This is a genomic window from Ligilactobacillus sp. RTP31139st1_D10_RTP31139_211217 (genome assembly GCF_040226755.1).
Taxonomy (GTDB): domain Bacteria; phylum Bacillota; class Bacilli; order Lactobacillales; family Lactobacillaceae; genus Ligilactobacillus; species Ligilactobacillus animalis.
The window spans coordinates 1-115,343 of the sequence record NZ_JBCOAR010000006.1 but is presented as its reverse complement, the minus strand read 5'-3'; the positions used below and the strand labels follow the sequence as shown (position 1 = coordinate 115,343).

Genomic DNA, 115,343 nt, shown 5'->3' with positions numbered 1-115,343 from the left:
TAAAACATCAGCTGCATCTAGTGGATCAAAGGTCCTCAACAAAAGGCGCCTTGTCTCTAACATCGCACCCACCTCGTTTGGCGACATTCATTATCTAAATTATACGCTTGCCGCACTTTAATTGCCATCATCTACCCGGTTTATTTTGATCATTTTGTCGCTTTTTGCTCCGCGCTTCAAAGGTGTAATCCAAATTCGTCACTTTTTGCGGGCGCGTTGCTAAAAATAAGCAAATGATCTCACCGACGACTGTTAAAGCTAAAACAACATAGAGCACGGGGATCTCAGCATCTCGAAAACGCCGGATCAACCCAGTAACCATTTCTAAAATATAAAAACACATCAAAAAATAAACCATGATCTCCATTGCCATCATCGCAGAATCTGGCGCCACCGACTGCCAAATTTGGACAATAAGCGCAAGTGGGAACGTCAACAAGACCGTCAACATCGTGATCCCTAAATACCCCCACCAAAAGTCTGCTCGTCCCATCCGTTTATCAGTCCTGAACGTGTCACGTAACATCAATTTAGTAGAAGCGATCAAGTTAGGCTCGGGATTCTCATTTTTTCCAAAAGTCCGTTTTTCTTGAGCTTCTTTGGCTTCAGCTTGTCTTTTAGCTAGATATTTCTCATTTTCTGCTCTGATCTGATCAACTAATTCGGCTAGACTCTGTGCATCTTTTTCAAGCTTAGGCTCAGGCGTGGTCTCAACCTCTTTTTCCTCAGCTTCTCTTGGCGTCTCACGGTACTCAAAGATCGCTTGATCATGCCCACAATAAGGACAATAGTTAGCATTGACGGGGATCTTTTCGTTACACTTGCGACAAGGTTTTTTCTCACCTTCCAGCTCACGTTCTTGTAAGACACCGCAATAAGGGCAATGCATGCGCGCTTCATCGATCTCACGACCACAGCGTTGACAATAAACCATAATTTTTTTGCATCCTTTCGTTACTCGTTTTTACCATTATAACGTAATTTCTTTTAGTGGGTCTAATAAGCTTAAACCTTTAAATCGCTTTAAGTAGCGCCTGACCCTTGTTATAATGATTCACGAACATACTTTAATAAATTATTAAAATTTATACTGTGATAATTTGCTAAAATTAATATGTTTAGTATTTTAAATAGATAAAGGGGTAGTTTTAATATGCTGCATACAGCACTACTTATGCTCGGTGTCGGTATCTTTGCCGGCATCATGGGATCTATTCTCGGGATCGGTGGTGGGATGATCGTTACCCCGATCGTCACTCTCGCTATGGGTCTTGATATCAAATATGCGATCGGAGCTAGTATCATCGCTGTTATCGCGACCAGTTCCGGGTCAACGATCGCTTTTCTAAAAGATGATGTGTTGAATTTACGGGTCGCGATGTTTCTTGAGATCGCAACTACGATCGGGGCGATCATCGGAGCCCTATTGACCGGGGCCTTTGATCCGATGATCTTATATATTCTCTTTGGTAGTCTGTTGGTCTTTTCCAGCTGGAACATGTACCGTAAAATGCGCAGTGGCCAAGAAGTCTTACAACACGTCACCGCTGATAAATGGGCCGAAAAATTCAATCTTAATAGCTCTTATTATGACAAAAACACCAAACAGCAGATCGATTATCAAGTGGAAAATGTTCCCGGTGGTTTCTTGATCATGCTGGGAGCAGGGCTAGCGTCTGGGATGCTTGGGATCGGTTCGGGTGCCTTTAAAGTCATGGCAATGGACGGGGCGATGAAAATGCCACTCAAACCTTCAAGTGCTACCAGTAATTTAATGATGGGCGTTACGGCTGCAGCTAGTGCAACGGTCTACTTCTTTAACGGTTCGATCAGACCTGATCTAGCAGTTCCCTTAGCCTTAGGGATCTTAGGCGGTTCAACGATTGGGACCCGGATCATGCAGGTCTTACCTTCAAAGATCATTCGCTTGATCTTTATCCCGATCCTACTTTACTTAGGATTACAAATGATTCTTAAAGGATTTGGGGTGGCGATCTAAAATGTCAAAAAATAACTCTACACGCAAAGAAATGTTAGAAGTCGAGCTCGTGATCGGTAAAATAATGCGGATCGGTGTCTTATTCTCAGCTGCCGTAATGATCTTAGGCTTTGCTATGTTTTTGATCACAGGCAACAGTGGTTATCCGGCCACGAGCTTTCCAACTACTCTACCTGCGATCTGGCAGGGACTCATTAGCTTTAAGGCGTACGCTTATATGATGGCTGGGATCTATCTTTTGATCTTGACCCCGGTCTTACGCGTTGTGATCTCTATCTATGCCTTTTACCAAGAAAAAGATATGCTTTACGTCAAAATAACCAGTTTGGTCTTGTTGATCTTGATCATTAGCGTTATCGTAGGCCACCACTGATTTTAAAGAAAGGACTAATTTTATGCCAAACAACAATCAAAATCACCCTGATGACCGCTCCACTAGCTCTAGCGCTGCGATCCCAAGTCGCCGTGAGACTTATCGTAATCAAAAAACACACAAAGCTCGAAAACAGCGCCACGCAAAGCCTAGTTCAAAGCGCCGGGGATGTTTCTTTTGGACACTATTAGTCACTGTGGTCGCACTGATCTTTGGCGGGCGCTATGCTTATCAAAAATATACCAGTGCTAAAAAAGCAGCAGATTCGATCTATAATTCTTCAAATATCAAAAAAGCGCGTGATGTGAATTCGACCTTAAAAGATGGGCACCCGATCTCGGTCCTTTTGATGGGGACTGATACTGGTGCTTTAGGTCGGACTTTCAAAGGGCGGACTGACACGATGATCGTGGCCGTGCTGAATCCCGAGAAAAAGAAAATGACCGTGGTCAGCCTGCCGCGTGACGCTGAAGTAGCTGTCTCGGGCTATGAAGAATACTTCCCAAGCAAACTAAATTCTGCCTATGAATACGGTGGTTCAGCCACAGCTGTTAAGACTGTCCAAAAATATCTCAACGTCCCGATCGACTTTTACGCGACGATCAATATGGGCGGTTTGGAAAAACTGATCAATGCCGTTGGGGGCGTTGATGTCGACCCACTACTAACATTCACCTATGACGGGCAAAGCTTTGAAAAAGGCAAAAAGACCCATATGGACGGCAAACGTGCTTTAGCTTACGTACGTATGCGCTATGATGATCCTGACGGTGATTATGGTCGGCAAGCGCGCCAACGCCAAGTCTTGACACAAGTTGCATTTAAGGGTGCCGATCTGACCAACTTGATCAATGAGAAATTCCTCTCCACGATCTCAAAACAAATGGTGACTGATCTGAGCTTTGATGATCTCGTGATCTTAGGTAGCAAATATCGCGTTGCCACTCACGACATGCAGACCGACAGCTTACGGGGCCAAGGCCAAATGATCAACGGTGAATCATTTGAAGTACCTACAACAGAAGAAAAACAACGGATCACCGATCTTTTACGTTCAGCTCTCAACTTAAAGCAAGCTTCGACTGGGAATACTCTTTCTGATTCCGCTCAGATCGACATTGAAAGTAATTAAAATAAGAGTCAGCGTCGTATAAATAATAGGGACCCCACTATGATTTAAAATCATAATGGGGTCCCTATTATTTACGCTCGCACTTGGGGCATATCTTTTGACCTATTTTTTAGCTAAATTAAACTGAGCTACCACAATAACAAAGAGCGTTGCAAGCCCCATCATGGCGATCATCACGGTAAATAGCATATTGTACGATGAATTATCCACGATCAAGCCACCAGCTAAGGGACCGATCGCCCGCCCTAAAGCAGCAAAAACACTGACCGCGCCCTGATATTTACCCTTTTCACTTAAAGTACTCAAGTTATCAACAACAGCTGGGATCGTTGGGAAAGTCAAGATCTCACCCAAGGTCACGATGACCATCGTCAGGATAAAGTGAGGATAATCAGTCGCAAATAATAAGGTGAAAAAGCCAAGGACAAAGATCGCTGCCCCTAAATAGAGCTTATAGATCAGTTTTATCTTTAAAATATCATCCAGTAGCTTATTTAGTAGTGGCTGACCACAGACGATCACGATCCCATTGATCGTCCACAAGAAACCATAACTCTTAACGGAGATCCCCAATGATTCCATGTAGATCGACAAGTTGCTCTGCCATTGTGAATAACCGGTCTCGATCGCAAAGAAAAGAACTAAGATTGCTCCGATGACCCAAACATAGCGTAATGGCGTCTTATCATGTCCCTTTTTAGTCGCCTGTTCTTTGACCAAAGCAGCTTCGGGCACATAATAATGGTGGTAGACCACAAGCCAAAAGAAAGCAAACAAGATAAAGTTGATGATAAAGATCCACTCGATACTTATCTCAACGAGTAGCCCAACAAGTAACGTACCGATCACGACACCGACATTTTGCATGAAATACAACATGTTAAAAACTTGGCGTGAACTTTTTTCTTTGATCCCAGTGGCTAACGAGTTTTCGATCGTGATCGCGATCCCCCCACCAAAGTTATCCAAAAGTAACAATATCGCAAATGTCGGCCAACCGTTGAAAAAGATCAATAAAAAGACCGCTAACGTCGATAAAAAGATCGCTCCTAACAACCAACGCCGAGCATTTTTACGATCTTTATCATACATCCGGCCACCTAAATAACTACCAGCGATCAACGCTAGCGAATTGATAAAGAGCACTATCCCAGCCGTAGTCAAACTTTGGCCAAGATAGTTGTGCATGTAGATCGTAGTCAGCGGCCATAATAAACTACTACCGACCGAAACGATAAAATTACCGCATAATAACCAGCTTAATTTTAATTCCCTTTTAGCCATAATTTCCCCCTAAATAACAAAAAAGAGACCGTACAAGACAGCCTCTTTTCGATTCAAAAGTCTAAGCGTTATGACTTAGACCACTTATTAGTCTTTTACTACGTTAGCAGCTTGTGGTCCGCGTTCGCTTTCTTCAACATCGAAAGTTACGTGTTGGCCTTCATCTAAAGTCTTGAAGCCTTCACCTTGGATAGCTGAGAAGTGTACGAATACATCGCTACCATCTTCGCGTGTGATAAAGCCAAAACCTTTATCAGCATTAAACCATTTAACTGTTCCTTGTTCCATAATAATTGAACTCCTCCTTGCGCCAATCTCGGCACATTAAAAAATATAGTGTAATTCCTCTAATCAGCGCATAATGGAGAAAGTTATCAAAGATAAATCCTAGCCACAATAGCCTATACAGAAATACGATTATAATTATAGCACACGATTTTTTTTTATGATACTAAAAAGCCTTATTTGACAAAAATATAATGTGCAGCTTTATAACCGATGCTTGTTTCTTGCCCATTTTGGGTAAAGCGTAAACGGATCGGTCCTTCAAATGGTGCATGTTCCAACACCTCTAACGTATCCCCGATCTTAATATCGATGTCATCTAAGTAAGTCAAAAGATCGTGGTTATCGGTAAAGCGATCGACCGTGATCGTACTGCCTGCTTTAGCTTCAGATAACGTCAAGTGGCTTTCTTCTTCATAGTGTCCGAGTTTATCAGGGATCACCCCACCATGCGGACAATACTTGGGATGATCCAAAAAGGCTTCTAAATGATCCATCAAGTTATCACTTGTCACATGTTCCAAAACTTCGGCATCACTGTGCACATCTTGTAATTTATAATTTAGCTTCTCTACTAAAAAAGTCTCCCAGAGGCGGTGGCGTCTAACCAATTTTTCAGCTACCTTTACACCTTCATCCGTCAAAGAGATCCCGGCATAAGGCGCATGTGTTGCTAGCCCTTCTTTCACTAGCTTATTGACCATTTCCGTCACCGAACCAGCCGCGATATTTAAACTCATCGCGATCTGTTTATTTGAGACTTTCTTCTCTCTTCCGCCTAATTCAAATATTATTTTTAGATAGTCTTCTTTTTTCGGTGTCATTTCAAGTACCTCGAAACACTTTATTTATTCAAAATAGAACTTTACTTGTCTATTATAACAGAACTTTGGTAAATTACAGGCTTTCTGCCCGCTAGTTTCTAAATTCTTTATCAATAATCAGTTGCATATCTGGTGGTATAGGACAGGAAAATTCCAGATACTTTTTGGTGAACGGATCGGTAAAACCGAGCTTTCCCGCATGAAGGGCTTGGCGTGCGATCAAAGTACGTTCACCACCATAAAGCTTATCGCCCAACAATGGATGCCCGTTTTCACTAAAATGGACGCGGATCTGATGCGTACGCCCAGTGTGTAGTTTGACCTGAACTAATGATAATTCAGCATTGCTCTTTTCAAGCCAGTATTCACTCTTAGCGAAGCGACCATCCGACGTGATCTGGTATTTGACATCATCAGGTACACGTGCGATCGGACCTTCGATAAAGCCGTGTTCACGCGCTATTTGCCCCTGGACCAATGCAAAATAACGCTTATCCATTCGATGTGATTCGACCTGACTAGCAATTTGGGCTTGGGCAAAGCTGTGTTTGGAAAATAATACCAACCCGCTCGTATAGCGATCCAACCGCGTAATGATCCGTGGCGCTTTTACAGCTGAACCTTGTTCGATGAGATAGCCCTTGACCCGATTGACCAGCGTATCGGTGCTATTACTTGGCCCAGGTACACTCGTCAAACCAGCTGGCTTATTGACAACGAGCCAAAACTCATCTTCATGGATCACTTCGATCGGTGCATGACTGACCGCCACATTTTCTTCTGCAGCATCAGCCGGTAATTTCAAGGTGACCGCAACTGGTCGATCCAATAAAATTGCAAGTTTAGTTTTTTGGCCATCGATCAAAACCTGACCATATCCTTTTTTTAGCTTGCCATACAGACGTTGACTGACCCCTTGTTTGCGTAAGAAACTCTTTAAAGTCTGTTGTCTTGTATCTTCTTTTTGCCAAGTAACCTTCATCTGATCCTTCTTTCTAGCGCCAATATATCATTATCAAAATATCAAAGATCATCACAAAGAGTAGTAGCAACAGCATAGCCTTGAGCCAAAAATCTTGTGCGACGATCAATGGTGCTAACAAGCTACCTAAACAGTACCAAGTAACTCCAAGTAAGATAATGATCATTTCAGCATAATTGCGTTTAGGTAACATATTGATCCCCCTTGCTTTTAAAAGCGACAACGATTCACATACTTACTATACCAACTAGCCTTGTCTGGCGCAAATGACTGTGTGAATTGTAAGTTGATTTGTAGTAAAATGTAAACTAGTTTACTAATATTACGAGAGAGGTGAATTTTTATTGGCACATATTACGCCTAATAAATGTCGCCCATTATACGCCACGGTCTACCTAGTGTTATTTCTCAGCTTGGCAACTTTGGTCAAATTAAAAGCCCCACTCATTGTCAGTTTTGATACCGCTGTTCAAAAATTACTGCTACCGATCACCAATTCAACGATGACAGACTTTGTCGATAAGCTGACTTTCTTGGGGGGCCCCGAGATGTCACTTATCTATTGTCTCTTATTGTGTTTGATCGTTTACCTATTACATGATGTTTATAATGCGATCTGGGCTTTATTGACAGTCGTCGGTTGTAACTTGATCAATTGGATCGTTAAAAATCTCGTTGCTCGCCCACGCCCTAGTGATCGGTTAGTTGAGATCGGGGGCTATAGTTTTCCTAGTGGCCATACATTTGGCACAGCGCTTTTTGTTTTGTTAGTCTTTGTTTTATTCCTACCCCATCTCCACAACCAAGGAATAAAAACTCTTCTACACGTTCTAGGCGTTCTTTGGATCATCGTGATCGCTTTGACTCGGATCTATCTTCACGTCCATTATCCGACCGATACGATCGCCAGCGTCTTATTAGTGGGTTTCTTATTTGAATGCTCTTTGATGTTGTCAGAAGCTTATTTGAAAAAACATCCCGAGCAGCAACACGACGCATAAAAAGGTTTGGTGACATCTTCATCAAACCTTTTTTGTATACTATATTTATATATACCCCAAACGTAGCCGAAACGTGTTCGACAGTACAACGCCTAGTAAATAACGCAGGGGCACCACGATGCAAAAAACGCATCTGAGCTATATAGACTAAACGTGTTCGACAGCACAGCTCCGTACAGATAACGCGGTCCCTCCTACAATGCAAAATACGCATTATAGGAGGGACCGCGTTATCTGTACGGAGCTACCCGTGCTGTCTCACACTCTGTCTCACATTCTTATTCAACTTGTCCGCGGCCTCTAGATCTGGGCTGTCTGGCATGCGACTCGCTAAGCCCCAGTAGTAAAAGACTAGACTTACCACTATGATGATCAAAAAGTCATACGGATACTTGATCCAATCTTGCCCGTTGAAACCTTTACTTCCTGCATACGACATCATTGACAAGAAAGCTAGATATACTAACAACCAGCCCCCACTCTTGAGCTGACGTTTCCATGAGATCTGCCCATTTTTACGGTCGTAATACATGTACATCGGAAGCCCTAGTAAGATCGCAAAAATAACTTGAACTGTCGTGGGCCACATCGCCCAATAGATCGCTAAACCTGCGATCACAAAGGTTAGTGGTGCGATCACGGGCATCATCTTTGAATGCACCGGACGCGTATAATCGGGCCGTAATTTGCGAAATGCCATAACTGTCACCGGACCTGTGGCATATGCGATCAACGTCGCTGTCGCCATCACACTGGCTAAGAGAGCCCAATCACGAAAAACTAACACCAACAAAGCTCCCACTGCAAAATTCGCTAAATAAGCAAAACGTGGATTACCATACGTACTATCGACCTCGCCTAACCACTTTGGGATCCGCCGATTCAATGTCATTGCTGCTAAAGTTCGCCCTGATGTGGCCGCAAATGAGACACCCGTTCCAAATGGTGAAACAAAAGCATCTAAATACAAGAGTACGGCTAACCAGTGGATACCTAATAGAATCGCAATATCAGCAAACGGCGAGGCAAAATTCAAGCCACTCCATCCATGCGTTGCCAATTGTGTTGGCGTGATCGTCCCAATATAAGCGATCTGAAGCATGATATAAATGACTGTTGCGATCGTCAGTGAGATCGTGATCGCGCGGAAAATATTTTTCTGAGGATCTTTGATCTCACCACCGATATTGATAACTGTTTGAAAAGCATTATACGACAAAATGATCCCTGAAACTGTAGTAGCCTCAAATACTGGACTTGAACCATTTGGCATAAATTCAGCTAAAGTATGACCAAAATTTTCTACATAAAATCCAGAACTCATCAATAAAATGATCGTCAACAACGGGATCGCGATCTTAAAGACTGAGATCAGATTCGTAAATCGCGTTAAAATGCTAACGGACCAAAAATTCAACAGGGTAAATACCACCATAAACAGGAAGACTACGATCAATCCTTTACCTACGATCTGCCCATTTTTCATAAAATCATTCGTCCAGTTAGCCCATGCCCACGGCCAAGTACTCATATACTGGACGGCGGCTACCGCTTCGATCGGGATCAAAGCTACTAAAGAGAGCCAATTAGCCCACGAAGCGATAAAACCAACTAACGGTCCATGACTATACTGCGGATAGCGACTCATCCCGCCGCTTTCAGGTAACATAACACCTAATTCGATATAATTGAACGCCACGATCCCGATCACGACCGCCCCAATAACCCAGGAAATAACGGCGGCTGGGCCAGCAACACTGGCAGCCTCACTGGAACCAAAGAGCCAACCTGAGCCGATCAACGAACTTAAGGCTAGCATTGTGGCTGAAAATAAACTTATACTTCTTTTTTGCACGATCTGCACCTCGATCAAACTGACCATACACTTGGTCTGGTCGAATATTTCTTATGTTACCATTTATTTAAATTTGGTGCAATTCACTTAGAGTGTGAGGTAAAGTGGTCAGCACCATATAAATAACAGGGAACTCAGCATGATGCGCATTTTGCATCGTACTTGGTTCCCTGTTATTTGCTAGGTGTTGCTTTGGCGAACACGTTTCCACTATATAGCTTAGCTACGTCTTTTAACAGCAGTAGCTACATTTTCCTTATTCAAAACCATTTTGCCGGCTCAATTCATTGAACCAATGGCCTGATTTCTTCAGCGTTTTGATCTGAGTATGGATATTATCTCTGATCAAGCCATAGCGATTGCGGTAGGCATTCTTCCATGACCAACAATCGATGCCCGTCCAGACAAAATAACCTTTGCAATTAGAACCAGCTTGGATCCCCTTATGCAATTCTTTCAAGTGTTTTTGCATAAATTCGATCCGATAGTCGTCACAGACCATACCAGCTTGATCCATAAAGCGCTCTTCGTTCGAGACACCCATCCCATTTTCAGATACGAACCAGTCGATATTGCCGTAATTATCGCGAATATTTAAAGCAATATCATACAAGGCTTTAGGATAGATCTCCCAGCCCTTATCGACGTTCATCACACGACCTGGCATCTCATATTCATCAAAGTAAATGTCTGGCATCCATGGTTGTAAACTCTGGGAAGAAACGGCCGGTGCCTTGACTCTAAATGGGTGATAGAAGTTGATCCCTAAAACATCGATCGTATTTTCTTTTAACAACTCAACTTCAGCCGGAGTTGCTTCCCACAAGACGCCATCTTTAGTCAAAATATCGACTAATTTTTGTGGATAATGGCCTAAGATCGCTGGTTCTAAGAACATCTTGTTGGCCCAAAGTTCAGCAAATTCCGCAGCCGCCCGATCTTCGGGGCTATCGCTGGCTGGATATGCTGGGGTCAAATTCAGGATCGTCCCGATCTTTTTATACTCATCTTGTCCGTAAAGTTCGCGGAAAGCCTTGATCGCTTTGGCTGAAGCTAAGTTCAAGTTATAAGCTACTTGAACTGCTAACGGACCATCGACTTTTAGCGGATAGTGGAATTGGTAGAGATAACCACCATCTAAGATCACTTTAGGTTCATTAAATGTAAACCAATGATCAACCCGATCACCGTAAATTTCAAAACACTTCTTGGCAAAGCCCGCAAAAAGATCGGTCACGTGCTTCGATTCAAAACCGCCGTATTTATGTTGTAATTCGATGGGCATATCGAAATGACATAAATTGATATATGGTGTGATCCCGTTAGCCAACATGGCATCGATCACACGACTATAAAAATCAGCACCTTCGGGATCGACTTCACACGTTTCAAAGTCTGCGATCAAACGGCTCCATTGGATCGAGGTTCTTAAAGCTTTGATCCCGGCTTGACGCATCAACTTTAAATCGCTTTCATAATCGTTATAAAAATTAGACGTTGTATCCGGGCCTACGCCAGCGTAAAATTCATTTGGATCTTGCGCATACCAATAGTCAAAAACATTTTGATGGCGTTTTTTAAAGTTACCTTCTGATTGTGGACCAGATGTCGCTGCTCCCCAAACGAAATTCTTTGGAAATGTATACATAGTTTTCATGCCTCCATTTTGTGTTCAAAATTGATCGCAGCACCTAAAAGATTTGCTTGTTCATGATACTTGCAAACCGTTATTTCAGGCATTACGTCAGCGATTTCAACGTGTTCTTTGATCTTAGCTAGGTGCGCACGGAGCAGCGGTAAAAGTTGTTCATTTTTGGAGATCGCACCCCCGATGATGAAAAGCTCTGGGTCAAAACTGTACTGCAGATCATAGAGCAAAGTCGCTAACGTCTGCATTGCTTGCTCAACTTCAGCCTGAGCCACTTCATCCCCCGCCTGAGCTCGCTCAAAGACTTCTTTACCACTGATATTTCGTCCCGTTTTAGTGTTATAGCGCTTAGCCAAACTAACGGGGGAAACTGCTTGGCTGACAGTCATCTCTTGTCCGAGCAGTAAGTAACCGACCTCACCGGCCAAGAGATGTGCACCGTGGCGGATGCGTTTATTTTCGACCAAAGCACCCCCCGACACCGGTCCCGATCACTAGAAAGATCGCATCTTTGACAGCTTTGCCCGCTCCATCGACCATCTCGGCTAAGGCGGCACAATTCGCATCATTTTCTAAACTGACCGGTAAGTCAAAGTACTTTTCCAATTCCGCTTGGATCTTAAAATTGTGGATATAGGGTAGCGCACTCGCTCCTTTGATCACACCTGTTTTTTGATCGACTGCTCCTGGGCTACTGATCGCAACGCCTTGAATTGGATATTGTTTTTTTAATGACGCAACGACAGCTTCCAAGTAAGTATAAAATTCAGCTAACATCTTAGGTGTTGGCTTAGCTGGCAAAACTTCCAAATTTGGACCTTGCTTTATGCCAAATTTGATCGTCGTGCCACCAATATCGATCAAGATCAAGTTCTCCATAGCACCCTCCTAATTGTATATACTTTTACCTCTAGTAAAAAAGGTGCGCTCCATACTCTGCGCACCTTTTATCTTATTTACCTTCTTCGTCTAAGCGTTTGTAGACGGCAATGATCTCTTTAGCTAGATCAACAAATGTGATCCCTGTCATCAAATGATCCTGTGCGTGGACCATATATAGATCGATCTCTGTGTGTTCACCTTGAGCTTCTTTGGTCAACATATCGGTCTGCACATTATGCGCATCCACGATCGCTTGATTTGCATCTTTGATCTTTTCTTCAGCCAAAGCGAAATCACCGTTTTTCGCAGCTGTGATCGCTTCGACGGCACAGTTTTTCGCATTGCCACCCGCCATGATCAGGCCCATGACGATCTGCATTCTTTCATCTGTCATCTTGTTCTATCCTCTATCCCATGATTTTTTCAGCTTCATCAAGCACATTTTTACCGTTCATCATGCCATAATCTGTCATGTTGATAACTTCCATTGGCACTCCAGCATCATCACATTTCTTTTGGACATCAGCTTTCATATATGCCACTTGTGGTCCTAACATCAACACATCGGGCTTTTCTGTTTCAAATTGATGATCGATATCAGCCACTGATTTAGCAAAGATCTCATAGTCTTTTCCACGGTTCTTTGCTTCTTCTTGCATTTTTGCAACTAACATTGAAGTTGACATACCTGCTGAGCAGGCTAACATAATAATTTTTTCAGCCATTGTGATTCATCCTTTTCCTAAATAATTATTTTGTTTCATTTGCTGCTTCTTGTTGGCAGAGATATTTATCGTACTTCTTAGCAAATGGCCAATACATCCCAACTGAGATCAGTAAGACGATCGCTTGCCATAATGCCATCTTCCAGCCCCCGATCAAGAAACCTGAAATGATCGGCGGTGTCGTCCATGGTGCGGCAGCTCCAGTTGGTGGAACTAAGCCAAAGTAGATCACCAAGTAAGTCGAAAGTGCAACAACAACTGGTGTCATGAAGAACGGAATCGCTAACCACGGATTCATGACCAACGGGATCCCAAATAGAAATGGTTCGTTGATGTTAAAGATACCTGGTACAGCTTCAACTTTACCTAATGACTTGAATTGGACTGATTTGGCTGCTGTCAAAGTAAAGACAAGCAACCCGATCGTGATCCCTGAACCAGTCAAATTGATGAAGTTGTTGTAAAATTCGTTTGTTACGATGTGAGCACCATTTTGCATGGTCAATTCGCCCTTAGCGAGTAAAGCAGCGTTATCAGCGGTATTTGGTAGTAAGAAGGCACCACCGATACCACCCATGATCAAGCCCCCGTGGACCCCAAAGAACCAGAAGAACACGACCATGAAGGCTAAGATCAAAGCACCACCGAGCGAGTCAGAAAGCCCTTGCAAAGGAGCTTGTAAAACATCGTAGATCCATTGCAACATATCGGTGTTGAATACTTTAGCAAAGAAAGCGTAGATCAACATCGAAACTGTAATGATCACACCAGATGGGATCATTGCTGAGAATTGGTTAGCTACGTTAGCTGGTACTTGTTCTGGCAAGGTGATCTTCCAACCAGCTTTAGCCATCGCTGTATAACTCCAACCGACTAAGAGACCAACAATGATCGCTGCGATCATCCCTTGTCCACCTAACCAAGTCATGTTGATCGCACCCGTTACAGGTGAGGTCAAATAATTTTGGATGACTTGTGGTAACTTATCGATCTGTTCAGCAACTTGTGTCCCGGTATAAACGACCTTGCCGGCAGCATCTGTGATCCCGGCACCATCTTTACCCATTGCTGAAACTAAAGGACTGTTGACGACTAAATTTTGTAGTAACAAGAAAACTGATAGGGCTGTTAGGCCACAAGGTAGAGCTTCTTGTTTTTCATTTCTGGCATACACATAGGCGATCCCAATTACCGTCCAAATCGAAATAATGGCAAATGTTGTTTGATATGCTTGATTAAAGAAGACTGACCAGCCAATATCTTTGAACCATTCTTGTACCGCAGGGATCGGGAAGGAGTTCAAGATCAAGAAGATCGATCCGATAATGATAAATGGTAAGGCATAGACCATACCGTCTTTTAATGCTACGATCGCCTTCGTATTCACAAATTTCATGATCGGAGGTAATATCTTAGCATTGATGAACGCCCCAAATGAGCTTTGCTTTTGTTCTGCCATTTGTTTCATCTCCATATTCTTTTAGTTTATATTTAACCGCTTACAAAAGCGTACGCACATTATGGGCGCCCAAAATGCAAAATACATTTTTGTAACCGCTTAATCATTTTTACACACTTAGTATATATTCTTTTTCCTCATTAGTCAACTCATATACATAAAAAGTATATACTGAATTAAAAATAGAGTTACAAAAAATATTTTAACTAATTTTGTTATAGCACAAGACTAGATCAATAACAATCAATATGCCCTTGAGATCAGCATACAAAAAAGGACCGCCCTGTGACGATCCTTACTTATACTCTTCAGTGAGTTCAGAAATTGATTTTTGTTCATTACGCGCCTGCAAAATGACTTTGATGACTTGCTTATCATCTAGATCAGTGACATTGACTCCATTTTTTTGGAGTTCTACTTTTGCCTGCTCGAGTTGTGCTTTTGAAATGTTATTTTGTTGAGCTAGTTCAGCAGCACTCAACTCATCTTCCACGGGTGGTTGGACATTATAACCTAACGCCCGCAATTCTGCATCATTTGAGCGTTTCAATGCTTGGGCTTTTTGGCGAATATCATCATAGTAATTATCCTTGATATTACCGTAACCTAAGATCACTGCAAGTTGGGTATTGGATGACGTATATTCGTAGTTTTTAGCTAATGAATCAGCTCTAGCATAGATCTGTTCAAAATTCTTTGATTGAGCGATCACTTCTTTAAGCTCCATCTGCTTTTCAGAAGCTCGCTTGACCAAAATACTTAGACCCGAATTCTCAGAAGCAACTTGATGGAATTTAGTCCGTGCCTTGCTATATTGCTTATTTTCTATCTGATCAAGTCCTTGTTCATAGCATTTTGTCTGCTCAAGATAAAGCTTAGCTGTTTCATCACTTGGCTTTTTCTTCAACGCATCTTGAAAAGAGATCTTAGCTGCAACATAATTACCATCATTAACATAGGCTTGGCCCAATTCTAGAGCCGATCGATAACTTTTAGCGGTCTCGACTCTTTTTGTCACACCGTAACCCACAAAGATGAATGCTAAGAAAAGTCCGATCACCGTCCACCATAGCCATCTTTTCATCATTTCGCCCCCTATCCCGTTCATTATAGCATTTATCGGCTATTTTGGCTGGAAGTTGCCCCCTACTAACCAAGTTTCAACTAAACTGATCCAACTTTGAACGGCTGGTTCGATATAGTTAGCCTTTTTAGCAGTTTGTTTGGTCCCCAGACTAAGCCCGTGTCGCCCATATGGATAGAGATGCATTTCAAAATCAATACCATGTTTACGCAAAGCTTGCGCAAATAACAAACTATTTTCGACTGGAACGCTTTGATCAGCAACCGTATGCCAGATAAATGTTGGTGGCGTAGCGGCGGTGACGCGTTTTTCTAAGGACAAGAATTCGCGCAGCTTTGGATCTTTACCAACTAAGTTATCAAATGAACCGCTATGGCTAAATTCTCCCGCTGTGATCACAGGGTAACACAAGATCATCCCATTAGGCTTGATCATCTCTTTTGCATAACCGTGATCGTTAAACAGCTCATCGGTCCATAAAGTCCCCAAACTCGCCGCTAAATGCCCTCCAGCAGACATTCCCAAAATAATGATCTTATCCGGATCAAGAGCAAATTCTTTAGCATGCGCACGCACATAGCGGACACTTTCGGCTAGTTCGAGCAAGGCCACGGGATAACGCGCTGGTGCACAGCTATACCGTAAAACAAAGGCCGCTAGATCCATCCCTAAAAATTTGAATGCTACTGCTTCGGCTTCACGATCACTTGTCATCCGATAAGCTCCCCCTGGACAGATGATAACAGCCGGACGCTTACGTTTAAGGTCGATCTCAGGTGAATTATCGGGAACATACCCCGTCAATTCCGCCGTCGTTGATAGGGGCGTTATCATTTTCTTTGTAAAGTATTTCATCTTATTCACCTCAAAAAAAGACCATCACCCTTTGGCAACAGTCTAAACTTTCGTAATTATACTGGTAAGACTAACGCTAATAATGCAACTGCGATCAAACCAAAAACGACTGAAAGGCCCATTGAACGTGAGCGGTAAGCGACCCCGATCACGATAACAGCTGCAAAGATCTTGGCTAGATAGCCTAAGCCAATAAAAGAGTAATCCTTTGTATTGATAAAAATATCTTTAACGACCAAAGCCGTAAATAAGGATACCGGCACATATTTCATCCACTCATTGAACCATTGGGGGATCTCACGGGTAGAGAAGATACGCAACGGAATGAAACGGGGCAAAAATGCCACCACCATTGATAATAGAACTAAAATCAAATGATCCATACTCGACATATGCATAACTATTCTCCTGACTTGCTGATGACTTTGCGACTTGCTTTAGGCTTGATCTTCTTGAGTAAGAAGCCTTTTGCATGCCCGTGCTTGACTAAATAATCTTCGACCATAAAGCCGACCAATGAAGCGAGCAACGTTGCCACCACAAGTCCCATCGTACTCTTGATCAAGACCATTGCGATGATCGCCAAAACAGCTGACAAAAGACTGATAAAGATCGTTAAAACATTCTTGATCTGCATGACGATCATATATAAGAAGAGCGCCGTCAATGCAAAATCAACGATATCCAAATTGATCTTGATCATATTACCGATCAAACTACCGACTAAGTTAGCACCTGTCCAGAAAAGTAATGAATAATGTTCGACCATAAGTGCATCTTTAGGTGTCCAACCCTTATCTGTCGCAAATTTCAAGTAGTTGACAGCATAGTTCTCATCATTTAACGAAGCTGCAAAAAGATAGAGAAATTTTTTGCTCGTCCCCCGCATATATTGCGATAAACTCGAACCAAGTAAGGCATAGCGTAATTCGAGAAAGAATAACATGATCAAGATCGTATGCATTGGGGCATTTGCCACCAACATTGAGGCGATCATAAACTGCGCCCCACCAGAAAAGACCAACAACGAGACCAACGTTGTTAAGATCCAGCTAAATCCAGCAGCATGTAGCAAGATACCACACGCTAACCCGATCGGAATGTAACTCAAGCATAGTGGCATTGAGATATCCAAGACCTCACGCCAACGTGGTTTTACATTTTCCAATTCAATTGTCTCCAGTGAAATTTAGTGACCAAAGCCACCAAAAGAGTATGGAGTGCCAAAAACACTCCATGTATATAGATAAAAAACTCCCTGTAATTTTGATTATAACACATTATTGTTAATGACAAAAACCGTGGCTAAGTCACTTTTAGAGTTAATTTTTTGTATGTAAAAAAGGCACCCCCTATCAATTCTGGGGTGTGCCTTTCACACTAACCGATAATAATTTTCTCAGTTGGCATCTTATAACTCAGATCACGGTCGCGTTTTCTGATAAAGAACATCAGGGTGTACAACATTCCGATCCGACCGACGAACATCAAGACCATGATCACGATCTTGCCGACAGTCGACAATCTATCCGTGATCCCCAGCGATAGCCCGGTCGTCCCAAAAGCCGAAGCCACTTCAAAGACTAATGACAATAATGGAGCGTCCTCTGTAGCTGAGAGGATAAAGACCGCTGAAATACACAACAATGTCGATAAACTCACGACCACGATCGCTTTTTGGATATCTTCGCGACTGATCCGCCGATTGAAGATATTGATGTTGTTGCGCCCACGAATGAATGAATACAGATACAGGATAAAGATCCCGATCGTCGTGGTCCGCACCCCACCACCGACAGAACTTGGGCTAGCCCCGATGAACATCAACAGTGCCAGTAAAAGTAAGGTCGTGTGGTTAAAATCATTCATGCTGTTGATCTGAAGTCCTGCATTACGCGAGGAGACACTGTAAAACATGGCTGACATAAAATTATGCAGACTATCAGCCCGCAAATGCAGACCACCATTTTCCGATAGATACAGCAAGATCGTTCCTACAACTGTAAAGATCGCTGCAAAAAAGACCGCTAATTTACAGAACAGGGAAAATCTAAACTTGCGTAGTCCACGGTAACGCAGCTTGTAGAAGAACCAAGCCTCGATCTCAGTCAAAACTGGGTAACCGATACTTCCGATGATAACTAAGACCATAATGATCAATAAGAAACCATAATCCTGTCTAAACGGGGCGATCGAATCCCCGGTAACATCAAAACCAGCATTGGTGACCGCACTGATCGAGATGTACATTCCGTGAAAAAGGGCATCGGAAAAACTATCATAGACGTGACGCCACGTGAAATACAGGGAAAACAACAATCCAAAGACTAATTGGACCATGATCATCAGTCCAAAGACCGACGTCACTAATTTGACCATCCCACTCAAGCGCGGTTGGTTCATATCAAATTGGATCAGCTGGCGTTGATGTAACCCAATGCGTCGGCCAGTCAAGACCATCGCGACTGTGGCTAACATCGTGACCCCAAAGCCCCCAACTTGGAACAGTACTTCTAGCAAGATGACCCCATACTCGTTATAGACTTGGTCGATCGGAAAAGTCGACAGACCGGTCACACTGATCGTCGAGATCGCCATAAACAAATTATCTAGCAGCGTTGTTTTTGGCGCATCAGGTAACTTGATCCACGGTAAACACAGTAGACCAAAAGTAATGATCGTAGCGATGCCATAATATGCAACTAACAATTGGATCGGGGTCGCTTCACGATACTTGGCCCTGATCTTTTTCTTTAACCTATAAAACATTCCTAAACTATCCTAACTTGGCGATCTATTTGATCACCTGCATTTTTGAATAACTGATCACGATCTTTTGTTTCAACTCGATCGCCGTAACTGTATTCTCAAATTCAGGGTCAAAGATGATGATCGCCGAATTACGCAACTGCTTTTCGATGGTCCCCTTATAATGGTGGCGATGATAAACAAACTCGACATGGGTCCCAGGGACAAACGGCTTGCCTTTGGCTGAAATTTCGGTCTTCTTCTCTTCATTTCGCCGTGGCTTTCTTCTTTCCATCTTTTTCATCTTCCTTACTTAAATACATCTCCATTATAACGCAGATCCGACTTAAATTAAGAGATGAAGTGCCGATCAGACATCTTTTCTGAGCATCGTCAATGATTGGCGTAAGGAAGCCCAGATCCCCTTTTGATTGTAGACCAATACATTTACTCGATACATTCTAGCGGAAAAGGCAGCTAAGACCAAGGTGCTCAAGACTAAAATAACCAGGGAAATACTTGCCCCCATGAGCCCAGCTGTCCCGTTGGCCAATACGATCGGCATCAAGATCATGGAGAAAAATGGAATATAGCTACAGATCATCACGATAAAGTTACTTGGATCATTTGCCGCCACGACCAAGCCTAACATGTAACCCGCCATCATCAGATAGGTGACTGGCATGATCGCTTTAGGTGCATCTTCGGCCCGATTGACCAAAGAACCACACAGAGCAGCCAAGACCGCATAAAAGAGGGAGCCTGCTAGGATAAAGAGGATCAACAAGACGATAAAACTCGGTTCGAGCCCCGTGAAATGTAAATTATCTAACATTTCATTTAGGCTATCGTTATCACGCATGATAAAGACTGCAATTCCGACCAAGAGCCCCGTTGCCACCAATTGAGTCAACGCAGCCAAGATCACCCCTAATAATTTTCCGTAGAAATGAGTCTTAGCGTTCGTACTGGATAAGATGACTTCCATGATGCGCATTCCTTTTTCACCCGCGATCTCTTGGGCGATCAAACTCGCATAGGTCAAAACTAAAAAGAACGTGAAGATACAAGCCGCATAACTCAAGGCAAATTTGACTCCTGAGCTATCCTTTGACGTCTTGACCTTGCCATCATCAGTAAAGGAGATCTCTTTACCTTCAAGCTTAGCTGGTTGCATCAATTCAGCAACTTGATCTGGGGTCAACTTGTATTCACCTGCTTTGAGTGACGTCTGGAGGCCATTTAGTCCCTGTTGAAGATTAGCCATCGTGGTATTGCCGGGAACTTTTTCGCCATAGACAGTGCTGGTCAACTTACCTTCTTTTTGCGTCAAGACGAGATAATGGTCTAGCTTTTCAGCTTGCAACTGTTTTTGGGCCTCCTTGACTGAATCCACTTGTTTTAACTTTAGATCGGGAAATTTTTGTTGCGCTAAAGCCTTGGCTAACACTGGTTGATCGGAATAGATCCCGATCGTAGTCGTCTCTTGGCCTCTATTCATGATCGCACCGATCAAAAAGCCGATCAAAACTACGATAAATGGCATAAAGACCCCGATCAAAAAGCTCGGTGATTTGACCGTTTTACGGTATACATCACTTGCGATCACCCATAATTTCTCAAAGTTCATCTTTTTCACCCGCCTTTAGTTTGAAGATCTCCTCTAACGTCAACGTTTCTTGGCTAAAGGTCGGAATATATCCATCCTTTGTTGCCAGTTCAAACAATTCACGCCCAGCTGCAGGGTCAGATAGAGTTACCTCTAACCTTCGTCCGCGCTCTTTGACAGCCACTACCCCTGGAACAGCTTGAACCTCAGCTGTAGTCAAGGGTGATTCTAAAAAGACTTTGATCTTACCAAACGAATCTTTGATGTCTTGGACTTTGCCCGCCAAAACTTGTCGTCCATCTTTGATCATCACCAAGCGATCACAGATCTGTTCCACATTGGCCATGTTATGACTTGAAAAGATCACACACGAGCCTTGTTTGCGCAAAGCGATGATCGCATCCTGCATGATCTGAGCATTGACAGGATCTAGTCCACTAAAAGGTTCGTCTAAAATGACTAATTTAGGCTCATGGATCAAAGTAGTGATCAACTGGACTTTTTGCTGATTGCCTTTGGATAAAGATTTGATCCTATCATTCTTTTTACCCTTAACTTGTAAATGATCCATCCAATAGTCGAGGTTTTCTTTGATCTCACGTGGTGCTTTCCCACGTAATTTGCCAAAGTACATGACCTGTTGTTCGATCGTTTCTTTAGGATAAAGACCGCGTTCTTCGGGTAAATAGCCGATCAGATCTTTTTGCTTTTCACCGATCTTTTCGCAATTCCAGAGAACTTTTCCCGCTGTTGGTTGCATCAGGCCCAACAACATCCGAAAAGTCGTCGTCTTGCCTGAACCATTTTGACCCACCAGCCCCAAGATCTCACCGTCTTTTATCTCAAACGATAGATTTTGTACGGCTTTTAGGGTGCCAAAGTTTTTGGCTAAGTGTTTCACCGATAACATTTATTCTACCTCAGTTTCTTTGTCGTACCATCTGAAAATATTTTTCCAGATAGATCTTATGTGCAGCTGCAATGATAATGTTATACAACATGACCTTTTGCTCGGAACGCTCCCCTGTTTCGAAACTCAACGCCCGCTCTTCAAAGACTGCGAGCAAAGTTTGTTCCAACTCTTCCCGAAAATACGTATATGCGGTTTGGATCGGATACGTCTCGCGTTGGACTTTGACAAGTAATTTTAGATCATCTAAGGCTAAGACCGTCTTAGAAATAGTGATAAAAAAAAGATAGGCGATCTGCTCGCGCGAATATTGCTTTTTTTCCGGGCGAGCGATCAATTTTTTCTTAACATAATTGCTGATCATCGATGGGGTCAATTCACTACCCAAAAGTGGTTCTAAATACTTGTTGATAAATGTAGCTGTCTGCTCCAAATAGAGTCCCACATCAGGTATCTCTTCAAAAGTAGGGAGTTTAAAATAAGCAACATTTTCCTGTTGTAAAATTTTTTTCATTGTTTACGTCCTTTCCTAAATTATAGCTTATCCTTTCATGTTCGCGCTATCAATATCTTTTGACAAATCGATAACACATGTTTATACTCAAATATACCATAAGTTTTTTAAAAACCGTTGAAAAAGTATATAAAAACTTCTATAAAGGAATAATAGAGATGAAATATAAGATCATTGCCGATTCTGGCTCAAATGTAACAACTTTAGCAGACACTGATTTTACCAGTGTCCCGATCACGATCATGGCTGGCGGTAAAGAATACATCGATGATGCCGCCCTAGATGTCTTAGTGATGACCGATGAATTGCGCGAATTATCCACCAAAAGTAGTACTGCTTGCCCTAATATCGATCAGTGGCTAACAGCTTTTAGTGAAGCAGATATCATCGTGGCCGTCACGATCACCGGTGCGTTATCGGGTAGCTATTCTGCGGCTGTGCAGGCCCGCGAACAATATTTAGAAGAGCACCCTAATGCCCAAGTCCTTATTTTAGATTCACAATCAGCAGGACCACGGATGCAACTTTTAGTCGAATACGCCGCTAAATTATTCGCAGCTGAAGCACCATTTAGCGAGATCGAAAGCAAATTAACAACTTATCAACAACATACAGGGCTTTTGTTCTCGCTTGAATCACTGACCAATTTAGTCAACAACGGCCGGATCAGTGCTGCAGCCGCTAAGATCTCCAATATGCTCAAACTCCGCATCGTCGGGACTGACACCGAGGGAAAACTCACCCCTGTCGGTAAGGCTCGAGGGCAAATCAAAGCCATCAATCTACTGTTAAAAGAAATGCAAGCGCAAGGTTTTAACGGTAAAAAAGCCTGCATTGCCCATTGTTTCAATGAAACTGGCGCTGAATCGCTTTCCCAAAAGATCAAGGAAACTTATCCCGCTTGCGAGGTAACGGTCACTACAACACGTGGTGTTTGCAGCTACTACGCTGAAGTCGGGGGCTTGATGGTCGGCTTTGAAAAACAATAATACAAACATGTTCGGCAGCATAACTCCTAGTAGGTAATAAGAGAACCGCCATGATGCACAATACGCATCTGGGCTATATAGCCGAAACGTGTTCGACAATGCAACGCCTAGTAAATAAGGAGGGGGTCACTATGATGCAAAATACGCATCATAGTGACCCCCTCCTTATTTATACGGCGCTGACCGCATTGTCTCACACTCTAGTCGTTTAAGTTTTGATTTTCAACATCAACGTAAGTAACTTTACTACGTTCAGCATTCATTGCTACCCAAAGCAAAGCAACTGCGACAATGATGTAGATCAATTGAACTCCAACAGAGATCCAAACTTGATTTGCACCTAGACCTGATGTCAAGGATTCACGGAAACCGTAAACTGAGTAAGTCATTGGCAAGAATGGATTTACCATTTGGAAGAATCCGCCCATTGCACGGGTAACTTGAATTGGGAAGGACCCACCACAAGAACCGAGCTGGATGACCAAGAAGATGATCCCTAGGAAACGTCCGATATTGCCAAATGCGACGGCTAAGAACATCACGATAAAAGTACTTGCAAGGGCAAAGAACCAAGCATTGATCAAGGTTGCCCCTAAATGATCTGGATGTAAGCCAGCTGCCATCATCAAGAGAACTTCAACTACTGAAGTCCCAGTAGCAACAAGAGCACCAACTGAGATCTTGCTCAACCACCATTCAGTTGCACTAGCATCTGGATCGGATAAGCGACGTACTGGGTAAACTAAGTTGAAGACCAAAGCACCAACATACAATGCAACTGATAACATGTATGGAGCTAAAGCATAACCATAGTTTGGTACGTAACTGTAACTCTTATGCTTGAGTTCGGTTGGAGAAGCAAACATGTTTGAAGTCTTAGAGGACAAGTTCTTCGTATTATCGTTTACTTGTTCTGAACCTTCTGCTAAGGCTTTAGCTAACTTACTATTACCTTGTTCTAATTGCGTAGCACCATCAGCTAACTTAGGTGAGTTAGCGTTCAATTGTTGGGTACCATTAGCTAATTGGTTCACACCTGATGTCAAAGTAGGAACTTGAGCATTCATTTGGCCTAAACCACCGGCTAATTGACTTGCACCACTGCGTAAAGCAGCCGAGTTGGCAGCAAGTTGGCTCGTACCAGCAGCAAGTTGGTTGATACCACCTGTCAATGTTGGTACTTGTGCGTTCAATTGGCCTAAACCACCGGCTAATTGGTTTGCACCTGATGTTAAAGCACCTGAGTTAGCTACAAGTTGACCTGTACCAGCAGCAAGCTGGTTGATACCACCTGTCAATGTTGGTACTTGACCATTCAATTGGCCTAAACCACCAGCCAATTGGTTTGCGCCTGATGTTAGTTCTCCATTCTTAGAAGTCAACGTTTGTGCACCAGCATAGGCTTTATCGACACCTAATGTGTACTCAGTAACTTTGGTGCTCAATGTATTAGAACCCTCGGATAATTCGTTAGCGCCTGTTCTTAATTTTTCTAAATCAGTCGTTAATCCTTGAAGATTAGACAATTTAGAAGTATCCACTGTATTCAATTTATCCAGTAATACATTTACTTGTTTGATGTAATCTTGCATTTGTTGCGCATTTTGCAAGATCGGTGCCAAGCTATTTTGTGCTTGTGTCAATTGATCTTTAAATGTTTGAGCTGCAGCACCAGCAGCTTGAATGTTTTGACCAGCTGCTTGGTTCTTAGCAATCGCATCAGCTAATTTTTGTTGATCTTCAGCAGATAACTTGTATTTATTAGCTGCAAGTACTTCACCAACTTCTTTAGCTGAGCCAGAAATATTGTTCCCTGCACTGCCTAAATTCGTTGTCAGATCTTGACTGAACTTATCAGCACTTGAATTGATCCCACCTAATAGAGTAGGTAAACCGTTCATTGTATTTTGCAATTCTTGCAATTGTTTTTGGATCGCAGGCGCATGTTGTTTTAATTGCTTCAAACCTTCGATCGCTTGCTTAGTATCGTTAGAGTTCAATTGATTGATAATAACATCAGTTTGTTTGTTAATTGTATCAGCTAATGTTTTATTACCAGCCGCTAGATTGCCAGCACCTTCTCTAAGAAGTTTTGAATTATTATGCAACTGGGTTAAACCATCATTCAATTGAGCTACCCCAGCAGTATAAGTGTTCAACCCATTATTCAAGGTAGTTGAACCAGTAGCTAATTGCCCTACACCGTTAGCTAAAGCGCCAGTACCATTTTGTAATTGTAAGACACCATTATTGACTTGACCGACACCATTTGTATATGTGCCCAAACCATTTGCCAACGTATTAGATCCAGTAGCCAATTGGCCCACACCGCTAGCTAAAGCGCCGGTACCATTTTGCAATTGGAAAACACCGTTGTTTACTTGGTCAACACCAGCTGTGTAAGTGTTGATTCCGTTAGCTAACGTATTTGAACCATCAGCTAGCTTCAAAACACCTTGGCCCAAAGGTACCACACCTGTTTGTAACTTGATCACACCGTCATTTACTTGAGAAACACCAGCTGTGTAGGTATTGATCCCATCGGATAAAGTCTTTGAACCATCGCTAAGTTGTTTTGAACCCTTAGCTGCCGTGTTAAAGCCTTTACCGACTTGCTTGATCACCCCAAAGACTGTATCTGCATATGACGTTGAAACAGTTTCTTTGACCTGAGCGTTAACTTGTTTAGCCCCTTCTTCACTGATAACTTTACCGATATAGTTGAGGGAGTCATTGGTCGTATATTGCAATTCCATCTTCTTAGGATCCTTATCCAAAACAGTTGTTGCATTCTTGGAGAAGTCCTTAGGGATCGTAATTACCATATAGTATTCTTTGTGGCTAAGACCATATTCAGCATCTTTTTTAGAAACAAAATGCCAGTCTAAACCATCATTTTTCTTTAAATTCTTGACTAACTGATCACCCACATCGAGTTTCTTACCACGGAAATTTACCGCTCTGTCTTCATTAACTACGGCTACGGGCAAATACTTAGCATCGCCGTATGGATTCCAGACAGATTTCAAGAAGAACACAGAGTATAAGAATGGGATAAACATAATAGCCAAAATTGCAGCTAAAAGCATCTTTTGACTCTTGATATGTTCAAATTCAGCCTTGATCGTCTTCAAGATAATTTCACTCCTTAACCTAAAATATTTTATTGCTGTCTAATAATATACACTGAATGTCCACGAAAGACAAACTATAACAATTTAGCTACATTTTAAGATGCAAACGCAATCATTCGCATTATATAAGGTAAAGAGCCCTAAAATGTCTAAAAAATTTTTCCAAAAGTGCGACACATATCTCAAAATGTACGAAAAAAACGACTACTACGATCACTTGACCGCAGTAGTCGTTGGGATAGGCGCTAGTTTAGAATAAGCTCGTGATCGCACGCCAGCCGATCACAAAGATATTAGCCTTCTTAACTTCAGTAGTTGTTTGCGCATCAGCACTCAAGTAGTCTGTTCCATCCAAGAAGTACATTGGTTGATCTTTAGCTTTGATCTGTAAAGTACCAACCTTTTGGCCCTTCTTCAAAGGAGCTTGTAGACCATCTTTTTTGTATAATTTCTTGTTGCCAACAGCTTTTGCACTTAATTGGTCCTTAGAAACGCCACTCTTCAACCAAACATCGGTCTTAGATGCCAAAGAAACTTTAACATCTAGGTCTTTACCATGGTAAACCGGCAAAGCATTGGTCTTTTTAAAGGTCGTCCCTTTAGCCAAAGAAGTATAGGTATAGTTGTTGTAGCAATATGACATTAATTTTTGTGTTTCTTCAAAACGTGAAAGGTCCTCTTGGCTATCATGTTTAGCTCCTAAGACGATCGTGATCAAACGATGCCCGTCTTTATTGACTGTCGCAGCAAAACATGCACCAGCTGAATCAGATGTCCCTGTTTTCAAACCGTCAACTGGTAGTTCACTATAAGCCTTAGCTAAACCAGGTAACATCCAGTTCCAGTTTTCCATTTCAGTTTGATCAGTCCCGTTGTTGAATTTCATCCGAGTGATCTTAGTTGTCTTCAACACTTCAGGATAGTCCTTGATCAAACGTTGGCTCAAGATCGCCATATCTTTAGCGGAGAATTTGTTTTCCGCATCATCGGCAGCCCCAGGATATTTGCCATCCTTGACTTCACCGTTAGCTAAACCATTAGCCGTGTAAAGTTCAACATCTTTTAAGCCCATCTTCTTGGCTTCTTTACGCGCTAGATCGATAAAGTTCTTTTGCGTCCCGCCAACTGCGTCAGCTAAAGCCATCGCAGCTCCATTAGCTGAATAGATCAAAGTAGCTTGGTATAATTCCCGCACGGTATAGCTATGACCTTCCTTTAATGGAACATTGGAAAGCGTAGTATCTTGGCTGACTTCTTGCGCAGCCTTGCCGGGAGTCACTTTTTGATTCCACTTGAGTTTGCCATTATGGATCGCTTGCAATACCATGTAGGCGGTCATCAATTTTGACATGGACGCCACTGGTAAAGCTTGGTCAGCGTTTTTGGCATATAAAATTTGTCCTGTATTAGTATCGACCGCGATCGCTGCTTTAGCGTCGATTTGTAATGAACTGTCGGTATCAGCTGGCAAGGCTGTATCAGCTTTGGCAGTTGCCACTCCGAGTCCGCTAAAACTAATCACGGAAAATACGATCACAGCCGCTGCTAGAGCTGTGACTACTTTTTGTAAAGATTTTAAAAATGTCATCTTTCTAAGTTCCTCTCACTTAATCTCATCTATAAGAATACCCAAAATATCAAAACTAATCAATAAGAAACACGTCTTTTTCAGCTGACAATACTAAACCAGCTTTGAAGCCCAAAACACCTCAAAACTGGTCCAATATATTATCTTGTTACTGACGCACTAAACTGTCAGCATGCTTAATCGGAAAATGCATGATAAACTCTGTCAATTCGGCATCCGAAGTTACATAAATGTAGCCATGGTGTCTTTCGACGATACCTTGCGCGATCGCCAAACCCAGCCCTGAGCCCCCGGTCTCACGTGACCGCGAACTTTCAGCCCGATAGAACCGATCAAAGACCTGTTCTAATGATTTTTGCGGGATCGGTTCACCATCATTAGCGATCGTTACTTTGAGCTCTTTTTCACTCACCGGCATCGCTTTAAGATAGATATTCTTACCACCGGCTCCATATTTCAAAGCATTAGACACTAGATTGTTGAAGACCCGGGCTAATTTTTCACCATCAGCTTCGATCACCAATGGTTCAGCTGGAACATCGACATGGATCGCCATCCCTTTTTTGTTGGCCTCCAGTTCGTAACTAGCAGCCACCTGTTCTAACATCGCACCGATATCTAACTGTACGATGTTCAACGTTACACCTTCTTGTCTGACCTTAATATATTCAAACAGGTCATCGACTAAGGATTTCATCTGATTGGCTTTCAAAAAAGCTGTATGGGTATATTGCAATAATTCTTCATCATTATTGTATTGTTTATTTTCGATCAGGCCGAGATAGCCAATGATCGATGTCAGTGGTGTCCTGATGTCGTGACTGACATTGGTCACTAACTCAGCTTTTGAACGTTCGATCAGGCGCTCTTCTTCCATAGCATTGATCGTACTATCAACTAATGAATTGACACTTTCAACGACTCTTTGCATCTGACCACTTAGCTTGAATGGTATCCGATGATCAAAATGTCCCGAAGCAATATAGTGCAACTCAGCGATAACATGACGCAACTGCATCTGCCGGTAGCGCCGCATCAAACGCCAATAGACGATACCACAATCCGCAATGATCATCAAGGTGAATAAGCCCCCCCAACTCCAGATCTGGAGATCAGTCGGCCCTAAAAATAGCGACATCTTGATCTGGAAGATCCCATTTTGTAAACCCGGGTTATTCGAGATCTCCTGGTTAACGATCATAAAGATCGACATGTTGAGCAACAATAACAAGATGACCGTTACTATCCCTTCACCGAAGAGCTCACTTTTTTCCCGGGCTGTCAGTGAAAATTTCATCTGCTCACCTCATCAGCTTACCTAACGTGATTCTATCTTATAACCTACGCCCCAAACCGTTTGGATAACTTTTTCGCCACCAGTAGCTTCTTCGATCTTATCGCGCAAGTGGCTCACATGGACCATAACTGTTTTAGCTGAAACAACGGACTCCTGTTGCCAAACACGTTCAAAGATCTCATCTGCTGAAAAGACACGGTTAGGATGACTAGCCAAGAGATATAAGATCCCAAATTCTAAGGCTGTCAATGAGATCTCCTTACCGTTGACCGTTTCGACTTCATGGGAATCTTTTTTGATGATCAAAGAACCCACTTCGATCTGATCAGGCTCGTTATTTTTTACTTCATGTTGTGAACGGCGCAATAATGATTTGACACGTGCCATAACTTCCAAAGGGTTGAATGGTTTGGTCACATAATCATCGGCACCTTGAACTAGGCATTGGATCTTATCAAGATCGTCTGTTTTAGCCGATAACATCAAGATCGGGATCTGGCTATCTTTTCGCACAGCTCGCACAACTGCCATTCCATCTAATTGGGGCATCATCACATCTAAGATCATCAGATCGATATCTGGGTTAGTATTGATCTTCGTGATCGCTTCTTTACCATTGTAGGCTTTTTCGACATCATAGCCCTCATTTTTAACATATATACTTAATAATTCAACGATATCTTTATCGTCATCGACAATTAAAATCTTCATAATGTCTGGTCCCCCTAAAGAAAACTTAATTATATTTTTATTTTACCAAATACTTTGCTAAATATACTTAAAGAAATTCGTAAAAATTACGACTATTTTACCCAAAATACTTGGTCATGAATAAAGTCAAACGGCCGATGTAAAGTATTCACTTCGGGTGGACGATCCAACTTAGCGGTTTGCCAAAATTGTGGTGAATTCGTCGCCCCCTTAGCTTCACCGATCACGATAAGATCACCGGACCAATGATGAGCACGCAAAAAGTCCAAAATAGCACGATCACAAGTCGTTTGCTCCGGTGCCCACTCTAAAATAATGTTATCTACCTGCTGATAATAGGTTTGGACCGCTACCAAGGCATCACACTGTTTGACATCACACCACGGGTGCGGGCGCGTATTATCTTGCGCTTGCCAATCAAAGTCATCGACCGCGATCACATTAGGTAGATTAGCCGCTAAAACAGCATTGCCACACATCACCACTAGTGTTTTCCCGGGTTTTAATCGCTGTTTGAAAGCCGCCAACCATGCCTGCGAAAAAACGTGCCAGATCCCAAAATTTTCGATCAGTACTTGGCGCAACTCATTTAAACAACTGACCAATTCAAACAACTCTGGGTGTTTAGTCATATGTAATTCAAGATAGTGGGTTGAAAAACTCAGCTTCGGCACTACTTGTGGGATTTCATGTCTACTATAGGCTGTAACTACGGCTTGGACTTGGGTGATCTTTTGGTGGACGGTGGTCAAATTACCACACATCCGGTCATAATATCGTAACCTAGCTAAATACTCATGCCATTCCATCAAACAACTTCCTTATCCAATAAGCTAAAAAAAGACCCAAATGACGCGCGGGTCATCGAGTCTTTACTTGGCTCACACTTCCTAAGCCTATTATAACAAAATTATTCTTAAATCAAATCTAAATCACTTACCTTTTTAGTCCAGGCACAATCCTTGAGCCTGGATCGCAGCCATTATCTCATCTCGCGAGCTCTTCTGGGTTGCCAATTTATTTGAACCGATCTGGGTGGTAAATTCATCCACGCGACGGTTAGTATCACGCAGATCATAGTATTGGTGGACTGATTTATCGTAGTCTTCAAACTCAGCCAAGGGAAAATCAGCGGGATATTTATCATCAAAGACTGTAAATTCTAGGGGCAAACGCGGCTTTAATTGAGGACTTTGAGCCGGATGACCTAGTTGGAGCCCTAATACCGGATATGTCAATTTAGGCAACTCTAGCACCTCGACCAATTTTTTAGGTTCATTATTGATGCTCCCTAAGACGACTCCCCCTAAGCCCATGCTTTCAGCCGCTAACAGCGCATTTTGAACGGCTAAAACCGTATCATTGACTGCTTGAAAAAAGAGATCGGCAGTCTGTAGACGAGCGATATCTTTTCCCAAGTGCTGTCTAATCTTAGCATTGCGATTTAGATCAGCTAAAAAGATCAATAGCTCGCCATTGCCTCCGACATAGTCTTGTTTGGCGATCTCACTTATCGCCTTGCGCTTTACTTCATCTGTGATCCGCAAAATACTGAACTGTTGCAGAAATTGGCTAGTCGAGGTATGCCTTGCCGCTTCATAGATCGCAGTAAGTTGTTCTTTAGCGAGCGGTTCTTTTTCAAAAACTCGGATACTTCGATGGTTCAATTGCGTCTTTAACGTTTCATTAGTAATTTCCATCCACTTCACCTGCTTACTTTAAGTAATTAAAAGGTACTATACCACTTTTGGGAGAGAAATACAAATTCACATCCGAAACAGGTACATATAAGATGAGAACACGAAATAGCGACGATTTACCATATACTCCCGAGCTATATAGTGGAAACGTGTTCGCCAATGTAACGCCTAGTGAATAACAAGGGCTTCACCAAGCTGCAAGAAAACACATCATGGCAAAGCCCTTGTTATTCATACGGCGCTGAGCGCATTGGCTCACACTCTATCTTATTTGTCCCTGTCCGCTGATCACGTACTTGGTCGTAGTCAAAGCTTCTAAGCCCATCGGTCCACGCGCATGTAATTTTTGCGTCGAAATACCGATCTCGGCTCCAAAACCAAAGACAAAACCATCCGTAAAACGCGTCGAAGCATTGATATAAACACTGGAAGCATCAACTTCATTTACGAACCGTTGCCCATTTGCATAGCTATCCGTCACGATCGCTTCAGAATGCTTCGTATTGTGCGTGTTGATATGCACGATCGCCTCTGTTAAAGTATCAACGACTTTTACTGCTAAAATATAGTCATTATACTCTGTATCCCAGTCGCGTTCAGTTGCTGGAACGGCTGCATCCCCTAAGATCTCACAAGTCCGGGCATCTCCACGTAACTCGACATTATACTTAGCCAATGCTTTTGCGACTTGAGGCAAGAACTCTTCGGCCACATCTGCATGAACGACCAAAGTCTCGGCCGCATTGCAGACAGATGGACGTTGGCACTTAGCGTTGACTACGATCTTTTCGGCCATTGCTAAGTCTGCTTGACTATCTACATAAACATGACAATTTCCCGCTCCCGTTTCGATCACGGGCACAGTTGCTTTTTGAATGACGGTTTGGATCAAACGCGCGGAACCACGTGGGATCAAAACATCTAAATAGCCATTCAGTTGCATGAATTTTTCTGCTACTTGGTGCGATGTTTCTGTGATGATCTGGATCGCTTCTTTAGCGATACCATTTTCAACTAAGACTTGTTGTAAGACCTCAGCCAATTTGATGTTTGTTGCTAAAGCTTCCTTACCACCACGTAAGATCACCGCATTACCTGATTTAAAACACAACCCTGCCGCATCGACTGTCACATTTGGACGAGCCTCATAGATCATCCCCACGACTCCTAAAGGTACTCGACGTTGGACGATCTGAAGGCCATCTTGATTGATCCAACCTTTATCGACATTTCCGATTGGATCTGGCAAAGCCGCGACCTGCCTTAAACCTTCAGCAATATCTTTGATCCGTGCTTCATCTAAAGTCAAACGATCAACAAAACTGGATTTCATCTCAGTTGCTTTTTCTAGATCGACTTGGTTAGCTGCAATGATCGCAGCTGTATTATCTACTAAAGCTTGCGCCATCGCTTTTAAGATCTCATTTTTTTGTTCAGTGCTCAGCTGTGCTAATTTAAATGCCGCTTCTCTTGCAGCAATTCCCATTTTTTCCAAATCAAGTGCCATTATTTTTCCTCCTTTACAAATAGCGTCCCTAAAGGTTCACCTTTAACGAGATCAAAAATGATCGCTGGGTCTTGCCCGTTAGCTAAGATCATCATCTTGTCATTTTCAAGCATTCTTTGAGCTGCTTTCAACTTGGTCATCATCCCGCCAGTTCCAAATTTAGAACCTTTGCCACCGGCTGCTTCTAAAGCTGTCTCATCGATCTTTGTGATCCGCTCAAATAGTTTAGCATCACTGTACTTTCGCGGATTCTTATCAAAGAAACCATCGATATCGGATAACATCACCAAAAGATCGGCATCCACGATCGAAGACACGATCGCTGAAAGTTGGTCGTTATCACCAAACTTAGTATGATGATCCATCTCATCGACAGCGACCGTATCATTTTCATTGACGATCGGGATCACACCCCATTCCAATAAGCTATTGAACGTATTCAAAGCATTTTGGCGACTCAAAGGGTATTCTAAAACGTCATGCGTTAACAAGATCTGTCCGATCCGTTGACCGTAAAGTGAGAAACGTTGTTGATACACTGACATCAAGCCACTTTGTCCGATCGCTGCTAACGCCTGTTGAGCTGGGATCGATTCGGGTCGTTCGTGCAAGCCCACTTGTCCCATCCCAACACCGATCGCCCCAGAAGAGACTAGAACGACTTGTTTACCGTCATTGACAAGACCGGTCAAGACATAACACAATTGGTCAATGGCATGGAAATTCACTTTACCGTTGGGGTGAATCAAGGTGCTTGTCCCCACTTTAACTACGATCCTTTTTGCATCAAGCTGGCGTTTTTTTGCCATGTTTTTTCCTCCAAAATAAAATTCTTGATTTAATTATACTATATTTTATGCTAACTGTTTTCTTTGAGTTTCTTAGTCTTTTGATTTTGATCTGGCTCTAAGACATAGCGATCAAGCAATTCAATGATCTGATCATTTTGTGGCAAGTCAGAATGCTGGGCATCTTTTCCCGTCACCGTGATCTGCGTAAAGTGCTTCACGATCCCCTGGTAGATGTATTTTCCCGCTTCAACACTGCGCTCGGGAACTAAGCCATCAGAGTCATAGGTCTCAGTCCCAGCAACAGTATAGACTGAAAGGTCAGTCGGGAGTTTCTTGCGATTTTTGATAAAATCAGCCAACATTTGCGTCTTTCGTTGTAATGACGTTTCCGAGAAGTTATACGGCGTTCCGACCGTCATCAAGACTTTTGCTTGAATATCATATTTAGGTAGGTAATTTTCTAAAAAGGCCGTATAGATCAGGCCACCATTGGAATGCCCAAATGCTTTGAAGTTATTGAATTCGTACTGTTCACTTAACTGCTTGAAAGCTTTATCAAACATTTTGGCCTGCTTTAAGATATTGCTGTAACCATCTTTGTTGTTCTCAAAACCGACCACGATAAACGGCTCATTATCTTTAGCGTTGATCTTGCCCGAATACTTGACCGTGCCATCGTTGTAGACTTTGACTTTTAACAAACTGTGCTTTTTTTGGCTCCGACTGTTGATCTTTTTGATCAGGGCGTCAAAACGATTTTCGGTAGCCGAACTTCCGGGGATCATGATCACTGGTGACAGGCGTGAATTATGCCACCGAGCCAGATCTTTAACATTTTGCCGCGTCCAAATAAATGATGGGAGCGCTAGACTAAAAAGGATCAACAACACCAGTAATGTTATCCCCATGCCACGCTTATTGATCTTCATTTAACTCACCTGCTCTCTTGCAATCATTATCTAAAGCCCCAGCGATCTTCTCTGCAAATCTGACAAAGGGTATATATAACAAGATATCGCATAATAACAAACCAAAAGTAAAGATCAACACGCCCCAAGAACCATTTGTCCCGATAAAAGCGTATAAAACACCTGGTGTCGTCGTCAAAACCGGATAAACCGCTGGGGGGACTAAGCCACATAAGAGAGCCAAGCCCCCGATCACCATATTAAATAACGGGATCACCAAAAATGGCAGTAAATAAAACGGATTGAACAATACCGGTAAGCCGATCATAAAGGCGACATTCGTATTGAACATGCTTGGAATAACGGTCCAATTCGCTAGTTTACGCGTATTTTGGCGCTTCGCTACTAAAAAGATCGCTAAGACCAAGCCTAAAGTCGCCCCCGTTCCCCCTATGGCGCCATAACTAAAATACAAGGTGTTGGCATTGAATTTTTCAGGAACTTTAGCTAGATCATTATGGCTCAAAGCATAACTCAAATTCTTCAACGCACTTTGATCACTATCAAAGGTATTTCCCGTATATGGCCCACTTAGTCCTAGCCACGCAAGTAATAACGTGATACTAGCAAAGAACATGACGGGCCAAAAACCGCTTTGCTTAGTTGCTTGGCCTTGTAGCCAACTTCCGACTCCCTCAAAGATCTGATACTTGAATAATAAGCCTAGTAAAATATTGCAGACTACCGCAAACAATAAGGTAAATGTCAACGGCAACAACCCTTTAAAAGAGCGACTCAAAAGTTCTTGTCCATGCTCAGTCCCTTTAATAGTCGGACCACTCAAATATTTAAAGACCCAGCCCACACAATAACCCACGGCTAGACCTAAAATTAACCCGGGAAATCCCAAGAGATCGAGGCGGAAATTAAATTGGCCGTTATTGCCCGTTGTGCGTTGATAACAGATCGCTAAAAAGACCAACAAACCGGTCAAACCGGCCAATTGTTCATCACGTTTAAAAAACTGGGCGGTGTATTTAGCCGAAACGCCCGCCGCTAACAAAGCGATCACCCCCGCAGTCAGCATATAGATACTGCCAAATAACTGGTTGGCAGCGCGATAATGTGGTAACCACTTGCTGATCTGGATCAAATTTCCGAGATAGCCATCGGGATGTAGTAACGAAAATTCGATCACTTGTGCAAAACTTCCCAATAGAATAAATGGAAATAATACTGCAAATGTGCGCTGAATTATTCTAAAAAAAGACCATTTGCGAATTCTTAGACCTAAAGCAATAATTCTTTGTTCCATCGCTCTTTCCCCCAAAAGTTCATTCTTTGTTCTAGTATAGCCTAATTTATGCTGCTTTAACATATGTAGCACGCAAAAGAAATCTTGCATTTTTTAGCAATTACGGTATATTAGATAACGTTGCTTTAAATCAATTTATATTGTGAGGTATTTTTCAGTGAAAACTGCATTAGATAACTTTTTTGATCTGACTGGTCTTAAAACCAACGTCAAGCGTGAGATCCTCGCTGGTTTTACGACCTTCATCTCAATGGCATATATTTTATTTGTCAATCCTGAGATCTTAGGCGCTTCTGGCATGGACAAAGGCGCGGTCTTTACCGCAACTGCTCTAGCTAGTGCGATCGGTTGTTTATTGATGGGGCTGTTAGCCAAATATCCGATCGCTACTGCTCCAAGTCTTGGGATCAACGCCTTTTTTGCTTATTCAGTTTGTATCGGGATGAACATTCCATGGCAAACAACTTTAGCTGGGGTCTTCGTAGCTTCGATCATCTTTTTACTGATCACCGTTTTTAAATTACGTGAATTGATCATCGATGCGATCCCAGCTGATCTAAAAGCAGCGATCTCAGCTGGTATCGGCTTATTTATCGCCTTTATCGGACTCCAGGGTGGTGGCTTGATCGTCGCTAACAAATCTACACTCGTTGGCTTAGGAAGCTTTTCTGGCTCGACTTGGGTCACAGTCTTTGGCTTGATCGTCGTTTCGATCCTAATGGTCATGCGAGTTCCAGGGGCTATCTTTATCGGGATGGTCCTTTCAGCGATCTTTGGCATCGCAACAGGTAATATTCAAATGCCCCATGCTTTTGTCGCACCGGCACCAAGCATGGATCAAACTTTCTTAGTTGCATTATCGCACTTAAAAGATATCAATACACTGCAAATGTGGGTCGTAGTGATCACTTTTTTATTGGTCACCTTCTTTGATACAGCTGGAACTTTGATCGCCTTAGCTCAACAAGCTGGCTTCTTACAAAATAACAAGATGCCCCGCGTTGGGAAAGCTTTGATGTCAGATTCAACTGCCATGCTCTTTGGTTCGCTTTTTGGAACTTCTCCAGTGGGCGCTTATGTTGAATCTTCCGCCGGGATCGCAGTTGGGGGCCGTTCCGGTTTGACCGCGGTCACGACTGGGATCTGCTTTATCTTAGGCCTATTCTTTTCACCGCTTTTGACAGTGGCAACTTCACAAGTTACCGCTCCTGCTTTGATCATCGTCGGTGTTTTGATGGCACAAAGTATGGCTCGCATAACTTGGACTAAACTTGAGATCGCGATCCCAGCCTTCTTGACCGTAGCTGGAATGCCACTGACTTACAGTATTTCAGACGGATTAGCCCTTGGCTTCATCGCTTATCCGATCACGATGATCGCAGCGCGTAAAGGTAAAGAAGTACCTGCTTTGATGTATGTTTTATTCTTTGTCTTTGTGATCTTCTTCTGGGTCTTAAATATCGAAAAATAAACAAAATGGACACTCTTAAAACGAGCGTCCATTTTGTTAACTATCGATCAGCATTCGTCTTTTTATTGACCCTAAAAACACTGTCTAAAATGTAAAGCAACGGGCCACCGCCTACCAAACAAATGATCAGAAAGATGATCATTTTAGGCGTTGTTAAGAATTGTAAAAAACTAGTCTCACGATCTCCCCAAAACCAAAGGCCAAATGGAATTGCCAGCGCTTCTGAAAGAAGGAAGATGACGTAGCGTTTATTTTCTTTGATCCCCCCGGCCAGCCACCATTTCCATAAGCGCCTCATTGGCTTCGCCTTCTTTCATATCTCTATTGTATTATGTCACGAAAGAATTAACTGATTTTGTCAAATATCGCACTTTTCCATTCCTATTCGGGCTATCTGAGCGCTTAAGTATGAAATATTTCTTTACAGCACAAAAAATATGCCCAAACGTGTTCGCCGATCCAACGTCCAATAAATAAAAAGGCTCCTTCCACGATACAAGATCATGGGAGGAGCCTCCTTATTTACGCGGGAATGACCGCACTGTCTTACACGCTAAGACTTTTATTTTTCGTAGCTGGCAGCTTTAGCTTGATACATTGCGATCTCATCTTCAGAACAACGAACATAATGTCCCGGTGTGATCTCATGTAACTTGCGTGGCTTACCTTGCTTATCGTCTTCGATCGAAGCATCGTATTCTTTTTGCTTACGATTGCGTTCAAACTCTGGATCTGGTTCAGGCACAGCTGAGATCAAACTAGCTGTGTAATCATGCAATGGCTTGTTATAAACATCATCTGCTGGGCCCACTTCCAACAAACGACCATAGTGCATAACACCGATCCGATCTGAAATGTACTTCACCATGGAAAGGTCATGCGCGATGAAGAGATAGGTCAGACCCTTTTCTTCTTGCAATTCCTTCAATAAGTTGACGACCTGTGCTTGGATCGAAACGTCCAACGCTGAGATCGGTTCGTCAGCGATGATAAAACGCGGTTCGACCGCTAAAGCACGTGCGATACCGATCCGTTGGCGTTGCCCACCTGAGAATTCGTGGGGATAACGACTGGCGTGATCTTTGTTCAACCCAACTGTTTCTAAGAGCTCTTCGACTTTAGCCCGGCGCTCTTCTTTATTTTTAGCGAGGCCATGGATATCGATCCCTTCGGCGATGATATCTTCGACCGTCATCCGGGGATTCAAAGAAGCATATGGATCTTGGAAGATCATTTGCATTTCACGGCAAAATTCAAGGTGATCTTTACGTGAGGTCAACTTGCTGACATCTTTACCGTCAAAGAGGATCTGACCGTCTGTTGGTTCATACAAATGGATCACACTTCGACCAGTCGTGGTCTTACCGGAACCTGATTCACCAACTAAGCCAAATGTTTCCCCTTCAAAAATGTGGAAACTAACATCATCAACGGCTTTGACCATGCTAGGCTTACCCACGCCGAAGTATTGTTTTAAGTGCTTGACTTCAAGCAATTTTTTGCGTTTTTCTGGCATGTTAAATTCCTCCTGGTCTATTCAGCATCCGCATGCTTCATCGCTTCTGCACGCCGATTTTTTGCAACTTCTTCTTGTTCCTGGATCTCACGCCAGATCTCAGCCCGACGCATGATCTCTGCTGGCGGCTCGATCTGGGGTGCATCTGGATGCAAAAGCCAAGTAGCTGCATAATGCGTATCTGACACCTTAAAGAATGGTGGTTTCTTTTGCGCATCGATCTTCATCGCATATGGATTCCGAGCTGCAAATGGATCACCTTTTGGCGGATCTAAGAGATCTGGTGGTGTCCCTGGGATCGCTTCAAGTTTGGTACTTGAAAGAGTCGGCATCGAGTTCAACAAGCCCCAAGTATATGGATGTTTTGGATTGTAGAAGATCTCGTCTACCGTTCCATATTCAACGATCTGCCCCGCATACATTACGGCGACCCGGTCAGCCATCCCAGCAACCACACCTAAGTCGTGCGTGATAAAGATGATCGAAGTCTCGATCTTAGCTTGCAATTCTTTCATCAAGTTCAAGATCTGAGCTTGGATCGTTACGTCCAAAGCGGTCGTTGGTTCGTCAGCGATCAAGATCTCTGGATAACATACCAAAGCGATTGCAATCACGATCCGTTGGCGTTGCCCACCTGAGAATTGGTGAGGATAGTTATTGAAGCGTTTTTCAGCATTGGTGATCCCAACTAATTTCAAGATCTCTAATGCTTGCGCCATTGCTTTTTTCTTATCCATATTCTTATGGACCATCAAAGGTTCCGCAATTTGGCGTCCGATCTTCATCGTTGGATCAAGCGAAGTCATCGGATCTTGGAAGATCATTGCGATATCTTTGCCACGGATCTTTTGCATCTCTTTTTCAGATTTCTTCAAGAGATCTTGTCCTTGGAACATGATCGAACCACCAACTACTTCAGCATTACTTGCTAATAAGCCCATAATACTCTTAGTTGTGACCGATTTACCTGAACCGGATTCACCTACGATGGCTAACGTTTCACCTTTATTCAAATGAAAACTCACATCGCGAATGGCTTTAACATCACCCGCATAGGTATGGAAATTGATTTTAAGGTTTTTAACATCTAAAATTCGTTCAGCCATACTACAACCTACCTTCTAGTTTTTGGATCAAATGCATCGCGGAGACCATCACCTAACAAGTTAAATGAGATCATCAACACACACAAGACGATCGCTGGATACCACATTTGATATGGTAAGAATTGGAAATTCTTTTGCCCTTCATTCAACAATACCCCAAGGGAAGTTTCTGGGGCTGAGATCCCGATCCCGATAAAGCTCAAGAAAGCTTCAAAGAAGATCGCAGTTGGGATCGTGTACATCGTTTGGATGATGATGATACTTGATAAGTTTGGCACCAAGTGTTTCCAAGCGATCTTAGTTGGGGATTGCCCTAAAGTCCGCGCCGCCAAAACATATTCTTGACTCTTTAACTGGAGCGTCTCGGCCCGGATCATCCGCGCCATCGTCGTCCAACTAGAGATCGCGATCGCCAAAATGATCGATCCGATACCTGGTTTGAAGACCACCAACATCAAAACAACGATAACTAAACTTGGGATGGAGGAGATAACTTCGATGATCCGCTGCATCACGTTATCCGTCCTGCCACCCTTCCAACCCGATACGATCCCGTACGTGACCCCGATCGTCAAGTCAAAGAAGGTAGCAACTAAAGCAACGATCAAGGAGATCTTGGTCCCATAAACGATCCGTTGCGCCAAGGAGCGCCCTAAGTAGTCAGTACCCATAACAAAGTATTTGTCTTTGGATACGCCAGCTTGCGCATATTTATCGACCCAAACATCGCCAACTTTAGCCTTACCATTGAACCCATTGATATTTACACCAGGGATCTTAGCTGGTAAGTTAGCATATTGTGGTTGTGATTTGACCAAAGTATCGCGGTTAACAAATGGTGTCGAACCAAACGCTACAACGATCATAAATAAAATGATAAAGAGCGAAATGACCGCCCCTTTATTCTTCTTCAAACGGCGCCATGCATCTTGGGTAAACGTCAAGGAAGGCGCAGCAATTTTTTCAGCATCAAGCTCTTCTTTTACTTCTAAAGCTTGAAAATCTTCTGGTCGTAATTTCATTTTTTCTTCCATAAAGCTTAGCCCTCGTTTCCAGCAAGTCTGATCCGCGGATCAATGATACCGTAGATGATATCCGTCAATAGGATAACCGCTACAAGTCCCGCAGAAAATAGCATCGTAACACCCATGATCGTTGGGTAGTCGTTAGTCATGATCGATTTAACGAACTGTTCCCCGATACCAGGGATCGAGAAGATATTTTCGATGACCATCGAACCTGTCATCAACGCAACCGTATATGGCCCGATCAAAGTTACTAATGGGATCAAACTGTTGCGCAAAGCGTGATGGTAAACGATCTGGAACTTGCTCAACCCTTTAGCCTTGGCAAGCTCGATATAATCAGAATTTAGCACATCGACCATCCCAGTTCGCATAAACCTAGATGTTTCAGCCAGTGGCCCTACACCGAGCGCGATCGTTGGTAAGACTGTATAGGCAAAGCCACCCCAATCAGCGATCGGGAACCAGCCAAGTTTCAAAGCGATATAGTATTGAAGTAAAACAGCTAACACGAAGTTTGGTACTGATTTACCGATGATCGATAGGATCGTAACACCAGTATCGATCCAAGTGTTGCGGTTGATCGCAGCAATCGAACCAAAGATGATCCCAAAGAAGACCCCAAAGATCATCGCTTGGATCCCCAATTGAGCTGAAGCCCCGATCCGGCTTGAGATCAAATAGGAAACTGGTTGATTACTAAATTGGAATGATGTTCCCATGTCACCATGTAACATCCCTCCAATATAGAGTAAATATTGCATCCAGATCGGTTTATCCAAACCATATTGTTGGTTCATGATCGCAATCTGTTCGGGTGACATTTTTTCTTGGTTTGAATATGGCGTCCCGGGCATGAGCTTCATCAAAAAGAAGGTGATAGTTGCCACTAAAAATAGCGTCAACGCCATATAGAAAACCCTTTTTAACAGGTATTTCTTCATATCGTATATCCTCTCGTTTCTGAGATGTCTTTTTTGCCAAACAACGCAGGATAGTTAGTCCTGCGTTGTTTGATATTTTAAATCATTTTAAGTCTGATCTTATCTACCGTCAACTAAAAACTAGTTACCTGAGATGTAAGCTTCCTTAAAGTTGTAGTTTACACCAGCAGAGTTAAAGATAACATTTTTCACGGAAGGTTTTACCATCCATGGTTTTGTACTTTGGTAAAGCGGAATAACACCTTGATCGTCCATCAAGATCTTTTCAGCTTGCACTAAATCATCCCAACGCTTAGCTGGATCATTAGCATCAGTTGTCTTAGAAGCTTCGATCAAGCGATCGTATTCTTCATTCTTCCAACCACCAGCATTTTGGGAGTTATCAGAAGTCATCAAGTCTAAGAAGGAGATAGGGTCAGCAAAGTCAGCACCCCAACCGGAAACAACGACGTCAAAGTTCTTTTGTTCTGTCCGTGCTAAACGTGTCTTGAATGGTACGTTAGAAACAGTAACTTTGACCTTATCTGAGCCAAATGTTTCAGTGATCTCACTTTGTAAGAATTCCGTTGCCTTCTTAGATGTATCAGTATCATCACCTAAGATAGAAAATTCGATCTTATCTTGGCCAACTTCTTTGAGACCTTCTTCAAAGAGCTTCTTAGCGTCTTTTTCATTATACTCAACCGCTGATTTTACATAAGCTGCGTCAACGAAATCTTTACCATTACGTTCAGCTAAGTCACTGGAGACAAATCCCTTAGCTGGTGTAGAAGCACCCGCTAAAACTTGTTTAACGTATTGTTCACGATCGATCGCTTTAGAGATAGCTTGACGGATCTTAGTGTTAGCAAATTCAGCTTTTTGTTCGTTAAGTTGTAAGTAGAATACGGAAGCTTCCTTACGGTCTGTATAACCAGTTTGGCCCTTGAGCTGACGTGCTTGTTCAGCCCCTAAAACAGTTGCATCCACTTTACCAGATTGGTATAAGTTGTAAGCTGTTGTTGTAGACTTATTAACTTTATAGTTGATCTCGTCTAACTTAACTTTGCTCTTATCCCAATAGTTCTTGTTCTTAGCTAAAGTCCAGCTAAGGTTTGTCCCTGTCCAATCTTTCAAGACAAATGGACCATTGTAGACCATGTACTTGGAAGCTGTCCCGTACTTGTCGCCGTATTCTTCGACCACTTTTTGATTTTGTGGGAAGAATACTGGGAAGCCCATCAATAACTTGAAGTATGGTACTTGCTTATCAAGTGTTACGACTAATTTATGGTCGCCGTCAGCTTTGATCCCTAATTCACTAGGTTGCTTTTTACCATCCATAATGTCCTGTGCATTAGCTACACCGTCAAAGAGGTAAGCATATTGTGAACCAGTCTTAGGGTCGATTGTGCGTTGCCAAGAATAAACGAAATCTTTGGCAGTTACAGGATCACCGTTAGACCACTTAGCGTTCTTACGCAAAGTAAAAGTATAGGTCAAACCATCATCAGAGACCTCTGTCTTCGTTGCGATCCCTGGTTCGATCTTAGAGTTCTTACCTAAGCGATAAAGACCCTCCATCGAATTATTCAATTGGTTAAAACTAACAGTGTCTGTTGCTTTGGAAAGATCCATCGATGGCAACTCTGCACTTTCGCTCCAGTTGAGCACTTGCTTGTCGCTGGCACTATTATCTGAGCTCTTGCCACAAGCAGCGAGAAAAACAGCTGACAACGCCACAACAGCGCCCGCTTTGGCTAATTTAGCTAATTTCATAGATTCACAACTCCTTAATAATTACTTAATGACTCTAAATTACATCCTACTTTAATAACTTTTGACTTAAATAATATATGATAACGAAATTAAAATCAAGTGTTTATTCTAATTCAAAACGTATAAATTTATATATATAAAATTATATCTCATTCAAAAAAGTTGATATATCAACGATTTTTCCATTTATTTTAGCTAATTTTTGTCTAAATTTTTTTGGTAATTCGGAAATATTTCCATTTAAACCTAAATTAGAGACACGATAATTCGGAATGTGCAATTAACCAAAACTGAATTCAAAGAAAGCATTTTCTCATTTATACTCCGCCCCGACTAATTTACTAGTACAGTGGTATAATTTTAGTAATATCACTTGATCAAGGAGGATCTTTATATGACACCAGTTATCATTGCGGGTATCGAAAATGAACAAGAAAATTTTGACTATACGATGGCAGAACTAGCTTCTCTAGCTGAGGCTGCCAACATGGAAGTCACCCGCCAGTTCAAACAAAAACTCGAACGTCCGATCGCTGCTACTTACCTAGGCAAAGGTAAAGCTGAAGAGATCAAAACGGCTGGGGCAGTGACCGACAGTCAGATCTTGATCTTAAACGACGAATTGACACCCACGCAGATCCGGAATTTAGAAAATATCACCGAAATGCGCGTTTTAGATCGCACAGCCTTGATCTTAGAGATCTTTGCAGCGCGGGCTAAGACCAAAGAAGCCAAACTCCAAGTCCAAGTGGCTAAACTGCAATATCAATTGCCCCGGTTGCATACTGGGCTTACCGATAAACTCGACCAACAAACGGCCGGAAACGCTGGTGGTGGCTATACTAACCGTGGGGCGGGTGAAACTAAGCTCGAATTGAATCGCCGGGTGATCGAAAAAAAGATCAGCGCTTTGAACAAAGAACTCAAAACGATCGACAAAGAACATCAGACCCGTCGTAAACAACGCCAACGCTCTGGGATCAAGACGGCAGCGTTAGTCGGCTACACCAATGCCGGAAAATCGACTACGTTAAATGGACTCCTTCGGCTATTTGGTGAAACAGAAAACAAAGAAGTCTTTGAAAAAGATATGCTTTTCGCCACTTTAGATACATCTGTTCGCCGCCTCCGTTTTGATGACAACAAAGAGATCTTGCTAAGCGATACGGTCGGTTTTGTCTCCAAATTGCCACACCAGTTGGTCAAAGCCTTTCGGACAACTTTAGCCGAAGCTGCCAACGCCGATCTCTTAGTTCAAGTCGTCGATCTTTCCGATGACCACTACCAAGAGATGATCGAAACGACTGAAAAAACTTTGGCCGAGATCGGTGTAACTGACATCCCGATGCTTTATGTTTTCAACAAAGCAGATAAGCTTGCTGTCAGCTACCCTAGCTTAGCTGGCAGAGAATTGACCTTCAGTGCCCAAGATGACGAATCGTTAAAAGCACTAGCTGAACTATTGAAACAAGAGCTCTTCAAGGACTATCAGACGCATACGTATCTCATCCCATATGCCAAGGGAAATCTCGTTGAAGAACTCAATCAAAAGGCGACTGTGCTTGAAACTGAGTATCTCGCTGATGGGACTAAGCTCAAAGCCGAAGTTGCACCGGCTTTGGCTGGCCGTTTATCTGAACATCAACTTGACTAAAAATAGACGTGTTTCTTCTTTTGTAAGGAAGAAATGCGTCTATTTTTTATCACATACCTATAAACATAAACGAATCAATAGTATTTCTTAGCTACTATTTCAAAAGCCAGCTACATCATGCCCACCTCAATTTATAGCCGATTTTGCTTAAAAAAATTATCTGAAATTCTAAAATAAACTTTCTTTAAAATCTAAAATATGCTAACTTTTATCTTAGATACTACAAAAAGGTTGGTAATTTATGAAAAAAAATGAGCAAATTCACTTAGATCGTTCGATCAATCTATTTTCCGCATTAGCGTTAGTGATCGGGACCGTTATCGGCTCTGGGATCTTCTTTAAACAAGCTTCTGTTTTAAGCTACTCCCATTCGACGACCATGGCTTTACTTGCTTGGTTCTTCGGTGGCGTTTTGACATTGACCAGTGGCTTGACGATTGCCGAGATCGGCTCTCAAATGCCGCAAACTGGTGGCTTATACATTTACATGCACAATCTTTACGGTAAAGTTTGGGGCTTTTTATCCGGCTGGATGCAGATCACTGTTTATGGGCCTGCTGTCATCGCCGCGTTAGGTTCGTATTTGGCGGTCTTGTTACAAGCCTTCTTTGGCTTTCCCGCTAGCTATACACCTTTTGTCGGAGTCTTATCCGTTGTTTTGATCTCTGGCTTTAACTTCTTATCTAACCGCTATGGGTCTGCACTACAGATCGTTACGACATTATGTAAGTTAGTTCCGATCGCTGCGATCATCATTTTTGGTCTGCTCTTTGGTGATCAAAATGCCGTGGGTCAAGTTTTAGCCGAACGATCATCTAGTGTGGCGGGTAATTTTGGGGTCGCAATTTTAGCAACATTATTTGCTTATGATGGTTGGATCTTGATCGCTAATATGGGTGGTGAGATCAAAAATCCTCAAAAGATCTTGCCACTCGCGATCGTTTTAGGTCTGTCAGCAGTATTGATCATCTATGTTTTAGTTTCTTACAGTATTTTCAAAACGATGCCGGCTGAGATGATCGCTCGCTATGGTGAAAATGCTACCCCACACTTTGCGGAAATGGCATTTGGCAAGATCGGGGGTAAGATCTTAAACATCGGGATCATCATTTCGATCGTCGGCTGTATGAATGGTAAAGTCATGACCATCCCACGGATCATGTATGCGATGGCTAAAAACAATGAGTTACCATTTTCCAAGCAATTAGCTTATCTCAACAAAACGATGCATACCCCAATGGTCTCGATCTCTGCGATCGCAGTCATCGCTTCCGGGATGATCTTGACCGTGGATGCTGATCGTTTGACTGAGATCTGTATTTTTACGATCTATTGTTTCTATGTAATGACCTTCTTTGGCGTCTTCAAATTGCGTAAAACAACGCCAAGAGCGAAACGACCATTCTCAACACCACTTTATCCCTTGACCCCGATCGTAGCGATCTTAGGAGCAGCGTTTGTCTTAGTCAGTGAATTATTCTCTGACCTAAGTGGCGTCGTGATCTCCCTAGTGATCGTCTTATGCGGTCTGCCGATCTATTATTATAAGAATAGAGTGTAAGGCAAAGTGGGAAATGCCGTATGAATAACGGGAATACCGCCGTGATGCGTGTTTTGCATCATGGTGGTATTTTTGTTATTCACTAAGCATTGCTTTGTCGCACACGTTTCAATAGAGTGTAAGAACTGACGGGTTGCACCGTACAGATAACTGAAAGATCGCCAGGATGCGCTTCTTGCATCGTGGCGATCTTTTTGTTATCTGCTAGGTGTTGTCAGTTCGCACACGTTTCGATAGAGTGTAAGGCAAAGCGGGAAATGCCTAGTGAATAGTAAGAGCCCGACCAAGATGTGTGTTTTGTATCATGGCCGGGCTCTTACTATTAGTGCTTATCAAATTTATTGCTGGTGATCAATTCGATCGTTTGATCCATCTTGGTGCGGTGATCTTTTTCATCTAAAAGTAGTGTCGTGATGATATCCACAATATAAGTCATCGCAAATTGCGAATTGATAAAGCGGACGTTATCCACAAAATTACTATTCTTGACTAAAAGTGCCAGATCACTCAATTGGTATAACGGACTATCCTCGATCCCGGTGATCGCGATCTATAATCAGATCACAACCCCAAAAGAACATTTGATCTTACCGGAATGCGGTCATGAAGATATGCATGTTGGGGTCAACGATCAAGTCTTTAACTGGTTATTTAAAACACAGATCACTGACTGCTAAATAAAGCGGGACTCACTACGATACACAGTGAGTCCCACTTTATTTATGTTATTTATCGCGGCGGCGACGTAAAGATATCTCAGCCGTTTCATCTGCTTTTTTTACCCGCTCGATATCTTCTCTGATCTCAGAGCCTAAATGAGCTGATTCCTCTTCTTTAGGTCGATATGCGATCTGGATCTCTAGTCTATATGGTTCATCTTTTTGCATCATCGTTGACCGACCGGCAAACTTATACGGCCCGCCAGTCAAAGCAACGGCAGCTAAAGAGAGACGATACCGCTTCAAGGCTTCGATCCCACGCAGTAAGCCCACTTGGGTCACTTCCCCGAGTTCTTGGCGCTCGATCTGATTGACGCCACCATAGACGAGCAATTTGCCATTGACCTCACGCAATTCATAATACGGCAAGGCTACGGGCTCATTTAGGGCAAAGAAACGGTCACCACTCTTTGCTTTTTTAAAGAGCTCTTTATCTTTTGCTCCCCCAAAATCAAGCTGGAGATACCCGACCTGTTCTAATTGAGCCACAACTTTTTGTAAATTTTCACGTTGCTTGTGGTTTGTCCGCAACGTTGATGGTAAAAATTCTTCATCTTTGAAGATCCCATTAGTCTGCATAAACCCTGAAGCTACCCCAGCATTTTCTGCAGCACGCGTGTCGGGGATCTTGACGCCCAACATTTTTTCAACTTTAGGCGAGATATCGAGCTTTGAGACCCGATCTTCCGTAAAGAAATATAAAATATTGAGATATGTGAAATACAGTAACGCTAAGAAAGCTAAGATAAACAGCAGACCACGAACGATAAAACCGTTCGCAAAAAAGCGGTAAGCAACGTAAAGCAAATAGAAATTACCTACACCCCCAACGATCGTATAGATCCGATTTTTGAGCGTGGCATTCATATTAAAATAACCAATATAACTATTGATCATCCCTAAAATACTAAACACATTCCTACCCCCTATTGCGCATTATTATCCTGCGTTGTATTGTTGTCATTAGTTTGCGCATTATTTTGTGCGCCATCTTGTTTGGTCGACTCACGCTCAGTTTGGTCAGTTTTTGCACTCGAGCTACTGCTTTGACGCGTGGTCGAACTTTGTGTTTGGCTATCATCTTGTGTCGTATCGTCTTCAACACTGCTTGATGTCTTAGCTGCTGAGCTTTCAGCCTCATCATCAGTCGTTGAAGACGAACTTGAACTGACTTTATCCGAACTTGAACTCTTATCCTCGTCATCACGCTCGCTACTACTTACTCGCTCACTATCTAGAGAGGTTGAGACCGAGCTGACACTGCTGGAGGAAACTTTTTCAACGGCTTTTCCTTCAGAGGTATGAGTCACTTTGTTGACCGCCACGTTGGTAGCCCCCAAGGCCAAAACGATCGACAGGATCGCAAATGGTGTCAACAAAGGTGGTGTACGATATGCCATTTTTACTACCCCCAATTTTTTCTTACTACTCTAATCCTACTACATCTGTGGACCTAGCTGTTTAAAGATTTGCTAAATTTTATTGTAACTTAGCACAGTTTGGACAAAGACCATAGAGTTCGAACCGGTGGCCTTCGATCACACAACCCTCCAATTGATCTTGAAAGATCGTCAAAGGGCACATCTTGACCTCACGCACGCGACCACAATTTTGACAGATGAAGTGGTGATGATGTAACCGATCAAAATCGCACTGGTATTTAACACAGGCTCCCGAAGGCTTATTCTTGGTCTCAATGATGCCTAATTCACTAAAATCCTTTAAATTCCGGTAAACAGTATTATAGCTCATCCCGGGATAGAGCTGTTTCATGTGCTCGGTCACTTGGGTAATACTGACATATTGTTCTTTAAAGCCACACAAGTACTCTAACAAGCTCCTTCTTTGCTTGGTGATCCGATAATGGTGACTTTGCAACACTCTGATCGCTTCATTGATCAATCCTATCCCCCCTAAAGAATAATTATTACTATTTAATATGATACCACGCTTTAAGATAAAATATCAGCCACAAGTTGTTCGAGTTTGGCATAGGTCTGCTGCAACTCGGCATTTTGTAGAACATGAGCTTTGGCACGTAATGCCGCGGGTAACTCAGCATCTCGCTTAGCCTCCTTGCTTGCCAGCCGTTGCTCGATCCTAGCCTTTTTATCACCTCGTGCATGCAAACGCTCGACTTGCACCGCCGTAGAAGGTAATTCTAAAAAAATGACCGTCAGTAACTCAGCGGGCAATTTATCTAAATAAGTCAGAACGCCCTTCGTGTCCAAAACTATCACCGCCCGCTTGTCATGCTTTAAAGCACGTTTCAGGCCTTCAAATGAAGAACCGTAGTAATTATCATCATAGGTAACGTACTCTAGATAGTGGTTATCGAAGAAAGTTTCTTGCGTTTCAAAATAATAATCTTTACCATCTCTTTCACCTTGTCGCTTTGGTCGCGTCGTATGCGTCACCACCTTGGTAAAGCCTAAATTCTCGGTCAAATACGCTTGGGCCGTCGTCTTGCCACTACCAGGGGCACCACAAATGATAAATAAATTTCCATCTAATGTTTCCAAAAAAATCACCTATTTACTCTATCTTAAACTAAACTTGATCCTTTTTTCTTGCAAAATAAAGGTATCCATTATAAAATTGTAAGCGTTGACAGATGCTATATCTATTTTTTTAGATACGATATTGCTGTCAACTTTATTCTATACTTAATGGAGGGGTATTACTATGGAATTTGGCGAATTTTCAAAAGCAAACTACTCGATTTCTCTGGATACAAAAAGCCAACTTTTCAGTGCCCGCTCAAATGATAACCCTAAATTTGAAGCAACGGGCGTGACGATTCAAGATGCACTCTCTGAATTGTCGAAGTTAGACGCTAAGATCCGCTTATAATCGTAGTTAATTAGAATATTCAACCTTGAGGCCACAATTTGATCGTGGCCTCTTTTTATTGAAAACTAATTGACATTTAATAATACAACCCTTATTATAAAGTAATTAATATTATGCAAAGAGGTATCTTATCTATGAGTATTAAGGAACGCGTCTTCAAGAAAGAAAGTTTAGATCGTTATTTGTCTGAAGACCGCAAGTTTAACAAAACGCTTAGTGCTAAAGATCTTATCTCAATGGGGATCGGAGCCGTGATCGGTACGGGGATCTTCATCTTGCCTGGGACTGTTGCAGCCCTTCACAGTGGACCAGCGATCACGATCTCCTTTGTGATCGCAGCGCTCGTTTGTTCAACTGCTGCAATGTGTTACGCTGAATTTTCTTCTGCTTTACCGATCGCCGGCAGTGCCTATTCATTTGGTAATGTCGTCTTCGGTGAAATCGTCGGTTGGTTTTTAGGCTGGGCTTTGATCTTAGAGTATATGCTGTCTGTTGCTGCGGTCTCGACTGGTTTTTCCGCCTATTTCAATTCCCTATTAGCCGGCTTGGGGATCCACTTGCCGAAAGCGATCACGGGGCCTTTTGATCCAGCCAATGGGACTTTTATCAATCTTCCGGCTGTTTTGATCGTTTTATTTATCGCCTATGTACTTTCACGTGGCTTACGGACTTCGATGACGATCAACTCGATCTTTGTGATCATCAAGATCGCTATCATCATCTTATTCCTATTGGTCGGAATGTTTTACGTCAAACCGGCAAACTGGGATCCATTCATGCCATTTGGGACTAAAGGTGTCCTAGTTGGCGCAGCTCAAGTCTTTTTTGCTTATCTTGGCTTTGACGTGGTCGCTTCTTCGGCCGCTGAAGTCAAGGAACCCGCTAAAAATATGCCTCGTGGGATCATTGGAACATTAGCGATCTGTACCTTACTTTATATCTTAGTTTCGATCGTCTTGACCGGGATGATCTCTTATACTAAGTTAAACGTCGCTGATCCCGTTTCCTTTGCGCTTTATGCCGTTAAACAAAATTGGGTCGCAGGGATCATCTCAGTCAGTGCCTTAGCTGGGATGTTCACGATGATGGTAACGATGGTCTACAGTTCTTCACGTTTGATCTACTCGATCGGGCGTGACGGTCTTTTACCTAAGTTCTTAGGTCAGATCAATGAAAAGACTAAAACACCAGAAAAAAGTATGCTCATCGTAACACTCATCATCGCTTTGACCGGTGGCTTCTTCTCCCTCAATCAATTGACAAACTTAGTCAATATTGGGACTTTATTAGCCTTTATGTTCGTCTCACTTGGGGTCTTACCATTGCGTAAACGAAAAGACATTCCAAATAAAGATGGTTTCAAAGTGCCATTTTATCCTGTCTTACCGATCATCTCAGCTATTCTATGTGCCGTGATGTTAGCGCAACTCTCCTTAGAAACTTGGACTGCTGCTTTCGTCTGGTTTGCGATTGGAATGGTCATCTACTTTAGTTATGGTATCAAACACAGTAAGATCAATGAATAAATAACAAGGGACCCACTACGCTCATCGTAGTGGGTCCCTTGTTATTATATTATCCTTTAGCTGCTTTCTTTTGACGCATGATAGCTTGCTTTAACATGAATGGTGCAATGATCGTTGTCAAAATTATCACGATGATCACGCCGGAATAGTATTGGCTCGTCAAAAGTTTGGCGCTATAGCCTACTTGAGCAATGATCAACGCCATTTCCCCCCGTGAGACCATCCCAGCCCCAATGATATCAGCTGAATGCCAGTCCATTCCCAAGGCTTTGGCACCAGCGCCACAACCGATCCATTTGGTCAACAAAGCTAAGATCGTCAATGGAATGATAAATACAAGATCTGATAAGAAACCATCAAAGGTCATATGCAAGCCGATGCTTACGAAAAACATCGGGATAAACACGGCATAGCCGATCGGTTCTACACTTTCTTCGACTTCACGCTTGTAACTAGTTTGAGCTACTGCGACCCCAGCGAAAAATGAACCAACAACGCCACTTAAACCAACTAATTCAGCCAAGTAAGCCATGCCTAAGCAGATCACTAATGACATCAAGATGACCGAAGCGGAGACTGACATCTTTTCACCGATCCGCATCAAAGTTGGGGTCACCCACTTGAAGACCACATAGATCCCTACAAAATACAAGACCTGTAAAGCGATCCCCAAAGCTAGGTTGGACTGAACATGACCCCCGCCACTCTTAGCCACATCACTGAAGATGCTGACCAAAACGCTTAAAATGATAACGGCTAAAATATCATCGATCACGGCAGCCCCTAAGATCGTTGTCCCTTCCTTTGAATCAAGACGCCGTAATTCTTTGAGGACTTCGACCGAGATGCTGACCGAGGTCGCTGCAAAGGTGACCCCTAAAAAGATCGCCTGCTCATTGTTAAAATCAAATAAACGTCCTAAAACATAGACAAATGCCACTGGGACCACGATCCCACAGACTGCGACTGACATCGATGGCTTAAAATACTTCTTGAGTAAGCCCAGATCACTTTCCAGTCCGGCCATAAACATCAACAAGATAACACCGATCTCGGAAAATGTATGCACAAAATCATTTTCAACGACCCAGCCTAAAACCGCTGGCCCTAAGATGATACCAACTAATAATTGCCCAATTACGGCTGGCATACCGATCCGGCGACTAAAATGCCCAGCTAAAGCCGTTGCTAAAAGCACTAGACATAGGATTCCTAAATGTTCCATTATTATTTTCCCTTCTTCTCTTAAATCTACTAGTAGATATGGTCACATCATATTCGATAAAATTAATTATAACTAAAATTTAACCTTCTATCTACTAAAATACTTATACAACAATTAGAAAAAGAGCCAATATGATTATTACATCGGCTCTTTTTTCAGATTATTAAATTTACCTAAACACTATTTGAGTTCAACATCACGGTACAATAACACCGTCCCATATGGTGAAATGTTCAAGCCCTTGACCCGCGAGTTTAAGAGATAGGTCATAGCACCTTGATAAACAGGTGCAGTGTAGGTGTCATCTTTGATCAAATGCTTTTCAGCATCGATCAACAATTCCCACCGCTTAGCTGGTTGACTTGCGTATTCACCAGCAGCTTGATCAAGATCATTCCAGAATTCTTGATTTTGATAATCAGTATTCAAGTGATATTGACCACCATCGCTGATAAAGTTGACTGGATCAGCATAGTCGGGTTGCCATGTTCCATAAACCACATCATAATTATAAGCCGTCGTGGCTGCCAAACGTGATTTAAGTGGAATGGCGCGTAAGTTGACCTTTAAGCCAGGTAAATTTTGCTCCAATTGACTTTGAAGGTAATTCCCAACTTGTTTAGCTTCATTTGTGTCCGAAGTCAAAACTTCTAGCATCAATTCATCTTGACCCAACTCTTTTTTAGCTTGTTCCCATTCACTTTGAGCGACTTTCTTGTCATATGGCAATAGATCACCGGCTTGTTTGCGGTATTCTTTACCCGTTTCAGAGTTATACGCAAAGTCAGCTGGTACGATCCCATTTAATGGTGTGCCTGCATTCAAGACGTTTTTCACCAATAACTTCTTGTCAAAGCCTTGAGCGATCGCCTTCCGTGCATGCACATTACCGGTGACATCTCGTTTTGTGTTGAAGCCTAAATAACCGATCAACGGGATCTTCTTAGAATGATAACCCGGGTTATTGGCATATTGTTTAGCAAATTCATTGCCTAAGATCGTGTAATCTAATTTATTGGTTTGGAATAATTTCCCTGCAGTTGACGTATCTTTGACCACTTGGATGTCAGCACGTTTTAATTTTACATTCTTTTTATCCCAATAATTATTGTTTTTTACATAGCTCCAAGTATCATTGGTTCCCTTCCAACCACTGACAACAAATGGCCCATTATAGACAGCTTGGTCGGAAGTCGTGCCATATTTGTCACCATATTTAGTAACAACTTTTTCATTTTTAGGGAAGAATGGTGCACCAGTCAAAAGCTCATCTAAATAGCTGATCGGTGCTTCAAGTTCAACTTGTAAAGTGTAGTCATCTAAAGCTTTGACACCTAATTGATCAGGTTGCATTTCACCCTTGCGGATCGCTTGAGCATTTTTGATCGGATCTAAACGTTGCGAGTTTGGTGAAGCTGTCGCAGGCGCGATCAAATTTTGCCAAGCATAAACATAATCTTTTGCTGTTACAGGATCGCCATTTGACCACTTAGCATCCTTACGCAACTTAAAGGTATACACGTCTTGAGCATCATTATGTGAAACACTTTGAGCACCAGCCAAGACAGGCTTTCCCTTGCTATCAAAGCGATATAAGCCTTCAAAAGCATTATCCATCGCTTCTAAACTGATCATATCACTATATTTAGCTGTATTTAAAGTTGCCATTTGATCACTGACAGCAGCTTTCATGGCTTGTGGATCTGAACTACTTTTACTATTATTACTGTTGCTACAACCGGCTAAGATCCCGCCAGCTAATAAGATCCCTACAAATGCCATGAGATTTCGTTTCTTCATCTCGAATTCATCCCCCTCGTCTAAAGTATCTAACAATATAATTTTGCACTATTTAATTGTATTTGGCAATAATTTTTACTTACAAATAGGAAATGTTTTTTCGAGTATCACCACTAGTATTTCTATGAGTAAACGACTATAATTGACACATCAACTCTACAAGGGGGCTTTTAGCATGAAGATCAACCAATTTGCGCATCTAGCTGCCGATGCAGAAACTAAGGCACGTGAACTCAATCAGATCGGCTTTTTAAACTGCGATGCACAACATAACGATGATCTAAATCATATCTGGATCCAATTTATCCTTGCTTGTTTGCCACATTTAAAAACGCCAGCGGCTAAAAAAGCGTACTTGAGCGATCTTTTGGCAACATCAACACTTGATGTCGTTGAATTCAAGCAAAGTCAAACGGTGGACTTAAAAACTTTTTATTTAGTCGCACTGCAATTACTGGATTTTGAAGCTGATGTGGATTTTGACATCAATGATCCACTTGCTTCAATGGATAAACTCGGACTTTACCATGCACAGCAGCTTGATGATCGCACCGATCTGATCAATGCGCTATATGATCTACTCTGCACCCATACTAAACACGGGCAGACTCTACTTGATCGCCTGGCAGCTTTAGGCTATTTCACAAAATTCTATGATCTACCTGCGATCAAAAAGCCACTGTTCTTTAACGGCAAGGCGCAACCGATCTTTGATACGAATAAGCTGATCCGTGAAGTCGTCTATGTTGAAAGCGATCTTGACACTGATCACGATGGCAAATTGGATCTGTTAAAAGTTGAGATCATTCGACCTAAAGATACGGAACACGGCCTCAAAGTCCCCGTATTATACACAGCTAGCCCCTACAATCAGGGGACTAATGATGTTTTAGGCGAAAAAATGTTGCATCCAGTGACAGAGAAATTAACACATAAAACTCCAACTACAACTAGCTATGCTGATATAAAATTCGAGGCCAAAACACCAAACTTACCAGCTAAGCGTGAAGTCGCTGGACGTTCGACCCGGGCCGAAGAGACTTTTGACCGGGAATTGAGCTACACTCTAAACGACTATTTTTTAGCGCGAGGCTTTGGCGTCGTCTATGCTGCGGGGATCGGGACGCGTGATTCGGAAGGCTTTCGTACCTGTGGCTCACAAGCAGAAACTAGCTCGACCACAGCCGTCATCGAATGGTTGACGGGAAACCGCCGGGCCTTTACCAATCGCAGTGAAAATATCGAGATCAAGGCCTGGTGGTGCAATAAAAAAGTTGCCATGACCGGGAAATCCTATCTTGGAACTTTAGCCACTGCGGCTGCCACAACTGGGATCGAAGGCTTAGAGACGATCATTTCAGAAGCAGCGATCTCCAGTTGGTATGATTATTACCGTGATGGCGGACTAGTCGTTTCACCTGATGGCTATGTTGGTGAAGACGCCGATGTTTTAGCCCAAGAATGCTTTAGCCGGCGCAAAGACCTAGCACAATATCAAAAGATCGCGGCTAAATGGCAAACACAATTGGACTCGATCACTGCTGGGCAAGACCGTCAAACCGGAAATTATAATCGTTTTTGGGATGAGCGTAATTATCTAAATAATGTCGCTAACATCAAATGCGATGTTGTCTTAGTACATGGTTTGAATGACTGGAATGTTAAACCGCGTAACGTCTTTAATCTCTATCAAGCGCTCCAAGAGCTGCCAATCAAGACTAAGTTGATCTTACATCAAGGGAAACATATTTATATCAATAATTTTCAGTCCCTTGATTTTACCGATATGACGAATCTTTGGTTGTCACATAAACTCTATGGGATCGATAATCAAGCTACAACTGTTTTACCTGACGTTTTGATCCAAGATAACGTTAAGCCTGACACTTGGAAAACTTATCCTACTTGGCAAGCAACGACTACAAGTAAACTTTGGCTGACACAAGCCGGGCAACTAGCCGACACCCCTGATACAGGGAGTTTGAGCTTTAACGATCAACTGACACCTAAGGCTTTTGCTGACTATCAAGCTGATCTTGATCTTTGGAAAAATGATCTCGTTAGCTCTGAGGCTTCCCCCCTTGAGCAAGCCCGCTTAAAATTCCAAACAGCTCCCCTCGAGCAACCATTGCTCATCAGTGGTGCGCCTAAGCTCAGTGTGAAAGTGGCGTGCTCGGCTGACCACGGTCTCCTCAGCTTCATGCTCGTTGATCTTGGTAAGGCAAAACGCTTGAATAATACTCCTACTGTTCTTGAGCCTAAGGGGATCTTGGCTGGCTATAATTGGCGGGAAAATGATCTCGTTGAATTTACGCTAGGCAAAGATACGCCCTTTAAACTCATCAGTAAAGGACATATCAACTTACAAAATCGCACCGAACTTTGGCGCAATGATGAGCTTTTAGCTGATAAATTCTATCAGCTTGAAGTGACCCTGCAGCCAACACACTATCAGTTACCAGCTGGAAGGCGCTTAGGACTGATCGTCTATGCTACCGACATGTTTGGTACGCTACGAGGAAATGAAGACATCAGCTATACCTTAGACCTAGCTGACTGCAACTTAGAACTTCCTTACTTCAATAACTAAAAATAACTCCGCCCCATTTTTGAGGCGGAGTTATTTTTAATTAGCGTAATTGATCTGTTGCGTCTCCAATAAGTCATAGCTAGTAAAGGTATGACCATCAAGATCGACTTTGTGCATGTCTAAGGCTGTGATCTGACTGTTTTCATATGTCTTGTAATAAAAGATCCCTTTGTCGGTGTTATAGCAATCAGAATAGATCGTATATTCATATTTGCCATTACCAACATCACAGCAACCCTTTTGTTGTTCAACAGAACCTAAGATGTGGAAATATTGACCAACACTGGAATTTTCATCTGGTTGGCAGACCGAATGAGCTTTCGTAAAGACTGCTTTGACAAAGCGAGAACTTGAAGTTAGATCTCCTGGTAAACCTAGAGTCCCCATGCCACGGCTATAAGTATCCAATTCGACCCCAGGATAAAAAGTATTTTCTGGTGTCTTAGGCGATAATGTCCGATAGTTATTCAAAGTAAATAATTGCTTATCAAAAGTTGGATTATTCGTTAACACACCCACTGGATCATCATAAACCTTCAAGCCATCAGCCATCGGTTCGACCACGATCGACTCTTTTTTATCTGAGATGATCCAATGCAAAGGCGATAATGGCAATTCAGGACTAAAGGCTTCATTTACCAAATTGATATTAGCTAACATTTCACGGGCTTCCGCTACAGTCTTGCATTGACCCAAAATATATGGAATAAATTCAAATGGTGTCACATTATCCATTTCTGGTTCAAATTCACGAAAGACTGCATTACCTTCAAAGTTGAGCCCTGCCATTCCTAAGCCATATTCATTGACTGCATCATAATACAATGGGGTGTCAGCAAAAACCGCAGCCACCCCGATCATTGCATAGTGCTCGCTTAAAGCAGGCAATTTTCTTAAATTAAAAACAAAATTCCGTGGAACAATAACTGCTTTCTCACCATAAGAAAGTTCTAGATCCAAATTTCTCCCAAAATAATGTGAATTAGTCTTAAACGATACTGCAGTACACATAATGTCGACCTCTTTCTATAAATTCTCTAAATTTTTCTCGATCCAACAGACAATATTTTGCAGACCTTGATTGTCTTTTAAATCAGTCAATAAAACTTCAGCTTGATCTTGATCAGCTGCCACTTGTGCTTGTAAGGTAGCCAGATCTATCCGATGGTATGTAGCAAGGTCGATCTTATTGAGTAAGATCAAGCCCCGCAAGTTTGGAAGTCGCGGAGACTTAGCGCTTGCATCTAGTAAATAGATCACAGCATCGGTCTTGATCTTAGCCGGCTGTAGCTCAGGTCGCTCAACAAAAATCAAATCTATTTTACCACTCAGATGCAACAGATTCAATTCATCAACTAGATCCATATCCTCTAAAGTAGTTGGTGGTACATAATTTATCTTCTCTACCGTAAAAACACCATTAGTTAAAGTTGCTATGGTATACCTATGCGCAAGGATCTCGGTCACCCGCTTGATCAACAATGTTTTACCAACATCTTTTGGCCCACAAATGCCTAGCGTTAACGTCTTTGTTTTAGTCATTGGCTGCCTCCATGTTAGATTACGGTCCTTAACCGGTATATATCATGCGAAACCGCTCGATGTTAGACATGAGGATATAAATTGAATGTTCGCACCTATGAAACAACAATTTGAACATCTTGCTAGCTCACTAAATATAACCAATCTTGTCACTCTTATGCCTTACAAGTAATAATTTACGCCATGTAGGCGATAGCAAATATTCTTTGTTTTTACATATTTACAAAAAAACGTGTTTCTCCTTAAAAACAATGGATTTCTTCCTACTAAAAATTCTTACATGTCAAGTAAAAAAGGCTCATGTTTCTCTTCAAAATCATTTTTAACGCTTTCATAAAGGTTAAAAAAACGCCAAATTATGCAAATTTAAAAAAATCCCCGTTTCACATTTAATTATTAAAAAAATAATCTAAAAGTTATAAATAAAGCCTGTCATTTTTGCGTATTTGTTAATTGTGCGCAACTATAACAGTAATTGATAAAAAGTTCAGAATTATTATATAATTTGTTTGTTTAAAATTTTTATGATAACTTAAAAAAATTTCGTCAGAGGGGGCTTTATCATGCACAACGAACAACTCTTTGATCATAAAGGGCTGCAGATCTACTCGTTGCTACTATTATTGCATTTACATAATAATCATACCCACAAATCCGAGCTCTGCACCGCGCTTAAGATCACCTCGCCGACATTGAGCCAGTTGACTGAGCAGATCAATGCTTTTGACCCACAACTTCTCACCGTTACTCGGCATGAAGTCATTTTGAATTTGCCTTATAATGGTCAAGCTGTCAATGCTTTAAATGCTCAGATCTTAGCCTCTTCGTTGCGCTTTCAGCTCCTAGATCTTTACTTCAAGTATTCACACTTGACCCGTGAAGAAACCGCCCGGATCTTGAATATCAGTCTGACTTCAACTAACAAACTGATCGGCGAATGCAACGCACTTTTAAGTGAATTTAAGCTTGAACTAAAACAAAATATGCTCCGTGGATCAAGCATTCAGTTCTTCTATTTTTACTTCAATTTTTATTGGAATAATCATGCTAAAGGGTCTGCGCTTAAAAATGTCGTTATTTCTGATCATGGTTTTAAAGAATATGCTCAGCAAAAATTAGGTTCTCAGCTCAACATTATTCAAAATGACCAGATCAGCTTATGGCTCTCCTTGCTCAGCAGTAAGCATGAACTGATCCAAAGTTATTTTAGCCAAGAAGAAACTAAACCTTTGTTCTTTGAGATCAAAGAAACACCCTTATACGAAGCTTTATTAAAGTACTTCAAACAAAATTGGATCTTCTTAGATAAAGAACTCGTTGAATATTATAGTTATTTGACCTTTATTTTCTTAAATACATACAATATCATCAGTTATCCTGTCACTGAGATAAATTCACTATTTAAACACTCAAAGTGCCAACAACTACTAGAACAAGTAACTACGATCCTAACTAATAGTTATAATTTTAATACTGACTTTAATTCTTTGCGCAGTAGTTTATATTTTACGATCAATAAGTTGTTGTTGCTTGAAGGTTACTACTATTCAAATAACAGTCTTAACTTAGAAGCTAAAAAAGAAGTCTCCCAACCGTTTGAAGAGAAAGTGATCGCTGAGATATTAAATATCCCACTCGCTAAACAATTCAGCCTCGAACCACATAAACTTCAAGCGATCCAGGATAATCTAAAAATGATGATCTATCCGCATAAAAATATGAAACGCAACTGTATCAGTATTGGTGTTGTCTCACAACTCACGATCGCGACCCGCTACGCCTACATCACTAAGATCCAAAATATTTTAAGCAAGGGGCATAACATTTCCGTCAACGATTATCGTGAAGAGGCTGACTATGATCTAGTGATCGCCGATTTCAACTTGCATGATCTCACGAAATTCAAAGCCCCAGTCTTATTTTTAGATGACCTTGAGATCCAAAGTAATATCGATCTCTTAGAAAAAGAAGTTTCCCGGATCGAAAGTGACATGTATCAACCACTCTTATTACAGTAAAACTAGAACAGCCCCTATCCTGGATAATTCCAGGCTAGAGGCTGTTTTGATATTATTTTTTGCGATCAAAAATGGTATAGGCATGTTTGCCATTATATGGATGGCGACTGATCGAATACTCAAAGGGACGGCCATCTTGTAGATAGACAACTTGTTCAACTTGCAAGATCGGGTCGTTAGCCTCAGATTCTAAATACTTAAGATCATTTGCTTCAGTTTTTTCCGCAGAGATCTTACGAAATGCGCCGCCGATCTCTAACTTAACTTCCTTTGTCAGATAAGCATAGATCGAATCAAACAAGATCTCTTTGCTCAAATTTGGAGCCAAACTAATTGGCATAAAAGTGTGTTCTAAAGCATACGGTGTATTGTCAACTAAACGTAACCGCAAGATCTCATAAACCGGTTCGTTTTGTTTTAATTCCAAACGTTCTTTGACCTCTGGGGTTGGAAAAGTTACATCAAAGACGATCGGTTTGCTCTTGACCCGACTTTTGCTAAAACGCCGACTTAAACCACCATAATCATTGACTGGCAAAGCATCTTGTTGAGCCAACGCGTTCTTTTTCACAAATGTTCCCGAACCTCGCCTGGAGTAAATAAAGCCCTCGATCGCTAACATATCCAAAGCTTTTTTGACTGTCATCCGACTAGTTTTGAATTCTTTAGCTAAAGTGTTTTGGTCGGGGAGCATACTCCCTGCTGGATACTTTTCCTCAATGATCTGTGTCTTTATCGTCTCTAAAATGTGTTTATATTTTGGCTCCATGTTCTATTCCCTCGCACCCTAGAATTTGTATTTACTTTAACCATATAATAGCAATACTTATAACTCTATGTAAAGCTATAAGTAGACCTAAAAAAATAACACCCATTAAAAAATGAGTGTTATCTTTGATCAATTTGCAAAATCACTAAATTTTGTTTTTAAAACTACTTTTAGGCCTAAGTAAACAGCTAACAACCCTAGCAACATGTTAAGGACAATATATAACAAACCTACTGCCACCTGCGAAGCATCAAATAAATTGACGATCCCATCAGCAAACGAAGAAAAGGTCGTTAAACCACTACAAAAACCTGTTGAGGCTAGTTTGCCAAATTCAGCTGAAAGCGTCTTTTTAAATAATCCAGCTGAGATCAACCCGATCAAAAAACAACCGCTAACGTTAACGACCAAAATAGCGAAAGCCTCTGAAACACTAGGTCCGATCAAGGTCTCACAAACATAACGCAAGGCTCCACCAAAGAAGCAACCACAGCCAACAAGCAATAATTCTGTTGATTTTTTCATTTTTCCACCTGATCCTTATCTAAAATAGCTTTCCAAGGGCTAGGCCTAAATAGACACAAGCTAAGCACAACACGACACTACCGCACCAATAAAGCACAGCGTGGCCTGTTTTACCTTGTTTGAAGTACTTGAGATTTTCTAATGAAAAGGTCGAAAAAGTCGTTAAACCACCACAAAAGCCACCTGCATGCAATGTATTAGCCATTTGTGAAAGTTCACCCTTTGCCACTAAAGCAGCAAAGATCCCGATCAAAAGCGAGCCTAGTAAGTTGGCAGCCAAGGTACCATAAGGAAGATAAGCTTTAGCATGATTGAACCAATCAGAGAATAAACTCCGCAGACAACCACCAAAAAAAGCTCCTAGTCCAGCAGCACCAAATCCTAACCAAAAAGTTCCTGTCACAATCATTCACTCTTTTCCAATTAATTATCCGCCCGATCATTTTTCCGAAGCTTCAATGGCGCACAGCCCTTGAATTCTTCACGATAAAATTCGATGAATTGATTTTGGATCTGACGATTGGTATAACCATCATATCCCAAGATCCGTAAAACCGCTCCATTTTCTTCCAGTAACGAGATCCCAAATGAAACATCAGATCCAGGAAGCTCGATCACTTCACGAGCCTTCTTCACAAAATCTTGGTCGATATTTTTGTCGATCAAAATAACCCAATTCGGTTAATTCATCGACTTGTGGCGTACACAACAAGTAATCATTATACACTAATTTGCCCGTAACTTTAATCCGTATCCGCATACCAACATCTCGATACTAAAATGATTTCTCATCTGGTGACCAGCCACTAGTCAAACCATCAGTCGGGGTCAACGAAACATTCTCAGCTAGATCAAGCTCCATAAACTGGCGATAGTAGGCATTCTTATACGGAATGACTTCATCCATATTTCCAAAAATGCCCCTGACCGAGTTTGATCTGGGGCTCTTGACACGTTTGGCGTAAATTATCACACTTATACACATAATTTGGTATCTGCTTTATCAAAATGGCATGAGCATCATCTTCAAGTGTGAGCTTTACCTGGTATTACTCACCTTCTGTAAAACCACCAATTGTTGCCCACATTCGTTTGCTTCATAAAAGTAGAAGTTACCAGTTTAAAGCTTTAAAAGTCGATGCTGCTTTGTTGAATGAAACTAAGCAAGTCGCTAAGCTCTTTTGTCTTTCAAGATAGTGATGTGCAACTCTTCAATATGAGCGTGCACGAAGAATTAGCTTTTGGTCCCCAGCAATTAGAGTTGATAGACGAGTCGCTTTGTTTTCAGAACAACATCAGATCCAAAAGATAATGACTAAAGCCGAGATCTTAAATGACCCAACAGAACTAGCTCATTTAAGTGTTTTATGATCACAAAAGAGGCCCTACCACGATGCAGATCCGCATCATGGCAGGGCCTCTTGTTATTTATACGGAACTAGCCGTATGTCTCACATTATTTAGTTTCAGCTTCCTTAGCTAAAAGCAAGCAACCTGTGATCCCAGCATCATCACCTAGATCAACGTGTACGATATAATCATCTAGATCCGGTGTTTGAACGTAGTCATTCAACTGTTCAGCAAATGATTTTCTGATCATTGGGAAGAGTTGTTCTTGTTTAGAAACACCACCACCGAAAATGATCTTTTCAGGGGAAAGTGTCAATGTTAGATCTACACAGGCTTGGGCCAAGTAATAAGCCACGATCTCCCAAGCTTTGTCATCTTTAGGGATCTCATAAGCTTTGACGCCACCTTGACGTGCTTCGATCGCTGGACCAGCAGCCAAGCCTTCTAAGCAATCATGGTGGAATGGACAATGACCTTCATAGTGATCTTCTGGGTGACGGCGCATTACGATATGCCCGATCTCAGGATGACCATAGCCTTCGATAACTTTGCCGTTGATCACAACACCACCACCAACGCCAGTTCCGACTGTCAAATAGACACAGCTATCCTTACCTTTAGCTGCCCCGCGTTTTAATTCGCCATAAGCAGCCCCATTAACGTCTGTCGTCCAAGCATAGTCAACGTCAAAACGCTTCTTCATTTCACCTAAGAAATCGTAATCTTTCCAACCTGGCTTAGGTGTGTTGGTGATATAACCATAAGTTTCTGATTTACGGTTAACATCGATCGGACCAAAAGAAGCGATCCCGATCGAAACAACATCATGTTTTTCAAAGAATTTAAAGACATCTGTCATCGTTTCTTCAGGAACAGTCGTTGGGATCGAAACACGTTCTAAAATATTTAAATCTTCATCAGCTACAGCACAAACAAACTTTGTCCCACCAGCTTCAATAGCTCCATATAATTTACTCACTATACTTTCCCTCCAAAATAGTAATCGTTTTCTTATAACTATCTTATCGCAAAGTAAGCGTTATGAAAAGAGAAAAACGCAAAATATGTTAAACGTTTAACAGGAAATTAGCCAGACTGGCTTTTTTTATCTAAATCTGCTAAACTCAGTAACGTTGAAATCGAAATAAGGGACGCAAAATCGCCGGGTTTTGCCAAAAAATAACATATCGGAACTTTCTAACAGGCGATCAATTTTGATAGAGGAAAGTTCAGTTTATGGAGGGATTTTTTTGCAAGATTCTACACCACAGATCCGGCGTGAAGTCGGGCAATATATCATTCGCAATATTTTTGCTTCATCCGGACTGTCACTTTACGTTCTAGTCGATACGGTCTTCATTGCAGCCGCGGGGGGGACGCTCGGCTTAGCAGCTTTGAACATCTCGCTACCCATGTTTAATTTCTTTAACGCACTTGGTCTGTTATTTGGGATCGGTGGTTCAACGATCTACTCGATCCACAAGCTCAAACAACCTGAAAAAGTCGCGACCCTTTTTGGGCAGTTACTCATCTTTTGTTTTGGGCTAGGGAGTTTATTGGCGCTTTTGCTAAATCTCTTCCCGCAGCAGATTTTGACGCTGTTAGGGGCCGATTCGCAGACCATGGGGATCGCACTGGGCTATTTTAGGATAATTTCGCTCGGAGCCCCATTTTTCATGATCAATTACGTCTGTGTCAACTTCATTAGAAATGATGGCAACCCGCAATTGACCATGATCGCAACTTTGACTGCTACATTAGTGGTCGTTTTTTTAGATTGGCTCTTGATCTTTGTTTTCCAGCTACACATGATTGGGGCTGCGATCGCAACGATCTTTTCACCCCTGACTAGCTTAACGATCTTAACATGGCACCGGAAGTATCCCGCACGTAAATTGCAATTAAAATTTGCTCTACCTGAGTTCAAAAATCTCAAACAGGCTGCTAGCCTAGGGATACCGTCCTTTTTAACGGAAATGAGTACAGGGGTCAGTATCTTTGCCTTTAACTGGGTCTTACTCAAACTGAGTGGCAATGCAGCCGTAGCAGCTTACGGTGTCATCGCTAACATTGCGATCGTCGTCTTAGCTCTCTCAAATGGGATCGCACTAGGTGTTCAACCGATCGCTAGTCGTGAATATGGCAAACGCGACCTTAAAAACGTCAAAACTGCGATCAGACTTGGCTTACAGGTTGCTCTTGGCCTTTCGTGTATACTGTATTTTATCTTAGTTTTCTTCAAAACACCGATCGTCAGTGTCTTTAACCACGATCACTCCGCACAACTAGCGCAGATCGCAATACATGCTTTGCCACTGTACTTTATCAGTGTCTTCTTTGCTAGCCAAAATCTCGTGATCATGTTATCACTGGTCGCAATCGAAAAAGCTAAATCAGCCTTTACCCTCTCATTACTGCGGGGCTATTTTATTTTGATCAGTGCTGTTTTTATCTTTGCAGCACTCTTTGGCCTAAATGGTGTTTGGCTCAGCGTACCCTTTACTGAAGCGTGCGTCTGTGCTCTAGGCCTGTACTCTTTAACTAATGCTTTAAAAAATATTGATCAGAGGTGACCTCTTTGAAAATCAAACGTTTAGATCATATCGTTTTAACGGTCAGCGATTTGGCCCGGGCAACTCGCTTTTACCACGAAGTTTTTGATATGCCCATCTTAGAAGAAACAGAAACCGTAGCAACTTTGCGCTGTGGACATCAACTGCTGAAACTCCAGACCACTACACGTAAAGATGCTTTGATTGCCAAAACGCCCACAGTCGGCAGTGCTGACTTATGCTTAGTCACAGGCGATGACCTCGACGATGATATCAACCATCTCAAAAGTTATTTTGTCGATATCATTGCCGGACCCCTCACTAAAACTGGGGCTAACGGAAAGATGACTTCGATCTACATCAACGATCCCGATGGTAATTTGATCGAGATCTCAGAATACTAAAAAAAATCGGCGCTGATCATTTCAGATCAGACGCCGATTTTTATTTTGATTATTTATCTTCTTTTTTGCGCTTAGTTGTAGCAAATCCCAATAGACCCGCTAAAGTAGCTAACATAGCTCCCACAAAGGTCGTTTTTTCAGTCGCAGCATCGCCAGTTTGTGGCAATTCTGTGACAGTTTGACCTTCCTTAATTGGCGCAGTCTTTTCTTTGTCCACTGAAGAAGTTTGTGTTGTTGTTACTTGTTTTGGTGGCTCATTTTGTTCTTCTTGCTTTTCATCAGACCCGATACCTGGCTCTTTATCCACCGTCTCAGTTGGTCTCTCTGGTTCAGGCGTTTCATCGACTGCTGGTTTTTCATCCAACATATAGTAAACGGTTTGGCTTTGGTTTTCCATCGTTGGCGTTAAGATCCGTTCAGCGATCATTGTCTTATCTGGAGTATAGCCTGAGATCTCAGGGACTTGACTTGCCTCGATCACACCATCTCCACTCCAAGTCGTTTCGATGATATCACCTGTCACCGCATCGACCGTGTAAAGTGGCACAAAGGTCTTCGTCACGACAACTGCTGGGCTCACAGGCTGACCTTGCTTAGGTCCATTTCCGTAGACATAAGTGATCGTTTCCGTTACGCCCTTACTTGCCCCGGCTTGTGTTCTTGTCCCATGCGTGAGATGCAAAGTGACTAATTGATCTTTAGCCGGATCATTATCATAGTTAGTTGGCAATTCAACTGGTTCCACGAGCTCATAACCTTTATCGAGATACTGTTTGATCAAAGCTTGATAGTCATTGAGCGTTTGGTCGCTGACTTTTGCCCCAGCTAGTCCTTGACCTAACAACTTATTTGTGCGGAGCTCTGTTTTAGTAGTATCATCAATGATCGTTATGCGTAAAGCTTGGATATCTTCAACATAGTTCACTTGATAAACTTAGATCGCCTGATCAGTATTTCCCAGGTTATCAGTATTATCAAATGTCAATTTAGCAGCCAAGGCTTCTGCCATATTGGCATAGGTCTTTCCATCTGGAGCGACTACCGTGTAACGATAACCAGCCCGTTCAAATAACGTATCGGAAAGCACTGGAGCTCCTGTTTGATCATAGAACATCAAGCCAGCAGTCTGACCATCATTGAAATACGGAGCTGTCGTAGAAGCTTTTTCAACAGTCTCTGGGACCTGTTTTTGTGGATCATTAGTACTGATCACCACTGCTTTTTGGAAATCAGCGGTATATTTGACGATGAAGTTTTGCGTTGCAACTTGCCCATCGGTCTTATCATCAAAAATCCCCAAACATCCAAAGCTTCTGCTAAACTAGTATATTCCTTGTTGCTCAATAAAGTACCATTTTGATCAACAACCGTGATCTTGTAGGTATAGCCTGGCTTTTTCAACTGAGCATCCGTCACTGTAAATTGGATCTCACTGACCCCAGTTGGTGTTTGACTACCGTTATTTGCTTGCGGATCACCAGTGGCTTGGTCAAGTAATTTACCTTTGAGCGAATCTTCAAACAAGCGAGCCTGATCGACTTGATAGACCCGAGTGATCACAGTTGATCCATCGGCTTTAAAGACCGTACTTGAATATTGATTTTCAACGAATTTATAACCTATGATCGTTGGTGGTGTTGGTAATTTCAACGCTTGCCCTGATGCACCTAAAAGATAATTATTTTCTAGTTCATATTCACCAGTCGTCTCATTTAGCGTAGCTTTTCCTACTAGATCAGGGTAGCCATTGATCAAATTGCCATTTTGATCAACATGCTTGATAGTCGCATAGGCCCCATAGGCATCCGTGATCGTACCGATGACTAGTGCCTTTTGATCAGTGTAACCACCTACTTGACGTAAGGAGACTTTCTTGCCCATATTCGTTTCACTAGTTGGTGAATAAGCTTGAAAATGATAAATGATCTTATTACCCATACTCAAAGTTGGGATATCCATCACTAACGCTTTGATCGTACTCCAGTCAGTAACTTGATCAGCAGTCAACAACTCACTTGGGACTGGCTGTCCACTCTTCCAAGTCGTGCCATCTTCAAATATCAAGGTCGTACCATCTGCGCTTAAAACCGCAGCCTTAGTTGAATAATAAAGCGTATGCGCATCATGCAAATGATTGTTCGTCGTGCCCTTAGCAAGTTCACCTACCGCACTGAGGTTGAGTGTAAATTCTTGTACGGCACTTGGAATATTGCCATCAGTGATCCCTGCTTGAGGGAGATTCATGACTGAGATCACATTTTGCAATGGGGTCGCTAAGTTGTTGACTATCCCCATTTGTAGGGTCTGGAGCCCTTTTAGCTGCCCGTCTTTTGTCAGGTATTCTTTAGCTGGATAATTGAGCCCCTTTTCCGACAACGCATAATTTCCCGTACCCATGATCAATGGAGCCGGCTTGATCTCTTCGGTAGTAACGATCTTAAAATAGACCCTATCATTTGGATCATTGACCAAGGTCGTTTGTGCAACTGAGCCATCATCAAACGTGATCTGGGTCTTTAAGCGTGGCGCTAATTCTGTATTGCTCGTATCGCCACCGAGTTGGATCCAACTGGTATTATTAACGTTATTGACATTAGCTTTATAGACTTGAAGCCCTTCTGTTGACACACCTAATTTTTTAGCTGATCAGCTGTATATAGATCACTCTCTCCACCATTTTTCTTATAAACATAGAGATCCTGTTTCGATAAGCCCGTATCAAAACCATTGACCGCATCAGAAACGACCTGCAAGTTGAACAGCACCCGCATCTTTGGTTTTAGTTCAAAGCCAGTTCCCGTCCAATCCAAGACCATCACTGTCTTACCATCAGCATTTTGTTTTTGGGTGATCTTTGGTTGTGGGGCAACTTGATTTTTATCATTTTTATCGAATGTTACCTGATAAAATTGGTCGCTATTTTTAAAATTCGTCAAAGTCGTTTGATCTGGGAGCGTCAAATACACGATTGGTTCTTTGATCGTTCCATATTCGACCGCTAAAGCATGTCCTGGAAGGTCAGTCGTCGTTTTATTGCCCTTACCAGTTAAAACGCCTCCAGCATCTAAGTTTTTGCCGGTACCGGATTTAGAGACTGTCCCTAGTGTTTCTAACCCTAACGTAAAGGTATCACCTGGTTTATAGGTCGTTGGCTCTTTGTTTCCAAGGTATGATTCCGGTCCACCATAGCCCTGAACTGGTAATTTCAACGGTTCTGAAACTTCTACTTGGAAATTAGTCGTTAAGCGTTTATTCTCGGATTCGACCTGGATCTTTGACTTATAGGTCTGCCCCAGTTGAGCTTTTGAATTTAGATGGCCTAAAATATTGATCAACCCGGAATTGATATCGTTTAAAGCTTCACGATTTGTAGTCCCATTGATCGAATTTTGGTAAGCATTGGCATAATATTTAGCATCTGGCGTTACATCATAAGCTACGATCCTAACGCCCGCTGCTAATTTTTTACCTGTTCTAAATTCACCAAAATAATCGATCTGGCCTGTCAGCGGATCGTAATTTTCCCCCGCTTGAAGACGTTGGGTGATCTTTGTTCCATCTGAACCAGTAACTACGACCGTATAGCCACTTTGCGCTGGATTATAGGACTTGAAATCAGCATGATCATCAGTCACATTGTTGAGCGGCAAAGTGATCCCTGTCGTTGTGATCTCTTCTGGAAATTCAAAATGATATGTCGGCGTAAACTCAGTCAAACCATTAGCCAGCAACCCAACTGCATACAAAACAGGAGCTGAGCTGTCTCCATTGGCTAAGATCGGACGTTTGACCGGGTCAATATCGCCTTCACTTTTACCTGAACCAGTTTTGAGACTATTGTAGTCAGAAACAAGCATCACATCTACGTTGTTGCTTTGTTCACTATTTGAATAATGAATGATGAGCCCATAATTTTCATGCACTGTCGGATCTTCTTTTGGTAAGACTTTTTGGGCAAAGCCTCGTGCTTCAGGTGAGATCGCACTTGGATCTAAAGTCTCACCAGTGTCGATATTTACCGCTCCAAAGTAGTGTTTCTTACCATCTCCCAGATCGACCCATCCAGATGGTGCTTCACTTTGGCCCGAAGTTTGGGTACTCGTATAACGCCCGATAAATGACAATTTAGCACTGTTATTTGTAAATACGATCGGAGAAGTGGTCGTCATAATGATCGGTGTTCCGGCTCCCCCAGGCTGACTGACCTTAAGATTACCGTTTAAAAACGGATCACTTGTATGCATCAGATACTTACTTGTTTCATTTTCATCTAAGATAAAGTTTTCTGGGACAGGGACTTGAACTGTAGCTAAACCACGAACGGCTGGAACAGTCCCTGCAAGCAGGCTATCATTGATGGTCGTGACTTCATAGACATAATTAGTATCGACCGTCACATTGGTCTTACCATCGGTCACATACGCGTCTGCTTTGGTCTCTACTTTAGCCCCAGTAACATTTAAACGCTTTTCTAGAATGAGCTTGACATTTGAACTAGTTGGCGCCGGAACATCATTGATCAAGAAACTGATCTGATAGTTATCGCCACTGACCAAAGTATCATTGTTCAAACTCGAATTTAAATAGGGCTGATAAGCATCGGCACTGTTTCTGAGTTCTTCAGCAAAAATATTGATCGGTTTTACGGTCTGCTTTACCGTTACATTGGTATTGGCAGCTCCACCGGTTATTGTCCAGGTATATTTATAGCTTCCGTCTCCTAGGGCGGTCTTTTGAGGCGAACCAGTAGCATCTAAATTGGCAGCTAGCCCGAGATCTCCACCGTTAGCGGCATTAGGCTTTATGACCATGCTGAAAGTATCGCCATTTTGACCGGTGTACTCAAAAGTCATCCCGATCTTGCCCGCACTCGAACGGGCATTATCAGTTGTAAATGTATACTCTGTCGAACCATCGGCAGCAGTTTGGGATGATAACGTCCCACTATTATCTGCAGTGACCGTATTCACATGGACCGATCTATCCTCAGCTGCGTTTGCTTGAGCAACTGTGCTCTCAGCCGCTACCTTCCGAAAACCAGAAGTTGCTGGCTGTTCTACTGGGGCATCGGCTTGAGTATCTGTTTGAGGTTCAGTTTGCGTAGTATCTGCTTCAGTAGCTGTATCAGTTGACGTTTGCGGCGTCACTTCAGCTTCTGGAGCTGGCGTTGCTTGTACTTGGGTTTGCGCACTTTCGCCTGGTGTTTCTACTGGTTCTAAAGTCTCAGACTCAGCTTCGGGCAGCTTAGCTTCAGGGCTAACATGGATCGAGGTCGTTTCCCCTAAAGTCAAGGTCGTTGTTTCATCCGCTAAAGCTGGCATCTGCATTAAAAGAGCTGAGCTAAACATCGTTATCCCGGCTACGACCCAAGTTTTTTTACGTTTATAAAGCTTATATCGTCGCTTTTCTTCAATAGTGTATTTTTTTAAGTGTATATTTTTCACTTTGATCACTTCCTTTAATCAAAATTGCAGTTTCTTAGTAAAATTTTATAAAAAATATAAAATATATCATTTATTTGTAATGGTGACATAAAGATTAAACTTATACAAAATAAATTGTGTTGCACCCCTTTTGAAACAGCTTTTTTTAATTAATATCTGTAACCATAATATAAAGTTAAATTAGATTTTTTCAACATATACGTACTGTTTTTTATCCATTTTTAATAGTAAATAATATAAAAGAAGCACTATCTCTACCACACCTAAACATGTGATTGATACTTTTATTTGATCTATTCCTTGTGATTCTTGACAAATGGTATAAAAAAACTCAGCCAAGCTTTCACTTGGCTGAGTTACTTTTAAACTTTATATTCTCACGCTTGGAAACCAAATATCCAAGTAATTTCCATTGCCTCTAGGGTCATCAGTATAACGTGTGATAACTTGCAGATCATGACCCTTGATGATATTTTTGCCTAATTCGATCGCAACATTATTAAAGCCACTCTTACCCGCATTATAAGTACCACCTGCGTAACTATTTAAAACGTCTTGCCGTGCACTTACGGTATATTGAGCTCGTCCTAGTTCTTTTTTGGCTGTTTGATCATAAATAATGATAAAAGCATATGGACGCGTTGTTGCCTTGTCAGCGGCATGCCAACCACTTACATGTGCTACATTGTTTCCATCAACATAGAACCTATCTAAATATCCATCATTGCGTTCAAAATTACGATTATTAGACGTAATTTTAGTTGTATAACCACTAGTAGTGTAATTAGCAACTAACGTAATGTTAGAGATATCCAGTCCTGCGACCGGAATATATACATCAAAACCACTCGTTGTCGCATTCTTGTAACTAGCATAACCGTTTTTAGCAACATCAGGGCGTAGGTCCGGCGTATAAGCGACACTGCGTAAGACCCGACCTGTCTTAGTATCGATCACTTCAATATTAGCTACGGTATTCGCAGAAACACGATCAGAAGCATGCCACCCACGAACGTGTAACTTATCATTTACCAATCTCACTTCATCAAAGAAACCAGTATCACGTTTAGCGACTACGAGCGGACGACTCCAAGCATCGATCCGGTTACCTTCGCCACTAGTTGCATCTGAGTAGCGCGCAACGACTTGTAATTCATGTTCAGTAATATCAGCGTTGCCTAATGAGATCACCGTATCAAAGCCACTCTTGCCAGCCTGATAGATCCCACCAGCAAAGCTATTTGCCACGTCATTACGGTTCAATGCTGTATAGCTGACCCGGGCCAATTCACGCCCAGCTGTTTTATCAAAGACGATCAAGAAAGTATATGGGCGCGTCGTTGCTTTATCAGCTGCATGCCAACCACTCACATGTAATTGGTTACCATTTCTGATCGAAATATCATCAAAGTAATCAGCTTCGCGGGCAAAGTGGTATTCCCTTGATGACAAAGTAGCGATCGATCCATAATTAGCAATAACTTTGATATTAGTGATATCCACCCCACTCAATGGAATATAGACATCAAAGCCACTATTGGCTGCATTTTTATAGCTAGCATAGCCATTTTTCACTACATCTGGACGAGCGACTGCAGAATAATTTACCGTCCGTAAAACACGTCCCGTCCGGTTATCGATGAGCTGCAAGTTTGATGTCACACCATTTAGATCTCGATCTGTTGCATGCCAGCCGCGGACATGTAATTGATCTCCAACGATCTTGACCTCATCAAAATTACCTACTTCATTTTTCAGTAAGATATAGCCCTTACTCCACATATCTGTATGGTTACCTTCACCATTAGCCGCATCTGAATAACGCGCGATAAATTGTAATTCATGCCCAGAAATATCGATCCCAGCCAAAGAGAAGTTGACATTAAAGCCACTATTAGCTGCATTATAGATATTTTTGGCATAGCTATTAGCTACATCTTGCCGATACGTTGGAGTATATGCGACTCGTCTCAATTCTTTGCCAGCCGTTTTATCGTAAACGATCACATAAGCATGTCCACGTGAAGCGGATAGGTCAGCTGCATGCCAGCCCCGAATACTTAAATCGTTACCATTCAACGTGATCTCATCAAAGTAACCCGCTTCTCGATTTTTGACAGGAGCCGTCAGTAAGCCATTAAAGTCGATCGAAACGTCTAGTGGCCCCATGTATTCTCGACCTGGAATATATGCTGTTGAAGCAAATTGCCAAGCGCCATAACCGGCATTATGCCACTGTTGTTCATAGTGCCCACCACGGACCGGAGTATATGGATATTGGGCGATCCATGTTCTATCACGTCCGACTGTCGCGATCACTGCATCGCGGTAAAGATAGCTCCCACCAGTATAAACTGCATGGTTAGTAAAACCAGCAACAGATAGAGCATTCCAAAAACTATTCAAGTTTGCTTGAGCATTCACACTATATGTACTACTGTCTTCCATATCTGCAAAGATCAAAGTATCCTTGCTCAAGCCAAAGTTTTGCATCGTATTAGCTGCATGTTGGCCTTCAGCGTAGCCTGCACTCGTATTGTCAAACATTGCATAATGGTAGACCATGACATTCAAGCCAGCGTTACGGGCATATTCGATCTGCTTACTTGCAGCTGGATTGACATAACCTGTCCCTTGAGTAACTTTAACGATCGCTGTTTTAATTCCCAGCTGTTTTAGTTTATTAAAGTCATCTTGGGTCAACCAATCTTGATATGAAGAAACATCGATCGCGTCTGCCCGAGTATAACTGCTATCACCGATATTAAAGTGGTCTGGAGTTGGGACAGCCGCAAATGAGACAGCTACGTTATTAGCTACATTTTGGGTAAAATCCGCTTTTTGGACCGCAAGCGTATTTTCGGTCGCTGTTGCTTGTGTTGCTGTCACTTCATTTGAAGTTGCCGGTTGCGTTGTTGTTTGTGTATCTTGTGCACCAGTCTGAACTGTGGTCTGCGCTTTATCTGTCAGCTGCGTCTCTACATTTTCTTGCTTCTTAGTTTCTGTTTCAGTTGGTTCAGTCTTTGTCTCAACTGTTTGTGTAGTGTCAGTTATTTTATTCTCCTCAGTATCTTGGAGTTGCGTATTTTCTGTTGCTTCAGTTGTAACTACAGCGCCAGTTTCTGCTTGTACTTCGTTTTCAGTAGCTGTTTTTTGCGAGCTATTTTCTGTGGTCAACGTTAGATCAGTCTTAGCCTCAGTAGTAGCTTGCGTTGTTTCAGCTGTCTGTTGTTGAACTTGCGTTGTCGTTGCTGTTTGGTCAGCTTTAGCGACTTGCGTAGTATACATCCCCGTTGAAAAAGCCATCATCGTTACACCCGAAGCTAGTAAAAAATGTTTTTTATTTGCTTTACGGTAATGTGACAAGGCCCTCTTTTTTCTCCTGTAATCCATCCTTGACTTCCTTTCACAATAAAACCATTGCGCCAAACATAAATAGTACTATATTCCAATCAGATACACAGTTCATTATAGCAGTCACTTTTACTTTTTTACACTCATATAATTGCTTTTTATTAAAAAAATTCTTATACTAATATATTGGTGGTTCGCAACCATCCCACCGTAATAAAAAACTAGGAGAGACATTTTATGACAAAAACACATACTCGGACCGTCCAGCTGGCTAAGGCTGGAATGGTCGCAGCTTTATATGTTACCTTTACTTTGATCAACCCATTGAGCTTTGGAGCTGTCCAACTGCGCTTTTCAGAATTGTTCAATAATTTGAGCATTTTTAATAAGCGTTATATCTGGGCGGTAACTTTAGGCTGTGCGATCGCCAACCTTCAATCGCCCCTAGGGATCATCGATGTGATCTTTGGTACTTTAGGGACTTTGGTGATGACTTCGCTTAGCTACTGGGCGACACGCAACATCAGATCGGTACCACTTAAGTTGACCATTTGTGTCATTATATGCACACTGATGTCTTGGAGCGTAGCCTTAGAGTTACACTATGTAAGTGACTTACCATTTTGGGCAACTTATCTTTCTGTCGGGATCGGCGAATTTATTTCGATGACTCTCGGTGCAGTTTTAGTCTATTTCTTAAGTAAAGCAATTGATCTAACAGAATAACGAGGTATTTTAAGATGACATTTGAAGAAGTTTTACCGGCTTTAAAAGCGGGCCGAAAAGCCGTCCGAACTGTAGGTTGGGGCGGAAGTGAAGAATATATCTTTGTCGTTAAAGATGACACTTTAAACGGTGAAAAGATCAACCCTTATCTCATGATCAAAACTAAAGAGGAACCATCACTTTCACAATTCATGCCAACTTCATGCGATGTTTTAGCAACTGACTGGGAATTGGTGGACTAATGACAAATTATCCTCAACTAGCTGGGCAAGTCGTCGTTGGAACTGGCGTAGCTTCGGGGATCGGCTTAGCCCAAGCCTGCGCCTTTCTAGCACAAGGTGTGACCTTTTTCGGGACCGATCTAGTTGAAAACGCCGAGCTCATTGCTCTCAAGCAAGCTTATCCGGCTAGCTTTTACTTTTATCCCTGTGATGTGCGTAAAAGTTCTGATATCAAACAGCTAGTGGCATTTATCTTAGCACATACCACGCAAGTAGATATCTTACTCAATACAGCTGGGATCTTAGATGCTTATACACCTAGTTTAGAAACGACCGAAGAGCTCTGGGATGACATCTTTGATACAAATCTAAAGAGTATCTTTTTATTGACCAACGCACTCTTACCGACCATGTTAGCTCAAAAACATGGCGTGATCGTTAATATGGCTTCGATCGCCGGCTTGATCGCTGGTGGCGGCGGGGCAGCTTACACTGCCAGCAAACATGCGATCATCGGCTATACCAAGCAACTATCTTTTGACTACGCCGCCAAGGGTATTCGGGTCAACTGTCTTGCTCCTGGTGCGATCAAGACCCCGATGAATCAAGCCGATTTTGCAGGCGATGCCACGATGGCCAAAGAAGTTGCCCAAAACACGCCCGCTAAACGTTGGGCTGATCCCAGTGAAGTGGCTGAACTGAGCCTCTTTTTAGCCAGTCCGGCCGCCGATTATATCCACGGTTCAGTCATGCAGATCGATGGTGGCTGGAGCGTTGGTAAATAACTTTTGAGTCCCTCGTATCAGGGACTTTTTTCTTACAAAAAACTAGCTCATAATGCAAACAAGGGCCCGCCACGATCAAGCTATCGTGGTGGGCCCTCATTATTCTTAAGCATAGATCCAACTGACTAAAAGGCTCTTTTCACCCACATGCGCTCTGATCGAGGGTTTGAGCCGTGTGATCTCAAGTCTTGTTTCTGGAAGATCAGCTTGAAACTCTTGTAGCCACTTATTGGCTGTTTCAGCTGAAGCTTCATCACACATCAACATGAGATCGGTCACTACTTGTCCACTACTATTGATCTGTTCGAGCACCTTATGATATGCCTTTTTCATCCGAACACTCGTATCCAAGACTGCTAATTTACCATCATCTGTAAATTCCAGTAGCGTCTTTAAGTGTAATAAAGCATTGCCAACGACCGGAGTTCCATTTGAGACGTAACCAGTTTTACGCAAATTACGAATATCATCGATCACGATGGTCTGCGTCTTATCACGCATCACACTTAACTCGGCTAAGATCTGGGTAACATTTTCACCGGCTTTGACTAGTTTGGCCGCGTGACGCACTAATTTTGCCTGCGCTAAGCCTGTTGTATGTGAATCAAACAGGTGTACATTCAAAGCGCGCACTTCCGCTTTAGCGTATGCTCGTAAATTTTCATCTAAAGCATTGATCCCGTTAGCTAAATAGATGCAGATCACATCCGTATAGCCGTCATCAGCTAAGATCTGCATCTGTTGAGCGAGCGTTTCCCGCGAGACTGAAGCAATATTTAGTGTTTCTTTAGAGTCATTCACGAGGTCAAAAAGCTCGCCATCACGGAGATCTTGACCTTCATAGTATACTTTTTGTCCCAAAAGTAACGGTAAAGCTAATATTTTTACATCTAAATTCGCGGCAGCATCAGCATCGATCACAGCTGAGCTATCCGTTAAAATCGCTATTTTCATTTTATTAAGACACCTATTGTAAAAAGTAATTACTATTATTCTATCACAAAAGAGGCTACAAGTTTTTGTAGCCTCTTTGATCTAACTATATTGTTCAATCTTACTGGTCAAATATTGACGCATATCCGCCAAATGTTTGTAACCAGTCAATTTTTCTTTGGCAACTCCATCGACGAATAATAGCATCGTTGGAATACTCATCACATTATTAGCCACCGCTAGATCTTGGTCTTGTTGGACGTCGACTTTGACAAATTTGATCTGCTCACCAAATTCTTGCTCTAAAGTCTTTAATACCGGCTCAAGTAACTTACAAGGCCCACACCAGTCGGCATAAAAGTCAACTAAGACCAGACCCTTGGCCGTTTTTTGTGCAAATGTCTCTGCGTTCAAATCATCACCCCAAATATCTAATTATAACTCGATCCCTCGAAGAACGACTTGGATATCATGGCCTAATTTAGGGTCATACACCGAAGTCACCATTCCTTGTTCAAACCCCTGCACATTCAAAAAGGCTTGCGCATTTACATCTGACAAGGCTGATGAAGTCATTAACTCTTTGTAGCCTTCACGCTTCAACGCGGATCTGAGTGCCGTCAAAACTTTAGTGGCATAGTGCTGACGCAACTTTGTCTTTTCGGTCATCACTAGCCCTAACCAAGCGCAATTAGCTTGCGGATGATCTAAGACCAGATCTACCAGCACCACTAACTCGTCTTGAGCATAAAAACCTAGATAAAACTTTTGCTCTGGTAAAGCTTTTGACGGCAATGTTTCTAATTCAGCTAAAATATCTGCTTTAGTTACTGGATTTGTTTGATAATGCTGATGATATTCTGAATGTTTAGCCTGTAAAGCTAAGATCTCATCTACATCAGCTGGGGTCAATCGTTTGACTGTGTACGGCAATAAAAAATCTAACCGCTGCAATAACATGAAACTTCCTCTTAATTTCTAACTTTATGAACGACCAAAGTCACTACGACCGAGGCCAAGACTACGATCCCAAAGGCCGCAGCCGGGATCTCGATATCGATCATCGGGATCGTTAAGAATAACTTGATCGCGATCAGACCGATCAAAAAGTACGCCATCACTTCAAGCTCTGGCACGATATCGATCAGTCGCATGATAACTTCTGCGATCCCCCGCATACACAAGATCCCGATCAAGCCACCGATCAAGACGATGACTGGATTAGGTGAGATCGCTAACGAAGCTAAGATCGAATCGATCGAAAAGACGATATCCATCAATTCGATCGAGATCACGACGGACCAAAACAACGGCAAGATCGGTTTGCGTTTTTTGCCCTTTTTCCGCTTAGCACGCTCAGGATACTTCATCCGATAAAAGTGATTGAGCGATAGATACATCAGATAACCTGCACCTAACACCTTGATCTCCCAGAAGTGGATCAGATAAGAGCCGACCCCGATCAAAGCAAAGCGGAAGATATAGGCGCCCCAAAGACCATAGAAAAGTGATTTTTCTTGTTGCTTTTTATCGGGCAACTTTTGGGTCTGGGCAGCTAACACGATCGCATTATCGACGGACAATAGACATTCGATCAAAACTAAGGAGAAAATGATCATCCAGTCTTCACCGGATTCAATCACCGTCTTCCAGTTGTTTACATCAAAAAAAGGACCATATAATTTAGTTAAGATATCCACTTTTTCTCTTCGCTTTCTCTATTAATTTATTCTCCGTCTTTTATCCTAGCACACTGCGAAAAATTTTGTAAAATCAATTAACTTCTATGCTGACTTTTTTTGCCATTTCAACCCAATACCAGAGATCCCACTCAAGATCGAAAATACTGGACACAATAAACTAAAGAAGGTAAATGGTAAGAAAGCTAAAACTGAGATGCCTAATGTCGAAGCTGCAAATGAACCAGCTACGCCCCATGGGACCAAGTAGTTGATGACGCTCCCACCGTCTTCTAAGACCCGACTCAAGCTCAACGGATCGAGTTTCAAGCGTTCAAACGCACCCTTAAACGCACGGCCTGGTAAGATCACAGAGAGGTATTGTTCTCCGACAAATAAGTTGATCGCGATCCCAGAACAGATCGTCACGGTAACTAATTTGCCCGGTGTATTTAATTTCTTAGCTAATGGATCCATCGCAGCGGCGACGATCCCAAATTTCATCAAAAGTCCACCTAAAGCCAATGTCATGATGATCAAGGAAACTGTTCCCATCATGTTGGAGATCCCACCACGAGTCAATAGTGCGTTTACGTCGGCGTTTTTGGTTTGAGCCACAAAACCGGTCTCTACCAAGCTAGCTAATTGTTTGATCGTAAAATGCGGATCATTGATAAAGATCATCACCGTTGAAACAAAAATGTTGATAAACAAGGTCGGGATCGCAGGGATCTTGCACCAAGCACAGACAAACATCAAGATGATCGGTAAACTAGCCCACCAATTGATCGTAAAATGTTGATTTAAAATATTGATCGTTTCATTGACCCGGGTCATATCTGGTGCTTTGCTGGCATGTCCGAGCGCTAAAAAACCAACTAAAGAGATCAAAAATGCGGGGATCGTTGTCCACATCATATTTTTAATATGGGCAAAAAGTTCAGACCCAGCCACGGCTGAAGCTAAGTTGGTCGAATCAGACAACGGCGACATCTTATCGCCAAAGATCGCACCTGATAAGATCGCACCCGCTACTAAAGCTGGATTCAAGCCCATCGTCATCCCCATACCTAAGATCGCGATCCCGACCGTTGAGATCGTGGTAAAACCACTCCCGATCGATAACCCGACCAACGAACAAACGATAAAGGCCGATGGTACAAAGAATTTAACACTCAAGCTATTAAAGCCAAAGACCATCAAGGCTGGAATGATGCCCGCCTTGATCCAAACTGCGATCAAAGTCCCGATCAACAAGAAGATAAAGATCGGAATGATCGCCGTCGTGATACCTTCCGTGATCCCATCATGTACTTCATCCCAAGTTGCTTTTTTGACCTTAGCCCATGCGATAAGCAAAGCGACGACAAATAAAACGGGCAATTGGGGCGAGAGACCAAATCCGATGACCCCTGTCCCTAAAATGGCTAACATCAAAACTAAAATAATAATTGCTTCTCCAAAATTTATCTTTTTCATCCTAATTATTCCCCCGAATCTGAAATTATCTTCGTTACCTTAAGTTCCTCTCGTTATGTAAATAGCGCAAAAGTCCACAGCATTTGTGCACAAAATTCCCTCCTAAATTCTTGACTGACCACAAAAAAAGTCGCCCCTTTAACTAAAAAAGGGACGACTTAAATAAACCGTGGTACCACCCAGCTTAAGCAAGTAATAAAACTCACTTCACTTTCACCGGTGCGATAACGGTCCGGTCTGCCGTTCAGAATCACGTCGTCTATATTTGGCACCTACCACCCTGACTGGCTCGCATCGACCGCCAGCTTTCTGACTCCCAGATGATAGGACTACTTCTACGACTTCTGTTGCTATTCATAATACAAACATATTAGAGCAATGTCAACTAATTTTTATAATAATTTAATTAAGTTATTGCCATAAGCGCTTCTGACCTCGTCTAAGACCACAAAAGCGGTCGAATCGATCTGGGCGATCTTATCCATGACTTTGACTTGCAACTTAGCTTCACAAACACAATAGATGATCTTTTTAGGCTGCCCACTGACATAGCCATGCCCATCCAGTAATGTGATCCCTGTTTGGTTGAGATTTGATAACGCCTGGGCGATCGTTTCACTCTTATCTGAAATGATCGTAAAAGCCCGTTTCGCAATAAATGCTTCTAACATTTTATTTAAAACTACTGCTGAAATGTATAATTCAATGATCGTCAGGAGCATATTTTCAAAACCGATCAAGACAAATGACGGGACCGCCACCAGCAGATCAAAACCGAGCATCGCCGAACCGGTCTTGATCCCAAAGTATTTGTTCATGATCTTAGCCAAGATCGTACTGCCCGCTGTGGTGCCTTCGCCTTTCATAATGATACCCATTGCGATCCCCATCAAAACACCACCAATGATCGCTGCCACCAGTGGATCATGGAGCTTGAACTGGATCTGACTGGTGAGTTTGAGCCAAAACGAGATACTAGCGATCGCCACGATCGTGTATAACACTGTCTGTTTACTCAGCATCTTCCAGCCCACAAATAATAAGATCCCATTTAAGATCAAGTTCGTCAGTGCTGGCGGAAATCCGATCCAGTAATAAAAGATCGTCATCAGCCCCGTCACGCCACCTTCACCTAATTTGCTTGGGATCAAAAAGGAATTGATCGCTAACGCATAGACGAGCGCGCCAATAAAATTTAAAGCAATATTTTTTACAATAGTTCTATTTATGTTCACTGTGATCCCACCCTAAATCTAAGCTGATCTCTTCAGTCGTTTGCTTTGTAGCAATTGGCTGATTCAAATAACCTTTGATCAAGGCATAGATCTCACCACGTGTCTTCGCTGTCAGCTTCTGTTGTTGAAATGATAATTGCGCATTGGAAGCAAATAATTCATTAAGATCATAATTGTCGTACGAACGCCCACTTAAATAATCTAGTGACACCTGGAAATATTCTGCTAACTGCAAAACTTCCAGATAAGATGGTGTGGTCGTGCCTCGCTCCCATTTTCCGATCTGTGAGATCGTTTTGTTGCGTTTGCTATATGAGACCTCCATTTGGTTCAGTGCTTGTGCTAATTCACTTAACGATAGCCCCGCCCCTAGTCTTAAGGCCCGTAGTCTTTCTGGAAACATCTGATCACCCACTTTTGTTTAGTTACCTTAATTTTAACATTAATTTGAGCTTATCGGGGAAAGGGGAACAGATCTATCGTTATCTTTTTTAACAAAAATAACTTATTTTAAGTAATTAGGCTTTTACTATTGCTTATTTTGCCAGAACCACGTACAATTAAGTGGTCTTAACTTACTAAAAGTACATTAATTTTAAAGGTGGTGGATAAAATGTGGCACACAGTTTGGTCATCATTGCCGGAACTGATCAGTGCGGGGATCAAATATACGATCCCGCTCGCAGTCATCTCGTTTGCCCTAGGGCTCGTGTTGGCTTTGATCACGGCTTTGATCCGTATTTCACAGACTAAAGGTCCATTTTTGATTATCAAAGCAATTTTTAGATTCTATGTGTGGCTTTTCCGTAGCACTCCTTTGATCGTTCAATTATTTATCGTCTACTTCGGACTTCCATATTTGACGATCAAAGGCGTCTTTCCTGACGGGATCAAGCTCGAACCATTTACGGCAGGTATTATCGTCTTTACGTTAAATACTGGCGCTTATGCCTCCGAAACGATCCGAGCAGCCATCGAATCGATTCCTAAGGGGCAATGGGAGGCAGCCCAAGCGATCGGGATGACACGCTTCCAGACGCTCTTTAGGATCATCATTCCGCAAGCAGCGCGCGTCTCGTTACCGCCGCTGTCAAATAGTTTTATCGGCTTAGTCAAAGACACTTCACTAGCTTCGACGATCACGATCGTTGAAATGTTTGAAGTCAGTCAACAGATCGCAGCCGAAAACTACCAACCTTTAGTAATGTACTGTACGGTGGCCGCTCTATACGCGATTTTATGTACGATATTATCGTTTGTTCAAAGTTGGCTTGAAAAGGTGACGACCCGTTACCTCAAGCCCCAAGTATAGGGAGGCATAATTATGTTGAGACTTAAAAATGTAACTAAAACTTTTGGCACACAAACTGCGCTCAAAGATATCACAACTGCATTTAACGACCACGAAACAACGGTCTTAGTGGGTCCCTCTGGCTCGGGTAAATCGACACTCTTACGTTCGTTGAACTTACTTGAACGCCCTGAGAGTGGAACCTATGATTGTGATGGGATCGAGCTTGATTTTGCCAAAAAGATCACAAAAAAAGAAACCTTAGCAGTCCGCCAAAAAACAGAAATGGTCTTTCAAGACTACAACCTCTTTCCCCATTTGACGGTCTTAAAAAACGTCATGGAAGGACCAGTTCACGTCTTAAAAGAAGATAAACAAACTGCTAAAAAACGCGCCTTGGAACTATTGGATAAAGTCGGACTCAAACAAAAAGCCGATGCCTATCCTAACCAACTCTCAGGTGGTCAAGCTCAACGCGTTGCGATCGCCCGTTCACTGGCGATGCGCCCGCGTTACATTCTCTTAGACGAGCCAACTAGCGCGCTTGATCCTGAGTTGGAACTTGAAGTTTTAAAAGTGCTCTTAGAATTAGCGAACGAAAAACAATCACTGATCATCGTGACTCATAACTTGGAATTTGCGCGTCATGTTGCCGATAAGATCCTCTTTATCGAAGACGGACAGATCAATTTCTCAGGGTCAAAAGATGATTTCTTCAACTCAAATGATTTACGGATCAAAGAATTCATCAGTGCTATGACTTTAGATAACTTGAATTAACGAAAGGAATTTATCATGAAAAAAACATTTAAAAGCATCTTAGCTGTCGCAGGTGTCCTAGGCTTGACTTTTGCCTTGAACGCCGTAAAGTCCCAAAATATTTCGGCTGCGGAAAAACTTCCAGCACAAACAACTAAAGAATTAAAGGAAAAGGGAACTTTGACCATTGGATTAGAAGGAACATTTGCCCCATATTCTTACCGTAAGGACGGTAAATTGACTGGCTTTGAAGTGGAGCTAGGTAAACAACTCGCCAAGGAAATGGGGCTCAAAGCTAAATTTGTTCCTACTAAGTGGGATGGTTTGATCGCTGGGCTTGATACAGGAAAATATGATGTTGTTTTAAACAACGTAACGATCACTAAAGAGCGTAAAGAAAAATATCTCTTCTCCAAGCCTTATATCTACTCACACTTTGCTTTGATCACTAAAAAAGATTCTGATCTGACTAAGCTAAGCCAGATCAAGGGCCAAAAGATCGCAGCTGGGACTGGGACTGACAATGCGATCATCGCTAAAAAATATAAAGCGACAGTCGTTCCATCCTCTGACTTTACAACTTCACTTGACTTGGTCAAACAAGACCGCGCTAAAGGTGCGATCAACTCGATGTCTGCTTGGTATGCTTATAAAAAGGACCACTCAACTAAAGGTCTTAAAGCAACTGATGTTTCCAAAGAAGAAGATCCAGCTAAGATCGGGGCTTTGATGTCTAAGAAAGATAAATCATTACAAAAGAGCGTTGATAAGGCGCTCGATAAGCTACGCAAAGATGGTAAATTAAAAGAAATTTCTGAAAAATATGTCGGTGGCGACATTACGAAATAATTAATTTAGTAAAGGCCCCTGTCCGTGAGATGGACAGGGGCTTTTCTTATATTAGAAACGGCTCACTAAATAAATTGGACCGCTCATATTTTCCAAAAGGTAGTTTACAATAATTAGAAAAAAAGCACTCTACGGTACCGCTATCATAGCAAAAATAAAAAATCCCCAGCCATCGGAACCAGCGACAAACACGGGGAAATAGAGAATATATATTGTATAAACTAACTATGTAGCCTGTTAAGTTAATTTATTTATATTTAAATGATACTATGCTAATAATGAAAACGCAATATCAAAAATTACCCTTAAAATATTTTTAACCTCTTATCTAAATTTTTTTGTTGAATATAGCAATTTTTTTAGAAGAATACAAAAAATCCCCCAAAACTGGGAGCTGATCGAATTAATAATTAGGATCGACACGTTTGCCGCTTTTTCCGCGGATCCCATCATACCATGCTTTCATAATGATCGGGAAATTGTGTTTTAAATGCTTATTTCACTTAGACAACACCAACATATGTGCCATCATGATCGTTGGGCTTAAATGGCGAACTTTCCAATTTTTACCGTAACGCTTATCAAAGAGAATGTTATTGCGCATCATATAGTAGTTACGCCAAGTATATTCTCGCTCAGCACTATCTCGATTTGGGTTTCCACCTGCTAATTGTCGTCTTAATTTGGCATCTGTGACATAAATAAGTTTTGTATGTTGCGCTAAGCGGTAAGCATAATCTGTATCATCAAAGAAGATAAAGTAATCTTTATCTGGAAGACCAACTTTTTTGGAAATATCTAATGTCATCAATGGTCCCTCAAAAGTCATATCTTTGACAAAGTACGTTTCTTTGTCTAACGGATGTGGCGCTACTTGCTTACGTAGCGAAGCCCAGAATTTGTTATGATCTTCCAAGTCAAGGTCAAGACAGACACGGTCAGTATAATTTTCATCCTCACGACTTGGTAACGCTACTTTAGCGCCTGTTTCGTCCATTTGCGCTAGAAGTTTTTCCAAACACGTTAAGCGATTATACGTCACCAAGACCACACATACTTTTTTTGCCATCTTTTTTCCCTTTAACTCTTCAAAAAACTTTTAACACTATCTGCCCAAGCATCCCAATTTAGCGTTGTATCATAATAATCTCGCGCTTTCCTTGACATGTTGTGATAGTTAGTGTCATCTGTCACTAAGGCTTCGATCTGTTGCACAAAATCTGTACTATTGGCTGATGTAGGCAAAGCGTAGCCAGTTTTTCCATTCAATACATATTGTGAAACACCACCAGTATTATAAGTGAAAACCGGCAAAGCATACATAGCAGCTTCTGCAAAAACGATCCCTGCTGCTTCAGCTTGAGTAGGTAAAAGAAATAGGTCTGCTTGCTCGTATTCAGCTTGCAGGCTACTTAATTCTGCAGGGTCATTTTTATCTAATCTTCCCTTGAAGATCACGTCACTTTGAGTAAAATCACTTGGTTTATCTAGCCCAACGATCGTCAGAGTATAATGATAGCCTGCTAAACTATTTTCATTTAACTTAGCAACTATATCTAAAGCTATGTCTACACCCTTACGCTTCCACTCGACTCCCACAAGTAATATATTGATCTCTTTGCTTGTTAATGTCTTAGGTGTGATTTTCACATCAGGCATATTGGCGCCAAAAGGGATCAAAGATAATTTACCTTCTGGTTGGTCATAGTCGTTTTGGACACTTTTATATGCCCATTGGCTTGGTAAGATGATCTTATCAGCTCTCGTTAGCGCTTTTTGATCTATCTCATCACCATTATCTGCACCTTTTTTATCCACACCAGCATAATAATAGTTGTTCATTAAAGCATAGGTGGCATCGGGGAGATCGACAAATTTAGCCTGACTATGTGCGAAAGCTATTATTGAAGCTCCCGCCGGACAAAAATAATAATTCGACTTCTTATCTTGATCATGGATCAGTTTATCAGCCCTTTTTCCCCAATACTTGGCACCAAGTACGGTCGTTTCAAAGTTGGTTACCCCTTGCTTCTTTATCCGATTCAAGTAAAACATTGTTGCTCGGATATAAAAGCGTGTAAACCAATTTTTCAGCGTGAGCGTGTCAACTTCAAGCCCATTTCTCTTCAAAGCTTCGTACATATTACTCGTCGTTCCTGACCAGGTCCGCTTATCTTTGGGATCGGTAAGTGACATTACCGTTAATTTCAAGAAAATTCACCTTCTGTTATTCTTCGATCTGTTTCATAAATTCAGCCAATGCATCTTGCCACATTGGAAATTCAAAGCCTGTTTCTTTAGCCAAATGCATCACTGAGTAGTGCGGACGAAAAGCAGCAGTCGGATATTCATCGGATGAAACTGGAGCAACTTCGACATCTTTGTCTTTCAAGATCTCTGTTGCAAATTCATACCATGAGCATTGTCCGTCATTACTGCATTGATAGACACCATAGTCGATCTTATTATCAACTAAGTAGGTCAAAAATTCAGCTAACGTCCGTGTCCAAGTTGGACGACCAATCTGATCTGAGACTACGGTCAAACGATCATGGTTTTTAGCTAAGTTCAACATCGTATAAACAAAGTTGTGGCCCCATTTGCCATAGACCCAAGCTGTCCGTACGATATAATACTTATCACAGTATTTTTCGACTGCTTGTTCACCTAAGAGCTTAGTCCGACCATATTCATTACGTGGACCTTTAGGATCATCAGGCATATATTCACCTTCTGTGCGTGAGCCATCAAAGACATAGTCGGTGCTGACATAGACCATTAAAGCATCATATTTTTGGCAAGCCTTAGCCATGATCTCTGAACCGACTGCATTGACCAATTCATTGACCTTTTTGCCTTCACCTTCAGCTTTATCGACCGCTGTGTAAGCCGCACAATGGTAAACGACTTCGGGACGATTTTTAGCAAAGTAGGTATCAACCTTAGCTTCATCAGTGATATCCAATACATCGACATCAGCTGCATCATAAGCGATCCCACGCTCATCTAATAAATGTTGCAATTCTTGACCTAATTGTCCATTGCCACCAGTGATCAAAATTTTCATCTTATTTATCTCCTAAATTTTAACTTTCTGTCCTTACTGAATAAGAGGTTGATGTAGCTAAATAACACCAACCTCTTATCGCTTATTTTTTAATTCAAGGCTGCACGTTCTTTTAGTGGGCGCCACCAGTCTTCGTTATTTAAATACCAATCAACAGTTTCAACGATACCTGTATCAAAAGTATATTTTGGCTTCCAACCGAGTTCAGTTTCGATCTTTGTTGGGTCGATCGCATAACGGCGGTCGTGACCCAAACGATCAGCAACATATTCAATTGCATCTTCACCTAAACCAAGTTGTTCAACGATCAAGTGCACGATCTCATTATTTGTCCGTTCATTATGTCCACCGACATTATAAACTTCACCCTTGCGACCCTTATGTAAAACAAGGTCGATTGCTTGGCAGTGATCGTAGACATGAAGCCAATCGCGGATATTTTTACCATCCCCATAGATCGGTAATTTCTTACCGTCCATCCCATTTGATGTCATCAATGGGATCAATTTTTCAGGGAATTGGTATGGTCCGTAGTTGTTTGAACAACGTGTGATATTCACATTCAGACCATAAGTTTCATAGTAAGCACGAACTAACAGATCAGCGGAAGCTTTACTTGCTGAATATGGTGAGTTAGGTGCTAACGGTGTCGTTTCACTGAAGTACCCTTCTTTACCCAAAGTACCGTAAACTTCATCAGTCGAAACTTGCAAATATTTTTCTAAGCCCATTGTCTTAGCTACGTGCAAGAGTGCCAATGTACCTTGCACATTTGTTTCTACAAAAACTTCTGGATGTAAGATCGAACGGTCAACATGACTTTCAGCCGCAAAGTTTACGATCGTATCGATATCATGTTCTTTTACTAAATGTTCGACCAATTCACGGTTTGTAATATTGCCGTGAACAAAGACATGACTAGGGTTGTCCTTTAGATCATCTAAATTATGAATATTACCAGCATAGGTCAATAGATCTAAGTTAACGATCTTATATTCAGGATATTTTTCGAGCATGTAGCGGACAAAGTTACTACCGATAAAACCGGCACCGCCTGTTACAAGTAAGTTTTTCATCAGGTTAGTCCTTTCCGTAAGTAAAGTTTAGATCAGCATCTTTTAAACGTGGATGTTTTTTGTCTTTATCCGATAAGATCAGATGTTCGAGCGGCATTGGCCAGTCGATCCCTAGATCTGGGTCATCAAATGCGATCCCACCATCAGCTTCTGGATTGTAGTAGCCATCAACTTTGTAAGCTACATTCACATTTGGGGTCAAGGTCACAAAACCATGTGCAAAACCTTTTGGTACTAATAATTGGCGGTGGTTGTACTCACTTAAGATAAAACCTTGCCATTGACCATATGTAGGTGAGCCTTTACGAATATCAACGATCACATCATAGATAACACCTGTAACAGCCCGTAATAATTTAGTTTGAGCATAAGGCGCACGTTGATAATGCAAGCCTCTTAAGACACCTGGTTCAACTGAAAGTGATTGGTTGTCTTGGGTGAAATCAAAATCGATCCCTGCTTCGACAAATTTTTGCTTTGTATATGTTTCCGTGAAAAAACCACGATGATCACCAAAAACATCAGTCTCGATGATCTTAGCATCTTGTAACTTTGTATCGATAACTTTAACCATGTTTAACTACTCCTACTTATCTTCATTGGCTAAACGCAATAAATATTGCCCATAGTCGTTTTTCTTCATTGGTTGCACTAATTCTATCAAGCGTTCTTTAGAGATCCAGCCTTGACGATATGCGATCTCTTCTAAGCTAGCAACTTTTAAATTCTGACGTTTTTGGATCGTAGCGATAAAGCTCGAAGCCTCCAACATCGAATCATGTGTTCCAGTGTCCAACCAGGCGTATCCGCGTCCCATGAGCTTAACATCTAGATCACCGCGCTTTAGATATTCTTTATTGATATCAGTGATCTCCAATTCTCCACGTGCTGATGGTTCCAAGCCCTCGGCGATCGAAACAACATCATTATCGTAGAAATAAAGCCCTGTGACCGCATAGTTACTCTTAGGTTCAGCTGGCTTTTCTTCGATCGATAAAGCATGATGGTCTTTGTCAAATTCCACCACACCAAAACGCTCAGGATCAGTCACATGATAACCAAAAACGGTTGCTCCTTTTTCCTTTTTAGTAGCATCTCTTAGTAGTTGACTCAATCCACTGCCGTAATAAATATTATCGCCTAAAATTAGGCAGACTGGATCGTCACCAATAAACTCCTTACCTAAGATAAAGGCTTCCGCCAAGCCATTTGGTTTTTCTTGGACCTTATAGGAAAGATTTATCCCGAAATCGGACCCATCACCTAAAAGTTCTTCAAATAATGGTGTGTACTCTGGGGTCGAGATCAATAAAATATCTCTGATCCCTGCCAACATCAGCGTTGACAGCGGATAATAGATCATTGGCTTATCATATACTGGGATCAATTGCTTGGAAATACCACGCGTGATCGGATAAAGACGCGTCCCACTTCCACCAGCTAAAACTATGCCTTTCATAGAAGACTCCTTTAATTAAAACATAAGAAACATTATGATTTACTGAATATTCAAGTTAATTTTCGCATACCGACATTATAAATTCAATTACACTTTCATTACAGAAAAAAGTTAACTATTATTTTAGTTCTATAATATTGTCAATTTATGCAAAATACTCCACCTATATTTATACACCGTTTTGCGACTAACTGCCAGTATTTTTGCTATTTCAGTCAATGATAGTCCTGTCTCTAACCTTAAAGCTAAAAATTTCTGCTCATTTGGTGTGCACGTATTCCATAATTCTAACACTAACTCATCAGTCATAACGTTTTCAAAGCTCAGCGGGATCATCGCCCATAGTTCATCAACATTCTCTGGCAACCCACATTCCCTTTGCTTAGTTCGCGTCTGCTTGCACAATAGGTCTAACAGACGCCACTTGACCTTCTGATAGAGGTAAGGCATTACTGCTTCCTCTGTAACACTGTCATGTGTTTGGCAATAAGCACAATAAGCCTGAGCAAAAGCGATCTGCCCCTCGACTACTAGATCCTCATAATCGGGACTTTGACGGGACACATTCAAACGCTTCAATACACCATAGATAACTTTCTCACGTTCTGCTTGCAACAAATATGCAAATCCTGTTTCATACATCAACTAGACTTCCCTTGCTTAAAAGTTTGGTCTAGGGCCCTAAACTGTTTTTAGCATACGACCAGATCATATCAAACAAAACCTGCATCTCAACGACAAAATCCTGCATGTAGCTTTTTTACTCCGCATAAAGCCTGTTATGCTGGAGTCCAAACTATTCATCAGCTACTATAGCACAAATGAATTTTTTTATAGTTTGAAAAATACTTCCAAATAATTTTGAAGTATTGAAATAACTTGAATTTTGTGTAAATTTACTTAATTTTTAGGAGGAGAATTTTTATGGAAACCGTCTTTCTAGACCTAAATGGCGTACATGCGCTCTATCGTCAAGGATATTTTGATGCTGATGCAACTTTAGATACGCAGACCTCGCTTTTGCTCTGGGATTGTCATGATCTTGGGCTCAAAAATTGTCGCTCCTTGATCTTAGACGCCAAACGCGGAGTCATCATCAGTGACAAGGAATCCACCCGTCTAGTCAATCAATTTATCAAACGCCAACCGGTTGGGCTTTTACTGGCCCGTTGCCTTATCAGCCCCCTTGCTAAAAAGCCCCCTTGTCTGCCTTACGTTTGGGGAAAGATCTTACTTGTCCCGCTAAGCGGCTACACTCGCCATCCAACTAGTTGGCTCAGACTCGATCACGTCGATTACAACTATTTTGTCGATCCCACCCACATCGCTATTATCTTTGACCACGATCCTAAGACTCGTTTTATCTTGCCTATCAATAAAAAGACTTATCTTTGCAACTTGAAAACAACTGCTACCATCTATTATCGCCTGCGCCAACTCATCCATGAGCTAAGTAGTGCTTTTGACCTGACTACTAAGACTACACCTTTATATTATTTAGACGAGCAACTCGAGCGTACGTTCTCACTGGCCACGCTCTTTGATGATTACTTATTGATGGTCATCAGCTTGATCTATCGCGAACATGGGATCACAACAGAAAATGAAGCTAAACTCATCAAAGATCACCTCAGGCAAAAATACGACCATCTCTAAAAATACTTGATTTTGCTAGACTTGGATCCTATTTCTTATTGGTTCACAAGCCATAAAAGTTATAATATAATGGAAATGATTAATATTATAGAGCTTGATCCAAGGAGTTAAATATACTATGACAAAACCGATCAAAATCGTTACGGATTCATCTGTCCAATTGACACCTGAAGAAATAAAAGAAAATAACATTACGATCATCCCCCTATCAGTGGAAGTAAATGGTAAGAACTACATCGATGGTGAGGATATCAGCCGTGAAGAACTCGTGGAACAATTACGTAAGGGTAACATCCCTAAGACAAGTCAACCAGCAATGGGACGGTTCATCGACACCTTCAATGAATTAGGCAAAAACGGAAGCCAAGTCTTAGCGATCTTGATTTCCGATGTTTTGAGCGGGACATTTGAAACAGCGCTCAGTGCTGCTGACATGTCAGATGCTGACGTTACCGTGATCAACAGTAAATCAACGGACCGTGGTCTTGCTTTCCAAGTTCTAGCTGCTGCTAAAGACGCCCGTGAAGGCAAAACCATCGCAGAGATCAAAGAACACTGTGCTGATATCTATTCACGGACTACAGTTGATGTGTTAGTCGATAATCTCGATTGTTTGGTTGCTGGTGGGCGTGTGAGTCGCTTTGCCGGGGCCTTGACAAAATTGATCAACTTGAAGATCATTGTCCGCTTAAATGAACACAGCCTTGATGTCTTCACAAAAGGCCGCAGTCGTAAAACTTTTATCAAGCATTGCAAAGAATTAGCAGAACAACACAAAGATAATCCGATCCAAGCTCTTTCGCTTTCAAATGTCGGGACTGATCCTGAATTTTTGGAAAAGATCAAAGAAACGATCTTACCAGAAAATAGCGATGCCAGTTATCTAGCTCGTTTGACCAGTCCGATCATCATGACGCATACCGGTTTGAATGCCGTGGGTGTGATCACTTTGGCAGAAAAGCCTGAAAAAACTGACGCTTAATACCATATAGATAAAAGTAGCCACCCGATACATATGTATTGGGTGGCTGCTTTTTTGTATCAATATACATTTTATGCCTTTTTATACATCGAGCCTTCTAATTGATAACCTTTTTCAATTACACTATTTTTACCTGAATACACAAACCCTATTAAATCAAGGTTTTATCCCCGCTAATTGAGAACTATTATTATTTAGAACGATTCTAATTTACTTTAGTTATTTTTGGTGTTACGGTTTAAGTAAAGTAGAACTGAAATTATTTTTTATGAGGGGATGTTAATTATGAAACATTCAACAAAATTAGGCTTGATCATTGCGATCGCGGTGGTCTCAGCGATCTTAGAATTTGGCTTTGGCCTTAGTTTAGTCGCGCAGATCATCATTACTACCACCGGAACTTTGATTGCCTTATCCATGTTAAAAGAAATGATCAAAACATTACGCTCAGGCAGCTATGGTGTCGATCTCCTAGCGATCACTGCGGTCGCTGCGACACTTGCTGTCGGCCAATATTGGGCAGCGATGATCGTTTTGATCATGTTAGTCGGTGGCGATTCGCTCGAAGACTATGCTTCTAAAAAGGCTCATACCGAATTAAAAGCCTTACTCGATAATTCACCCCAGACCGCTCACAAAGTCGTGGCTGATAAACTTGTCGATATCAAAGTCGATGAAGCTAATATCGGCGATCAATTGGTCGTTAAACCGGGTGAGACCGTCCCAGTCGATGGCCATGTCATCAAAGGCAGTAGCATGTTTGATGAATCGAGCTTGACCGGTGAATCTAGACCGATCACTAAAAATATCGGCGATACTATCTATTCTGGTTCGATCAATGGTGATTCTGCAGTAACGATGACAGTTGATAAACTCGCTAAAGATAGTCAATATCAGCGCTTGATCCAATTAGTCAAACAAGCCGACAGCACACCCGCTCATTTTGTCCGAATGGCTGACCGCTATGCCGTTCCATTTACTGGGATCGCCTTTGTGATCGCTGGGATCGCTTGGTTTGTTTCCAAAGATCCTGTGCGCTTTGCCGAAGTTTTGGTCGTAGCTTCACCTTGTCCGTTGATCTTAGCTGCTCCAGTGGCTTTGGTGTCCGGGATGAGCCGTTCGTCACGTAACGGGATCGTGGTCAAAACTGGGAACGTCTTGGAAAAGATGGCCACAGCCAAAACAGCTGCCTTTGATAAGACCGGTACGATCACTAGCGGTCGACTCTTTGTCGATCAGATCAAACCCGTGGCCGGTACGACCAAAGAAGAGCTTTTAGGTTATGCAGCTAGTGCCGAACAATCTTCAGGTCATATCCTAGCCCGTTCATTGCTCAATTATGCTGTTAAACATGAGGTCAAGTTATTAGAAGTTCAGCAATTATCTGAAGTTACAGGTAACGGGGTCACTGCACAGATCGCTGGTCAGACCGTCAAAGTCGGAAAGGCTTCATTTGTGGCTCCAACAGCCAAGATCGCTGAAACGACGCAAACTTGTGTTTATATCAGTTTAAACGACCAATATATCGGAGTGATCACCTTTATCGATAAATTACGTCCCGAAGCTGCGCAAACGATGCAAGCTTTACGCGACCATGGAGTTAAACACTTGATGATGTTAACTGGTGACCAACAAGCTATTGCCCAAACGATCGCTAAAGAAGTCGGGATCGATGATGTCAGAGCAAAATTATTGCCTGAAGAAAAGATCCAGGCTTTAAAGACAGTACCTGAAAGTGAACATCCGGTCATCATGGTCGGTGATGGAGTCAACGATGCACCTTCATTGACCGTCGCTGATGTCGGGATCGCTATGGGGGCCCATGGAGCTACAGCAGCCAGTGAATCAGCTGATGTCGTGATCTTAAAAGATGACCTGCTAAAAGTCGCTAAAGCCGTTGAGATCGCCCAAGATACTTTACGCATTGCACGCCAAGCTGTGTTGATCGGGATCTTCATCTGTGTCTTCTTAATGTTAGTTGCCAGCACCGGGTGGATCCCCGCGATCGTAGGCGCAATGTTTCAAGAAGTCATCGACACCGTTTCGATCCTTTGGGGCTTGCGGGCTCGCTATTCCCATGAAAAATAGTTATTTAACTGGGATTGTAGTAAAATATTAGTAATTAAACTGATTGAAGAGGAACTAATATGACCGATCCACTATATTCACTGATCACTATCGTCAACAAAGAAGACGTCTATCAAGCTTTCAAATCTGGATTAGAGAAACAAACTGGCGTTGACTATGAATTGATCCGCATCAACAATGAAAATAATGAATACAACTCTGCCCGCAAAGCTTTTAATGATGCTGCTAAAAAAGCTAAGGGACAATATCTAGTTTTCCTACACCCAGATATTCGTTTCTTAAATGAGCATGCCTTAAAAGATGTCTTAGACCAGGTCAGATCACTTCCCAAAGATTTTGGTGTTGCTGGTATTGCGGGAAGCCCTCAAGAATTAGTCGATAATGATCGGATTATTTTGACAACGATCATCCACGGCGACCATAAAGAACATGTTGGACGTCCGATCACTGGTCCTACTCCAGTCCAAACTTTAGACGAATGTTTCTTTGTCATTGCCCGTGACTACTGGGAAAAGCAGCCTTTTCCAGCGAAGGAAGGCTGGCATCTTTATGCGGTAGAACAATGTCTCTTGGCGCAAAAAGACCAGCGTGAAAATTACGTCGTCCCGGCTGCTATCTGGCATACTTCTGATGGTAAGTCTGAAGATTTTCGCTACACACTTCAAGTTAGACAGTTGATCAAGGAATATCGAGCACAGACGGCTTCGATCAACACGACCGTTAAACGTTGGCCGACCCGTGGTTTAGGCGCTAAAATTTTCGTCAATACCTATCTCGCTAAGATGTATCTAAAATATTTGCTAAAAAAATAAGTGTGTTCGATAATACGATCAGCACTAGATAAATAACGCGGGCTCCATCATGATCATCGTGATGGGGCCCGCGTTATTTACTAAGCGTTACACTATCGTACACACTTTATTTTGTTGCTATTCTAGCGATCATTTTTTCTAAATGTAAGGCTAAAGCATAATCCCATAAACGCCCACGCAATTTAGAATCAGCGCGGTACTCTGGATAACGTTTCAACTTAGCCAAAGTTTTTAAACTAGGATGCTTATAATATGCCAAGCGCGTTCCGTAATATTCCTCTAAATATAGAACTTCCGGTGCATCGGTCAATTTTAACGCTTGCACCAAATTGTCTAGTGCACATAAATTATCCTCTTGTTCAGCGATCTTCTCACTGACATCAAACTTGGCTAACACCTTTTGCCACCGCGTGTCGGTCGAAGCACCTAAAGTATTATTTTCATGGATCCGATAACCGATAAGTTCTTCATTTAAGAAATAACAGCCATGATCTAAAGCTGCCATTAAATTCAAATACCAATCATGTGGCATCTCTGCTTGATATTCTTCCACCAAGATATCGCGTAACTCACTGCGGATCAGCATTGTACAGCCAGGCGAAATATTATTACGCATGATCGCATTGGCATTGAATTCGGTCAACTTAGCTAAAGGTGTTTTTGAATAAATAAAACCAGCGTTATAAAAAGCTTTATTCTCAGGCAAGTTGAGCGGTTTGCCGTTAGCATCGATCAATTGTACAGCACAGTTTAAAGCTTTGATCTCCGGCTTTTGTTGCATCAAAGCGGTCATCTTGGCTAGTTTATCTGCATGCCATTCGTCATCTTGATCAGCTAAAAAGATATAGTTTCCTGTAGCCTTTGCCAAAGCTTGCGCAAAATTCTTGCGGTAACCTAGATTCTTTTCATTGATCGAAAAATGCCACTTATCAGAAAGGCTGTGCTCTTTGATAAACTTTTGCACTAACTGAGCAGTATTGTCAGTCGAAACGTCGTCACAAATGATCACTTCATCTGGTCGACGGGTTTGTTCTAATAGGGTTGTTAGTTGTCGTTCAATGTATTTTCCACCATTATAGGTCGCCATAACGACTGAGATCATAATTCTGCCTTCTTTCTTAGTGTTTGAGATAGATCAAATACCAATCACCTAAATATTGGCGATAACGCGGAAAGCAATCCCAGTAAGTCGCTAACTTCACACCTACTAAAGGATTTTTTCTCAGATAAAATCGCTCTCTGACCGCAAGCCATCGATCATTGCGGTCTAAAACTCTTAACTTAGTGGTTTTATCAGCGATCTCACTGCTATTTACATACTCGCGTAAAGTATCATCAAATGCACGCGCGGTTTGGATCCACTTTTTCTTTGCCGCAACAGATTTTAGATCTCGGCTTTCCTTGGTAAAGGCACTATTTTGGTGTTTACGCCATCTTATCAAATTGCCATTATAGTTATACAAGCCATCACTAAACAAGCTTAAACGCCACAATAAAGCGTCATGCGGATATTCTGGACGCCAATACTTCCGTGCAATATCTAAGAGCTCTTTTCGAATGCAATGGGTACACCCGGGACGTCCAACTAATAAATAATTATTCTTCAACGGGATCTGACTTACACTGCCATCATTTTGCTTGAAGCCATCTTTGTGACTACCATCCTCAAAAAAGAGCTCATAGTTTGAAGTCAATAAGCTGATCTGCGGGGAATTTTCCATCACTTCGCTCATGATCTTTAACTTATCCTGATGCCAAATATCATCTTGATCACAAGAAAAGACGAGGTCTCCACTTGCAGCCCACATACCTTCCATAAAGTTACGTCGCCATCCCTTATTTTCAGGATTGCGCGTATATTTCCAATTAGCTAGCGAATATTTAGTGATATAGTCGGTAACTATCTGTGGAGTCTTATCACTACTTCCATCATCAAACAATAAGACTTCATCGGGGCGCCGTATTTGATGACGTAATGAATCCAACTGCTCGCTGATATATTTTTCACCATTAAAAACTGAAACTACAACTGATATTTTCATCTAGTCACCTCTTAGCGTTGGCCCTTGACCTTGAGATAATTTTTCCAAGCGACTTTATACATTGGAAAACCAAATTTCAACATAAGATAACCCAATTTGTCTCTCTTTGGTGTCTTAGGATCAGATACTACCTGGGCTCGATTGGCTTTCAGATACTTGATGATCGCATTTCTCTTTGCTACTAGATCAGGCACTGTAACGTCTAGCATCTGATTTAGTGTACTAAAGCGTGCATATACTTGACGCCGTTTGACTGCAGAAGCTAGATCAGGATAGCGCGCCACTACATCTTGTGCCATCTGATCAGTCATTTCTAATAACTCTAATTTCTTTGCATTAAAGCCCGAGGTCGTGATCGATCCAGCTCGTAGCATATAGTTATATTTGGGCAAAAAACCACACTCGATCGAATTACATTGCATAAATAATTGATATGTAGTTGCAATATCTTCAAAAATCTTGCCTTCAGGGAAAGCCACTGTCTCATATAACTCTTTTTTAGCTAATTTAGCATAGGCACAGGTATCAACTAGATCGTGATAACACATCATCTCGATCGCTTTTTTCCCACTAAGAGTGGTCACTAAACCATTGCCGTCATTTTTCTCAACACCAGTCGCCAAATAAACGTTATTCAACGCACAGATCGACATCGGTGATTTGAACCCTTTTGCCTCCAATAATTCATACAAAAAGGTCACATAGTCCGCTGTTACTGTGTCATCAGAATCGACAAATGTTAAATATTCGCCCTGTGCCAGTTGTATACCATGATTTCTAGCGTTGGACAGACCGCCGTTAGCTTGATGGACCACCTTAAAGCGCGGATCTTTTTGCGCAAATTCATCGCACATTTTGCCCGAAGAATCCGTACTACCGTCATCGATCAAAATGATCTCAAGCGCAGGATAGGTTTGGCGAGCTAGTGACTCTAAGCAAGCCTGTAGATACTTTTCAACGTTATAGACTGGCACGATAATACTGACTAATGGTTTTTCCTGTGTCATCTGTTCATTCATTAGTAGGCACCCTCTGTTTTAAAGATACTGATAATGTTTCTAAATAAAATCTTTATGTCAAACCATAATGAAGCATGGTCAACGTAATACAATTCAAGGTCGCAACGCTCAGGATAATGAACGGTACTTCTTCCCGAGGCTTGCCAATATCCCATAGCACCAGGTGTTACCGATAAAAATTTATCTACTCGGTCACCGTATTGTGCCAATTCTTCTTCAACAACAGGTCTTGGACCGATCAGTGACATATCACCCTTTAAGATATTGAAAAATTGGGGCAATTCGTCCACTGACGATTTACGCAAAAAGCGTCCAAAGCCTGTGATCCGTGGGTCTTTATCTGGTGGAAGTTTATAGCTATTTTTTACATACAATGCATATAAAGCCTTATCTTCCTTAAGCTTTTTATCAGCATCAACGATCATCGAACGATATTTGTAAATATAGAACGGACGATGATCTTTACCGATCCGTCTTTGCTTGTAAAAAACTGGTCCCTTATTCTCACCAAAGCTATCGATCAACCAGATCACAAATGTCAGTGGTACTACAAAAACTAAGGCGCAAAGCGAAACTACTATGTCAAAGAGTCGCTTTACTACTAGATATATCATTTTACTGATACCTTTGTCCAAAATCTCATCTCCTTTTTGCAGGACACTAGTTGTCTAGGCGGGAAGGCTTCCCGGTTATTTTTCTGATCAAAAACGAACTGATCTTCTTGACCCAATTCTGTTTTCCCATAAACATTACAGGATACTCGACATAGTTAATCTGATTTTTATCGACCCAAACATCCAATAATAATTCACTGATAAAACCATAGATCCGCTTCTCATACGGTGTATAGTCACTAATATCGGTACGTTTTTCTACTTCCGCCAATACATCGATCAGCCAAGTAGTGTAAGCATCAAATAACTCACTTTTGGCGATCATCATATTAAACATGTGTACTGAACGACGCTTGACCGCTTGATCAAAGAACGGTACATAATCAGGGTACCTCTCTACTAACACTTGCCGCGTTGTTTCAAGATCTTTGATATGATGAACATGTTCATAGTGTGACCATGACGTCTCAATATAGTAATTGCGCTTTTTAGGCAAGATCATATCATGCTCTTGAAGAGCTTTTTGCAAGGTCTCAGGCGTCATGATATCTTGATACTTCTTATCTACACTGGCAAAAAAATTACGCTTGCCGTTAGAAAAGAAGCGCCGATAATGAACTAGACCTTTGACATCAGCAGTCCTATTCTTAGTAGCCCAATATTGTGCGGTCAATTCACAATAGTTTTCATTTTTAGCTGAAATATTATCTCCAGTATTATCGCGCAAAAATCCCTTAAAATCTTCTGGATCTTTACCTACTTGTAAAGGAAGATAAATTTCATCTTTTGGCATTTTTGTTTTTTTATGACTTACAACATATACTTCAGCTTTCAAAGCGTCCTCTTTCTTCTGTGATCATTATCTACAGACTAATATTACTCCTAACATTATAGCTATATCTAGGTAACTTTGCAATCAAGCTAAAACTCTTTAACAATTTTTTTGGATATAGCGAAATAGGCTGTGACATAAGTCTACTCTTCTATATCAACGCGACAGCTGAGCCATATCTCGTCTAGTAAATAAAAGTGGTCTCACTACGATGCAAGATCATAGTGAGACCCCTCTATTCATACGGCCCTGACCGCATCGTTTTTCACTCTAGTATAGCTGATCAATTTCTAGCTAATTCCACTAAGGCTTGCTCTAGATTAGCAAAATAATTCTCTAAATAAAACGGAGCGATACTTTGCTTGACCGCTTGGGGTTCAAAGGTGGTTTGAGCTACTGCATGTAAAGCCTGCTCTAACCCTGCCAGATCACCAACATCATAAGTAAAGCCGTTTTCTCCATCCTTTAACACATCACGATAACCATTAAAGCGACTAGACACCACCGGGATCCCGCGTGCGATCGCTTCGAGCATGATCATAGGAAGCCCCTCATAAGTCGAAGTCATCACTAAAGCAGTTGGCCGTTGCTTGATCTTTTGCCATAGATCGGGCGTCCAACCATGCCAGGTCACTCGGTCGGCAATTCCAAGTTCATTCGCCTTGTGCTCACACTTCTTCGCATCCACGCCAGTTCCATACATATCTAATAAGGCCCCATCGAAGTGCGCGACTCCTGTCAGTAATTCACCGAGATTTTTTTGCCCCGACAACATCAGCCGCCCAGCGTAAAAGAAATGCGGTTTGTCGTCTGCGTAGCTCGGTAACTCTGCTGACTCTGGTTCGATCGGATTATAGACTAGCCGGATCTTCTCTTCTGGAACACCATATTTCATCAATTCTGATTTGATCGGTGAACTGATCGCTAAATGGCCATCAGCTAGCGGGATCGTATTAGCTGCATCAAACATATCTTGGTCGGCTAAGGAAAAATGGATCCATGATAACAAAGTATAGTGCTTATGTAAGAGCTGCTTGATCTTAGCACCTAACTTGATTATCTTAGGACTCAGTGAGATAAAGCAGGTATTCTTATCGGCACTGAGAAATAACTGTGCGACCTTGATGAGCTTTTCAAACCGTCCCGCATAGATCTTGACCTTGATCTTTTGATCCAATTTATCTAACCACTCATATTTCACTGGCTCATCTGCCAAAACGAGCTCAACTTCATTTTGGGTGACTAAGTGGTTCAAAACTTTAACTAAAACTGTCTCAGTTCCCCCAGTTCCAGATAGTTTTGTGCATAAAAATTTCAGTTTCATTCCTGTTTCCTCACTAATTTTTATTGATGCGGTCTAATTGGCGCAATAGTTCACTGGAATGTTTGGCTTCGACTTTGCGAATAAAGAAATAATCTCCTTGTTGGATCTCAGCTAAATTCTCCTCATCCAAAATGGCCGGATAACTCCCGTGTTTTTCTTCCCACTTGATATAGCGATAATTTCCATTGATCAACCGTTCCTTGAAACGGGGCTCATTGCAAATTATCGTCTGCATCCAAAATTCATCCGAAAAGCATCCTGTTTTGAGCATTTGCAAAAATTTTGGATGTGAATCGAGATATTCTAAACAATATTCAACCGTATCACGTGGTAGATCAGCCCAATTAGCACCAGCATAGATCTCTTCTTTGATCCCTAAACGTTTGAATTTATCCACCCGTAGTAACGTCTGCGTTGAGATCAATAAACGATGATAGATCTTCCCAAACGTACTTCGCCGGTTTACACGGTCATAATTAAAGTAGTATTTTTGCCACCAAATGATCGGTTCCCCATTTTTTTTGACCTCAGCAGCTTTTTCATAAACCAGATAGATCTTAGAATCATTTTCAAAATGCTGATAGAGTTCTTCAACGTTGGCTGCGACCCAATCTTGTCCCGAAATAATATGAAAATAACTGATCGCGGGATTTTTTAAAGCTAATCGCATCAATCTAACAGTTGCTTCCCCGATACTCCAACTACCCCAATTAACTTTTACCTCAGAAATATAGTGGATCTTATGCTCTTTTAGAAAAGCCTCATCCGCTGCAGAAAGTTGCATTTTGGTATCAAAATGGATGTAGATCTCAAACGACTTACTGAGCTTTTGCGTCAATTCTTTGATCAACGGCATTTCTTTATGAGCCAAAAGTAAAATGGCTTGCATCGCTTACCTAACTAAACACGACTGGCTTAGTTGTTCCTTTCTAAAATTAGTATCTTATCGTATCTTACCTAAAAAATAAGGGCTAAGCAACCAATTGCCTTGGCCTATTCAAGTTGGCAAAAAGCGCCAAAAAGACAAAGTTATAGGAGACATCCCACATATGCTGATCGATCCCTGCCGTCAAAACGACTAACAGTAGACAGATACTCCAATAGTAGAGTTTCTCTTGGCGGAAACGTGTAAATAGTAGGTAGAACAGTACGAACAGTAAAGCAAAAATAATGATTCCATGCATCATTAGCGTTCTAACATATGAAGAGTCGATATAAAAATAATCTACAACTTTAAAACCACCGCCAAAGCCGTTTTGATAGATATATTGACCCAGCAAAGGTACATTATAGTTATCAAAGGCTACTCTCTCTAAGATCAATCTACCTGACAAAAAACTATTGATCTTTTCTAGTGGCCAAAAACCCGGATGGTAGAAATATCCCATCAAAATGATGGCTAGTGCATATAAAATAGTGAACGCCTCGAGTAAATATGCTGGTATTTTAGCAAAGAGTGGGCTCAACTTAGGATAGACCGCTACACAGATCAGCAAAAATAGCATCAATAAAAGATCTATCCGCGTATCAGTCACAAAGTAAATTAGCGCCGTCAAAGCTAAACAAGAAATATACTCGGCTATATTGAGTTTGAACCGTTTGAGCGCCGTATAAGCTAACATCATAAAGAAACCGCGCGCCGCTAGATCAGTAGGATAAACAGCTCCTAATGAATAACGTACTGCAGGTGAACCGGCTCGCGTGATCATCACATTGCGGACACTTCCATTCAACGCAAAGATCAGTGATAGCGCGATCACAAGTAGATTGACCCAAATAAACAACTGCAATATCTTGTCAATGTCAATGTTTTTAGCCCCAACAATAAAGAACAACAGGTAAAAGATCTGATATTCATTTGCATTGGTTCCAACTGCAAATAATATGATCTCCAATAACATGAAGATCGTTAAATCTTGCCATTTATGGTCATCTAAAAAAATGATCTTCAAAGTGACAAAAAAGGCTGGAATGATCGATAAATAAAACAATGCTCTTTCTGAGAGCAAAAAATTAACTAGCATCGTGCCTTTCAACGACATCGCAAATAAATAGCATGTAAAACTCACAAAGTAAATAATGCTTCCCAAATTAGGGACTTTTTGTAAAAGCTTATTACTAAAACTATTTCTTAAATCTTCAACTCTATCCATGGTTATCCTTCCAAACTATCTAGTTTTTTGATCGCAGTTTTAATAAAGCGACCTTGGCGTAATTTTTGTGCTAAAGCCAAGGTATTTTGTTGCATCTCACGGTACTGTTCTGGTGTCATTTGTCCTAACACATTGCCTACTTCAGTTAAGCTTTCGACCACAAAACCCACATTATGCGTCACGATAAACTCAGCTAAGGCAGCCTCTTTCCACATGATAACAGGTAGACCGCTGCTCAAGTAAAGCGAGACCTTATGGGGATCATTGTAGCGCATATATTCACCAAACACGCCATTACATGTCAGCAAACTATCACCATCCCACACTAAGCCAAAATTTTGTGAGAAATGTTTGGCTAACTCATCAGGAGGATAGACCCCTGCATATTTGAGCGGTTCAGGGTAAGTTTTAGCTGGCGCTGGTCCAAAAAGTGTCAGTTCAAAATCCAAGGTCGCTGCTTTTTTCAAAAAATCAGCTTTGGCTAGATTCCCCGCAAATACCACACTCTTGGCAAAAGGCCGCTGCTCTACTAAAGGCGTTGGATTATAGTAGTCAAATAATCCCAATTCAACGATCGGGACATTCACGCCTTGTTCTTCCAACCAACTACGCATCTTAGCATTATGGGCGATGATCCCATCAGCTTGTTTGAACAGTGCTAACTCGGCTTGACTTTGGGCTTTATCGCCACCAAACAAGCGCAAAGTCTCAATGTCATGTATCAATAAATACAATTTTGCCTTTGTTTTTTGCTTGATCGCTTTAAACAGCTCATTTGTCAGATAAGCAGAGTAGATCGGATATTGCAACAAGATCACATCTGCTTGACTTTGTTGCAACATCTTAGGGATATAGTATTTACCGTAATAGATCTTTTTTAACTTAGCCCCGAAACTCTTATCTTCTGGATCCAAAGTGACTTTTAGCGGTAATGTTTGATAATCAGTTTCCGTCAAAAATTGCTCAACATCAGCCTTGGCTTTAGGTCCGGCATTGTTAGCTTGGGAATTTTCGACCGTTATGATATACTTGTTCATCTTATCTATTCCTTTATTCAGTTAATTGACTCCTAAATTATAGCATATTCAAAAATGCGATAGGCTTGAATTCCTACCGCATCCCTCTATCTGTTGAATTTTTGTTTGACCATTGCGGTTACTTGCGTCAAAGAAGTTGGTTTTAATAAGACGATCATGACCATATAGATGATGACGCCTAACACCACTTCGCTTCCGATCGACAAAATACTTGTCTTGATCAAATTGCTCATTGCAAAAACAGGGATAAACATCACTATTCCCGCCAAAAGATACTTAGGCACATTGATAAACATCTGCTTGAAATCAGCAATATCACGGATATACCACAACTGATAACCCGTTACTACTAATTCAGAGAGAACTGTTGCATACATCGCACCATTTAACCCCCAGAAGTAAATAAACGGTAAATTAGCCACGATATTAAAGAGTGCCCCTAAAACTACCGACGTCGTAAAAGCTTTAACTTTATTCGTTGGTAAAAGATACTGCGTTCCCACAGTATTGCTCCAAGCGATCAGCAAAATAACGACTGACTCGATCAACATTGCTAACCCAACCGGTCCAAAGCCCTTACCATAAAAATACGGTCCTAATTGCAAAGAAACAGCTGCTAGACCAAATGTCATCGCCACGGATAACAACGAAATAAAGTCAAATGAAGTATAAAGCATCTGATTGACGCGCTTATGATCGCCCTTAGCAAAGGCCGAGGCCATATGTGGCAACATTACCGTTCCTAGTGAAGTCGCCAACGTTAAGACCATTTTAACTATCTGATCAGCATTGAAATAAAAACCAGAATATTTCGAGCCGACCATCGCCCCTAGCATCGTCTTGTTGAGTTGGAGATAAACCGACGTTGCAATTTGTGGAATAAATAATGATACGGTCGGATTAAAATGTCTTAGCGGGTGTAATTGGCGTAATTTCACGGGTACCAAGATCTTGCGTAGATATGGCCATAAGACCCAGTTGCCCACTAAAGCTGACGCAGCTACGATAAAGATATATAAGCCAACATCATTGGCATCCCGAATAAAGGTGAAGATCAAGATCATCGAGCTGATCTTGATCACGGTATTTCTAATGACCGTACTCTTAAAGTCCTCGATCCCCATAAATAGCCATGAAATATCAAAGGCAACAGCAATAATGTTGATCGATTGGATCCAAAGATATTCAGTATACTCGGTATAGAACTGCAAAAAGATCACAAATGCAAAATAAGCTACCAATGTCGTCAAGGTTTTTAAGATCTGGATCTCCCAAAAAGTTTCTGACATCTTTTGCCGGTTTTCACGGACATAAGCAATTTCTCGGTTCCCGTAATAACCAACACCTAGCCCGGCGATCAAGACAAAGTACTGAATGATCGAGTTAGTATAAGCATTATCGCCGACCCCTGACGCATGTAAGACCCGACTGATATAAGGACTTGTGATCAACGGTACGATGATCGCTAACACTTGGTAGCCCGCATTATATAAATAGTTGCGGAGAACTTTCATCTTTAATCACCAAATTCTTGTTTAACTGTGGTCAAAGCGGCCGAGATCACTTGATCCATGTTGTAATAACGATATTGCCCTAAACGTCCACCAAAGATCACATTTTGAGCTTCTTGTTTAGCTAGATCTTGGTATTTAGTATAAAGCGCATTGTTCTTCTTATCGTTGACTGGATAGTATGGTTCATCGCCCCGTTTCCAATCAGCAGGATATTCTCGGGTTATAACGGTCTTATTCTTATCACCTTTACCAAATTCAAAGTGCTTATGCTCAATGATCCGTGTATATGGTGTCTTAGCATCGGTGTAGTTAACGACCGCATTACCTTGATAGTTATCAACGTCTAAGGTTTCAGTCTCAAACCGTAAACTCCGATATTCTAATTCACCTAGTTTATAATCAAAGAATTGATCGATCATCCCAGTGAATAAGACTTTATCGTAATCACTCAAGTATTGGTCTTTGTTATCAAAGAAATCAGTATTGGTTTTGACGGTGATGTTGTCGTGATCTAACATCTTTTCCACGATCTGTGTGTAGCCACCAACTGGGATCCCTTGATAATCATCGTTGAAATAGTTGTTATCGTAAGTCAAACGTACCGGTAAACGGCGAATGATAAAGGCTGGCAATTCAGTTGCCTTACGCCCCCATTGCTTTTCAGTATAACCCTTGATCAATTTTTCATAGATATCGGTACCGATCAACGAAATAGCTTGTTCTTCCAAGTTTTCGGGTGTCTTACCGTTCAAAACAGCACGTTGTTCATCGATCTTTGCTTGCGCTTCTTTAGGTGTGACTACTCCCCAAAGCTTATTGAAAGTATTCATGTTGAAAGGCAAGTTATAGATCTCGCCATTATAATTTGCCACTGGGGTATTCGTATACCGGTTAAATTCAGCAAATTGGTTCACGTAATCCCAAACTTTTTTGTTTGAAGTGTGGAAAATATGTGCGCCATATTGATGTACTTGGATCCCATTGACTTCTTTCGTATAAATATTTCCCGCTAAGTGGTCACGCTTTTCGATCACTGTAACTTCATGGCCACGCTTAGCCGCTTCATTGGCAAAGACAGCCCCAAAAAGTCCTGCACCAACAACTAAATACTTAGACATAATATGTACTCCTCCAAAGATATCTGATTTATCTCGTCTAATTAAACAAAAAGCCGTCACAATGACGGTAATTCCTTTTGCATTATACCACAGAAAAAAAACTTAGCCTACTTTCTTACAAAGTAGGCTAAGAAATTAAACATTATTCAGTATCGGATACTGGAGGTAAAACCGCTAATAAGGCTAATAAACTGATATTATACGATATATGCCAGAAATGATGATTGACCGCCATACTCAAAACGATCAATAAAATCGCGATCGCCAAGCCATAGTATTGCTTTTTAAACGCGCGATAAAGCAAATAGACTAGCAACCCTAACATAAACAATAAAAAGCCGACCCCAAACATCATCAGTGCTTGAACATACGCAGAATCGATAAAGTAATAAACTACGAAGCCCCGCGGATCTCCGTTGCCATTTTGATAGATGTATTGGCCAAATAAGTGGATCGGGTACTTTTCAAACGCCATATTTCCAAACAACAGTCGTCTTGATAACAAAGCGTCAAGTTGTGCATAAACTGGATCATAGGGATCAAAAAAATACGTCAGTAATAAGTTTCCAAAAGCATAAAGAACTACAAGCGCACTCGCACCTTTAACACCGATAAATTTAATGGCTTTAAAAACTGGCCTCCTAAAGTACATTGCTAGTAACAACAACAGCATCAATACTGCATCTAGCCGACTGTTAGTGACCGCAAAGATCAAGACTGCGATCAAGGCCATAAATCCTATCTCTTGACGTGAGAAAATAAAATCCCGTACTAGCGCAAAGGCCAGCATCAAATAGAAGACATGCGCCGCCAGATCAGATGGTGTTGCTAGACCTAAACCAGCTCGGACCACGCCTGCCCCTTCACGCCACATGATATTATTCGGAACAAGCCCTAAGGCCGCAGCCGCATAGACCAATAGGAGCATCGATAAGACGACTAAAATATATTTATTTAAAATTTGTTTAAAATTTATTCCATATGCACCAATGATAAATAGATACATAAAAAATGGATCCAGCTCATGCGCTTGTTTGCAAACGATAAACAAAAAACAAGCCCCAACTAAGATCGCTAGGATCGTATTGAATTTATGGTGATCAAAGAAGATGATCTTACAAAAAACCAATAATGCCGCTAATTGTGATAAACGTAATAAAACAACGATCGCACCTAGACCTAACGCCCGTGAGAGTGTCGTACCTGCCATAAAATTAACGATCAAATACAGGCTAAAACAAAACATGTAGAGCTGATTTCCCAGGTTATCTTTGTGTAACGCTAATTTTTCAAGCACCAAACAGCCTCCTAACTATTCTTCTTTAAAGGCCCAAAATCTTTGTCCTAGATAATTCAAGCCCACAAAAAAGACTGATCCAGCCAACATTGCTACGTTATTTTGCACATGTGCGTCGAAACCACTAAAGGCCCACACAGCAAGTGGTTTAGCCACTCCATAAGCGATCAGATAGCACACAGTGATATTTACAGTGAACTTGATCACGGTCGCTAAACTCTTGGATTTATTTTGGAATGTGAAATGCTTATTCAAAAAATAACTCAAAATACTGCCAAAAATATAATTCGAAGCCGATGAGACCCAATAACTGAAATGGAAAAAGTTATAGAAAACAAACATGATCCCCATCCCAAAGGCTGTATTAACGATCCCAACTAAAATAAATTTCAGCATCGTGGCATCAAATAGATTTTTCAATTTATTAATGATAATTATCAGTCCTTATTTTTATTCTTGAATTTACCGCTATAGTCATCAATTTCAATTGTATACCGTGGGCGATGTTTAACTTCAGTAAATATCTTTCCAACATATTCTCCGATAACACTGATACAGATCAACTGCACTCCACCGAGTACCCAGATCGAGGTCATCAAGGAAGTCCAGCCACTGATCACATTTCCTAAAACTTTTTGAATGATTGTATAGATAAACATGGCGATCCCCACAATAGAGATCACAAATCCCAGTCCCATGATCAACTTGATCGGTACCACCGAAAATGAAGTTATTCCATCTAACGCAAATTTTATCATTTTCTTGAGTGGATATTTAGACTCTCCTGCAAATCTTTCCTTGCGAGCATAGTATACTTTAGCGCTCTTAAAGCCAACCAGTGGGACCATGCCACGCAAAAACAAATTTCTTTCATCGAACTGTAACAGACTTTCAGTTGCCCGTTTGCTCAATAAGCGATAATCGGCAGAATCCGGGACCAGATCAACACCTAGTTTTTTCATCAAGGCATAAAAAGTCAAAGCAGTTCGCCGTTTGAAAATCGTATCTGTCTTCCGGCTATTTCGGACCCCATAAACGACATCAGCGCCTTCATGATATTTTTCGACCATCTTTGGGATCGCATTGATATCGTCTTGTAAGTCAGCATCGATCGTGATCAACAGATCAGCGTAAGCAACTGCCGTCGTCATTCCTGCCAGCAACGCATTTTGATGTCCATAATTACGACTAAACTTCAGACCTGAAACATATCCAAGTTCACTGCTGTATTTTGAGATAAGCTCCCAAGTTCTATCTTTACTACCATCATCGACAAATAAAATATTACTTTCTGAACTGACTTTTTTGTCCTGGATCATTTTTTCCAAAACAGCTCCCAATTCTTTTACAGTCTCAGGTAATACTTCCTCCTCATTATAACAAGGAACGATGATCGTTAGCATTTCCGCATCTTGCATCTTCTTTGCATCCCCCTAAATCAAATTTAATTATCAGTCTTTTTCTTGGAAAACTTTTTTGCGATCATGAGCACCAGCATCCCGAGCCAAGTGATCACGCTTACTGTGACTGACATTTTATCGATCAATGATTTTTCGTATTTAACTGTTATAGCTCCCGCATGAGTGTCCTTGATCATTATCATACCCGTTGCGCTCTCTTGATGCGCTAATTCTTTGTTTCCTTGATATACATGCAGATTTTTATAATTTGATATCGGCAACACGATCTGCTGCTTTTTCTCAAGGATTTTATCTTTATATTTCAATCCGTCTGGGATCGCTACTATTTTTTGTAAACTATACTTTTTACCATCAACAGTCGCTTGGTGATAAAAGATATCATCAAAATTTTCAACTGCTTTTTTCGTATTATATTGGTCTAAATACCAATAATGGCTTTTATCCTTATCGCCAGTATAAACTCTGACATCAATAAAGTTATCATCCGTCGTTGCTGTCGGTGAATTAATAAATTGCTTCGTTCCTGAATACCAAGTTCCTAACATTACGACCGTTGCGATCCCAACAGTCCCTACTTTTCTCAACTTACTATCCGGCAAGATCTTGCTGAAAAGTTCACCACCTGTAAAAGCTAAAAGAACTGATGCAAATGCTGATAGTCGAAAAGGAAACTGAATAACTTTAACGGGAGTATTCATCATTACTTCCCATGGAAAAACATTGGATGATACCACAAAGATCACAGATCCAACAACTAGACTCATTTTAGAAAATCTACTTAATTTATTAAAATTGATGTAGCCAAAAATGATCACCAATAAGAGTACTAAGCCGATACTATAGAGACCGCTTCTCTCAAAACTATTGGATAGCGAAACTAAAAAGATCCGATCTAACGGAAAAGCGGTGGTTGCCAAATTAGCTGGTGAGGGCTGATCATACTTTTGATACAGCTGTTGTTGTAAAAACGGCACCAAATAAATAGCAGAACTTGCCCCAAACAAAACCACTGCATAGCCCATTTTAAATAGACGTTTTTTCTTATCTGTCATCCAATAAAAGCCAACTAAAAATAGCACTGCCATGATCAAAACACATAAGAATGTACTTAATACGTGTGATAATAGGATAAACGATAAACCAAGTCCTAAATAAGGCCAATCTTTTTCATTTCCAAACATGACTGCGTAGAGCCCATATAATGCTAGCGGTATAAAGGCCATCGCCAAGTATTCACCTAGTGCAAAACGTACGAAAGCATCGATCGCACGATAGGCACAAAAGCCATAAATAACAGCACTGATCAATGCAATATCTTTACGCCGATAAATCTTATTCGTTACTAAATACATGAAATACATCGATAAGAAACTATAAAAAGCTAGCCCCGCATAAACACCATTTACCGTACTCTTTAAGATAAGACTCGCTATGGCAAATGGATATAGCGTAATTTGCGGATAAAATGCTCCTAATAAAAAGCCTGTTTCTCTAAAATTATATGTATACAACTGTGGAAAATAATTTCCTTGTAATATATTGGCAACCAACTCTTTTATCCGATTGATATGGTATGGCATATCATCACCGATATAAATTTGGTGCTGTGCTTGTAAAGGAATTACAAAGACTACACTAAGTAGCATTAAAAATGCTACGATCCATATGTTATCGTATTTCTTCAATACTTTTAACATCCCATAAAACTCACTTTCACCTATAATATTTACAACTATTATACTTTGAATTTTTGCATATTCCAACTGTCTGCCTAGATTTCAATAAATAAAACAAGCTCCAAAAATTCCAATAAAATGAAAACAGCTTAGGAGCCCGCGGTCAAAAAACATTGCTCCTAAACCGTTTCTATTCATAAACTTTTTTCGAGTTCCACTACTTCTTTTCTTTGATGATATAAACCGGTCGATTTTTGACCTCAGTAAAGATCTTACCGATATATTTACCAACGATCCCTAAACAAAACAGTTGGACCCCACCGATAAACAGCATGATACAGATCGTTGATGCCCAGCCACTAGTTGGGTCCCCGTGAAGTAGGTAACGGGCAATAATAAATAAGATCCCTAGTCCTGAGATAACTGAAGAGATAAAGCCAATAAAGGCCGCAATATCCAGTGGAAACTGTGAAAAATTCACGATCCCATCGATTGAATATTTAAATAAGCTCCAGAAATTCCAGCTAGTTTCCCCAGCGACTCGCTCTTGATTTTCGTAGTTTAAATATTTCGTTTTAAAACCGACCCAGCTAAAGATCCCCTTGGAAAAGCGATTATATTCACTCATTTCAAGGATTGCATCGACCATTTGCCGTGTCATCAAACGAAAATCCCGCGCCCCATCGACGATCTCGGTATCAGAGATCTTATTGATCAATTTATAAAACATTCGCGCAAAAAATGAACGGATCGGTGGTTCACCCGAACGGTCTACACGGCGCGTTCCAACACAATCATAGTCGGTAGTTTCCAAGATCTCAAGCATCTGTGGCAACATATCCGGTGGATCTTGCAGATCAACATCCATCACGGTCACGTAATCACCAGTAGCTTCGCGTAAACCACAATACAAGGCTGCTTCTTTACCAAAATTACGTGAAAAAGAAACATAGTGGACATGTTCTGGATCTCGGGTCTGTAATTTTTGCATCTCATTTAAGGTATTATCCGTGGAACCATCATTTACAAACCAGTATTCTAGTTCGATATTTTTTAATTTATCTTTTATTTTCTCGACCGCTTCATAAAATAGCGGTACTGATTCTTCTTCAAAATAACAAGGTACAATGATCGATAATTTTTTTGTCATTATTTTCTCCCTTGACTACCCTTTCTCATTAAATACCAAGTACTACTTAACAAAATGACGCCTATTAATGTTAATAAAGCACCTAATTTCAAGTGTACTACATGATATTCCATTGTAATATTATTTCTTCCTTTTTCCAAGGGAAGTGCTATTAGTGTATCGTCTAATAGTTTAGGCATAACTTCTTTTCCATTTAATTTTATTTGCCACCCGCTATCATATGGGATCGTCGTCTGCAAGTAGCGATCAGCTTGAGCATTCTCTACCACAAAATTAGCCTTACCATTCACTACCTTAGCTTTGACATGATCACTTTGTTGCTTGATCTCAGTCGTTACTTTAGATAACTGATCTAAGTTCAATAAATATAATTGTGGCGCATGAAACGCATTTAGATCATTGGTCTGAAGTTCAACATAGCCTTGGCTATCCGCAGTTGGCACATAAAATACACTTGGAGAAAGCCACCTACTATATACTTGTTGAAGCTTGCCGTTTAGATCTAGTTTTGTTCCATCAACGCCCCAATTCCAAGGAAGCGAACCATATACACTATAATTACCTTGTGGGAGCTTAAATTCATACCGAATCCCGTTAGCTGTCTGCACCTGCGTATATGACAGTGGCTCAAAGAGTTTTACCGGCTCAGCCATTGCTTTGGTATAAACTTCATTTGTATATTCAAAAGGATCTTGCCCTTGAGGTGCCTGGGCTACTCCCTTAGTTACAAATCCTAATGGCAAAGCATATGGATCTTGATAGACATCTTTTTCAGCTGCACTCGGCAATGACACTTTCTCCAAACCCTTGATCGGATATGGTGAAAGAACATATTTCACACCTAAAAAGGCATCTGTCGGTAAGATCGATGTGTTGACAACACTTATCCGCTCGCCTTCTGTCCGATACCCCATATCAGCTAATGTCTTCAACTGCATGCCACTTGGACTTGAAATATATGACGCTAGTGACCAATAGTTAAAGCCGTAAGCCTCATTATAGTTGGCCGTTATATTAACGTTAATATCTTCGCCTTTGGCTTTCGTCTGACTGATCCGATAGATCGCAGGATCATATTCTTTCAACGCAGCGATCTGTGCCTGTTGTTGTTTGACATAACTTCGGTAGCCACTGACCTCACTAAACATATCTTTTGTCAACAAGTATGTGTTATAACTAAGCTCACTACCGACTACTAAACATAGCGCAAGCACTATATATTTTTGATAACGTT

Annotated in this window: 113 protein-coding genes, 2 pseudogenes and 1 riboswitch (1 of these 116 running past the window's edge); of the genes and pseudogenes, 26 read left to right on the top strand and 89 right to left on the bottom strand. The window is 41.6% G+C overall.

The features are described 5' to 3' along the window. Both ABT996_RS05345 and ABT996_RS05340 read right to left on the bottom strand, forming a co-directional pair. Positions 1-63: the 5' end (the start) of a GNAT family N-acetyltransferase gene (locus ABT996_RS05345; protein WP_035446881.1), read on the bottom strand. It extends 441 nt beyond the left edge of the window; the window shows 63 of its 504 coding nt (coding positions 1-63); its start codon is at positions 61-63; its stop codon lies beyond the left edge, outside the window. Between the two features lie 64 nt (positions 64-127). Then, positions 128-934, bottom strand: a complete 807-nt coding sequence (locus ABT996_RS05340; RefSeq protein WP_010690370.1) for a zinc ribbon domain-containing protein — start codon at positions 932-934, stop codon at positions 128-130. 219 nt (positions 935-1,153) lie between these two features. Between ABT996_RS05340 and ABT996_RS05335 the strand changes: the two genes are divergently transcribed. From ABT996_RS05335 to ABT996_RS05325, 3 genes are read left to right on the top strand one after another with little or no spacing between them, the layout of a single operon-like run. Then, positions 1,154-1,999 carry a sulfite exporter TauE/SafE family protein gene (locus ABT996_RS05335; RefSeq protein WP_035446879.1) on the top strand — a complete coding sequence of 282 codons (846 nt, stop codon included), beginning with the start codon at positions 1,154-1,156 and terminating at the stop codon, positions 1,997-1,999. A 1-nt stretch (position 2,000) separates the two neighbouring features. Then, positions 2,001-2,372 carry a DUF1634 domain-containing protein gene (locus ABT996_RS05330; RefSeq protein WP_010690366.1) on the top strand — a complete coding sequence of 124 codons (372 nt, stop codon included), beginning with the start codon at positions 2,001-2,003 and terminating at the stop codon, positions 2,370-2,372. A gap of 22 nt (positions 2,373-2,394) precedes the next feature. Next, the gene (locus tag ABT996_RS05325) at positions 2,395-3,504 is read left to right on the top strand and encodes an LCP family protein (RefSeq protein ID WP_010690365.1); all 1,110 of its coding nucleotides are present in this window, start codon (positions 2,395-2,397) and stop codon (positions 3,502-3,504) included. Positions 3,505-3,606: 102 nt separating this feature from the next. Here the strand turns inward: ABT996_RS05325 and ABT996_RS05320 are convergent, their stop codons facing one another. From ABT996_RS05320 to ABT996_RS05300, 5 genes are all read right to left on the bottom strand, one after another. Beyond that, positions 3,607-4,788 carry an MDR family MFS transporter gene (locus ABT996_RS05320; protein ID WP_010690364.1) on the bottom strand — a complete coding sequence of 394 codons (1,182 nt, stop codon included), beginning with the start codon at positions 4,786-4,788 and terminating at the stop codon, positions 3,607-3,609. Positions 4,789-4,875: 87 nt separating this feature from the next. Next, positions 4,876-5,076, bottom strand: a complete 201-nt coding sequence (locus ABT996_RS05315) for a cold-shock protein (protein ID WP_004050761.1) — start codon at positions 5,074-5,076, stop codon at positions 4,876-4,878. Between the two features lie 173 nt (positions 5,077-5,249). Next, complete coding sequence (locus tag ABT996_RS05310; RefSeq protein ID WP_010690363.1) at positions 5,250-5,897, bottom strand: metal-dependent transcriptional regulator; 648 nt, start codon at positions 5,895-5,897, stop codon at positions 5,250-5,252. 91 nt (positions 5,898-5,988) lie between these two features. Next, complete coding sequence (locus tag ABT996_RS05305; RefSeq protein WP_035446877.1) at positions 5,989-6,879, bottom strand: RluA family pseudouridine synthase; 891 nt, start codon at positions 6,877-6,879, stop codon at positions 5,989-5,991. A 13-nt stretch (positions 6,880-6,892) separates the two neighbouring features. After that, positions 6,893-7,072 (bottom strand): hypothetical protein, encoded by a 180-nt coding sequence (locus ABT996_RS05300; RefSeq protein ID WP_004050766.1) that lies wholly within the window; start codon positions 7,070-7,072, stop codon positions 6,893-6,895. A gap of 151 nt (positions 7,073-7,223) precedes the next feature. On the opposite strand from ABT996_RS05300, the gene ABT996_RS05295 reads away from it, so the two are divergent. Beyond that, the gene (locus ABT996_RS05295) at positions 7,224-7,880 is read left to right on the top strand and encodes a phosphatase PAP2 family protein (RefSeq protein WP_010690359.1); all 657 of its coding nucleotides are present in this window, start codon (positions 7,224-7,226) and stop codon (positions 7,878-7,880) included. A gap of 244 nt (positions 7,881-8,124) precedes the next feature. On the opposite strand, the gene ABT996_RS05290 is transcribed toward ABT996_RS05295, so the two are convergent. The 15 genes and pseudogenes from ABT996_RS05290 to ABT996_RS05220 all read right to left on the bottom strand — a co-directional run bounded on the left by ABT996_RS05290 (position 8,125) and on the right by ABT996_RS05220 (position 22,169). Then, positions 8,125-9,762, bottom strand: coding sequence for an APC family permease (locus tag ABT996_RS05290; protein WP_010690357.1), 1,638 nt, complete (start codon positions 9,760-9,762; stop codon positions 8,125-8,127). A gap of 229 nt (positions 9,763-9,991) precedes the next feature. Then, positions 9,992-11,383 carry a glycoside hydrolase family 1 protein gene (locus ABT996_RS05285; protein WP_035446875.1) on the bottom strand — a complete coding sequence of 464 codons (1,392 nt, stop codon included), beginning with the start codon at positions 11,381-11,383 and terminating at the stop codon, positions 9,992-9,994. Positions 11,384-11,388: 5 nt separating this feature from the next. After that, positions 11,389-12,262: pseudogene (locus ABT996_RS05280) on the bottom strand (ROK family protein). Between the two features lie 73 nt (positions 12,263-12,335). Next, positions 12,336-12,659 carry a PTS lactose/cellobiose transporter subunit IIA gene (locus ABT996_RS05275; RefSeq protein ID WP_010690353.1) on the bottom strand — a complete coding sequence of 108 codons (324 nt, stop codon included), beginning with the start codon at positions 12,657-12,659 and terminating at the stop codon, positions 12,336-12,338. A gap of 13 nt (positions 12,660-12,672) precedes the next feature. Further along, positions 12,673-12,990, bottom strand: a complete 318-nt coding sequence (locus ABT996_RS05270) for a PTS sugar transporter subunit IIB (RefSeq protein WP_035446873.1) — start codon at positions 12,988-12,990, stop codon at positions 12,673-12,675. A 25-nt stretch (positions 12,991-13,015) separates the two neighbouring features. Further along, a complete protein-coding gene (locus tag ABT996_RS05265; RefSeq protein WP_010690350.1) occupies positions 13,016-14,449 on the bottom strand; it encodes a PTS sugar transporter subunit IIC in 1,434 nt (477 codons plus the stop codon). 295 nt (positions 14,450-14,744) lie between these two features. Beyond that, positions 14,745-15,533, bottom strand: a complete 789-nt coding sequence (locus ABT996_RS05260) for a hypothetical protein (protein ID WP_035446871.1) — start codon at positions 15,531-15,533, stop codon at positions 14,745-14,747. Positions 15,534-15,572: 39 nt separating this feature from the next. Further along, positions 15,573-16,388 carry an alpha/beta hydrolase gene (locus ABT996_RS05255; protein ID WP_035446869.1) on the bottom strand — a complete coding sequence of 272 codons (816 nt, stop codon included), beginning with the start codon at positions 16,386-16,388 and terminating at the stop codon, positions 15,573-15,575. 56 nt (positions 16,389-16,444) lie between these two features. Then, on the bottom strand, positions 16,445-16,786 hold the full coding sequence (locus ABT996_RS05250; RefSeq protein WP_005919099.1) for an AzlD domain-containing protein: 342 nt from the start codon (positions 16,784-16,786) through the stop codon (positions 16,445-16,447). A gap of 2 nt (positions 16,787-16,788) precedes the next feature. Next, positions 16,789-17,556 (bottom strand): AzlC family ABC transporter permease, encoded by a 768-nt coding sequence (locus ABT996_RS05245; protein ID WP_005919097.1) that lies wholly within the window; start codon positions 17,554-17,556, stop codon positions 16,789-16,791. Positions 17,557-17,768: 212 nt separating this feature from the next. Next, positions 17,769-19,157: a TrkH family potassium uptake protein gene (locus tag ABT996_RS05240; protein WP_005919094.1), complete on the bottom strand. Its 1,389-nt coding sequence runs from the start codon at positions 19,155-19,157 to the stop codon at positions 17,769-17,771. Between the two features lie 25 nt (positions 19,158-19,182). Next, positions 19,183-19,431: a hypothetical protein gene (locus ABT996_RS05235; RefSeq protein WP_005919090.1), complete on the bottom strand. Its 249-nt coding sequence runs from the start codon at positions 19,429-19,431 to the stop codon at positions 19,183-19,185. Positions 19,432-19,506: 75 nt separating this feature from the next. Continuing rightward, a complete protein-coding gene (locus ABT996_RS05230; protein ID WP_035446866.1) occupies positions 19,507-20,766 on the bottom strand; it encodes an ABC transporter permease in 1,260 nt (419 codons plus the stop codon). Beyond that, entirely contained in the window at positions 20,756-21,655 is a 900-nt protein-coding gene (locus tag ABT996_RS05225) for an ABC transporter ATP-binding protein (protein WP_035446864.1), read from the bottom strand. Before ABT996_RS05225 ends, ABT996_RS05230 begins: the two co-directional genes overlap by 11 nt. Positions 21,656-21,665: 10 nt before the next feature. Then, positions 21,666-22,169 (bottom strand): DUF1836 domain-containing protein, encoded by a 504-nt coding sequence (locus ABT996_RS05220; protein ID WP_010690344.1) that lies wholly within the window; start codon positions 22,167-22,169, stop codon positions 21,666-21,668. 158 nt (positions 22,170-22,327) lie between these two features. On the opposite strand from ABT996_RS05220, the gene ABT996_RS05215 reads away from it, so the two are divergent. Further along, complete coding sequence (locus ABT996_RS05215) at positions 22,328-23,158, top strand: DegV family protein (RefSeq protein WP_035446862.1); 831 nt, start codon at positions 22,328-22,330, stop codon at positions 23,156-23,158. 200 nt (positions 23,159-23,358) lie between these two features. Here ABT996_RS05215 and ABT996_RS05210 read toward each other — a convergent pair whose 3' ends face one another. The 10 genes from ABT996_RS05210 to ABT996_RS05165 form a co-directional block, all read right to left on the bottom strand. After that, positions 23,359-26,292: a YhgE/Pip domain-containing protein gene (locus ABT996_RS05210; RefSeq protein ID WP_035446860.1), complete on the bottom strand. Its 2,934-nt coding sequence runs from the start codon at positions 26,290-26,292 to the stop codon at positions 23,359-23,361. A 250-nt stretch (positions 26,293-26,542) separates the two neighbouring features. Next, positions 26,543-27,880: a serine hydrolase gene (locus ABT996_RS05205; RefSeq protein WP_035446858.1), complete on the bottom strand. Its 1,338-nt coding sequence runs from the start codon at positions 27,878-27,880 to the stop codon at positions 26,543-26,545. A 148-nt stretch (positions 27,881-28,028) separates the two neighbouring features. Continuing rightward, positions 28,029-29,177: a sensor histidine kinase gene (locus ABT996_RS05200; RefSeq protein WP_035446856.1), complete on the bottom strand. Its 1,149-nt coding sequence runs from the start codon at positions 29,175-29,177 to the stop codon at positions 28,029-28,031. A 21-nt stretch (positions 29,178-29,198) separates the two neighbouring features. Next, complete coding sequence (gene croR / locus ABT996_RS05195) at positions 29,199-29,888, bottom strand: response regulator transcription factor CroR (RefSeq protein ID WP_010690337.1); 690 nt, start codon at positions 29,886-29,888, stop codon at positions 29,199-29,201. 92 nt (positions 29,889-29,980) lie between these two features. Continuing rightward, entirely contained in the window at positions 29,981-30,697 is a 717-nt protein-coding gene (locus tag ABT996_RS05190) for a hypothetical protein (protein WP_010690335.1), read from the bottom strand. A 135-nt stretch (positions 30,698-30,832) separates the two neighbouring features. Then, entirely contained in the window at positions 30,833-31,588 is a 756-nt protein-coding gene (locus tag ABT996_RS05185) for an NADPH-dependent oxidoreductase (RefSeq protein WP_035446854.1), read from the bottom strand. Positions 31,589-31,850: 262 nt separating this feature from the next. Beyond that, positions 31,851-33,095 carry a glutamate-5-semialdehyde dehydrogenase gene (locus tag ABT996_RS05180; protein WP_035446852.1) on the bottom strand — a complete coding sequence of 415 codons (1,245 nt, stop codon included), beginning with the start codon at positions 33,093-33,095 and terminating at the stop codon, positions 31,851-31,853. Further along, a complete protein-coding gene (proB, locus tag ABT996_RS05175) occupies positions 33,095-33,904 on the bottom strand; it encodes a glutamate 5-kinase (RefSeq protein WP_010690328.1) in 810 nt (269 codons plus the stop codon). The genes ABT996_RS05180 and proB overlap by 1 nt, the downstream gene beginning before the upstream one ends. A 50-nt stretch (positions 33,905-33,954) precedes the next feature. Then, positions 33,955-34,815: an alpha/beta hydrolase gene (locus ABT996_RS05170; protein ID WP_035446850.1), complete on the bottom strand. Its 861-nt coding sequence runs from the start codon at positions 34,813-34,815 to the stop codon at positions 33,955-33,957. After that, positions 34,802-36,109: a PTS transporter subunit EIIC gene (locus ABT996_RS05165; protein WP_035446847.1), complete on the bottom strand. Its 1,308-nt coding sequence runs from the start codon at positions 36,107-36,109 to the stop codon at positions 34,802-34,804. Before ABT996_RS05165 ends, ABT996_RS05170 begins: the two co-directional genes overlap by 14 nt. Before the next feature lie 157 nt (positions 36,110-36,266). On the opposite strand from ABT996_RS05165, the gene ABT996_RS05160 reads away from it, so the two are divergent. Next, complete coding sequence (locus tag ABT996_RS05160) at positions 36,267-37,580, top strand: NCS2 family permease (protein WP_035446845.1); 1,314 nt, start codon at positions 36,267-36,269, stop codon at positions 37,578-37,580. Positions 37,581-37,620: 40 nt separating this feature from the next. Here ABT996_RS05160 and ABT996_RS05155 read toward each other — a convergent pair whose 3' ends face one another. The 6 genes from ABT996_RS05155 to ABT996_RS05130 all read right to left on the bottom strand — a co-directional run bounded on the left by ABT996_RS05155 (position 37,621) and on the right by ABT996_RS05130 (position 43,929). After that, on the bottom strand, positions 37,621-37,878 hold the full coding sequence (locus tag ABT996_RS05155) for a DUF5976 family putative bacteriocin (protein WP_035446844.1): 258 nt from the start codon (positions 37,876-37,878) through the stop codon (positions 37,621-37,623). Positions 37,879-38,142: 264 nt separating this feature from the next. Then, the gene (locus tag ABT996_RS05150; protein ID WP_035446842.1) at positions 38,143-39,096 is read right to left on the bottom strand and encodes an ABC transporter ATP-binding protein; all 954 of its coding nucleotides are present in this window, start codon (positions 39,094-39,096) and stop codon (positions 38,143-38,145) included. A gap of 17 nt (positions 39,097-39,113) precedes the next feature. After that, positions 39,114-40,202, bottom strand: coding sequence for an ABC transporter ATP-binding protein (locus ABT996_RS05145; RefSeq protein ID WP_010690318.1), 1,089 nt, complete (start codon positions 40,200-40,202; stop codon positions 39,114-39,116). An 8-nt stretch (positions 40,203-40,210) separates the two neighbouring features. Continuing rightward, the gene (locus ABT996_RS05140; protein ID WP_010690317.1) at positions 40,211-41,236 is read right to left on the bottom strand and encodes an ABC transporter permease; all 1,026 of its coding nucleotides are present in this window, start codon (positions 41,234-41,236) and stop codon (positions 40,211-40,213) included. Between the two features lie 5 nt (positions 41,237-41,241). Continuing rightward, a complete protein-coding gene (gene opp3b / locus ABT996_RS05135; protein ID WP_010690316.1) occupies positions 41,242-42,171 on the bottom strand; it encodes an oligopeptide ABC transporter permease in 930 nt (309 codons plus the stop codon). A gap of 120 nt (positions 42,172-42,291) precedes the next feature. Then, positions 42,292-43,929 (bottom strand): peptide ABC transporter substrate-binding protein, encoded by a 1,638-nt coding sequence (locus tag ABT996_RS05130; RefSeq protein WP_035446839.1) that lies wholly within the window; start codon positions 43,927-43,929, stop codon positions 42,292-42,294. 394 nt (positions 43,930-44,323) lie between these two features. Between ABT996_RS05130 and hflX the strand changes: the two genes are divergently transcribed. Together hflX and ABT996_RS05120 are read left to right on the top strand one after the other, a co-directional pair. Further along, complete coding sequence (hflX, locus tag ABT996_RS05125) at positions 44,324-45,583, top strand: GTPase HflX (protein ID WP_035446837.1); 1,260 nt, start codon at positions 44,324-44,326, stop codon at positions 45,581-45,583. A gap of 241 nt (positions 45,584-45,824) precedes the next feature. Further along, positions 45,825-47,144 (top strand): APC family permease, encoded by a 1,320-nt coding sequence (locus ABT996_RS05120; protein WP_035446835.1) that lies wholly within the window; start codon positions 45,825-45,827, stop codon positions 47,142-47,144. 322 nt (positions 47,145-47,466) lie between these two features. Here the strand turns inward: ABT996_RS05120 and ABT996_RS05115 are convergent, their stop codons facing one another. Next, positions 47,467-47,616 (bottom strand): hypothetical protein, encoded by a 150-nt coding sequence (locus tag ABT996_RS05115; RefSeq protein ID WP_179854471.1) that lies wholly within the window; start codon positions 47,614-47,616, stop codon positions 47,467-47,469. Between the two features lie 13 nt (positions 47,617-47,629). On the opposite strand from ABT996_RS05115, the gene ABT996_RS05110 reads away from it, so the two are divergent. Continuing rightward, complete coding sequence (locus ABT996_RS05110; protein ID WP_179854470.1) at positions 47,630-47,821, top strand: acetylxylan esterase; 192 nt, start codon at positions 47,630-47,632, stop codon at positions 47,819-47,821. 48 nt (positions 47,822-47,869) lie between these two features. On the opposite strand, the gene ABT996_RS05105 is transcribed toward ABT996_RS05110, so the two are convergent. From ABT996_RS05105 to ABT996_RS05090, 4 genes are all read right to left on the bottom strand, one after another. Further along, a complete protein-coding gene (locus tag ABT996_RS05105) occupies positions 47,870-48,778 on the bottom strand; it encodes a DUF6681 family protein (protein WP_035446831.1) in 909 nt (302 codons plus the stop codon). An 11-nt stretch (positions 48,779-48,789) separates the two neighbouring features. After that, positions 48,790-49,263, bottom strand: a complete 474-nt coding sequence (locus ABT996_RS05100; protein ID WP_010690308.1) for a hypothetical protein — start codon at positions 49,261-49,263, stop codon at positions 48,790-48,792. A gap of 79 nt (positions 49,264-49,342) precedes the next feature. Then, positions 49,343-49,765 carry a Fur family transcriptional regulator gene (locus tag ABT996_RS05095; RefSeq protein WP_005920965.1) on the bottom strand — a complete coding sequence of 141 codons (423 nt, stop codon included), beginning with the start codon at positions 49,763-49,765 and terminating at the stop codon, positions 49,343-49,345. Positions 49,766-49,815: 50 nt separating this feature from the next. Beyond that, positions 49,816-50,394, bottom strand: coding sequence for a guanylate kinase (locus ABT996_RS05090; RefSeq protein ID WP_103050379.1), 579 nt, complete (start codon positions 50,392-50,394; stop codon positions 49,816-49,818). Positions 50,395-50,548: 154 nt separating this feature from the next. Here ABT996_RS05090 and ABT996_RS05085 point away from each other — a divergent pair, with 154 nt between their 5' ends. Together ABT996_RS05085 and ABT996_RS05080 are read left to right on the top strand one after the other, a co-directional pair. Continuing rightward, positions 50,549-50,716, top strand: coding sequence for a hypothetical protein (locus ABT996_RS05085; RefSeq protein ID WP_004050845.1), 168 nt, complete (start codon positions 50,549-50,551; stop codon positions 50,714-50,716). Between the two features lie 134 nt (positions 50,717-50,850). Further along, positions 50,851-52,242, top strand: coding sequence for an APC family permease (locus ABT996_RS05080; protein WP_010690301.1), 1,392 nt, complete (start codon positions 50,851-50,853; stop codon positions 52,240-52,242). A 49-nt stretch (positions 52,243-52,291) separates the two neighbouring features. On the opposite strand, the gene ABT996_RS05075 is transcribed toward ABT996_RS05080, so the two are convergent. Together ABT996_RS05075 and ABT996_RS05070 are read right to left on the bottom strand one after the other, a co-directional pair. Next, positions 52,292-53,467: a cation:proton antiporter gene (locus ABT996_RS05075; protein WP_035446827.1), complete on the bottom strand. Its 1,176-nt coding sequence runs from the start codon at positions 53,465-53,467 to the stop codon at positions 52,292-52,294. 180 nt (positions 53,468-53,647) lie between these two features. Further along, a complete protein-coding gene (locus ABT996_RS05070) occupies positions 53,648-55,267 on the bottom strand; it encodes a peptide ABC transporter substrate-binding protein (RefSeq protein WP_035446826.1) in 1,620 nt (539 codons plus the stop codon). A 175-nt stretch (positions 55,268-55,442) separates the two neighbouring features. Here ABT996_RS05070 and ABT996_RS05065 point away from each other — a divergent pair, with 175 nt between their 5' ends. Beyond that, positions 55,443-57,857, top strand: a complete 2,415-nt coding sequence (locus ABT996_RS05065; protein WP_035446825.1) for a Xaa-Pro dipeptidyl-peptidase — start codon at positions 55,443-55,445, stop codon at positions 57,855-57,857. A gap of 36 nt (positions 57,858-57,893) precedes the next feature. Here ABT996_RS05065 and bsh read toward each other — a convergent pair whose 3' ends face one another. Continuing rightward, positions 57,894-58,868 (bottom strand): choloylglycine hydrolase, encoded by a 975-nt coding sequence (gene bsh / locus ABT996_RS05060; RefSeq protein ID WP_010690294.1) that lies wholly within the window; start codon positions 58,866-58,868, stop codon positions 57,894-57,896. Positions 58,869-58,883: 15 nt separating this feature from the next. Then, complete coding sequence (locus ABT996_RS05055; protein ID WP_010690292.1) at positions 58,884-59,399, bottom strand: P-loop NTPase family protein; 516 nt, start codon at positions 59,397-59,399, stop codon at positions 58,884-58,886. Between the two features lie 563 nt (positions 59,400-59,962). Here ABT996_RS05055 and ABT996_RS05050 point away from each other — a divergent pair. After that, entirely contained in the window at positions 59,963-61,417 is a 1,455-nt protein-coding gene (locus tag ABT996_RS05050; RefSeq protein ID WP_035446824.1) for a helix-turn-helix domain-containing protein, read from the top strand. A gap of 52 nt (positions 61,418-61,469) precedes the next feature. On the opposite strand, the gene ABT996_RS05045 is transcribed toward ABT996_RS05050, so the two are convergent. From ABT996_RS05045 to ABT996_RS05025, 5 genes are all read right to left on the bottom strand, one after another. Further along, positions 61,470-62,186, bottom strand: a complete 717-nt coding sequence (locus ABT996_RS05045; protein WP_035446823.1) for a GntR family transcriptional regulator — start codon at positions 62,184-62,186, stop codon at positions 61,470-61,472. Positions 62,187-62,315: 129 nt separating this feature from the next. Continuing rightward, a complete protein-coding gene (locus ABT996_RS05040) occupies positions 62,316-62,711 on the bottom strand; it encodes a fluoride efflux transporter FluC (RefSeq protein ID WP_010690288.1) in 396 nt (131 codons plus the stop codon). A gap of 19 nt (positions 62,712-62,730) precedes the next feature. Then, positions 62,731-63,120, bottom strand: coding sequence for a fluoride efflux transporter CrcB (gene crcB / locus ABT996_RS05035; RefSeq protein ID WP_225362229.1), 390 nt, complete (start codon positions 63,118-63,120; stop codon positions 62,731-62,733). Positions 63,121-63,134: 14 nt separating this feature from the next. Beyond that, on the bottom strand, positions 63,135-63,377 hold the full coding sequence (locus tag ABT996_RS05030; RefSeq protein ID WP_010690283.1) for an urease accessory protein: 243 nt from the start codon (positions 63,375-63,377) through the stop codon (positions 63,135-63,137). Between the two features lie 109 nt (positions 63,378-63,486). Continuing rightward, entirely contained in the window at positions 63,487-63,618 is a 132-nt protein-coding gene (locus tag ABT996_RS05025; protein ID WP_010690281.1) for an urease accessory UreD/UreH family protein, read from the bottom strand. 276 nt (positions 63,619-63,894) lie between these two features. Between ABT996_RS05025 and ABT996_RS05020 the strand changes: the two are divergent. After that, a pseudogene (locus tag ABT996_RS05020) lies at positions 63,895-63,975 on the top strand (cobalt ABC transporter); the annotation flags it as partial. Positions 63,976-64,167: 192 nt separating this feature from the next. On the opposite strand, the gene ABT996_RS05015 reads toward ABT996_RS05020, so the two are convergent. Next, a complete protein-coding gene (locus ABT996_RS05015; RefSeq protein ID WP_010690279.1) occupies positions 64,168-65,040 on the bottom strand; it encodes an ROK family protein in 873 nt (290 codons plus the stop codon). A gap of 271 nt (positions 65,041-65,311) precedes the next feature. On the opposite strand from ABT996_RS05015, the gene ABT996_RS05010 reads away from it, so the two are divergent. Together ABT996_RS05010 and ABT996_RS05005 are read left to right on the top strand one after the other, a co-directional pair. After that, a complete protein-coding gene (locus ABT996_RS05010) occupies positions 65,312-66,634 on the top strand; it encodes an MATE family efflux transporter (RefSeq protein ID WP_035446821.1) in 1,323 nt (440 codons plus the stop codon). A gap of 5 nt (positions 66,635-66,639) precedes the next feature. Beyond that, the gene (locus ABT996_RS05005; RefSeq protein ID WP_010690277.1) at positions 66,640-67,017 is read left to right on the top strand and encodes a VOC family protein; all 378 of its coding nucleotides are present in this window, start codon (positions 66,640-66,642) and stop codon (positions 67,015-67,017) included. Between the two features lie 49 nt (positions 67,018-67,066). Here the strand turns inward: ABT996_RS05005 and ABT996_RS05000 are convergent, their stop codons facing one another. From ABT996_RS05000 to ABT996_RS04980, 5 genes are all read right to left on the bottom strand, one after another. Beyond that, on the bottom strand, positions 67,067-67,942 hold the full coding sequence (locus tag ABT996_RS05000) for a mucin-binding protein (RefSeq protein ID WP_035446819.1): 876 nt from the start codon (positions 67,940-67,942) through the stop codon (positions 67,067-67,069). Between the two features lie 9 nt (positions 67,943-67,951). After that, a complete protein-coding gene (locus ABT996_RS04995; protein WP_035446817.1) occupies positions 67,952-68,317 on the bottom strand; it encodes a hypothetical protein in 366 nt (121 codons plus the stop codon). Then, entirely contained in the window at positions 68,227-69,645 is a 1,419-nt protein-coding gene (locus ABT996_RS04990) for a hypothetical protein (RefSeq protein ID WP_035446816.1), read from the bottom strand. The genes ABT996_RS04995 and ABT996_RS04990 overlap by 91 nt, the downstream gene beginning before the upstream one ends. 2 nt (positions 69,646-69,647) lie before the next feature. After that, the gene (locus ABT996_RS04985) at positions 69,648-72,461 is read right to left on the bottom strand and encodes a KxYKxGKxW signal peptide domain-containing protein (protein WP_035446815.1); all 2,814 of its coding nucleotides are present in this window, start codon (positions 72,459-72,461) and stop codon (positions 69,648-69,650) included. Positions 72,462-72,830: 369 nt separating this feature from the next. Continuing rightward, positions 72,831-75,854 (bottom strand): GH25 family lysozyme, encoded by a 3,024-nt coding sequence (locus ABT996_RS04980; RefSeq protein WP_052006303.1) that lies wholly within the window; start codon positions 75,852-75,854, stop codon positions 72,831-72,833. A gap of 144 nt (positions 75,855-75,998) precedes the next feature. Beyond that, positions 75,999-76,046, top strand: a riboswitch (PreQ1 riboswitch). A gap of 6 nt (positions 76,047-76,052) precedes the next feature. On the opposite strand from ABT996_RS04980, the gene ABT996_RS04975 reads away from it, so the two are divergent. The 3 genes from ABT996_RS04975 to ABT996_RS04965 are packed head-to-tail and all read left to right on the top strand — an operon-like array spanning position 76,053 to position 77,547. Further along, complete coding sequence (locus ABT996_RS04975; RefSeq protein WP_035446814.1) at positions 76,053-76,541, top strand: QueT transporter family protein; 489 nt, start codon at positions 76,053-76,055, stop codon at positions 76,539-76,541. A 14-nt stretch (positions 76,542-76,555) separates the two neighbouring features. Beyond that, complete coding sequence (locus ABT996_RS04970; RefSeq protein WP_035446813.1) at positions 76,556-76,783, top strand: DUF2829 domain-containing protein; 228 nt, start codon at positions 76,556-76,558, stop codon at positions 76,781-76,783. Beyond that, positions 76,783-77,547, top strand: a complete 765-nt coding sequence (locus ABT996_RS04965; RefSeq protein ID WP_035446812.1) for a 3-oxoacyl-ACP reductase — start codon at positions 76,783-76,785, stop codon at positions 77,545-77,547. The genes ABT996_RS04970 and ABT996_RS04965 overlap by 1 nt, the downstream gene beginning before the upstream one ends. Before the next feature lie 105 nt (positions 77,548-77,652). Here the strand turns inward: ABT996_RS04965 and ABT996_RS04960 are convergent, their stop codons facing one another. From ABT996_RS04960 to ABT996_RS04930, 7 genes are all read right to left on the bottom strand, one after another. Beyond that, the gene (locus tag ABT996_RS04960) at positions 77,653-78,501 is read right to left on the bottom strand and encodes a DegV family protein (protein ID WP_035446811.1); all 849 of its coding nucleotides are present in this window, start codon (positions 78,499-78,501) and stop codon (positions 77,653-77,655) included. An 81-nt stretch (positions 78,502-78,582) separates the two neighbouring features. Further along, positions 78,583-78,894 carry a thioredoxin gene (gene trxA / locus ABT996_RS04955; protein ID WP_081797059.1) on the bottom strand — a complete coding sequence of 104 codons (312 nt, stop codon included), beginning with the start codon at positions 78,892-78,894 and terminating at the stop codon, positions 78,583-78,585. Between the two features lie 21 nt (positions 78,895-78,915). Then, positions 78,916-79,440 carry a GNAT family N-acetyltransferase gene (locus tag ABT996_RS04950; RefSeq protein ID WP_035446809.1) on the bottom strand — a complete coding sequence of 175 codons (525 nt, stop codon included), beginning with the start codon at positions 79,438-79,440 and terminating at the stop codon, positions 78,916-78,918. Between the two features lie 11 nt (positions 79,441-79,451). Continuing rightward, positions 79,452-80,180 (bottom strand): TerC family protein, encoded by a 729-nt coding sequence (locus ABT996_RS04945; RefSeq protein ID WP_010690255.1) that lies wholly within the window; start codon positions 80,178-80,180, stop codon positions 79,452-79,454. A gap of 84 nt (positions 80,181-80,264) precedes the next feature. Beyond that, positions 80,265-81,638, bottom strand: a complete 1,374-nt coding sequence (gene nhaC, locus ABT996_RS04940; protein ID WP_035446808.1) for a Na+/H+ antiporter NhaC — start codon at positions 81,636-81,638, stop codon at positions 80,265-80,267. Between the two features lie 392 nt (positions 81,639-82,030). Continuing rightward, a complete protein-coding gene (locus ABT996_RS04935; protein WP_180978419.1) occupies positions 82,031-82,873 on the bottom strand; it encodes a YitT family protein in 843 nt (280 codons plus the stop codon). Further along, a complete protein-coding gene (locus tag ABT996_RS04930) occupies positions 82,860-83,276 on the bottom strand; it encodes a helix-turn-helix domain-containing protein (RefSeq protein ID WP_035446901.1) in 417 nt (138 codons plus the stop codon). The genes ABT996_RS04935 and ABT996_RS04930 overlap by 14 nt, the downstream gene beginning before the upstream one ends. 210 nt (positions 83,277-83,486) lie before the next feature. On the opposite strand from ABT996_RS04930, the gene ABT996_RS04925 reads away from it, so the two are divergent. The 3 genes from ABT996_RS04925 to ABT996_RS04915 are packed head-to-tail and all read left to right on the top strand — an operon-like array spanning position 83,487 to position 85,772. Next, the gene (locus ABT996_RS04925) at positions 83,487-84,185 is read left to right on the top strand and encodes an amino acid ABC transporter permease (RefSeq protein WP_010690249.1); all 699 of its coding nucleotides are present in this window, start codon (positions 83,487-83,489) and stop codon (positions 84,183-84,185) included. A gap of 12 nt (positions 84,186-84,197) precedes the next feature. After that, positions 84,198-84,944: an amino acid ABC transporter ATP-binding protein gene (locus ABT996_RS04920; RefSeq protein ID WP_010690248.1), complete on the top strand. Its 747-nt coding sequence runs from the start codon at positions 84,198-84,200 to the stop codon at positions 84,942-84,944. 15 nt (positions 84,945-84,959) lie between these two features. Continuing rightward, positions 84,960-85,772: a transporter substrate-binding domain-containing protein gene (locus ABT996_RS04915; RefSeq protein WP_035446807.1), complete on the top strand. Its 813-nt coding sequence runs from the start codon at positions 84,960-84,962 to the stop codon at positions 85,770-85,772. A 499-nt stretch (positions 85,773-86,271) separates the two neighbouring features. Here ABT996_RS04915 and ABT996_RS04910 read toward each other — a convergent pair whose 3' ends face one another. The 7 genes from ABT996_RS04910 to ABT996_RS04880 form a co-directional block, all read right to left on the bottom strand. After that, entirely contained in the window at positions 86,272-86,841 is a 570-nt protein-coding gene (locus ABT996_RS04910) for a glycosyltransferase family protein (protein ID WP_052006301.1), read from the bottom strand. 11 nt (positions 86,842-86,852) lie between these two features. Next, the gene (locus ABT996_RS04905; RefSeq protein WP_035446805.1) at positions 86,853-87,983 is read right to left on the bottom strand and encodes a glycosyltransferase family 4 protein; all 1,131 of its coding nucleotides are present in this window, start codon (positions 87,981-87,983) and stop codon (positions 86,853-86,855) included. Between the two features lie 16 nt (positions 87,984-87,999). Next, the gene (gene rfbD, locus ABT996_RS04900; RefSeq protein ID WP_035446803.1) at positions 88,000-88,839 is read right to left on the bottom strand and encodes a dTDP-4-dehydrorhamnose reductase; all 840 of its coding nucleotides are present in this window, start codon (positions 88,837-88,839) and stop codon (positions 88,000-88,002) included. A gap of 89 nt (positions 88,840-88,928) precedes the next feature. Next, the gene (gene rfbB / locus ABT996_RS04895) at positions 88,929-89,915 is read right to left on the bottom strand and encodes a dTDP-glucose 4,6-dehydratase (protein ID WP_035446801.1); all 987 of its coding nucleotides are present in this window, start codon (positions 89,913-89,915) and stop codon (positions 88,929-88,931) included. Positions 89,916-89,919: 4 nt separating this feature from the next. Beyond that, a complete protein-coding gene (rfbC, locus tag ABT996_RS04890) occupies positions 89,920-90,489 on the bottom strand; it encodes a dTDP-4-dehydrorhamnose 3,5-epimerase (RefSeq protein ID WP_035446799.1) in 570 nt (189 codons plus the stop codon). 12 nt (positions 90,490-90,501) lie between these two features. After that, positions 90,502-91,374: a glucose-1-phosphate thymidylyltransferase RfbA gene (gene rfbA / locus ABT996_RS04885; protein ID WP_035446797.1), complete on the bottom strand. Its 873-nt coding sequence runs from the start codon at positions 91,372-91,374 to the stop codon at positions 90,502-90,504. A 129-nt stretch (positions 91,375-91,503) separates the two neighbouring features. Further along, complete coding sequence (locus ABT996_RS04880) at positions 91,504-92,016, bottom strand: sigma-70 family RNA polymerase sigma factor (protein WP_052006300.1); 513 nt, start codon at positions 92,014-92,016, stop codon at positions 91,504-91,506. Between the two features lie 282 nt (positions 92,017-92,298). On the opposite strand from ABT996_RS04880, the gene ABT996_RS04875 reads away from it, so the two are divergent. The 4 genes from ABT996_RS04875 (at position 92,299) to ABT996_RS04860 (ending at position 96,912) form a co-directional block, all read left to right on the top strand. Further along, positions 92,299-93,030, top strand: a complete 732-nt coding sequence (locus tag ABT996_RS04875) for a hypothetical protein (RefSeq protein ID WP_035446795.1) — start codon at positions 92,299-92,301, stop codon at positions 93,028-93,030. 118 nt (positions 93,031-93,148) lie between these two features. Next, the gene (locus tag ABT996_RS04870) at positions 93,149-94,012 is read left to right on the top strand and encodes a DegV family protein (RefSeq protein WP_035446793.1); all 864 of its coding nucleotides are present in this window, start codon (positions 93,149-93,151) and stop codon (positions 94,010-94,012) included. Between the two features lie 285 nt (positions 94,013-94,297). Next, positions 94,298-96,100, top strand: a complete 1,803-nt coding sequence (locus ABT996_RS04865; RefSeq protein ID WP_035446791.1) for a heavy metal translocating P-type ATPase — start codon at positions 94,298-94,300, stop codon at positions 96,098-96,100. 59 nt (positions 96,101-96,159) lie between these two features. Then, positions 96,160-96,912 (top strand): glycosyltransferase, encoded by a 753-nt coding sequence (locus ABT996_RS04860; RefSeq protein ID WP_052006298.1) that lies wholly within the window; start codon positions 96,160-96,162, stop codon positions 96,910-96,912. Positions 96,913-97,018: 106 nt separating this feature from the next. Here ABT996_RS04860 and ABT996_RS04855 read toward each other — a convergent pair whose 3' ends face one another. The 17 genes from ABT996_RS04855 to ABT996_RS04775 all read right to left on the bottom strand — a co-directional run. Continuing rightward, positions 97,019-98,014 carry a glycosyltransferase family 2 protein gene (locus ABT996_RS04855; protein ID WP_035446789.1) on the bottom strand — a complete coding sequence of 332 codons (996 nt, stop codon included), beginning with the start codon at positions 98,012-98,014 and terminating at the stop codon, positions 97,019-97,021. A 16-nt stretch (positions 98,015-98,030) separates the two neighbouring features. Further along, entirely contained in the window at positions 98,031-98,954 is a 924-nt protein-coding gene (locus ABT996_RS04850) for a glycosyltransferase (protein ID WP_035446787.1), read from the bottom strand. An 11-nt stretch (positions 98,955-98,965) separates the two neighbouring features. After that, positions 98,966-99,973, bottom strand: a complete 1,008-nt coding sequence (locus tag ABT996_RS04845) for a glycosyltransferase family 2 protein (protein ID WP_225361377.1) — start codon at positions 99,971-99,973, stop codon at positions 98,966-98,968. Continuing rightward, positions 99,973-100,587 carry a sugar transferase gene (locus tag ABT996_RS04840; RefSeq protein WP_052006307.1) on the bottom strand — a complete coding sequence of 205 codons (615 nt, stop codon included), beginning with the start codon at positions 100,585-100,587 and terminating at the stop codon, positions 99,973-99,975. The genes ABT996_RS04845 and ABT996_RS04840 overlap by 1 nt, the downstream gene beginning before the upstream one ends. A 46-nt stretch (positions 100,588-100,633) precedes the next feature. After that, positions 100,634-101,422: a DUF4422 domain-containing protein gene (locus tag ABT996_RS04835; RefSeq protein WP_081797058.1), complete on the bottom strand. Its 789-nt coding sequence runs from the start codon at positions 101,420-101,422 to the stop codon at positions 100,634-100,636. Positions 101,423-101,702: 280 nt separating this feature from the next. Next, positions 101,703-102,743, bottom strand: a complete 1,041-nt coding sequence (locus ABT996_RS04830) for a glycosyltransferase (RefSeq protein WP_035446783.1) — start codon at positions 102,741-102,743, stop codon at positions 101,703-101,705. Positions 102,744-102,756: 13 nt separating this feature from the next. Beyond that, positions 102,757-103,632: a beta-1,6-N-acetylglucosaminyltransferase gene (locus ABT996_RS04825; protein WP_035446781.1), complete on the bottom strand. Its 876-nt coding sequence runs from the start codon at positions 103,630-103,632 to the stop codon at positions 102,757-102,759. Positions 103,633-103,714: 82 nt separating this feature from the next. Next, complete coding sequence (locus ABT996_RS04820; RefSeq protein WP_035446779.1) at positions 103,715-104,896, bottom strand: hypothetical protein; 1,182 nt, start codon at positions 104,894-104,896, stop codon at positions 103,715-103,717. 2 nt (positions 104,897-104,898) lie between these two features. Then, positions 104,899-105,933, bottom strand: a complete 1,035-nt coding sequence (locus ABT996_RS04815) for a glycosyltransferase (protein WP_035446777.1) — start codon at positions 105,931-105,933, stop codon at positions 104,899-104,901. Between the two features lie 86 nt (positions 105,934-106,019). Next, on the bottom strand, positions 106,020-107,447 hold the full coding sequence (locus tag ABT996_RS04810; protein ID WP_035446775.1) for a flippase: 1,428 nt from the start codon (positions 107,445-107,447) through the stop codon (positions 106,020-106,022). A gap of 2 nt (positions 107,448-107,449) precedes the next feature. Beyond that, positions 107,450-108,565: a UDP-galactopyranose mutase gene (gene glf / locus ABT996_RS04805; protein WP_005918852.1), complete on the bottom strand. Its 1,116-nt coding sequence runs from the start codon at positions 108,563-108,565 to the stop codon at positions 107,450-107,452. Positions 108,566-108,707: 142 nt separating this feature from the next. Then, a complete protein-coding gene (locus ABT996_RS04800) occupies positions 108,708-109,862 on the bottom strand; it encodes a hypothetical protein (protein ID WP_035446771.1) in 1,155 nt (384 codons plus the stop codon). A gap of 15 nt (positions 109,863-109,877) precedes the next feature. Next, positions 109,878-110,258 carry a GtrA family protein gene (locus ABT996_RS04795; protein WP_035446895.1) on the bottom strand — a complete coding sequence of 127 codons (381 nt, stop codon included), beginning with the start codon at positions 110,256-110,258 and terminating at the stop codon, positions 109,878-109,880. A 41-nt stretch (positions 110,259-110,299) separates the two neighbouring features. Beyond that, the gene (locus ABT996_RS04790; protein ID WP_035446769.1) at positions 110,300-111,280 is read right to left on the bottom strand and encodes a glycosyltransferase family 2 protein; all 981 of its coding nucleotides are present in this window, start codon (positions 111,278-111,280) and stop codon (positions 110,300-110,302) included. 26 nt (positions 111,281-111,306) lie between these two features. Beyond that, positions 111,307-112,980: a putative glycosyltransferase family protein gene (locus ABT996_RS04785; RefSeq protein ID WP_035446767.1), complete on the bottom strand. Its 1,674-nt coding sequence runs from the start codon at positions 112,978-112,980 to the stop codon at positions 111,307-111,309. Between the two features lie 196 nt (positions 112,981-113,176). Then, positions 113,177-114,109 carry a glycosyltransferase family 2 protein gene (locus ABT996_RS04780; RefSeq protein ID WP_035446765.1) on the bottom strand — a complete coding sequence of 311 codons (933 nt, stop codon included), beginning with the start codon at positions 114,107-114,109 and terminating at the stop codon, positions 113,177-113,179. Then, positions 114,109-115,343: YfhO family protein (locus ABT996_RS04775; protein ID WP_349924632.1), on the bottom strand; the 1,235-nt coding region annotated here is incomplete at its 5' end. The genes ABT996_RS04780 and ABT996_RS04775, both read right to left, overlap by 1 nt.

Bases quoted from the DNA above. Each gene is read 5' to 3' on its own strand.
- ABT996_RS05340 (WP_010690370.1), bottom strand. From the start codon at position 934: ATGGTTTATTGTCAACGCTGTGGTCGTGAGATCGATGAAGCGCGCATG.
- ABT996_RS05335 (WP_035446879.1), top strand. From the start codon at position 1,154: ATGCTGCATACAGCACTACTTATGCTCGGTGTCGGTATCTTTGCCGGC.
- ABT996_RS05330 (WP_010690366.1), top strand. From the start codon at position 2,001: ATGTCAAAAAATAACTCTACACGCAAAGAAATGTTAGAAGTCGAGCTC.
- ABT996_RS05325 (WP_010690365.1), top strand. From the start codon at position 2,395: ATGCCAAACAACAATCAAAATCACCCTGATGACCGCTCCACTAGCTCT.
- ABT996_RS05320 (WP_010690364.1), bottom strand. From the start codon at position 4,788: ATGGCTAAAAGGGAATTAAAATTAAGCTGGTTATTATGCGGTAATTTT.
- ABT996_RS05315 (WP_004050761.1), bottom strand. From the start codon at position 5,076: ATGGAACAAGGAACAGTTAAATGGTTTAATGCTGATAAAGGTTTTGGC.
- ABT996_RS05310 (WP_010690363.1), bottom strand. From the start codon at position 5,897: ATGACACCGAAAAAAGAAGACTATCTAAAAATAATATTTGAATTAGGC.
- ABT996_RS05305 (WP_035446877.1), bottom strand. From the start codon at position 6,879: ATGAAGGTTACTTGGCAAAAAGAAGATACAAGACAACAGACTTTAAAG.
- ABT996_RS05300 (WP_004050766.1), bottom strand. From the start codon at position 7,072: ATGTTACCTAAACGCAATTATGCTGAAATGATCATTATCTTACTTGGA.
- ABT996_RS05290 (WP_010690357.1), bottom strand. From the start codon at position 9,762: ATGGTCAGTTTGATCGAGGTGCAGATCGTGCAAAAAAGAAGTATAAGT.
- ABT996_RS05285 (WP_035446875.1), bottom strand. From the start codon at position 11,383: ATGTATACATTTCCAAAGAATTTCGTTTGGGGAGCAGCGACATCTGGT.
- ABT996_RS05275 (WP_010690353.1), bottom strand. From the start codon at position 12,659: ATGACAGATGAAAGAATGCAGATCGTCATGGGCCTGATCATGGCGGGT.
- ABT996_RS05270 (WP_035446873.1), bottom strand. From the start codon at position 12,990: ATGGCTGAAAAAATTATTATGTTAGCCTGCTCAGCAGGTATGTCAACT.
- ABT996_RS05265 (WP_010690350.1), bottom strand. From the start codon at position 14,449: ATGGCAGAACAAAAGCAAAGCTCATTTGGGGCGTTCATCAATGCTAAG.
- ABT996_RS05260 (WP_035446871.1), bottom strand. From the start codon at position 15,533: ATGAAAAGATGGCTATGGTGGACGGTGATCGGACTTTTCTTAGCATTC.
- ABT996_RS05255 (WP_035446869.1), bottom strand. From the start codon at position 16,388: ATGAAATACTTTACAAAGAAAATGATAACGCCCCTATCAACGACGGCG.
- ABT996_RS05250 (WP_005919099.1), bottom strand. From the start codon at position 16,786: ATGCATATGTCGAGTATGGATCATTTGATTTTAGTTCTATTATCAATG.
- ABT996_RS05240 (WP_005919094.1), bottom strand. From the start codon at position 19,157: ATGTTTTATAGGTTAAAGAAAAAGATCAGGGCCAAGTATCGTGAAGCG.
- ABT996_RS05235 (WP_005919090.1), bottom strand. From the start codon at position 19,431: ATGGAAAGAAGAAAGCCACGGCGAAATGAAGAGAAGAAGACCGAAATT.
- ABT996_RS05230 (WP_035446866.1), bottom strand. From the start codon at position 20,766: ATGAACTTTGAGAAATTATGGGTGATCGCAAGTGATGTATACCGTAAA.
- ABT996_RS05225 (WP_035446864.1), bottom strand. From the start codon at position 21,655: ATGTTATCGGTGAAACACTTAGCCAAAAACTTTGGCACCCTAAAAGCC.
- ABT996_RS05220 (WP_010690344.1), bottom strand. From the start codon at position 22,169: ATGAAAAAAATTTTACAACAGGAAAATGTTGCTTATTTTAAACTCCCT.
- ABT996_RS05215 (WP_035446862.1), top strand. From the start codon at position 22,328: ATGAAATATAAGATCATTGCCGATTCTGGCTCAAATGTAACAACTTTA.
- ABT996_RS05205 (WP_035446858.1), bottom strand. From the start codon at position 27,880: ATGACATTTTTAAAATCTTTACAAAAAGTAGTCACAGCTCTAGCAGCG.
- ABT996_RS05200 (WP_035446856.1), bottom strand. From the start codon at position 29,177: ATGAAATTTTCACTGACAGCCCGGGAAAAAAGTGAGCTCTTCGGTGAA.
- croR (WP_010690337.1), bottom strand. From the start codon at position 29,888: ATGAAGATTTTAATTGTCGATGACGATAAAGATATCGTTGAATTATTA.
- ABT996_RS05190 (WP_010690335.1), bottom strand. From the start codon at position 30,697: ATGGAATGGCATGAGTATTTAGCTAGGTTACGATATTATGACCGGATG.
- ABT996_RS05185 (WP_035446854.1), bottom strand. From the start codon at position 31,588: ATGGAAATTACTAATGAAACGTTAAAGACGCAATTGAACCATCGAAGT.
- ABT996_RS05180 (WP_035446852.1), bottom strand. From the start codon at position 33,095: ATGGCACTTGATTTGGAAAAAATGGGAATTGCTGCAAGAGAAGCGGCA.
- proB (WP_010690328.1), bottom strand. From the start codon at position 33,904: ATGGCAAAAAAACGCCAGCTTGATGCAAAAAGGATCGTAGTTAAAGTG.
- ABT996_RS05170 (WP_035446850.1), bottom strand. From the start codon at position 34,815: ATGAAGATCAATAAGCGTGGCATGGGGATAACATTACTGGTGTTGTTG.
- ABT996_RS05165 (WP_035446847.1), bottom strand. From the start codon at position 36,109: ATGGAACAAAGAATTATTGCTTTAGGTCTAAGAATTCGCAAATGGTCT.
- ABT996_RS05155 (WP_035446844.1), bottom strand. From the start codon at position 37,878: ATGAGGCGCTTATGGAAATGGTGGCTGGCCGGGGGGATCAAAGAAAAT.
- ABT996_RS05150 (WP_035446842.1), bottom strand. From the start codon at position 39,096: ATGCCAGAAAAACGCAAAAAATTGCTTGAAGTCAAGCACTTAAAACAA.
- ABT996_RS05145 (WP_010690318.1), bottom strand. From the start codon at position 40,202: ATGGCTGAACGAATTTTAGATGTTAAAAACCTTAAAATCAATTTCCAT.
- ABT996_RS05140 (WP_010690317.1), bottom strand. From the start codon at position 41,236: ATGGAAGAAAAAATGAAATTACGACCAGAAGATTTTCAAGCTTTAGAA.
- opp3b (WP_010690316.1), bottom strand. From the start codon at position 42,171: ATGAAGAAATACCTGTTAAAAAGGGTTTTCTATATGGCGTTGACGCTA.
- ABT996_RS05130 (WP_035446839.1), bottom strand. From the start codon at position 43,929: ATGAAATTAGCTAAATTAGCCAAAGCGGGCGCTGTTGTGGCGTTGTCA.
- hflX (WP_035446837.1), top strand. From the start codon at position 44,324: ATGACACCAGTTATCATTGCGGGTATCGAAAATGAACAAGAAAATTTT.
- ABT996_RS05120 (WP_035446835.1), top strand. From the start codon at position 45,825: ATGAAAAAAAATGAGCAAATTCACTTAGATCGTTCGATCAATCTATTT.
- ABT996_RS05100 (WP_010690308.1), bottom strand. From the start codon at position 49,263: ATGGCATATCGTACACCACCTTTGTTGACACCATTTGCGATCCTGTCG.
- ABT996_RS05085 (WP_004050845.1), top strand. From the start codon at position 50,549: ATGGAATTTGGCGAATTTTCAAAAGCAAACTACTCGATTTCTCTGGAT.
- ABT996_RS05080 (WP_010690301.1), top strand. From the start codon at position 50,851: ATGAGTATTAAGGAACGCGTCTTCAAGAAAGAAAGTTTAGATCGTTAT.
- ABT996_RS05075 (WP_035446827.1), bottom strand. From the start codon at position 53,467: ATGGAACATTTAGGAATCCTATGTCTAGTGCTTTTAGCAACGGCTTTA.
- ABT996_RS05070 (WP_035446826.1), bottom strand. From the start codon at position 55,267: ATGAAGAAACGAAATCTCATGGCATTTGTAGGGATCTTATTAGCTGGC.
- ABT996_RS05065 (WP_035446825.1), top strand. From the start codon at position 55,443: ATGAAGATCAACCAATTTGCGCATCTAGCTGCCGATGCAGAAACTAAG.
- bsh (WP_010690294.1), bottom strand. From the start codon at position 58,868: ATGTGTACTGCAGTATCGTTTAAGACTAATTCACATTATTTTGGGAGA.
- ABT996_RS05055 (WP_010690292.1), bottom strand. From the start codon at position 59,399: ATGACTAAAACAAAGACGTTAACGCTAGGCATTTGTGGGCCAAAAGAT.
- ABT996_RS05050 (WP_035446824.1), top strand. From the start codon at position 59,963: ATGCACAACGAACAACTCTTTGATCATAAAGGGCTGCAGATCTACTCG.
- ABT996_RS05045 (WP_035446823.1), bottom strand. From the start codon at position 62,186: ATGGAGCCAAAATATAAACACATTTTAGAGACGATAAAGACACAGATC.
- ABT996_RS05040 (WP_010690288.1), bottom strand. From the start codon at position 62,711: ATGAAAAAATCAACAGAATTATTGCTTGTTGGCTGTGGTTGCTTCTTT.
- crcB (WP_225362229.1), bottom strand. From the start codon at position 63,120: ATGATTGTGACAGGAACTTTTTGGTTAGGATTTGGTGCTGCTGGACTA.
- ABT996_RS05025 (WP_010690281.1), bottom strand. From the start codon at position 63,618: ATGGATGAAGTCATTCCGTATAAGAATGCCTACTATCGCCAGTTTATG.
- ABT996_RS04980 (WP_052006303.1), bottom strand. From the start codon at position 75,854: ATGGATTACAGGAGAAAAAAGAGGGCCTTGTCACATTACCGTAAAGCA.
- ABT996_RS04975 (WP_035446814.1), top strand. From the start codon at position 76,053: ATGACAAAAACACATACTCGGACCGTCCAGCTGGCTAAGGCTGGAATG.
- ABT996_RS04970 (WP_035446813.1), top strand. From the start codon at position 76,556: ATGACATTTGAAGAAGTTTTACCGGCTTTAAAAGCGGGCCGAAAAGCC.
- ABT996_RS04965 (WP_035446812.1), top strand. From the start codon at position 76,783: ATGACAAATTATCCTCAACTAGCTGGGCAAGTCGTCGTTGGAACTGGC.
- ABT996_RS04960 (WP_035446811.1), bottom strand. From the start codon at position 78,501: ATGAAAATAGCGATTTTAACGGATAGCTCAGCTGTGATCGATGCTGAT.
- ABT996_RS04950 (WP_035446809.1), bottom strand. From the start codon at position 79,440: ATGTTATTGCAGCGGTTAGATTTTTTATTGCCGTACACAGTCAAACGA.
- nhaC (WP_035446808.1), bottom strand. From the start codon at position 81,638: ATGAAAAAGATAAATTTTGGAGAAGCAATTATTATTTTAGTTTTGATG.
- ABT996_RS04930 (WP_035446901.1), bottom strand. From the start codon at position 83,276: ATGTTTCCAGAAAGACTACGGGCCTTAAGACTAGGGGCGGGGCTATCG.
- ABT996_RS04925 (WP_010690249.1), top strand. From the start codon at position 83,487: ATGTGGCACACAGTTTGGTCATCATTGCCGGAACTGATCAGTGCGGGG.
- ABT996_RS04920 (WP_010690248.1), top strand. From the start codon at position 84,198: ATGTTGAGACTTAAAAATGTAACTAAAACTTTTGGCACACAAACTGCG.
- ABT996_RS04915 (WP_035446807.1), top strand. From the start codon at position 84,960: ATGAAAAAAACATTTAAAAGCATCTTAGCTGTCGCAGGTGTCCTAGGC.
- ABT996_RS04910 (WP_052006301.1), bottom strand. From the start codon at position 86,841: ATGGCAAAAAAAGTATGTGTGGTCTTGGTGACGTATAATCGCTTAACG.
- rfbD (WP_035446803.1), bottom strand. From the start codon at position 88,839: ATGAAAATTTTGATCACTGGTGGCAATGGACAATTAGGTCAAGAATTG.
- rfbB (WP_035446801.1), bottom strand. From the start codon at position 89,915: ATGAAAAACTTACTTGTAACAGGCGGTGCCGGTTTTATCGGTAGTAAC.
- rfbC (WP_035446799.1), bottom strand. From the start codon at position 90,489: ATGGTTAAAGTTATCGATACAAAGTTACAAGATGCTAAGATCATCGAG.
- rfbA (WP_035446797.1), bottom strand. From the start codon at position 91,374: ATGAAAGGCATAGTTTTAGCTGGTGGAAGTGGGACGCGTCTTTATCCG.
- ABT996_RS04880 (WP_052006300.1), bottom strand. From the start codon at position 92,016: ATGTATGAAACAGGATTTGCATATTTGTTGCAAGCAGAACGTGAGAAA.
- ABT996_RS04875 (WP_035446795.1), top strand. From the start codon at position 92,299: ATGGAAACCGTCTTTCTAGACCTAAATGGCGTACATGCGCTCTATCGT.
- ABT996_RS04870 (WP_035446793.1), top strand. From the start codon at position 93,149: ATGACAAAACCGATCAAAATCGTTACGGATTCATCTGTCCAATTGACA.
- ABT996_RS04865 (WP_035446791.1), top strand. From the start codon at position 94,298: ATGAAACATTCAACAAAATTAGGCTTGATCATTGCGATCGCGGTGGTC.
- ABT996_RS04860 (WP_052006298.1), top strand. From the start codon at position 96,160: ATGACCGATCCACTATATTCACTGATCACTATCGTCAACAAAGAAGAC.
- ABT996_RS04855 (WP_035446789.1), bottom strand. From the start codon at position 98,014: ATGATCTCAGTCGTTATGGCGACCTATAATGGTGGAAAATACATTGAA.
- ABT996_RS04850 (WP_035446787.1), bottom strand. From the start codon at position 98,954: ATGAAAATATCAGTTGTAGTTTCAGTTTTTAATGGTGAAAAATATATC.
- ABT996_RS04845 (WP_225361377.1), bottom strand. From the start codon at position 99,973: ATGAATGAACAGATGACACAGGAAAAACCATTAGTCAGTATTATCGTG.
- ABT996_RS04840 (WP_052006307.1), bottom strand. From the start codon at position 100,587: ATGATATATCTAGTAGTAAAGCGACTCTTTGACATAGTAGTTTCGCTT.
- ABT996_RS04830 (WP_035446783.1), bottom strand. From the start codon at position 102,743: ATGAAACTGAAATTTTTATGCACAAAACTATCTGGAACTGGGGGAACT.
- ABT996_RS04825 (WP_035446781.1), bottom strand. From the start codon at position 103,632: ATGCAAGCCATTTTACTTTTGGCTCATAAAGAAATGCCGTTGATCAAA.
- ABT996_RS04820 (WP_035446779.1), bottom strand. From the start codon at position 104,896: ATGGATAGAGTTGAAGATTTAAGAAATAGTTTTAGTAATAAGCTTTTA.
- ABT996_RS04815 (WP_035446777.1), bottom strand. From the start codon at position 105,933: ATGAACAAGTATATCATAACGGTCGAAAATTCCCAAGCTAACAATGCC.
- ABT996_RS04810 (WP_035446775.1), bottom strand. From the start codon at position 107,447: ATGAAAGTTCTCCGCAACTATTTATATAATGCGGGCTACCAAGTGTTA.
- glf (WP_005918852.1), bottom strand. From the start codon at position 108,565: ATGTCTAAGTATTTAGTTGTTGGTGCAGGACTTTTTGGGGCTGTCTTT.
- ABT996_RS04795 (WP_035446895.1), bottom strand. From the start codon at position 110,258: ATGCTGAAATTTATTTTAGTTGGGATCGTTAATACAGCCTTTGGGATG.
- ABT996_RS04790 (WP_035446769.1), bottom strand. From the start codon at position 111,280: ATGCAAGATGCGGAAATGCTAACGATCATCGTTCCTTGTTATAATGAG.
- ABT996_RS04785 (WP_035446767.1), bottom strand. From the start codon at position 112,980: ATGTTAAAAGTATTGAAGAAATACGATAACATATGGATCGTAGCATTT.
- ABT996_RS04780 (WP_035446765.1), bottom strand. From the start codon at position 114,109: ATGACAAAAAAATTATCGATCATTGTACCTTGTTATTTTGAAGAAGAA.